Source organism: Bacillus sp. HY001, from assembly GCF_007558965.1.
Lineage (GTDB): Bacteria > Bacillota > Bacilli > Bacillales > Bacillaceae_G > Bacillus_A > Bacillus_A mobilis.
Map to the genome: position 1 here is coordinate 112,924 of NZ_VLTE01000005.1, position 112,545 is coordinate 225,468.

At 35.2% G+C, this 112,545-nt stretch carries 132 protein-coding genes, 2 pseudogenes and 3 riboswitches (2 of these 137 cut by a window edge); of the genes and pseudogenes, 41 read left to right on the top strand and 93 right to left on the bottom strand.

All coding sequences use genetic code 11. The features are described 5' to 3' along the window. Positions 1-172: the start of a PhoH family protein gene (locus tag FOT98_RS03165; RefSeq protein ID WP_000358079.1), read on the bottom strand. Its footprint begins 1,157 nt before the window's first position; only the first 172 of its 1,329 coding nucleotides appear in the window; it begins with the start codon at positions 170-172; its stop codon lies off the left edge, out of view. Positions 173-418: 246 nt separating this feature from the next. Further along, positions 419-874, bottom strand: a complete 456-nt coding sequence (locus FOT98_RS03170; protein WP_063260458.1) for a pyridoxamine 5'-phosphate oxidase family protein — start codon at positions 872-874, stop codon at positions 419-421. A gap of 145 nt (positions 875-1,019) precedes the next feature. Here FOT98_RS03170 and FOT98_RS03175 point away from each other — a divergent pair, with 145 nt between their 5' ends. Beyond that, positions 1,020-1,220: a YlaI family protein gene (locus tag FOT98_RS03175; RefSeq protein WP_001995040.1), complete on the top strand. Its 201-nt coding sequence runs from the start codon at positions 1,020-1,022 to the stop codon at positions 1,218-1,220. 35 nt (positions 1,221-1,255) lie between these two features. Here FOT98_RS03175 and FOT98_RS03180 read toward each other — a convergent pair whose 3' ends face one another. The 3 genes from FOT98_RS03180 to typA all read right to left on the bottom strand — a co-directional run bounded on the left by FOT98_RS03180 (position 1,256) and on the right by typA (position 3,848). Further along, a complete protein-coding gene (locus tag FOT98_RS03180; protein ID WP_063260459.1) occupies positions 1,256-1,531 on the bottom strand; it encodes a hypothetical protein in 276 nt (91 codons plus the stop codon). Positions 1,532-1,544: 13 nt separating this feature from the next. Then, positions 1,545-1,847 (bottom strand): YlaH-like family protein, encoded by a 303-nt coding sequence (locus tag FOT98_RS03185; RefSeq protein ID WP_000893660.1) that lies wholly within the window; start codon positions 1,845-1,847, stop codon positions 1,545-1,547. Between the two features lie 156 nt (positions 1,848-2,003). Then, on the bottom strand, positions 2,004-3,848 hold the full coding sequence (typA, locus tag FOT98_RS03190) for a translational GTPase TypA (RefSeq protein WP_000914755.1): 1,845 nt from the start codon (positions 3,846-3,848) through the stop codon (positions 2,004-2,006). A gap of 140 nt (positions 3,849-3,988) precedes the next feature. On the opposite strand from typA, the gene FOT98_RS03195 reads away from it, so the two are divergent. Then, positions 3,989-4,168 (top strand): DUF5325 family protein, encoded by a 180-nt coding sequence (locus FOT98_RS03195; RefSeq protein ID WP_000400130.1) that lies wholly within the window; start codon positions 3,989-3,991, stop codon positions 4,166-4,168. Positions 4,169-4,212: 44 nt separating this feature from the next. Here the strand turns inward: FOT98_RS03195 and FOT98_RS03200 are convergent, their stop codons facing one another. Next, positions 4,213-5,004, bottom strand: coding sequence for an inositol monophosphatase family protein (locus FOT98_RS03200; protein WP_063260460.1), 792 nt, complete (start codon positions 5,002-5,004; stop codon positions 4,213-4,215). Positions 5,005-5,092: 88 nt separating this feature from the next. After that, on the bottom strand, positions 5,093-5,281 hold the full coding sequence (locus FOT98_RS03205; protein WP_001250166.1) for a hypothetical protein: 189 nt from the start codon (positions 5,279-5,281) through the stop codon (positions 5,093-5,095). 206 nt (positions 5,282-5,487) lie between these two features. Between FOT98_RS03205 and FOT98_RS03210 the strand changes: the two genes are divergently transcribed. Continuing rightward, on the top strand, positions 5,488-6,114 hold the full coding sequence (locus tag FOT98_RS03210; RefSeq protein ID WP_063260461.1) for a YktB family protein: 627 nt from the start codon (positions 5,488-5,490) through the stop codon (positions 6,112-6,114). 81 nt (positions 6,115-6,195) lie between these two features. Here FOT98_RS03210 and FOT98_RS03215 read toward each other — a convergent pair whose 3' ends face one another. Further along, on the bottom strand, positions 6,196-6,465 hold the full coding sequence (locus FOT98_RS03215) for a UPF0223 family protein (RefSeq protein WP_000456541.1): 270 nt from the start codon (positions 6,463-6,465) through the stop codon (positions 6,196-6,198). A 366-nt stretch (positions 6,466-6,831) separates the two neighbouring features. Here FOT98_RS03215 and speA point away from each other — a divergent pair, with 366 nt between their 5' ends. Together speA and FOT98_RS03225 are read left to right on the top strand one after the other, a co-directional pair. Next, the gene (gene speA, locus FOT98_RS03220; RefSeq protein WP_063260462.1) at positions 6,832-8,304 is read left to right on the top strand and encodes an arginine decarboxylase; all 1,473 of its coding nucleotides are present in this window, start codon (positions 6,832-6,834) and stop codon (positions 8,302-8,304) included. Positions 8,305-8,379: 75 nt separating this feature from the next. Next, positions 8,380-9,210, top strand: coding sequence for a protein-glutamine gamma-glutamyltransferase (locus FOT98_RS03225; protein ID WP_063260463.1), 831 nt, complete (start codon positions 8,380-8,382; stop codon positions 9,208-9,210). A gap of 40 nt (positions 9,211-9,250) precedes the next feature. On the opposite strand, the gene FOT98_RS03230 is transcribed toward FOT98_RS03225, so the two are convergent. From FOT98_RS03230 to FOT98_RS03245, 4 genes are all read right to left on the bottom strand, one after another. Further along, positions 9,251-9,379, bottom strand: a complete 129-nt coding sequence (locus FOT98_RS03230) for a GapA-binding peptide SR1P (RefSeq protein WP_063260464.1) — start codon at positions 9,377-9,379, stop codon at positions 9,251-9,253. A gap of 45 nt (positions 9,380-9,424) precedes the next feature. Beyond that, a complete protein-coding gene (locus tag FOT98_RS03235; RefSeq protein ID WP_000536800.1) occupies positions 9,425-9,553 on the bottom strand; it encodes a GapA-binding peptide SR1P in 129 nt (42 codons plus the stop codon). 59 nt (positions 9,554-9,612) lie between these two features. Next, positions 9,613-9,741 (bottom strand): GapA-binding peptide SR1P, encoded by a 129-nt coding sequence (locus FOT98_RS03240; protein ID WP_000536778.1) that lies wholly within the window; start codon positions 9,739-9,741, stop codon positions 9,613-9,615. Between the two features lie 194 nt (positions 9,742-9,935). After that, positions 9,936-10,232, bottom strand: coding sequence for a DUF3055 domain-containing protein (locus FOT98_RS03245; RefSeq protein ID WP_033656384.1), 297 nt, complete (start codon positions 10,230-10,232; stop codon positions 9,936-9,938). Between the two features lie 129 nt (positions 10,233-10,361). Here FOT98_RS03245 and FOT98_RS03250 point away from each other — a divergent pair, with 129 nt between their 5' ends. Continuing rightward, entirely contained in the window at positions 10,362-10,754 is a 393-nt protein-coding gene (locus FOT98_RS03250; protein WP_061678276.1) for a DUF1885 family protein, read from the top strand. A gap of 1 nt (position 10,755) precedes the next feature. On the opposite strand, the gene FOT98_RS03255 is transcribed toward FOT98_RS03250, so the two are convergent. The 5 genes from FOT98_RS03255 to pdhA all read right to left on the bottom strand — a co-directional run bounded on the left by FOT98_RS03255 (position 10,756) and on the right by pdhA (position 16,120). Continuing rightward, a complete protein-coding gene (locus FOT98_RS03255; protein ID WP_061678277.1) occupies positions 10,756-10,983 on the bottom strand; it encodes a hypothetical protein in 228 nt (75 codons plus the stop codon). A gap of 236 nt (positions 10,984-11,219) precedes the next feature. After that, positions 11,220-12,632, bottom strand: coding sequence for a dihydrolipoyl dehydrogenase (lpdA, locus tag FOT98_RS03260; protein ID WP_061678278.1), 1,413 nt, complete (start codon positions 12,630-12,632; stop codon positions 11,220-11,222). 5 nt (positions 12,633-12,637) lie between these two features. Next, a complete protein-coding gene (pdhC, locus tag FOT98_RS03265; protein ID WP_063260465.1) occupies positions 12,638-13,930 on the bottom strand; it encodes a pyruvate dehydrogenase complex dihydrolipoyllysine-residue acetyltransferase in 1,293 nt (430 codons plus the stop codon). Positions 13,931-14,023: 93 nt separating this feature from the next. Next, positions 14,024-15,001: a pyruvate dehydrogenase complex E1 component subunit beta gene (gene pdhB, locus FOT98_RS03270; protein WP_000068166.1), complete on the bottom strand. Its 978-nt coding sequence runs from the start codon at positions 14,999-15,001 to the stop codon at positions 14,024-14,026. Positions 15,002-15,004: 3 nt separating this feature from the next. After that, the gene (gene pdhA / locus FOT98_RS03275; RefSeq protein ID WP_000536893.1) at positions 15,005-16,120 is read right to left on the bottom strand and encodes a pyruvate dehydrogenase E1 component subunit alpha; all 1,116 of its coding nucleotides are present in this window, start codon (positions 16,118-16,120) and stop codon (positions 15,005-15,007) included. A 579-nt stretch (positions 16,121-16,699) separates the two neighbouring features. Between pdhA and FOT98_RS33385 the strand changes: the two are divergent. Further along, a pseudogene (locus FOT98_RS33385) lies at positions 16,700-16,780 on the top strand (YjcZ family sporulation protein); the annotation flags it as partial. Positions 16,781-16,944: 164 nt separating this feature from the next. Continuing rightward, positions 16,945-17,499 carry a peptide deformylase gene (gene def / locus FOT98_RS03285; protein ID WP_063260466.1) on the top strand — a complete coding sequence of 185 codons (555 nt, stop codon included), beginning with the start codon at positions 16,945-16,947 and terminating at the stop codon, positions 17,497-17,499. Between the two features lie 59 nt (positions 17,500-17,558). Here def and FOT98_RS03290 read toward each other — a convergent pair whose 3' ends face one another. Further along, a complete protein-coding gene (locus FOT98_RS03290; protein ID WP_061678282.1) occupies positions 17,559-18,332 on the bottom strand; it encodes a Cof-type HAD-IIB family hydrolase in 774 nt (257 codons plus the stop codon). Positions 18,333-18,879: 547 nt separating this feature from the next. Between FOT98_RS03290 and FOT98_RS03300 the strand changes: the two genes are divergently transcribed. Together FOT98_RS03300 and rnjA are read left to right on the top strand one after the other, a co-directional pair. Continuing rightward, positions 18,880-19,092 carry a DNA-dependent RNA polymerase subunit epsilon gene (locus tag FOT98_RS03300; RefSeq protein WP_063260467.1) on the top strand — a complete coding sequence of 71 codons (213 nt, stop codon included), beginning with the start codon at positions 18,880-18,882 and terminating at the stop codon, positions 19,090-19,092. 4 nt (positions 19,093-19,096) lie between these two features. Beyond that, on the top strand, positions 19,097-20,764 hold the full coding sequence (rnjA, locus tag FOT98_RS03305) for a ribonuclease J1 (RefSeq protein ID WP_000670372.1): 1,668 nt from the start codon (positions 19,097-19,099) through the stop codon (positions 20,762-20,764). A gap of 38 nt (positions 20,765-20,802) precedes the next feature. Here the strand turns inward: rnjA and FOT98_RS03310 are convergent, their stop codons facing one another. The 10 genes from FOT98_RS03310 to FOT98_RS03350 all read right to left on the bottom strand — a co-directional run bounded on the left by FOT98_RS03310 (position 20,803) and on the right by FOT98_RS03350 (position 27,791). After that, positions 20,803-21,468, bottom strand: a complete 666-nt coding sequence (locus FOT98_RS03310) for a potassium channel family protein (protein ID WP_000504032.1) — start codon at positions 21,466-21,468, stop codon at positions 20,803-20,805. Between the two features lie 83 nt (positions 21,469-21,551). Continuing rightward, positions 21,552-22,418, bottom strand: a complete 867-nt coding sequence (locus FOT98_RS03315) for a hypothetical protein (protein WP_061678283.1) — start codon at positions 22,416-22,418, stop codon at positions 21,552-21,554. Positions 22,419-22,672: 254 nt separating this feature from the next. Further along, on the bottom strand, positions 22,673-23,803 hold the full coding sequence (locus tag FOT98_RS03320; protein WP_063260468.1) for an N-acetyldiaminopimelate deacetylase: 1,131 nt from the start codon (positions 23,801-23,803) through the stop codon (positions 22,673-22,675). A 60-nt stretch (positions 23,804-23,863) separates the two neighbouring features. Then, positions 23,864-24,586 (bottom strand): 2,3,4,5-tetrahydropyridine-2,6-dicarboxylate N-acetyltransferase, encoded by a 723-nt coding sequence (gene dapD, locus FOT98_RS03325; RefSeq protein WP_061678285.1) that lies wholly within the window; start codon positions 24,584-24,586, stop codon positions 23,864-23,866. 71 nt (positions 24,587-24,657) lie between these two features. Next, positions 24,658-25,542 (bottom strand): transcriptional regulator CcpC, encoded by an 885-nt coding sequence (locus FOT98_RS03330; protein WP_061678286.1) that lies wholly within the window; start codon positions 25,540-25,542, stop codon positions 24,658-24,660. 141 nt (positions 25,543-25,683) lie between these two features. Then, positions 25,684-26,127: a cyclic-di-AMP-binding protein CbpB gene (cbpB, locus tag FOT98_RS03335; RefSeq protein ID WP_016086509.1), complete on the bottom strand. Its 444-nt coding sequence runs from the start codon at positions 26,125-26,127 to the stop codon at positions 25,684-25,686. A 169-nt stretch (positions 26,128-26,296) separates the two neighbouring features. Then, the gene (gene abbA, locus FOT98_RS03340; protein WP_000818083.1) at positions 26,297-26,488 is read right to left on the bottom strand and encodes an antirepressor AbbA; all 192 of its coding nucleotides are present in this window, start codon (positions 26,486-26,488) and stop codon (positions 26,297-26,299) included. A gap of 108 nt (positions 26,489-26,596) precedes the next feature. Then, positions 26,597-27,115 carry a ribonuclease H-like YkuK family protein gene (locus tag FOT98_RS03345; RefSeq protein WP_000896653.1) on the bottom strand — a complete coding sequence of 173 codons (519 nt, stop codon included), beginning with the start codon at positions 27,113-27,115 and terminating at the stop codon, positions 26,597-26,599. A gap of 74 nt (positions 27,116-27,189) precedes the next feature. Continuing rightward, positions 27,190-27,339 (bottom strand): hypothetical protein, encoded by a 150-nt coding sequence (locus FOT98_RS32230; RefSeq protein WP_063260469.1) that lies wholly within the window; start codon positions 27,337-27,339, stop codon positions 27,190-27,192. 215 nt (positions 27,340-27,554) lie between these two features. Next, positions 27,555-27,791 carry a YkuJ family protein gene (locus FOT98_RS03350; RefSeq protein WP_000055151.1) on the bottom strand — a complete coding sequence of 79 codons (237 nt, stop codon included), beginning with the start codon at positions 27,789-27,791 and terminating at the stop codon, positions 27,555-27,557. Positions 27,792-28,024: 233 nt separating this feature from the next. On the opposite strand from FOT98_RS03350, the gene FOT98_RS03355 reads away from it, so the two are divergent. Further along, positions 28,025-28,261: a glutaredoxin family protein gene (locus tag FOT98_RS03355; protein WP_000717880.1), complete on the top strand. Its 237-nt coding sequence runs from the start codon at positions 28,025-28,027 to the stop codon at positions 28,259-28,261. A gap of 110 nt (positions 28,262-28,371) precedes the next feature. On the opposite strand, the gene FOT98_RS03360 is transcribed toward FOT98_RS03355, so the two are convergent. The 4 genes from FOT98_RS03360 to fadH all read right to left on the bottom strand — a co-directional run bounded on the left by FOT98_RS03360 (position 28,372) and on the right by fadH (position 31,279). Then, entirely contained in the window at positions 28,372-28,860 is a 489-nt protein-coding gene (locus FOT98_RS03360; protein ID WP_061678288.1) for a DUF3993 domain-containing protein, read from the bottom strand. A gap of 15 nt (positions 28,861-28,875) precedes the next feature. Further along, positions 28,876-29,043, bottom strand: a complete 168-nt coding sequence (locus tag FOT98_RS32235; protein ID WP_186292092.1) for a hypothetical protein — start codon at positions 29,041-29,043, stop codon at positions 28,876-28,878. Then, positions 29,043-30,260 (bottom strand): EAL domain-containing protein, encoded by a 1,218-nt coding sequence (locus FOT98_RS03365; protein ID WP_000564301.1) that lies wholly within the window; start codon positions 30,258-30,260, stop codon positions 29,043-29,045. The genes FOT98_RS32235 and FOT98_RS03365 overlap by 1 nt, the downstream gene beginning before the upstream one ends. Before the next feature lie 254 nt (positions 30,261-30,514). Next, the gene (gene fadH / locus FOT98_RS03370) at positions 30,515-31,279 is read right to left on the bottom strand and encodes a 2,4-dienoyl-CoA reductase (RefSeq protein ID WP_063260470.1); all 765 of its coding nucleotides are present in this window, start codon (positions 31,277-31,279) and stop codon (positions 30,515-30,517) included. Between the two features lie 243 nt (positions 31,280-31,522). Here fadH and FOT98_RS03375 point away from each other — a divergent pair, with 243 nt between their 5' ends. Further along, the gene (locus FOT98_RS03375) at positions 31,523-32,383 is read left to right on the top strand and encodes a metallophosphoesterase (protein ID WP_063260471.1); all 861 of its coding nucleotides are present in this window, start codon (positions 31,523-31,525) and stop codon (positions 32,381-32,383) included. Between the two features lie 94 nt (positions 32,384-32,477). Then, entirely contained in the window at positions 32,478-32,714 is a 237-nt protein-coding gene (locus FOT98_RS03380) for a hypothetical protein (RefSeq protein ID WP_061678291.1), read from the top strand. Positions 32,715-32,889: 175 nt separating this feature from the next. Here the strand turns inward: FOT98_RS03380 and FOT98_RS03390 are convergent, their stop codons facing one another. Both FOT98_RS03390 and ppx read right to left on the bottom strand, forming a co-directional pair. Continuing rightward, the gene (locus FOT98_RS03390; RefSeq protein WP_061678292.1) at positions 32,890-34,998 is read right to left on the bottom strand and encodes a polyphosphate kinase; all 2,109 of its coding nucleotides are present in this window, start codon (positions 34,996-34,998) and stop codon (positions 32,890-32,892) included. 107 nt (positions 34,999-35,105) lie between these two features. Then, positions 35,106-36,653: an exopolyphosphatase gene (gene ppx / locus FOT98_RS03395; RefSeq protein WP_390841904.1), complete on the bottom strand. Its 1,548-nt coding sequence runs from the start codon at positions 36,651-36,653 to the stop codon at positions 35,106-35,108. Between the two features lie 168 nt (positions 36,654-36,821). On the opposite strand from ppx, the gene FOT98_RS03400 reads away from it, so the two are divergent. Then, on the top strand, positions 36,822-37,280 hold the full coding sequence (locus tag FOT98_RS03400; protein ID WP_000804861.1) for a YkyB family protein: 459 nt from the start codon (positions 36,822-36,824) through the stop codon (positions 37,278-37,280). Positions 37,281-37,311: 31 nt separating this feature from the next. Here the strand turns inward: FOT98_RS03400 and FOT98_RS03405 are convergent, their stop codons facing one another. Together FOT98_RS03405 and FOT98_RS03410 are read right to left on the bottom strand one after the other, a co-directional pair. Next, on the bottom strand, positions 37,312-37,974 hold the full coding sequence (locus tag FOT98_RS03405) for a YkyA family protein (protein ID WP_063260473.1): 663 nt from the start codon (positions 37,972-37,974) through the stop codon (positions 37,312-37,314). Positions 37,975-38,633: 659 nt separating this feature from the next. Further along, on the bottom strand, positions 38,634-39,275 hold the full coding sequence (locus FOT98_RS03410; RefSeq protein ID WP_063260474.1) for a diguanylate cyclase domain-containing protein: 642 nt from the start codon (positions 39,273-39,275) through the stop codon (positions 38,634-38,636). A gap of 164 nt (positions 39,276-39,439) precedes the next feature. Between FOT98_RS03410 and FOT98_RS03415 the strand changes: the two genes are divergently transcribed. Continuing rightward, positions 39,440-39,673: an SPP1 phage holin family protein gene (locus FOT98_RS03415; RefSeq protein WP_000939452.1), complete on the top strand. Its 234-nt coding sequence runs from the start codon at positions 39,440-39,442 to the stop codon at positions 39,671-39,673. A 32-nt stretch (positions 39,674-39,705) separates the two neighbouring features. Here the strand turns inward: FOT98_RS03415 and FOT98_RS03420 are convergent, their stop codons facing one another. Further along, the gene (locus FOT98_RS03420; protein ID WP_063260475.1) at positions 39,706-40,206 is read right to left on the bottom strand and encodes a hypothetical protein; all 501 of its coding nucleotides are present in this window, start codon (positions 40,204-40,206) and stop codon (positions 39,706-39,708) included. 421 nt (positions 40,207-40,627) lie between these two features. Here FOT98_RS03420 and FOT98_RS03425 point away from each other — a divergent pair, with 421 nt between their 5' ends. Beyond that, entirely contained in the window at positions 40,628-42,169 is a 1,542-nt protein-coding gene (locus tag FOT98_RS03425) for an MDR family MFS transporter (protein ID WP_063260476.1), read from the top strand. A gap of 90 nt (positions 42,170-42,259) precedes the next feature. Continuing rightward, positions 42,260-42,817, top strand: coding sequence for a PadR family transcriptional regulator (locus FOT98_RS03430; RefSeq protein ID WP_061678299.1), 558 nt, complete (start codon positions 42,260-42,262; stop codon positions 42,815-42,817). A gap of 186 nt (positions 42,818-43,003) precedes the next feature. Here FOT98_RS03430 and FOT98_RS03435 read toward each other — a convergent pair whose 3' ends face one another. Further along, entirely contained in the window at positions 43,004-43,435 is a 432-nt protein-coding gene (locus FOT98_RS03435) for an NUDIX hydrolase (protein WP_063260477.1), read from the bottom strand. Positions 43,436-43,766: 331 nt separating this feature from the next. Then, a riboswitch (cobalamin riboswitch) is annotated at positions 43,767-43,954 on the top strand. A 128-nt stretch (positions 43,955-44,082) separates the two neighbouring features. On the opposite strand from FOT98_RS03435, the gene metE reads away from it, so the two are divergent. Further along, a complete protein-coding gene (metE, locus tag FOT98_RS03440; RefSeq protein ID WP_063260478.1) occupies positions 44,083-46,371 on the top strand; it encodes a 5-methyltetrahydropteroyltriglutamate--homocysteine S-methyltransferase in 2,289 nt (762 codons plus the stop codon). 37 nt (positions 46,372-46,408) lie between these two features. On the opposite strand, the gene comJ is transcribed toward metE, so the two are convergent. Both comJ and nucA read right to left on the bottom strand, forming a co-directional pair. Next, on the bottom strand, positions 46,409-46,798 hold the full coding sequence (gene comJ, locus FOT98_RS03445; RefSeq protein WP_063260479.1) for a competence protein ComJ: 390 nt from the start codon (positions 46,796-46,798) through the stop codon (positions 46,409-46,411). Positions 46,799-46,834: 36 nt separating this feature from the next. Next, positions 46,835-47,269 (bottom strand): DNA-entry nuclease, encoded by a 435-nt coding sequence (gene nucA, locus FOT98_RS03450; protein ID WP_063260480.1) that lies wholly within the window; start codon positions 47,267-47,269, stop codon positions 46,835-46,837. Positions 47,270-47,506: 237 nt separating this feature from the next. Between nucA and FOT98_RS03455 the strand changes: the two genes are divergently transcribed. Then, positions 47,507-48,256, top strand: a complete 750-nt coding sequence (locus FOT98_RS03455; protein WP_063260481.1) for a DUF3967 domain-containing protein — start codon at positions 47,507-47,509, stop codon at positions 48,254-48,256. 53 nt (positions 48,257-48,309) lie between these two features. On the opposite strand, the gene kinB is transcribed toward FOT98_RS03455, so the two are convergent. Then, a complete protein-coding gene (gene kinB / locus FOT98_RS03460; RefSeq protein ID WP_061678304.1) occupies positions 48,310-49,584 on the bottom strand; it encodes a sporulation sensor histidine kinase KinB in 1,275 nt (424 codons plus the stop codon). Positions 49,585-49,894: 310 nt separating this feature from the next. Here kinB and FOT98_RS03465 point away from each other — a divergent pair, with 310 nt between their 5' ends. Continuing rightward, complete coding sequence (locus FOT98_RS03465; protein ID WP_000929281.1) at positions 49,895-50,095, top strand: hypothetical protein; 201 nt, start codon at positions 49,895-49,897, stop codon at positions 50,093-50,095. 123 nt (positions 50,096-50,218) lie between these two features. After that, positions 50,219-51,382, top strand: coding sequence for an aminotransferase A (locus FOT98_RS03470; protein ID WP_061678305.1), 1,164 nt, complete (start codon positions 50,219-50,221; stop codon positions 51,380-51,382). Positions 51,383-51,396: 14 nt separating this feature from the next. Here FOT98_RS03470 and malR read toward each other — a convergent pair whose 3' ends face one another. The 4 genes from malR to FOT98_RS03490 form a co-directional block, all read right to left on the bottom strand. After that, positions 51,397-52,419, bottom strand: a complete 1,023-nt coding sequence (gene malR, locus FOT98_RS03475) for a maltose operon transcriptional repressor MalR (RefSeq protein WP_061678306.1) — start codon at positions 52,417-52,419, stop codon at positions 51,397-51,399. 280 nt (positions 52,420-52,699) lie between these two features. After that, entirely contained in the window at positions 52,700-53,542 is an 843-nt protein-coding gene (gene malD, locus FOT98_RS03480) for a maltosaccharide ABC transporter permease MalD (RefSeq protein ID WP_001022594.1), read from the bottom strand. Continuing rightward, on the bottom strand, positions 53,543-54,841 hold the full coding sequence (malC, locus tag FOT98_RS03485) for a maltosaccharide ABC transporter permease MalC (RefSeq protein ID WP_061678307.1): 1,299 nt from the start codon (positions 54,839-54,841) through the stop codon (positions 53,543-53,545). Between the two features lie 64 nt (positions 54,842-54,905). Then, positions 54,906-56,165, bottom strand: a complete 1,260-nt coding sequence (locus FOT98_RS03490; protein WP_063260482.1) for an extracellular solute-binding protein — start codon at positions 56,163-56,165, stop codon at positions 54,906-54,908. A gap of 324 nt (positions 56,166-56,489) precedes the next feature. Between FOT98_RS03490 and FOT98_RS03495 the strand changes: the two genes are divergently transcribed. Beyond that, entirely contained in the window at positions 56,490-58,250 is a 1,761-nt protein-coding gene (locus FOT98_RS03495) for an alpha-glycosidase (RefSeq protein ID WP_063260483.1), read from the top strand. A 38-nt stretch (positions 58,251-58,288) separates the two neighbouring features. Here the strand turns inward: FOT98_RS03495 and malL are convergent, their stop codons facing one another. Beyond that, a complete protein-coding gene (malL, locus tag FOT98_RS03500) occupies positions 58,289-59,965 on the bottom strand; it encodes an oligo-1,6-glucosidase (protein WP_063260484.1) in 1,677 nt (558 codons plus the stop codon). Positions 59,966-60,225: 260 nt separating this feature from the next. On the opposite strand from malL, the gene FOT98_RS03505 reads away from it, so the two are divergent. After that, positions 60,226-61,326 (top strand): ABC transporter ATP-binding protein, encoded by a 1,101-nt coding sequence (locus tag FOT98_RS03505; protein WP_071721308.1) that lies wholly within the window; start codon positions 60,226-60,228, stop codon positions 61,324-61,326. A gap of 65 nt (positions 61,327-61,391) precedes the next feature. On the opposite strand, the gene FOT98_RS03510 is transcribed toward FOT98_RS03505, so the two are convergent. From FOT98_RS03510 to FOT98_RS03520, 3 genes are all read right to left on the bottom strand, one after another. Further along, positions 61,392-61,901 carry an SDR family NAD(P)-dependent oxidoreductase gene (locus tag FOT98_RS03510; RefSeq protein WP_000218416.1) on the bottom strand — a complete coding sequence of 170 codons (510 nt, stop codon included), beginning with the start codon at positions 61,899-61,901 and terminating at the stop codon, positions 61,392-61,394. A 64-nt stretch (positions 61,902-61,965) separates the two neighbouring features. Then, entirely contained in the window at positions 61,966-62,064 is a 99-nt protein-coding gene (locus tag FOT98_RS03515; protein ID WP_063263319.1) for a hypothetical protein, read from the bottom strand. A gap of 332 nt (positions 62,065-62,396) precedes the next feature. After that, entirely contained in the window at positions 62,397-62,852 is a 456-nt protein-coding gene (locus FOT98_RS03520) for an RDD family protein (RefSeq protein WP_063263320.1), read from the bottom strand. A gap of 131 nt (positions 62,853-62,983) precedes the next feature. Here FOT98_RS03520 and FOT98_RS03525 point away from each other — a divergent pair, with 131 nt between their 5' ends. Beyond that, positions 62,984-63,415, top strand: coding sequence for a DUF3997 domain-containing protein (locus FOT98_RS03525; protein WP_000758776.1), 432 nt, complete (start codon positions 62,984-62,986; stop codon positions 63,413-63,415). 46 nt (positions 63,416-63,461) lie between these two features. On the opposite strand, the gene FOT98_RS03530 is transcribed toward FOT98_RS03525, so the two are convergent. Next, positions 63,462-64,226 (bottom strand): hypothetical protein, encoded by a 765-nt coding sequence (locus tag FOT98_RS03530; protein ID WP_063263321.1) that lies wholly within the window; start codon positions 64,224-64,226, stop codon positions 63,462-63,464. 36 nt (positions 64,227-64,262) lie between these two features. Beyond that, the gene (locus tag FOT98_RS03535) at positions 64,263-64,991 is read right to left on the bottom strand and encodes a DUF4184 family protein (RefSeq protein ID WP_063263322.1); all 729 of its coding nucleotides are present in this window, start codon (positions 64,989-64,991) and stop codon (positions 64,263-64,265) included. 148 nt (positions 64,992-65,139) lie between these two features. Here FOT98_RS03535 and FOT98_RS03540 point away from each other — a divergent pair, with 148 nt between their 5' ends. Further along, the gene (locus tag FOT98_RS03540) at positions 65,140-65,409 is read left to right on the top strand and encodes a hypothetical protein (RefSeq protein WP_063263323.1); all 270 of its coding nucleotides are present in this window, start codon (positions 65,140-65,142) and stop codon (positions 65,407-65,409) included. A 10-nt stretch (positions 65,410-65,419) separates the two neighbouring features. Then, positions 65,420-66,172, top strand: coding sequence for an AAA family ATPase (locus tag FOT98_RS03545; RefSeq protein WP_061680447.1), 753 nt, complete (start codon positions 65,420-65,422; stop codon positions 66,170-66,172). Positions 66,173-66,200: 28 nt separating this feature from the next. Here FOT98_RS03545 and FOT98_RS03550 read toward each other — a convergent pair whose 3' ends face one another. The 3 genes from FOT98_RS03550 to FOT98_RS03560 form a co-directional block, all read right to left on the bottom strand. Then, positions 66,201-67,376 (bottom strand): acetyl-CoA C-acetyltransferase, encoded by a 1,176-nt coding sequence (locus FOT98_RS03550; RefSeq protein WP_063263324.1) that lies wholly within the window; start codon positions 67,374-67,376, stop codon positions 66,201-66,203. A gap of 139 nt (positions 67,377-67,515) precedes the next feature. After that, positions 67,516-67,965, bottom strand: a complete 450-nt coding sequence (locus FOT98_RS03555; protein WP_063263325.1) for an NUDIX hydrolase — start codon at positions 67,963-67,965, stop codon at positions 67,516-67,518. A gap of 110 nt (positions 67,966-68,075) precedes the next feature. Next, positions 68,076-68,369, bottom strand: coding sequence for a DUF3928 family protein (locus FOT98_RS03560; protein WP_063263326.1), 294 nt, complete (start codon positions 68,367-68,369; stop codon positions 68,076-68,078). Positions 68,370-68,529: 160 nt separating this feature from the next. On the opposite strand from FOT98_RS03560, the gene FOT98_RS03565 reads away from it, so the two are divergent. Beyond that, positions 68,530-69,147 (top strand): ImmA/IrrE family metallo-endopeptidase, encoded by a 618-nt coding sequence (locus FOT98_RS03565; protein ID WP_061680444.1) that lies wholly within the window; start codon positions 68,530-68,532, stop codon positions 69,145-69,147. Between the two features lie 15 nt (positions 69,148-69,162). Here the strand turns inward: FOT98_RS03565 and FOT98_RS03570 are convergent. The 4 genes and pseudogenes from FOT98_RS03570 to FOT98_RS03585 form a co-directional block, all read right to left on the bottom strand. Then, positions 69,163-69,455 (bottom strand): annotated as a pseudogene (locus FOT98_RS03570) (DNA-binding protein). A 52-nt stretch (positions 69,456-69,507) separates the two neighbouring features. Next, positions 69,508-70,269 carry a DUF1129 domain-containing protein gene (locus FOT98_RS03575; RefSeq protein ID WP_063263327.1) on the bottom strand — a complete coding sequence of 254 codons (762 nt, stop codon included), beginning with the start codon at positions 70,267-70,269 and terminating at the stop codon, positions 69,508-69,510. A 13-nt stretch (positions 70,270-70,282) separates the two neighbouring features. Continuing rightward, a complete protein-coding gene (locus FOT98_RS03580) occupies positions 70,283-71,050 on the bottom strand; it encodes a DUF1129 domain-containing protein (RefSeq protein ID WP_063263328.1) in 768 nt (255 codons plus the stop codon). Beyond that, positions 71,050-71,382, bottom strand: a complete 333-nt coding sequence (locus FOT98_RS03585; RefSeq protein ID WP_063263329.1) for a PadR family transcriptional regulator — start codon at positions 71,380-71,382, stop codon at positions 71,050-71,052. Before FOT98_RS03585 ends, FOT98_RS03580 begins: the two co-directional genes overlap by 1 nt. Positions 71,383-71,577: 195 nt before the next feature. On the opposite strand from FOT98_RS03585, the gene FOT98_RS03590 reads away from it, so the two are divergent. Further along, positions 71,578-72,354 carry a 3-hydroxybutyrate dehydrogenase gene (locus FOT98_RS03590; protein WP_063263330.1) on the top strand — a complete coding sequence of 259 codons (777 nt, stop codon included), beginning with the start codon at positions 71,578-71,580 and terminating at the stop codon, positions 72,352-72,354. Between the two features lie 178 nt (positions 72,355-72,532). On the opposite strand, the gene FOT98_RS03595 is transcribed toward FOT98_RS03590, so the two are convergent. The 4 genes from FOT98_RS03595 to FOT98_RS03610 form a co-directional block, all read right to left on the bottom strand. Next, on the bottom strand, positions 72,533-72,670 hold the full coding sequence (locus tag FOT98_RS03595) for a YvrJ family protein (RefSeq protein WP_000393345.1): 138 nt from the start codon (positions 72,668-72,670) through the stop codon (positions 72,533-72,535). Between the two features lie 218 nt (positions 72,671-72,888). Then, positions 72,889-73,950 carry an S-methyl-5-thioribose-1-phosphate isomerase gene (gene mtnA, locus FOT98_RS03600; RefSeq protein WP_063260910.1) on the bottom strand — a complete coding sequence of 354 codons (1,062 nt, stop codon included), beginning with the start codon at positions 73,948-73,950 and terminating at the stop codon, positions 72,889-72,891. Continuing rightward, on the bottom strand, positions 73,947-75,128 hold the full coding sequence (gene mtnK / locus FOT98_RS03605; protein ID WP_063260909.1) for an S-methyl-5-thioribose kinase: 1,182 nt from the start codon (positions 75,126-75,128) through the stop codon (positions 73,947-73,949). Before mtnK ends, mtnA begins: the two co-directional genes overlap by 4 nt. Before the next feature lie 88 nt (positions 75,129-75,216). After that, a riboswitch (SAM riboswitch) is annotated at positions 75,217-75,359 on the bottom strand. 71 nt (positions 75,360-75,430) lie between these two features. Beyond that, entirely contained in the window at positions 75,431-76,294 is an 864-nt protein-coding gene (locus FOT98_RS03610; protein WP_063260916.1) for a carbon-nitrogen family hydrolase, read from the bottom strand. Positions 76,295-76,308: 14 nt separating this feature from the next. Between FOT98_RS03610 and FOT98_RS03615 the strand changes: the two genes are divergently transcribed. From FOT98_RS03615 to FOT98_RS03640, 6 genes are all read left to right on the top strand, one after another. Continuing rightward, entirely contained in the window at positions 76,309-77,487 is a 1,179-nt protein-coding gene (locus FOT98_RS03615; protein WP_063260908.1) for a pyridoxal phosphate-dependent aminotransferase, read from the top strand. A 64-nt stretch (positions 77,488-77,551) separates the two neighbouring features. Beyond that, positions 77,552-77,657: riboswitch (SAM riboswitch) on the top strand. A gap of 64 nt (positions 77,658-77,721) precedes the next feature. Further along, positions 77,722-78,966 (top strand): 2,3-diketo-5-methylthiopentyl-1-phosphate enolase, encoded by a 1,245-nt coding sequence (gene mtnW / locus FOT98_RS03620; RefSeq protein ID WP_063260907.1) that lies wholly within the window; start codon positions 77,722-77,724, stop codon positions 78,964-78,966. Next, a complete protein-coding gene (locus FOT98_RS03625; protein WP_063260906.1) occupies positions 78,963-79,622 on the top strand; it encodes a 2-hydroxy-3-keto-5-methylthiopentenyl-1-phosphate phosphatase in 660 nt (219 codons plus the stop codon). The genes mtnW and FOT98_RS03625 overlap by 4 nt, the downstream gene beginning before the upstream one ends. Then, the gene (locus FOT98_RS03630) at positions 79,619-80,257 is read left to right on the top strand and encodes a methylthioribulose 1-phosphate dehydratase (RefSeq protein ID WP_063260905.1); all 639 of its coding nucleotides are present in this window, start codon (positions 79,619-79,621) and stop codon (positions 80,255-80,257) included. Before FOT98_RS03625 ends, FOT98_RS03630 begins: the two co-directional genes overlap by 4 nt. Then, positions 80,235-80,747 (top strand): 1,2-dihydroxy-3-keto-5-methylthiopentene dioxygenase, encoded by a 513-nt coding sequence (locus FOT98_RS03635; RefSeq protein ID WP_063260904.1) that lies wholly within the window; start codon positions 80,235-80,237, stop codon positions 80,745-80,747. The genes FOT98_RS03630 and FOT98_RS03635 overlap by 23 nt, the downstream gene beginning before the upstream one ends. A 306-nt stretch (positions 80,748-81,053) precedes the next feature. Further along, a complete protein-coding gene (locus tag FOT98_RS03640) occupies positions 81,054-81,329 on the top strand; it encodes a hypothetical protein (RefSeq protein WP_000054671.1) in 276 nt (91 codons plus the stop codon). 42 nt (positions 81,330-81,371) lie between these two features. Here FOT98_RS03640 and FOT98_RS03645 read toward each other — a convergent pair whose 3' ends face one another. From FOT98_RS03645 to FOT98_RS03660, 4 genes are all read right to left on the bottom strand, one after another. Then, positions 81,372-81,704: a DUF3909 family protein gene (locus FOT98_RS03645; protein ID WP_061680346.1), complete on the bottom strand. Its 333-nt coding sequence runs from the start codon at positions 81,702-81,704 to the stop codon at positions 81,372-81,374. 5 nt (positions 81,705-81,709) lie between these two features. Next, a complete protein-coding gene (locus FOT98_RS03650; protein WP_063260903.1) occupies positions 81,710-82,588 on the bottom strand; it encodes an NAD(P)-dependent oxidoreductase in 879 nt (292 codons plus the stop codon). A gap of 4 nt (positions 82,589-82,592) precedes the next feature. Next, positions 82,593-83,729: a serine hydrolase gene (locus tag FOT98_RS03655; protein WP_063260902.1), complete on the bottom strand. Its 1,137-nt coding sequence runs from the start codon at positions 83,727-83,729 to the stop codon at positions 82,593-82,595. A gap of 90 nt (positions 83,730-83,819) precedes the next feature. Beyond that, positions 83,820-85,112, bottom strand: coding sequence for a GGDEF domain-containing protein (locus FOT98_RS03660; protein WP_061679121.1), 1,293 nt, complete (start codon positions 85,110-85,112; stop codon positions 83,820-83,822). 331 nt (positions 85,113-85,443) lie between these two features. Between FOT98_RS03660 and FOT98_RS03665 the strand changes: the two genes are divergently transcribed. The 3 genes from FOT98_RS03665 (at position 85,444) to FOT98_RS03675 (ending at position 87,135) form a co-directional block, all read left to right on the top strand. After that, the gene (locus FOT98_RS03665; protein WP_063260901.1) at positions 85,444-86,061 is read left to right on the top strand and encodes a nitroreductase family protein; all 618 of its coding nucleotides are present in this window, start codon (positions 85,444-85,446) and stop codon (positions 86,059-86,061) included. A 290-nt stretch (positions 86,062-86,351) separates the two neighbouring features. Further along, complete coding sequence (locus tag FOT98_RS03670; protein ID WP_000100490.1) at positions 86,352-86,570, top strand: hypothetical protein; 219 nt, start codon at positions 86,352-86,354, stop codon at positions 86,568-86,570. 196 nt (positions 86,571-86,766) lie between these two features. After that, complete coding sequence (locus tag FOT98_RS03675) at positions 86,767-87,135, top strand: DUF3915 domain-containing protein (RefSeq protein ID WP_063260900.1); 369 nt, start codon at positions 86,767-86,769, stop codon at positions 87,133-87,135. 97 nt (positions 87,136-87,232) lie between these two features. Here the strand turns inward: FOT98_RS03675 and ptsP are convergent, their stop codons facing one another. The 4 genes from ptsP to glcT form a co-directional block, all read right to left on the bottom strand. Then, positions 87,233-88,945, bottom strand: a complete 1,713-nt coding sequence (ptsP, locus tag FOT98_RS03680) for a phosphoenolpyruvate--protein phosphotransferase (protein ID WP_061679119.1) — start codon at positions 88,943-88,945, stop codon at positions 87,233-87,235. Further along, positions 88,945-89,208: a phosphocarrier protein HPr gene (ptsH, locus tag FOT98_RS03685; RefSeq protein ID WP_000411080.1), complete on the bottom strand. Its 264-nt coding sequence runs from the start codon at positions 89,206-89,208 to the stop codon at positions 88,945-88,947. The genes ptsP and ptsH overlap by 1 nt, the downstream gene beginning before the upstream one ends. Before the next feature lie 135 nt (positions 89,209-89,343). Continuing rightward, positions 89,344-91,407 (bottom strand): PTS glucose transporter subunit IIABC, encoded by a 2,064-nt coding sequence (gene ptsG, locus FOT98_RS03690; RefSeq protein WP_063260899.1) that lies wholly within the window; start codon positions 91,405-91,407, stop codon positions 89,344-89,346. Positions 91,408-91,746: 339 nt separating this feature from the next. Further along, on the bottom strand, positions 91,747-92,595 hold the full coding sequence (glcT, locus tag FOT98_RS03695; protein ID WP_063260898.1) for a glucose PTS transporter transcription antiterminator GlcT: 849 nt from the start codon (positions 92,593-92,595) through the stop codon (positions 91,747-91,749). A gap of 165 nt (positions 92,596-92,760) precedes the next feature. Here glcT and FOT98_RS03700 point away from each other — a divergent pair, with 165 nt between their 5' ends. Then, positions 92,761-93,567, top strand: a complete 807-nt coding sequence (locus tag FOT98_RS03700) for a Cof-type HAD-IIB family hydrolase (protein WP_063260897.1) — start codon at positions 92,761-92,763, stop codon at positions 93,565-93,567. A gap of 70 nt (positions 93,568-93,637) precedes the next feature. Here the strand turns inward: FOT98_RS03700 and phnF are convergent, their stop codons facing one another. From phnF to scpA, 6 genes are all read right to left on the bottom strand, one after another. Further along, on the bottom strand, positions 93,638-94,369 hold the full coding sequence (gene phnF, locus FOT98_RS03705; RefSeq protein ID WP_002194085.1) for a phosphonate metabolism transcriptional regulator PhnF: 732 nt from the start codon (positions 94,367-94,369) through the stop codon (positions 93,638-93,640). Continuing rightward, entirely contained in the window at positions 94,299-95,087 is a 789-nt protein-coding gene (nagB, locus tag FOT98_RS03710) for a glucosamine-6-phosphate deaminase (protein ID WP_001024205.1), read from the bottom strand. The genes phnF and nagB overlap by 71 nt, the downstream gene beginning before the upstream one ends. Positions 95,088-95,091: 4 nt before the next feature. Next, positions 95,092-96,234, bottom strand: a complete 1,143-nt coding sequence (gene nagA / locus FOT98_RS03715; protein ID WP_063260915.1) for an N-acetylglucosamine-6-phosphate deacetylase — start codon at positions 96,232-96,234, stop codon at positions 95,092-95,094. 208 nt (positions 96,235-96,442) lie between these two features. Further along, the gene (locus FOT98_RS03720; protein WP_061679115.1) at positions 96,443-97,345 is read right to left on the bottom strand and encodes a ComEC/Rec2 family competence protein; all 903 of its coding nucleotides are present in this window, start codon (positions 97,343-97,345) and stop codon (positions 96,443-96,445) included. Positions 97,346-97,423: 78 nt separating this feature from the next. After that, positions 97,424-97,996, bottom strand: coding sequence for a segregation/condensation protein ScpB (gene scpB, locus FOT98_RS03725; protein WP_061679114.1), 573 nt, complete (start codon positions 97,994-97,996; stop codon positions 97,424-97,426). 159 nt (positions 97,997-98,155) lie between these two features. Continuing rightward, the gene (gene scpA / locus FOT98_RS03735) at positions 98,156-98,899 is read right to left on the bottom strand and encodes a segregation/condensation protein A (RefSeq protein WP_061679113.1); all 744 of its coding nucleotides are present in this window, start codon (positions 98,897-98,899) and stop codon (positions 98,156-98,158) included. Positions 98,900-99,068: 169 nt separating this feature from the next. On the opposite strand from scpA, the gene FOT98_RS03740 reads away from it, so the two are divergent. Both FOT98_RS03740 and FOT98_RS03745 read left to right on the top strand, forming a co-directional pair. Beyond that, positions 99,069-99,164, top strand: coding sequence for a YjcZ family sporulation protein (locus tag FOT98_RS03740; RefSeq protein ID WP_000510194.1), 96 nt, complete (start codon positions 99,069-99,071; stop codon positions 99,162-99,164). A gap of 97 nt (positions 99,165-99,261) precedes the next feature. Then, on the top strand, positions 99,262-99,780 hold the full coding sequence (locus tag FOT98_RS03745; protein ID WP_063260896.1) for a DUF309 domain-containing protein: 519 nt from the start codon (positions 99,262-99,264) through the stop codon (positions 99,778-99,780). 20 nt (positions 99,781-99,800) lie between these two features. Here FOT98_RS03745 and ribT read toward each other — a convergent pair whose 3' ends face one another. The 3 genes from ribT to FOT98_RS03760 all read right to left on the bottom strand — a co-directional run bounded on the left by ribT (position 99,801) and on the right by FOT98_RS03760 (position 101,077). Continuing rightward, positions 99,801-100,169, bottom strand: a complete 369-nt coding sequence (ribT, locus tag FOT98_RS03750; RefSeq protein ID WP_000908397.1) for a GNAT family N-acetyltransferase RibT — start codon at positions 100,167-100,169, stop codon at positions 99,801-99,803. A gap of 67 nt (positions 100,170-100,236) precedes the next feature. Then, complete coding sequence (locus FOT98_RS32850; protein WP_071721267.1) at positions 100,237-100,419, bottom strand: hypothetical protein; 183 nt, start codon at positions 100,417-100,419, stop codon at positions 100,237-100,239. Positions 100,420-100,639: 220 nt separating this feature from the next. Beyond that, entirely contained in the window at positions 100,640-101,077 is a 438-nt protein-coding gene (locus FOT98_RS03760; RefSeq protein ID WP_000853785.1) for a peptidylprolyl isomerase, read from the bottom strand. Positions 101,078-101,264: 187 nt separating this feature from the next. Here FOT98_RS03760 and FOT98_RS03765 point away from each other — a divergent pair, with 187 nt between their 5' ends. After that, positions 101,265-102,131 (top strand): DUF1002 domain-containing protein, encoded by an 867-nt coding sequence (locus FOT98_RS03765; RefSeq protein ID WP_000850509.1) that lies wholly within the window; start codon positions 101,265-101,267, stop codon positions 102,129-102,131. Between the two features lie 30 nt (positions 102,132-102,161). On the opposite strand, the gene FOT98_RS03770 is transcribed toward FOT98_RS03765, so the two are convergent. From FOT98_RS03770 to dacF, 14 genes are all read right to left on the bottom strand, one after another. Beyond that, positions 102,162-102,965: a Cof-type HAD-IIB family hydrolase gene (locus FOT98_RS03770; RefSeq protein WP_063260895.1), complete on the bottom strand. Its 804-nt coding sequence runs from the start codon at positions 102,963-102,965 to the stop codon at positions 102,162-102,164. A gap of 96 nt (positions 102,966-103,061) precedes the next feature. Then, entirely contained in the window at positions 103,062-104,534 is a 1,473-nt protein-coding gene (gene spoVAF, locus FOT98_RS03775) for a spore germination protein SpoVAF (RefSeq protein WP_132131141.1), read from the bottom strand. After that, positions 104,521-105,090 (bottom strand): stage V sporulation protein SpoVABEA, encoded by a 570-nt coding sequence (gene spoVAEA, locus FOT98_RS03780; protein ID WP_061679109.1) that lies wholly within the window; start codon positions 105,088-105,090, stop codon positions 104,521-104,523. Before spoVAEA ends, spoVAF begins: the two co-directional genes overlap by 14 nt. Positions 105,091-105,095: 5 nt before the next feature. Then, positions 105,096-105,446, bottom strand: a complete 351-nt coding sequence (gene spoVAE / locus FOT98_RS03785) for a stage V sporulation protein AE (protein WP_061679108.1) — start codon at positions 105,444-105,446, stop codon at positions 105,096-105,098. 3 nt (positions 105,447-105,449) lie between these two features. After that, positions 105,450-106,466: a stage V sporulation protein AD gene (spoVAD, locus tag FOT98_RS03790; RefSeq protein WP_063260893.1), complete on the bottom strand. Its 1,017-nt coding sequence runs from the start codon at positions 106,464-106,466 to the stop codon at positions 105,450-105,452. 13 nt (positions 106,467-106,479) lie between these two features. Further along, positions 106,480-106,938, bottom strand: coding sequence for a stage V sporulation protein AC (gene spoVAC, locus FOT98_RS03795; RefSeq protein WP_061679106.1), 459 nt, complete (start codon positions 106,936-106,938; stop codon positions 106,480-106,482). 14 nt (positions 106,939-106,952) lie between these two features. Further along, on the bottom strand, positions 106,953-107,369 hold the full coding sequence (gene spoVAB / locus FOT98_RS03800) for a stage V sporulation protein SpoVAB (RefSeq protein WP_000572949.1): 417 nt from the start codon (positions 107,367-107,369) through the stop codon (positions 106,953-106,955). Next, a complete protein-coding gene (spoVAA, locus tag FOT98_RS03805) occupies positions 107,362-107,982 on the bottom strand; it encodes a stage V sporulation protein SpoVAA (RefSeq protein ID WP_063260892.1) in 621 nt (206 codons plus the stop codon). The genes spoVAB and spoVAA overlap by 8 nt, the downstream gene beginning before the upstream one ends. A gap of 116 nt (positions 107,983-108,098) precedes the next feature. After that, positions 108,099-108,197 (bottom strand): methionine/alanine import family NSS transporter small subunit, encoded by a 99-nt coding sequence (locus FOT98_RS03810; protein ID WP_000016829.1) that lies wholly within the window; start codon positions 108,195-108,197, stop codon positions 108,099-108,101. Then, positions 108,197-109,723 carry a sodium-dependent transporter gene (locus FOT98_RS03815; RefSeq protein ID WP_061679103.1) on the bottom strand — a complete coding sequence of 509 codons (1,527 nt, stop codon included), beginning with the start codon at positions 109,721-109,723 and terminating at the stop codon, positions 108,197-108,199. The genes FOT98_RS03810 and FOT98_RS03815 overlap by 1 nt, the downstream gene beginning before the upstream one ends. A gap of 139 nt (positions 109,724-109,862) precedes the next feature. After that, positions 109,863-110,621 carry an RNA polymerase sporulation sigma factor SigF gene (sigF, locus tag FOT98_RS03820; protein WP_000350734.1) on the bottom strand — a complete coding sequence of 253 codons (759 nt, stop codon included), beginning with the start codon at positions 110,619-110,621 and terminating at the stop codon, positions 109,863-109,865. 12 nt (positions 110,622-110,633) lie between these two features. Beyond that, a complete protein-coding gene (spoIIAB, locus tag FOT98_RS03825) occupies positions 110,634-111,074 on the bottom strand; it encodes an anti-sigma F factor (RefSeq protein ID WP_001243399.1) in 441 nt (146 codons plus the stop codon). Then, positions 111,075-111,425: an anti-sigma F factor antagonist gene (gene spoIIAA / locus FOT98_RS03830; RefSeq protein ID WP_000059133.1), complete on the bottom strand. Its 351-nt coding sequence runs from the start codon at positions 111,423-111,425 to the stop codon at positions 111,075-111,077. Positions 111,426-111,595: 170 nt separating this feature from the next. Continuing rightward, positions 111,596-112,545 carry the 3' portion of a serine-type D-Ala-D-Ala carboxypeptidase DacF gene (gene dacF, locus FOT98_RS03835; protein ID WP_000831998.1) on the bottom strand. It continues 241 nt past the right edge of the window, so the window shows 950 of its 1,191 coding nt (coding positions 242-1,191); its start codon lies off the right edge, out of view — the gene reads right to left on this strand; it ends in the stop codon at positions 111,596-111,598.

A 112,545-nucleotide genomic window follows, 5' to 3' on the forward strand; every position in this document is an offset into this window, starting at 1 on the left:
TTAACTTGGATACATAACGAGCATTTCGTCCTACTTCATCCATATAACGTTTTTTCGAATCAACCTCTTCTAATACAACTGCTGGAATCACTACTTCATTTGTTTCAAATGAAAAAATAGATAAAGGATCCTGCAAAAGTACATTCGTATCTAACACATAAATTTTATCCAACCTGTTACCCCCTGACTCCACTTTTAAATTTGTAGAACAAGGGTTTCATCCATAAAATATGGACGAACCATTGTTATAATTATATGTACCGTATAAACGAGGTAGAATCGAAATCCATAGCCATTAAACCTTTTATTTATTTTTTATTCATTTCTATTCAATATATTACTTTTAATTATAATTATTAACATAAAATCACAATAACCGATTACAAAAGTTAATAACTGAATTTCTTATTTATCACATTTATAATTCTTTTATTCCTACTAACACTTGGTTATCCAACTTCTTCGCTGCGCGAATATCATATGTTTTTTCATACGTTGGTTCAGTTGCAAGTTTGGCTCCATAAAACATAACATCACGCACTTCTTGTACATTTACTTCTATTACAGTTAATTTTAGAGGAATGCCTTCCATTCTATCAGTCAAAATTTCACCTGCACCACTTATGGAAAATACGGATTCATTCGCCATTATAGTCAATACCACCCCAGTACTATGCCGTATATTTTCCACAATACGCGAACGCTGATCTACTGCAAATCGAATACTAGTTTTACTCACTGCATACACCCAAGAAATAGCACTTACGTTAGGAACTTGTTTTTCGAAGTCTGTTGTTGCTATCATAACAATACATTCTTTACGTAACGTTTGTACTAAATCATCTGTTAATGTAGGCTCTACTACATTCGCCATATTTCCACCTCCAAATATACTTAATATATCCTTATCATAACTTATTTTTCGAATTGCGAAAATATTATTTTTTCCCGCTATTATTCAAAAACATTATACTTCCATGATATACTTATACTGATAGAATTCGTATTGAGGTGACGAAATGAGAGTCAAATGTATGATTTGTGATAAAAAAGATATGTTAGATGATGAAAATCCTATGGCAAAAAAACTGCGTAACCGCCCTATTCATACATATATGTGCATGGAATGTTCGGAACGAATTGCAGAACGTACGATGGAACGTCATGCAAGTGGTAATTTCCGATTATATCGTGATAAAAAAGTCGAAGACGATTGGTAAAATGTAAATAAGTCCTTAATCACATAGATAAGGACTTATTTATATTTTTCAGGTTCACGATTCATTTGATCCAAAAAGCAATCAATAGCTTCTAATGGAAACCTGGCAGATTTTTTTTCTCCATTCATTTCATATGTAATTAAATACATTTCTTCGTTCTTTTTAACTTCCACATTTTTTAATTTATGTTCTTCATATATCATATTTTGAAATAACAAATACGTTTCTTTTGCAGCACGATCATCTGGACGTGCTTCGGCAACTGTTTTAATTGTTAACCAATTATATAGTGCATCTTGTACTGAACGCATAAAAATCGCCCCCTTACCCTGCTTTTTGTTGTCTTGCTTGACGTAAACGCAACCTATAAATCCCAAGTACAATTGCCGCTACAACAAGCCCCTCTCCAACAGGTAAAAAAACTGCAAAGAAAGTTAAAACTGTACACCCAATCGCTAACGATATATATATCACTATATTTTTTATTATTGATAGTTTTCTTGCAAAACCTAAATTATACACAAGTGCGCTTAATATAATAATGGTGCCATATAGTAACCACATCCCTAGTTCTGGATTTTCATCAACTTTACATAATTTCGCAAAAAACGACATTCTTTCTAACATCATTCATCCCCCTTTCTCACAAAAAACAAATTTTATTTATGTACTTAATACAAGAGTAACCTGCAAAAAAAATACTGTCCACAAAAAAGAGTAAATATTCCAAAAATAAATATAATAAAAAAACAGCTACCCCTCAAAGGTAGCTGTTCTATTATTTTACGCTTCTACAGATTTCTTTTTCTTAGCAGCTCTTTCACGCTCACTCTTATCAAGAATCTTTTTACGTAAACGAATTGATTCTGGAGTTACTTCACAGAACTCATCATCGTTTAAGTACTCTAATGACTCTTCTAAAGTCATTAAGCGTGGTTTTTTCATTGTTGAAGTTTGATCTTTCGTCGCAGAACGAATGTTAGTTTGTTGTTTCATTTTCACAACGTTAACTGTTAAGTCGTTCTCACGAGTGTGTTCTCCGACAATCATACCAGCATATACTTCTGTACCTGGTTCAACGAAGATTACACCACGGTCTTCAACTTGCATAATACCGTATTGTGATGCTTTTCCTGTTTCAAGTGAAACTAGAACACCTTGGCGACGTCCACCAACTTGTCCAGCGTGTACTGGTTGGTAGCAATCGAATGTATGGTTTAAAATACCGTAACCACGAGTTAATGTTAAGAATTCTGTTGTGTAACCAATTAAACCACGTGCTGGAACCATGAAAGTAAGGCGAACTTGACCGTTTCCGTTATTCACCATATCTAACATTTCACCTTTACGTGCACCCATAGATTCCATAATAGAACCAGTGTATTCTTCAGGTACATCGATTTGTACGCGCTCTACAGGCTCACATCTTACGCCATCAACTTCTTTAATAATTACTTCAGGCTTAGATACTTGTAGTTCATAACCTTCACGACGCATATTTTCAATTAAGATAGATAAATGTAATTCCCCACGTCCAGATACGATCCAAGCATCAGGAGAATCTGTATTATCTACACGTAAACTTACATCTGTTTCTAATTGTGAACGAAGACGCTCTTCAATTTTACGAGATGTAATGAATTTACCTTCACGACCTGCAAATGGGCTGTTGTTTACAAGGAATGTCATTTGTAGTGTTGGCTCATCAATACGTAATAATGGTAAAGCCTCTTCATGCTCAACCGGACATACTGTTTCACCTACGTTAATGTCTTCCATACCTGAAACAGCTACTAAATCTCCAGCTTTTGCTTCTTCAATTTCTTGACGTTTTAATCCAATGTAACCAAATAATTTCGTTACACGGAATTGTTTTACAGTTCCGTCAACTTTCATTAATGCAACTTGTTGTCCTACTTTCATTGTACCACGGAATACGCGTCCAACCCCGATACGACCAACATAGTCATTGTAATCAAGAAGTGCTACTTGGAATTGAAGTGGCTCTTCGCTGTTATCAACTGGTGCTGGAATATGTTCAATAATTGTGTCAAATAATGATTTCATATTCTCTTCTTGATTTGCTGGATTTGAATCTAAGCTTGCTGTTCCGTTCATTGCTGATGCAAATACAACTGGGAACTCTAATTGATCTTCGTTTGCACCAAGTTCGATGAATAAGTCAACTACTTCATCAACTACTTCATCAGGGCGAGCGAAGTCACGGTCAATTTTGTTTACAACAACGATTGGAGTTAAGTTTTGCTCAAGAGCTTTCTTTAAAACAAATCGTGTTTGTGGCATACAACCTTCATATGCATCAACAACAAGTAAAACACCATCAACCATTTTCATGATACGTTCTACTTCTCCACCGAAGTCAGCGTGACCAGGTGTATCTAAAATGTTAATTCTTTTATCTTCATAGTGAATCGCAGTATTCTTCGCTAAAATTGTAATACCACGTTCTCTTTCTAGATCGTTTGAGTCCATTGCGCGTTCTTCAATATGTTCATTCGCACGGAACGTCCCCGCTTGACGTAATAACTGGTCAACAAGTGTTGTTTTACCATGGTCAACGTGGGCAATAATTGCTATATTTCGTAAATCTTGTCGTTTTTTCAACATGTCCAACTCCTAATGTCTTTTTAATCCTTCTCTATTATAAGAGCGAAGGGGATACAATGGCAATCAAAATAAAATCAAGAATGAAAATATAGTTGTATTCTTACTTTTGTGAAAGTAAAATAAAATTGGAGGGTGAAGAAATGGAACACATTCAATATCGCTTTTTATTAACTGCAATTATCGGTGTTATTTTCTTAATCGGTATCGGTATTATGGTTGCTGAAAATAGTCCCATCGGTGTTATTATTTGCATTATCGGCACATTTGTTACAGTTGGATACGGTTTTGTAACAAAAAGAAAAATGCGTAAATCGCAATAACGTCAAAAAGTAAGAAGCGCTTATACAGCCTCTTACTTTTTTTGTTACTCCGCTATAAATCGTAACACCTCTTCGTACACTCCTGGTTTTGCAACTAATACGCTGCTCTTTTCTACGATAGAAAGCGAGGATCCAGCAAATGTTGTCGCCTTACCTCCAACTTCCTCTACAATTATCTGTCCCCCACCAAAATCCCATGGTGATAATCTCGGCGTTACATATGCATCTATTCTTCCTGTTGCAACGTATACCATCTCTAACGCTGCACAACCATATGATCTCGTGCCTCTTGCTTTCTTAACCAGTGCCATCATACTTTCCTTATTCAGCAATGGATTGTCGGTAAGCCATATCGCATTTAAAGCTACAATACCCTGCTCTACAGTTCCTTTTTCCAATAAAGGTATTGGTACTTCATTACAAAATGCTCCAGCTCCCTTTACCGCATGGTATAATTCATCATGAACTGGATCATAAATGAGTCCAACCTTTCCGATACCGTTCTCATAAATTCCAATTGAAATTGCGAAATTTCTTTTTTGATGAACAAAGTTCATCGTGCCATCAATTGGATCAATTAACCAAACAACCCCATCAGACGAAGTTACCTCATCTCCATAACCTTCTTCTCCTAAAATATTATGGTTCGGGAATGTTTCTTTAATTTTCCCAATTAAAAACTGTTCTATTTCTCGGTCCATATTTGTTACTAAATCAGCTGCATTGGATTTCGTTTCTATAATAAGTGCTTTTTCCATTGATGCCATTAAAAACTCTCCTGCATCTCGAATCCACTGTTTGGCGTGTGCATCGATGTCTTTCCATACTTCTTGCATGTTTAAACACTCCGATCTATACTGTTCACAGAAAAAACGAACCCTTTATAAGGTTCGCACCAACTAATTTTTTATACATATACTATTATTACGCCTCTAAACGAATCATTTCAAGTCTTAACACTTCTAACTTTTGTACACACTCTTCTTTTTTCAGTTTATCATTTTCCATCATCGCATCATATAAAGTTGCTAATTCATAATCTAGCTCCAAACGTAGCACCGGTATTCTCTTTTCAGCATCTGTTCTCTTTAACGCATTAATCACCTGTCTCATATTATTTGCCTCCTCCCAATATTCGTCTGCCCTCGGACTAGAATTGATTCAATTTTCTGATTTTTTGTTTTATACTATACTATGTTGGATAAATCATCTATGCAACAAAATTATATTTTTTTATTTAAATTTTTTTGTGCTGTTTTTTTTATGAATAGTACAAGCTATGCTAAAATAAAAGCAAAATAGGAGTTGGAGGAACAATCATGACACTACAAACATTCAAGTCAACTGATTTTGAGGTCTTTACAGTTGATGGTCTCGAAGAACGAATGAGTGCAATTAAAACGAACATTCATCCTAAGCTGGAAGCTTTAGGGGAACAGTTTGCAACGTATTTATCCAAACAAACTGATGAGAACTTTTTTTATCATGTAGCAAAACATGCACGTCGCAAAATCAATCCACCAAACGATACTTGGGTTGCTTTTTCAACAAATAAACGCGGATATAAAATGCTACCACATTTCCAAATTGGATTATGGGGTACTCATGCCTTCATATACTTTGGATTAATCTATGAGTGTCCACAAAAAGTGGAGACGGCTCACGCCTTCTTAGAACATTTAAATGATTTAAAAACAAATATTCCAAATGACTTCGTTTGGTCCATTGACCATACTAAACCAAGTGTAAAATTACATAGAACACTTGAAACAGAAGACTTACAAAAGATGATTGAACGTCTAGCTACTGTGAAAAAAGCAGAATTATTAGTTGGTATTCATATATCACCAGAGGAGTTTTCAGCAATGACCAACGAACAATTCCTTGCTAAGATTGAATCTACGATGCAATCACTCCTTCCTTTATATGCACTTTGTAATCGATAGTAGAAAACGGACAATTTATATTGTCCGTTTTTAGTTGTTATCACATTATATCACTTCAGTTTTCATTTTTCAAAATATTTTTTACATTTTCACAAGCTTTTGTTCTTCAGTTTCTTTTGCCCTTTGAATCGCACGATATATAGAATATCCACTTACTTCTTGGAACTCTTTATCAATTTTCTTCTCTTCTGCTTTAGATGGAACAATCTCTTTAAAACGACGATATAATCCCATTAATTCTTCTCTTATAATTCCTTTTTCGTATGCTTTCTCAATTGCTTCATAAAACTTCACAATTGCAACCATTTCCTCATTTGACCAATCATAATCTAGCGGATATTGATATTCCATTTTGCACCTCATTTATCATTTCTTCTTATTTCAATATGCTATCTTAAAGGAATTTTTTCTTCTTCACTATAGCCACTTTGCATTATACACTATTTATTCCTTATGATGGAATTGTCTTCCTCTATAAGATAATTGGAAATAACTATTTAACATACTCACTGTAAAAATATTTTTTTCTATACATCTATAATTATTGGTGATATAATGCTTTTGTTTTATAGAAAACAAAGTGAACCTACCATCTCAAAAACACTTTTGTGAATGGCAGAAAAACAAGCCTCATACTAAAAAGGATTTAACTTTTTTAGAACAGGATTATATAAAACAAATAATACTAAATATTATGAAGAAGAAGGAGTGTATAGATTGTCCCAATACGAAACACCATTGTTTACCGCTTTAGTTGAGCACAGTAAGCGAAATCCAATTCAATTCCATATTCCTGGCCATAAAAAAGGACAGGGTATGGATCCTACATTTCGCGAATTTATTGGGCATAATGCATTAGCAATTGATTTAATTAATATTGCGCCGCTCGATGATTTACATCATCCAAAAGGTATGATTAAAGAAGCACAGGATTTAGCAGCCGCTGCATTTGGTGCGGATCATACTTTCTTTTCTATTCAAGGTACAAGTGGTGCAATAATGACAATGGTGATGAGCGTTTGCGGTCCTGGTGACAAAATCCTAGTGCCACGAAACGTGCATAAATCAGTAATGTCAGCTATTATTTTCTCAGGTGCAAAACCGATTTTCATGCATCCTGAAATCGATCCAAAACTTGGTATTTCACATGGAATCACAATTCAATCTGTCAAAAAGGCACTTGAAGAGCATTCAGATGCAAAAGGCTTACTTGTTATTAACCCAACATACTTTGGCTTTGCTGCGGACTTAGAACAGATTGTCCAATTAGCACATTCTTACGATATCCCTGTACTCGTTGATGAGGCTCATGGTGTTCATATTCATTTTCACGATGAATTGCCGATGTCAGCGATGCAAGCCGGTGCAGATATGGCAGCAACAAGTGTTCACAAATTAGGAGGGTCTTTAACACAAAGTTCTATTCTTAACGTGAAGGAAGGTCTTGTGAACGTAAAACATGTTCAATCTATTATTAGCATGCTTACGACGACATCAACTTCTTACATCTTGTTAGCATCCCTAGATGCTGCTAGAAAACGTCTTGCTACAGAAGGAACAGCACTCATAGAACAAACAATACAATTAGCGGAACAAGTTCGTGATGCTATTAATGCTATTGAGGATCTTTACTGTCCTGGGAAAGAAATGCTAGGTACGGATGCTACTTTTAACTATGATCCTACAAAGATAATCGTATCTGTAAAAGATTTAGGTATTACAGGCCATCAGGCTGAAGTGTGGCTTAGAGAGCAATATAACATTGAAGTAGAACTCTCAGATTTATACAACATACTATGCCTTGTCACTTTCGGAGATACAGAAAGTGAGACAAATACACTTATTGCGGCATTACAAGATTTAGCAGCAACATTTAGAAATAAAGCCGATAAAGGTGTTCAAATACAAGTAGAAATCCCAGAAATACCAGTGCTAGCACTTTCTCCTCGAGATGCTTTTTATTCGGAAACAGAAGTCATTCCGTTTGAAAATGCAGCAGGTCGTATTATAGCTGATTTCGTTATGGTTTATCCGCCAGGGATTCCAATCTTTACTCCGGGGGAAATTATTACACAAGATAACTTAGAGTATATTCGTAAAAACTTAGAAGCAGGTTTACCTGTACAAGGTCCTGAAGATATGACATTACAAACATTACGTGTGATTAAAGAGTACAAGCCTATCAGTTGATAGGCTTTTCTTTCACCCTTTTCCCCTTTTCTCATACGATATGAAGTAATGTAATGTATAGGTGGGGATACTATTATGATTGTAATAGGCCGTTCTATTGTACATCCTTATATCACAAATGAATATGAGCCATTTTCATCTGAAAAACAACAAATTTTATCTATAATGGCAGGAAATCAAGAAATCTATTCCTTCCGAACAGCTGATGAACTCAGCTTTGATCTAAATTTGCGCGTTAATATTATTACTTCTGCATTAGAACTTTTTCAAAGTGGATTTCAGTTTCGCACATTTCAACAGTCTTTTTGCAACCCCCAGTATTGGAAAAGAACGTCACTTGGGGGATTCGAGCTCCTCCCAAACATACCCCCTTCCATTGCCATACAAGATATTTTCAAAAACGGAAAACTATATGGAACTGAATGTGCCACCGCTATGATCATTATTTTTTACAAAGCTTTACTATCCTTGTATGAGGAAGAAACGTTCAACCGTCTCTTTGCAAACCTTTTACTTTATACGTGGGACTACGATCAAGATTTAAAGCTCATAACAAAAACGGGTGGCGATCTAGTTCCCGGCGACCTCGTTTATTTTAAAAATCCACAAGTGAATCCAGCTACAATCGAGTGGCAAGGAGAAAATACAATCTATCTAGGAAACTTCTTTTTTTACGGACATGGCGTAGGTGTAAAAACAAAAGAAGAAATTATATACGCGTTAAATGAACGACGCGTCCCTTACGCTTTTATTTCAGCTTTCTTGACCGATACTATTACCCGTATTGATAGCCGTCTCATGAGCCACTACGCCTCTCCTAGCACTCCACAGACATCGATAGGATTTATTCCGATTAGAGATGATGCAATCGTTGCAACAGTTGGTCATACAACTACAATTTATTAAAAAAGCGCCTACATGTGTATATGTAGGCGCTTTTTCTTATTTAAGCTTTTTTATGTTCTTTATGGTCACATTCGCAATGAGATCCACATTTTCCGTATAGTACTGTTGATTTTTCATCTTCAAAATGTCCGATTGTTCCTTCACATACTTGGCATACGATTGTTCCCATTTTTCATTTCCCCCTGAGTTTTAATAATAATCTACTTATTTATAATTAAGCTTTCGCTTTGTCTTTATTAGCACAGTCACAATTTGTACCACATTTTCCGTAAAGCACTGTCGTTTTTTCATCTTCAAAATGACCGATTGTTCCTTCACATACTTGGCATACGATTGTTCCCATTTTTCATTTCCCCCTAAGTTTATGGTCCTAAAAACTTTTAGCTGTCCATTTCCTATCAATTATTGGGCTTTTGTATGCTCTGTGTGATCACATCCGCAAGATCCACATTTCCCGTAAAGTACCGTTACTTTCTCATCCTCGAAGTGTGCAATTGTACCTTCACAATCTTGACATACGATCGTTCCCATTTTTCATTTCCCCCTAAGTTTATAATCCCAAAAACTTTTGTAACCGCTTAACTTTCTGTCTTTATTTTAATATGTTATACTTTTTACGTCAATAGGTTTTTAGTATAACACATTAAATATTTTTAATTTAAATTAGTATGCGATATTCAAACAAAAAAACAGCCATATTTATACGTACGACTGTTTTACATTAATTATTCTTCATATTCCGCATGCAAAGAAGTAGATGGGACTAAAAATTTAAAAAACTGCGCTAACTCTGCCGCTTCCTCTTCTGATCCTAATTTAAAAACTTCCTGTATATGTTGCACATTCTCTACATCATCTCGTCCAAGTAAAGTAGATCTTCCTGTTTGCATGCAAACAATGAGTGGCTTTCCAAAAAACATATTTGTATAAATAACACCAAAATCATAACGAGTATCATGTGTCATAAACCCCAAAAATCGTACCTTCACACTTTCATGCTCATCATACAATTTTTCAAACATCGGTTTCCACCTTTCTACATCACCTTTCATTAGTATATTAAACAAAAAAAGGAATACTCCTTTTAATTGTCAAAAAATTCAGTAGGATGTAGAATGAGAGTATTCTACTAAGGTTAGGAGGAAACTTATATGCAACATGCCTTTATTACGCTTGTACCTAAATCCAATCAACAAGCTGTTTCAACAGATGATATAAAACAACTTTTTCAGTACTATAAAACAGTTACTTCCAAAACTGGTGTTCAAATCAATTACGCTTATACAAATACCGCTTTTCCTTATGAAATTTTGGATACATCAGCAACAACATTAAAACTACAATCTACTCACGATCGATATGACTCTATTTATGTTGGTGTTGGTATAGAAAAGGAACAATCTTTTATTCAGATTTCTTTACCACCTAATGCAACATTTGGTGATAAAGGAAAAGCAAATGAATTTTGCCGTTTTCTAGCGAAGAAATTAGAAGGAGAATTACAATTATTTAATGGAAGAACTATGTATTTCTATAAACGTTAATTTAAAAAACAGAAAATATAATTAAGAAAAGTATGCAATTTGAACACGTAAGGAATAAAGCCTGCTTTCTGATATGCAATACAAAATATGCAATCACATATGCTAAATAAAGGAATACAAAAAATAGAATGACTTTGTAATGCAACTTATCACCATTTGACAATGATAATACAACAGAAAAACCACTCCATAATAAAAAATGATAAAATATAACATGTAATATTCTCATGGAATCTTCTCCTTTGACATGCTCTATTTTATTAATATATGGGATTATGTTTGAATCAATTACATATTATACGAAAGCATGTATACAGCTTTTGGATTCATATATGTTCTACCGATTCATTTAAAGTATTATATATTCATTCGACAAGTACATTTAAAGACCTTGCAAGCCATTTTATTAAAATAAAAAATAGCCCATCTCTTTAAATAAGAGATGGGCTATTTTCATTACTTAAATTATTTTACAATGTGAATTGGCATTCCAAGAGCAACTTCAGCTGCTTCCATTGTGATCTCACCTAATGTTGGGTGAGCATGGATTGTTTGAGCGATATCTTCTGCAGTCATTCCTGCTTCGATAGCTAAACCAATCTCAGAGATAATATCAGAAGCGCCTGCACCTGCAACTTGAGCACCTACAAGAAGACCGTCTTCTTTACGTGTTACAAGTTGTAGGAAACCGTCAGTGCTGTTTAATGATAACGCACGACCGTTAGCAGCGAATGGGAACTTAGATACAGCTACTGTCATTCCTGCTTCTTCTGCTTGTTTCTTAGTGTAACCAACAGATGCTAATTCTGGATCAGTGAAGCATACTGCAGGAATTCCGATGTAATCGATTGCTGATGCATGGCCACTAATTGCTTCAACAGCTACTTTACCTTCGTAAGAAGCTTTGTGAGCTAATGGTGGTCCAGGAACGATATCACCGATTGCATAGATGTTTGGTACGTTTGTACGACATTGCTCATCGATTTCGATGATGCCGCGGTCAGTCATTTTAACTCCAACTTGCTCAAGACCGATTTCTTGAGTGTTTGGACGACGACCTACAGTTACTAATACGTAATCTGCTTCTACAGTTTGGATTTCACCTTTAACTTCAAAGCTAACTTTTACGCCAGTTTCTGTTTCTTCAACGCCTTTAGCCATAGCTTTTGTATGGATATTAACGTTACCTTTCTTTTGAAGAGCACGTTTAACAACAGAGCTCATAGCTTTTTCGAAACCAGCTAAGATTTCGTCGCCAGCTTCTACTACAGTAACTTCTGTACCGAAGTTAGCATATGCAGTTCCTAATTCCATACCGATGTAACCGCCGCCGATTACAACAAGTTTTTTAGGAATTTCAGGTAAGCTTAAAGCGCCTGTAGAGTTGATAACACGTTTAGAGTATTTGAATCCTGGAATTTCGATTGGTGTAGAACCAGTTGCAAGAACAGCATTTTTAAACGTATACGTTTGAGCTGCATCTTCAGTCATTACGCGTAATGTGTTAGCATCTACGAAGTAAGCTTCACCGCGAATGATTTCAACTTTGTTACCTTTAAGAAGGCCTTCAACACCGCCAGTTAATTTCTTAACTACGCCGTTTTTCCATTCTTGAACTTTTGTAAAGTCAACTTTTACGTTCTCTGCAGTGATACCCATGTCATCAGAATGCATTGCATTCTCATAACGATGACCTGCATTGATTAACGCTTTTGAAGGAATACATCCAACGTTTAAGCATACGCCACCAAGGTTAGCTTTTTCAATGATTGCTACCTTTTGACCTAATTGTGCTGCACGAATTGCCGCAACGTATCCACCAGGACCTGCACCAACAACGACTGTATCTAATTCAATTGGGAAATCTCCTACTACCATTGTTATTACGCCTCCATTACTAATAATTGTGGGTCATTCAATAGACGTTTAATTTGGTTTAATGCTTTTTGAGCAGTTGCGCCGTCAATTAAACGATGGTCAAAGCTTAGAGATAATGCTAATACTGGAGCTGCAACGATTTCACCGTTTTTCACAACTGGCTTCTCAGCGATACGGCCGATACCAAGGATTGCTACTTCTGGGTGGTTGATAACTGGAGTGAACCATTGTCCACCTGCAGAACCAATGTTTGTAATTGTGCAAGAAGCACCTTTCATTTCAGCCGGAGCTAAACGACCTTCACGTGCTTTACCAGCAAGATCATTGATCTCGTTAGAAATAGTGAAGATTGATTTACGATCTGTATCTTTAACAACTGGTACTAATAGACCTTTGTCTGTATCAGCTGCGATACCGATGTTGAAGTAATGTTTATGAACGATTTCTTGAGAAGCATCGTCTAAAGCAGTATTCAACATTGGGAATTCACGTAATGCAGATGTTAAAGCTTTAACAACGTATGGAAGGTAAGTTAATTTAATACCTTTGTCAGCTGCAACAGCTTTGAACTTCTTACGGTGAGCAACAAGCTCAGTTACATCAACTTCATCCATTAATGTTACGTGAGGAGCTGTGTGCTTAGAGTTAACCATTGCTTTCGCAATCGCTTTACGGATACCACTCATTTTCTCACGAGTTTCTGGATATTCACCAGCTGGGATTGGTTGTGCTTTTGGTGCTGCTTCTTCTTTCGCTGCTGCTGGAGTAGCTTCTACTGCTGCTGGAGCCTCAGTTGCTGCTACTGCTTGTCCACCATTTGCAAATGCATCGATGTCAGCTTTAACGATACGGCCGTTCTTACCAGAACCAGCTACTTTATGAATGTCTACGCCGTTTTCACGAGCATATTTACGAACAGATGGCATAGCGATTACGCGCTCATTTACTACTTCTGCAGTTGCTGCTGGAGTAGCTTCCGCTGCTGGAGCTTCTACTGCTGCTTCTTCAGCTTTTGGAGCTTCGTCATGATCGTCACCTTTAAATTTAAGGTTTTCGTATCCAGGAGCATCAAATTTAATTAATGTATCTCCTACAATTGCAACTGTTCCTTCTTCTACAAGTACTTCAAGTACTTTACCTTTAACAGGAGAAGGGATTTCTACTACTGCTTTATCATTTTGTACTTCAAGAAGTACATCGTCTTCGTTTACTTCATCGCCTGGTTTAATAAACCATTTTACGATTTCACCTTCGTGGATACCTTCACCGATATCTGGTAGTTTAAATTCAAATGCCACGGAATTCAGCCCCCTGATTCATTTCATTATTATGGAATATGTACAAAAGAAACCAGCATGTGCTGATTTCTTTTGCACATGAAAAGCTAAAAATTAGAAGTTCATTACTTTGTTAACAGCTTCAACAATATCTTTATGGTTTGGTAACCATACGCTCTCAGCTTGAGAGAATGGGAATACTGTATCAGCAGCTGCAACACGTACAACTGGAGCTTCTAAGTTTAAGATTGCACGGTCGTTAATTTCCGCTACAACGTTAGCTGCAATACCAGCTTGTTTTTGCGCTTCTTGAACTACAACTACGCGGCCTGTTTTTTCAACAGAAGCGATGATTGTTTCGATATCTAATGGTTGAACTGTACGTAAGTCAACAACCTCTAAAGAGATACCTTCTTTTTCAAGTTCTTCAGCAGCTTTTAATGCAGCGTGAACCATTGCACCGTAAGCGATAACAGATACATCTGTACCTTCACGTTTGATATCAGCTTTGCCTAAATCAATTGTGTATTCGCCTTCTGGTACATCTTGACGGAATGAACGGTACAATTTCATATGCTCTAAGTAGATAACTGGATCGTTGTCACGAATCGCAGAGATTAAAAGACCTTTTGCATCGTATGGAGTAGATGGAATAACAACTTTTAGACCAGGTTGTTGAGCCACTAATCCTTCTAAGCTATCAGCATGTAGTTCAGGAGTATGAACACCGCCACCGAATGGAGAACGAACTGTTACTGGAGCAGTCCAACGTCCACCAGAACGGTAACGCATACGAGCTAATTGACCAGAAATTGAATCCATTACTTCATAAACGAAACCAAAGAATTGGATTTCTGGAACTGGACGGAAACCTTCTAATGCAAGTCCAACTGCAAGTCCACCAATACCAGACTCTGCAAGTGGAGTATCCATTACACGATCTTCACCGAATTCAGCTTGTAAACCTTCAGTAGCACGGAATACACCGCCGTTTACACCAACGTCTTCACCAAACACAAGTACGTTAGGGTCATTTTTCATTTCAACGCGTAAAGCATCAGTGATTGCTTGAATCATTGTCATTTGAGCCATGGCTTACTTCGACTCCTTTTCTTTGTAAATTTCATATTGTTCAGCTAAGTTGTAAGGCATTTTTTCGTACATGATTTCCATTAAATCAGTAACTTTTTGTTTTGGAGCTTGGTCAGCCTTAGCAATTGCTTGTTTGATATCTTCTTTTGCTTCTTCGATTACTTTCTCTTCAACTTCTTGAGACCATAGGCCTTTGTTTTCTAAGAATGCACGGAAGCGTACGATTGGATCTTTTTGTTCCCATTCGTTCTCGATATCTTTTGTACGGTAACGAGTTGGGTCATCACCAGCCATTGTATGTGGACCGTAACGGAATGTTAAAGTCTCGATTAAAGTAGGGCCTTCGCCATTTACTGCACGCTCACGAGCGAAAGCAGTTGCTGCGTATACAGCTAATGGATCCATACCGTCTACTTGAATTCCGTAAATACCTGCTGCTACTGCTTTTTGTGCTACAGTTTTAGCTGCAGATTGCTTTTCTACTGGAGTAGAGATTGCATAACGGTTGTTTTGTACAACGAAGATTGCTGGAGCTTTGAAAGCACCTGCAAAGTTCATACCTTCGTAGAAGTCACCTTGTGAAGCACCACCGTCACCAGTGTAAGTAATTGCAACAGATTTTTTACCACGTAATTTCATACCTAACGCAACACCAGCAGTTTGGATGATTTGCGCACCGATAATGATTTGTGGAGCAAGTGCATTTACATTCTCAGGCATTTGGTTACCCATGAAATGTCCACGAGAGAATAAGAATGCTTGGTATAATGGTAAACCGTGCCATACTAATTGTGGCACATCACGATATCCTGGTAAGATGAAATCTTCTGCTTCAAGCGCGAAATGACTTGCTAATTGAGAAGCCTCTTGTCCAGCTGTTGGTGCGTAGAAACCTAAACGTCCTTGACGGTTTAAAGAAATAGAACGTTGATCTAGTACGCGAGTATACACCATACGGCGCATTAATTCTTTTAATTGATCATCTGATAATTCAGGCATAGCTGCTTCATTCACAACTTCGCCTTTTTCATTTAAAATTTGTAATGTCTCAAATTGAGCTGCGATAGCTTTCATTTGCTCATCAACATTAAATAGGGTCTTTTTTGTTTTAGTACCCATTCCGTTCACCTCTTCCTCTCTTGAACCATATTCTGAAACGCTTTCACTATCTATTAGCTAGACTGAAAACGCAACAATGTAAACCAACAAATTTATCTGTCGGTTGAGAATAATTTTGTGTACCTAACAATCTGTACTAATGTTTTTTCAGAAACATATTAATACAATCTTGATCACGTTTTTTAGTTTACAACTATTCTAATTACGATGTCAATTACTTTGAATACGTTTTTTTATAAATAATCTGCAGGTTTCTTCTACACAAACGTGTTTTTATTTTTCACATCTGTATTAGTAAGCATTAACCTGCTGTTATATTATTCCCTTTTTAACTTGTTTTTTCTCTTAGAATAATATGTAAACGATTTAATTCTTTTTAGTTTTTCTCTCTTCTTAACAAAAATATACAAACTCTTCTTCCTTTTATAGGTAATTACCCATACATTTCTACTCTTCCCTCCATACATTATAGTAACCGCAATATTAGCGGGAAATGATAAAGGAGGTCATCTCATGTACGGATACTCATATTGCTATCCAACTTGTTCATATCCTTCCTACGGTTATGGCGATTCTTGTGGTGGGTCTGGACGCGGCTTCGCCTTAATCGTTGTGTTGTTTATTCTTTTAATTATCGTTGGTGCTGCTTGCATTCGCTAATGTAAAATGAAACAACTATGGAAAAAAACAGACGGCTTTGCCGTCTGTTTTTTTATTACATACATAAATATTCTATAGTAAAACGCTTTCCAAAGCGCTTCCCTACTTGTCGATGACTTTTTCCATCTCCTTTGGTAGACTAAAGAAGAAAGGAGAGATTACATATGCTTACAATGAAAGATGTCATTCGCGAAGGGGATCCTATTTTGCGAAACGTTGCAGCAGAGGTATCAATGCCGGCGAGCGAAGAAGATACAACTGCCCTTAAAGAAATGATTGAATTTGTAATCAATAGCCAAGATCCTGAAATGGCTGAAAAATATAGTTTACGCCCTGGAATCGGATTAGCTGCTCCGCAAATTGGTATTTCAAAGAAAATGATTGCGGTTCACGTAACAGATACGGACGGTACGTTATATAGTCATGCATTATTCAACCCAAAGATCATTAGTCATTCTGTTGAACGTACATTTTTACAAAGTGGGGAAGGCTGTCTATCGGTAGACCGCGAAGTACCTGGTTATGTCCCTCGTTACACAAGAATTACAGTGAAAGCAACATCTATCAACGGCGAGGAATTAAAATTACGTTTAAAAGGTTTACCAGCAATCGTATTTCAGCATGAGATTGACCATTTAAATGGTGTTATGTTCTATGACCACATTAATAAAGAAAATCCATTTGCTGCTCCTGACGATTCAAAACCTCTAGAGCGATAATAAAAAAAGGCGGGAGTAAATCTTCCGCCTTTTTTATATGAAATGGGTTCCATATTCACTTATAGCAATCCAGCCCATTTTAAGCCATGATATATGCCGTCTTCACTAACATCCTTTGTCACATGATTTGCAAGTTTTTTCAAGTCTTCATGACCATTCCCCATCACAATACCTGTCCCAACTGCTTCAATCATTTCTAAATCATTTAAGCCATCTCCAAATGCATACACTTGTTCACGGTTAAATCCTAATTTTTCAATGAATTTCTCAATTCCTTTCGCCTTCGAACCACCATTTGGAATAATATCCATTGAATATGCATGCCAGCGAATGAAATGAAAGTCTGGATACTGATTAATAAACTTTTCCTCTTCATTCACTTCACAGAAAAGAAGCGTTTGATAAATATTACGTTTCTCATAGAAATCAGGTTCATATGCCGGATGCTCAAAATTTAAGCTTCCAAAACCTTCTTTCACATAATCATGATATTCCACTGATGCTCTCATTTCTTGATGATCAAGATATACAAGTGGATATCCTTCTTGTTTTGCAAATTGAGTAAACTTATGTAAGGCAGCTGGATGTAACGGGTTATTAAATACTACCTCATCTTCAAATACAACGTACTGTCCATTAAAGCTAACATAATTGTGTATATTGAGTTCCTCACGAATATCTTCAAACATAAATGGCGCACGTCCTGTCGCAATTGCTACATGCACGCCTTTTTCTTGTAAATGTCTTACTGCATCTCGTGTAGATTGCGGAATCTTCTTATCATGATCTAATAATGTTCCATCAATATCAAAAAAGACAATTTTATCATTCATTTGTCAAAATCCTTTCTGTTACTCTATATTCCCATTTTGATTATCGCTTTTCAAATTCTAAAAAAAAGTATAACATATTAAACATCTGTGAAGAAAGCGTTCACTTTCTGACCTTATTTATGAAACCTGCATATATATATTAGTAAAAAATGTGGATACTTGTTCGTATGAATTTTCTTTTCTATTCTTTCTCATACTATACCTATAACTAACGGCTACTAATCGTTGCTATAGAATAACTTTCCCTGTATGAGAAAGGACAAGATTCAACATTCACTTTTGTCTTCTTTCTTATATCAGAGGCGGAGTTTTCACTAGTAATATGCATGTTTAAAATAAGGAAAGGAAGGAGTAATCATGCTGAAGAAGCTGAAGAAAAAGCTCAAGCGTTATTTAAAAGATCTAGTCCGTAAAAAGACAATCGCTTAAATTGTGCCCATTTCGGGCTTTTTCTTCATTCTCATTCGAAAAAACATGAAAATCGTGACTGTTTGCTTTATAATAAGTAACAGATAATGCAAAACATAGACAAGGAGAGGTTTTCCAAATGGTTTTTAAAGTATTTTATCAAGACAAAATGACTGAGGTTCCAGTACGTGAAAATACAAAAGTTTTATATTTAGAGGCTACGTCTGAAAAGGATGTTCGTAAGAAATTAAATAAGTTCGCATATAATATCGAGTTCGTTCAGTCTGTTACTGGTGCTCATCTTGAATATGAAAAAGAAAACGCTGATTTAACATTAGCGGAAATCGTATAGTCATATGAAATTTCTAAAGAATGATCAGGCTGCCGTTTTTGCTTTAGGTGGACTTGGTGAAATCGGTAAAAATACATATGCTGTTCAATTTCAAGATGAAATTATTATTATTGATGCTGGAATTAAATTTCCAGAAGACGAACTCCTCGGAATCGATTATGTAATACCAGATTACACTTACTTTGTGCGAAACGAAGATAAAATTAAAGGATTATTCATTACACATGGTCACGAAGATCATATCGGTGGAATTCCTTACTTATTACGTCAAGTAAACATCCCGATTTATGGCGGAAAATTAGCAATTGCGCTAATCAAAAACAAATTAGAAGAGCACGGATTACTTCGTAAAGCAAAACTTTATGAAATTCAAGAAGATGATGTTATTAAATTTAAAAAGACATCTGTTTCCTTCTTCCGTACAACTCACAGTATTCCAGATTCATACGGAGTTGTTGTGAAAACACCTCAAGGACAAGTTGTTCATACTGGTGATTTCAAATTTGATTTCACACCAGTTGGTGAACCAGCGGACTTAACAAAAATGGCTGAAATCGGAAAAGACGGTGTACTTTGTCTCTTATCTGACAGTACAAACAGTGAAGTTCCAAACTTTACAATGTCTGAGCGCCGTGTTGGTGATAGTATTCAAGATATTTTCCGCAAAGTAGAAGGTCGTATTATCTTCGCAACCTTTGCATCAAATATCCATCGTCTACAACAAGTTGTTGAAGCGGCTGTTGAAAACAATCGTAAAGTTGCTGTGTTCGGTCGCAGTATGGAAGCAGCGATTGAAATCGGACAAAACCTCGGTTATATTCGCTGTCCGAAAGATACATTCATAGATACATCTCAACTAAACCGCCTACCGGCTAATAAAGTTGTTATTTTATGTACAGGTAGTCAAGGTGAACCAATGGCAGCACTTTCACGTATTGCTAATGGTACTCATCGTCAAATTCAAATCATTCCTGGCGACACAGTTGTTTTCTCTTCTTCACCAATCCCTGGTAACACAATTAGTGTAAGCCGTACAATTAACATGTTGTATCGTGCTGGTGCTGATGTAATCCACGGAAAACTGTCAAACATTCATACGAGTGGACACGGTGGACAAGAAGAACAAAAACTAATGCTTCGTCTAATTAAACCGAAGTATTTCATGCCAATTCATGGTGAATATCGTATGCAACGTATGCATATGAAGTTAGCAAATGATTGTGGTATTCCAGAAGAAAACTGTTTCATCATGGATAATGGAGATGTTCTTGCTCTTCGTTCAGATGAAGCAAGCGTAGCTGGTAAAATACCATCCGGATCTGTCTATATTGACGGAAATGGTATTGGAGATATCGGTAATATCGTATTACGCGATCGTCGTATTCTTTCTGAAGAAGGACTTGTTATTGTAGTTGTAAGCATTGATATGAAAGAGTTTAAAGTTGCAGCAGGACCTGATATTATCTCACGTGGTTTCGTGTATATGCGCGAAAGTAGTGATTTAATTAATGATGCTCAAACATTAATTACAACTCATTTAGAAAAAGTAATGGAGCGTAAAACAACACAATGGTCTGAAATTAAAAATGAAATTACAGACACATTAGCACCATTCCTATATGAAAAAACGAAACGTCGCCCAATGATTTTACCAATCATTATGGAAATATAAGAAAAAGGACAATACCTTCATGGTATTGTCCTTTTCTCTTATCTTAAAAAGTGTTTAAAACGATCTACTTCATCGTCATGACCAATTACAATTAATATATCTCCCGCTTGAATATTTTCCGTAGCTCGAGGAGATACGATAACTTCTTTACCACGTTTAATCGCTACAATATTCAATCCAAACTTCGCACGAATATCTAATTCGATTAAAGAATGACCATCAATTTTTTTATTTGCAATAATCTCTACAATACTATGCTCATCTGAAAGCTCAAGATAGTCTAATACATTACTTGATGCAATATTATTAGCAATCCTTTTTCCCATATCACGCTCTGGGTGCACAATGTGATCTGCCCCTATTTTACTTAACACTTTTTCATGATAATCATTTTGAGCTTTTACAGTAATATTTTTTACACCTAACTCTTTCAGAATTAATGTTGTTAAAATACTTGAATTTAAATTGTCTCCAATAGCAACGACTACATGGTCAAAATTACGAATACCAAGACTTTTTAATACCATCTCATCTGTCGAATCTGCAATTACAGCATGTGAAGCTATATTTGCAAACTCATTAATTTTATCCTCATCTGAATCAATTGCCATTACTTCCATACCTAATTGAGCAAGTTCCCGGCAAATACTTCCACCAAAACGTCCAAGCCCAATGACAGCAAATTCTTTCTCTTTTTCACCCACAGGAATTCCTCCAATAACATCGAATACTATGTATTTTTATTGTAACATACTTTAGATTTGCTACAAAAACCTGTATATCATTCTTATTTTTGTTTTTGCATATAAAAATACTGTTGTAAATAAAATGCGATACTGAAAATTAACATACCAAATACAAATATATTTCCAAATGAACTAAATGTTTCAAAAACGAATAATAACGTTTCTTGTCCGAAGAAAGCAAATAATAATTGTGTAAATGCGAATAGTAATGCCAATATATAATGATGTTGATGGAATAAATAATGTGTTGCGCCTAAAAAAGCGATAAACGAAATGATGAAAATCCACCAATTTTCTAAAAATAGTTGCCAATTAGTAAATTGATATCCATTTACTAATATCGCAATAATTCCTATAACCGCCATCGTTGGCACACTCCAAAATAATGCTCGTCCTCTAAAGAAGAGAGTTCCTTTAACATCACCTTTTTCATGTGCAATGTATGTTAGTACTACCGTACTTATATACAAAACTGAAAGAATTGTTAAAACGATAATAAGCCAAAAATGCAATTGATAATACTCATGCTCTATGTTTGTCACGATAGCCGCTAACATACACGGGATTAGCATTCCAGTCCAACCATCTACTTTTCTTTCATTCCAAAACACCGTGTTACCAATCCGTATTCCTAACAACATAAAAATAATGATACCTAGTACAAATAATGTCGTTTTATTCCCTACTAAACTCGTTGAGAAAGCAATCAATCCAATAAATAAAAAAAGCACAAACCCATTCATAATTTCTAATACAGGTGATAAATATCTCTTCACCCATTTATATGTTTCGTCATATTCATGATTATCTACTAAACGGTAGGCATAAAAACTTATCCCAAAATACACCGCCGCAATAATTACATACGCATATAAGACGAAACACAAGATTGCACTGCTAATTTGCACGTAATTCCCCACCCTTTTTTCTATGTTTCACATTGATTTTACACACTTTTTACACGAAATGTAAACATATATAAGCTAGTTAACTAATCATCTTCTCAATAAGCGATAATGAATAATGAGCAGCGGCTCAAAACCACTGCTCATTACTTTATCCATTTGTATGCCGATGAATATCCAAAACAAATATAAAAGATGTTTCCATCTTGGAACTAACAAGTACCCACTTCAAATTTTTGCAAATTTGGCGAGCAAGTTTACTTTCTAGTCCCTTTCCACTTCACATATTGATCTAAAAATGCGATAGCTTTCTCAATAGCCTCTTCATCTGGTTTTAATTTTGCGTGGTGTAAACCATATTCTGAATTTACCCCAAGCCAAAACATAAAGCCAGAAATCTCTTGAAGCATATAACCAAAATCTTCTCCTGTCATTGCCTCAGTACATGTAATTACATTCATATCAGTTTGTTCACTTACAAACTGCATAAACTCTCTCGTTAATGCTTCATGGTTATATACTTGATGATACATCGCCCCGTAGTCAATGGCGGCTTCACATTGAAAGGAAGCTTCTATACCTGCAACAATTGCCTCAATCCTACTTTTAACACGACTCATTGATTCCACTGATAACGTTCGGATCGTTCCTTCTAACCGAGACTTTTCTGCTATGATGTTTTGAACTGTACCACCTGTTATTTTTCCGATTGTAATTACTGCACTATCAAGTGGATTCACATTACGACTAATAACGGATTGAAGTTGTGTAACAAGGTGACTTGCTGCAACAATCATATCATTTGCAGTATGCGGGTAGGCTGCATGTCCACCTTTCCCCTTTAAATCAACATATAACTCTGATGTATTCGCAAATAATAGCCCCTCTTTTGTCGCAATTGTTCCTACAGCATATTCAGGTGCAATATGAAGGCCAAGAATTATATTCGGCTTCCATTCTTTTAACTCTTCACTCTCTAACATAGGAAGAGCCCCTCCTGGACCTTCTTCAGCTGGTTGGAATAGAAACACAAGGTCATCATCTATTCTTTCTGTTACAGCTGCTGTTAGAAGGCCTAAACCGATTGTTGTATGTAAATCATGTCCACATGCATGCATCATTCCTTCATGAATAGAAGCGAATTCATATCCAGTTTCTTCGGTAATTGGTAAACCGTCTATATCTGCACGATAACCAATAATTTTTTCTGGATTCTTTCCATTTACTTTAACAATGACACCCGTTTTCCATACTTTCACTTCCACATACTCATTCGAAAGCGTTCCTATGTAATCTAAAATATACTGTTGTGTTTTCCACTCTTTAAATCCAATTTCCGGTATTTTGTGTAAGTCTCTACGTATTTGAATGAATTTGCTTACTGCCATTTTTGCACCTCTATCTATAAAAAGCGTAAGAGCCAGTTATGCTCTTACGCTTTTTTGTTTTTATTTCTCTGGGTTTAATTGACGAAGCTCTTGTTTAATTTCAGTTTTTGCTTTTGTCTTCTCATCAATCTCTTTAATTACACGTGCTGGAGTACCCGCAACAACTGTATATGGAGGCACATCTTCTGTTACAACAGCGCCTGCTGCTACAACTGCACCTTTACCTACTGTAACGCCTTCTAACACAACTACGTTAGCACCAATTACAACATCATCTTCAACAATAACTGGTTTTGCTGACGGCGGCTCAATAACACCTGCAAGTACTGCACCCGCACCTACGTGACAGTTCTTACCAACTGTTGCACGTCCACCAAGTACCGCGTTCATGTCAATCATAGTACCTTCACCAATTACAGCACCGATATTAATTGTTGCATTCATCATAATAACAGCGTTGTCGCCGATTTCAACGTGGTCACGAATAATCGCGCCTGGCTCAATACGAGCTTTAATACCTTTTAAATCAAGCATTGGAATCGCAGAATTACGACGGTCATTTTCAACAACGTAATCAACAATGTGCTTGCTATTTTCATCAAGAATTGTCTTAATATCAGACCATTCTCCAAATAATACACCAGACTTTTTATTTACAAATGCTTGTACCGTTTCAGGGAATGTTACTTCTTTTAAATCCCCTTTTATGTATACCTTTACAGGAGTTTTCTTTTCACTTTTTTGAATAAACGAAATAATTTCGTTAGCGTCCATCATTTTCATTCTTGTTGCCTCCTAAATCCATTTATAATGTTACTCTACCAAACGATAGAGCGAGTAGCAAGATAATAATCCTATTTTTCCATTTGAATTTCTTCTATAATTTCTAAAAACGCCCGTACTTGCTTCAATTGTCTGGCCGATTCACTCGTCAATAACCATGTTTCTCTCGTTAATTGAACAGGTGTTTTATACATATTTTCCTGTACTTCTTTTAAAACAGTAGAAGGTAAAAGAGCATAACCTATACCATTTAAAACGAGTTGTTTGCAAGTCTCAATTTGATCAACCACAATTGTTCTCTTAGGCGGATTAGAAAATAAACCATACCACCAATTTTGTATTTGTCCATAATAAGTCGAATCACTTTTAAATTGAATAAATGGTCTATTTGTTTCTTTTAACATCGAAATATCTTTTATTTCTTTGTCCACTAAATAAAGTTCATCTTCAAATAATTGTTGTTTCTGACCTTTATATTCTTGTGTGCCTCTCAATATAGCAACATGAACGTCCCCTTCATAAAATTGCTTTTGCACTTCACTACTCCAGCCAGTAAACAGCGATATTTTCACAGAAGGGTATTTATGTACAAACTTCTTCAAAACGGGCGGAAGCCAATATTGACCAATAACTGATGCAACAGCTATTTTTAACGTTCCGTGAGTTTCTGTTCTAAAAACAGCTAGCTCACTTTTAATATCCTCTTCTTTTTGTAGCATCTCTTTTGCATAATTTGCGACTTTTTCCCCTTCAGGTGTAATTGTCAATCCTTTTTGTGAGCGAATAAAAAACTTCATTCCCCATTGCTTCTCCATAGATTGTAATCGTTGACTAAGCGCAGGTTGTGAAACAAATAAACGTTCCGCCGCTTTTCTCATATTTGATTCCTGAGCTAACACAACCATCATTTGAAAATCATCAATTTGCAACTTTCTCCCTCTTTCCTTAGCTTCCATACACCTTATCTCAATAAGCTTTTCATCCTTAATTTAACTATATACTCTTATATTTTTTATCTTTTTAAATATAATACATACACAACTGATATGCACGAAAAAAAGTGACTTCTCCGCTTCTATGAAGTCACTTTTCTCACATTATCGATTATGTTGTCTTACTTTTTTATTCAACAATTTTAAAATAGCTCGACGTGTTAAAATCCCCTCAAAATATCCCTCTTCATTAACAGCGCAAATAAAAGGATGATCAATTGTCATTTCTAAAGCTTTTGCAAATGAATCTTCTAACTTAAGAACCGGAATGTCTTCCTTCATCACCTGTTCTACTTTCATTTCGTCAAGTCTTTCAAACTCAATGCGCTCTAGCCCTAACATACCGTCTAAAATCATAGCAGTACTAATTAACCCGTGCAATTTATACATCGGGTCTAAAACAGGTATCGCCGAATATCCAGATTTCACAAGAACGAGTAAAGCATGCTCTAAACCATTCCCCATTTGGACATGTGCTACTTTTTCTGATGAAATCATTAAATCTTTCACAAAAATTTGTTGAAACTCGTCTTTCGGAATACTAATCATGTTACATCCCCCATCTTCCCTTTTTCCTACTTTTAATCACCGACTCTATTCACATTTTATGATAGCGTTTTCATATTATTATTTTGTCCTTACTTTATTTCAATAAAAACAAAATTACACAGCTATTTTAGCATACAACACAAAAAAAAGACTACCATTCCGGTAGCGCTTAATACCCCTTATTTTTTAATCTGTAAAATAACCTTGTAATTTTTTTATATTGCGTCACATCTGTCCGTTTTAAACCATTCTCAATATCTGTAAGTTCCACAGCTAAAATTTCACTCGCATAATTTTGCTGAAATAAAATATCTAGTAACAAACTCTCTTCTTCTTCTGTTAAAACAACTTCCCTTTTCATATACCCCTCTCCTTATACTCGCATCGTTACTCTTATTATATAAAATTTCCAGCCTATTTAATAGATGTAATATTCAGTTTTTAGTGAAAGATATATAAAAATTGTTTTTTATTTCGTATATCGATTTGCATAACTAAACGCCGCATAAGCATCTGGCTTAATTTTTGCAGTTAATCCCATCGCTTGAATTTTCGCTGTCATATCTAGAATAAATTCTTTTGTTAAACCATCATTTCCGATATCCAAGTGAATTTCCATTATAAATCCAGCCCCATCTTGAGCATATGGATGCAATAAATCCCATATTGTTTGTATATGTTTTGGAGTAAATAGGCATGCGATTTCTTGGCTAAACTGCGTCTCTAAATATATTTTCTCACGTAAAGTTGCTGGCTTATCTTTCACTGATTTATGGTGTAAACACCCCCAGGCACCTTTTCCAACGCGATGAATATGAATTGCCGTAATAAACCTCGTATCCTTTTGATGTGCTTGTGAGTCTGTCCCAATAGATAAGCGATACAAATTTCGTGGATCCTTTTCAATGAAGCTACAAATACGGCTAAAGACCATATCAAAATTTAAATGTCTCTCTGAAACATTATAAAATGTATGTTCACCGGCCACATAGTCACGTCCTTTCAATTAGACAGACTTTTCGTATTCTCATTGTATGGGACAAAAATAAAAATTATAACTTCCTATCCTTTATTCGTTTCAATATTTCGAATTACATACTGGCAAAATTGGCACGTATAAATTACATTTTGATTCGATTGAGCCGTTAATACATGAATAATCTCAGCAGAATTGTGACATTTAGGAAAAATCACAACTGGTAAACGTTCCATACAACACACCTCCTCGTTATCTTTATCCCGCTTTTGCTATCTGTAAACAACTAATTGGTGATGGCTAATAATCAGTATAGGACGAAGAATCCCTACTGATTACAATGTTACTTTATTACCATTGTAGGAAAAATGAAAAATCCCTATACATATATGCTAAAAAGTAATAGAACTAAAAAAGGTGTTGCCATATGGCAACACCTTTTTTATATGTATCAAGAAATGATATCGTAAATCTCAATTGCAACCATGTCGATATTATCGAATTGATACACTTGAGGTTTTTCACCTTGTTGATACACTTCTAACTCATACATTTCACTTTTATCGAAAAATTTCACGCTACATTTGCGCTCACCGTTCACTTCAAAATAGCGTTGTGCTACTTCACCGCTTTCAGCTTGTTCTTGTAGACTAACAAGTCGAGTTAAAATTCCTTGGAGTAGAGACATGAAATCTCTCCTTTCTCTGATCTTCCTACCAATAGGTTTTACAGCTATACTCATTCTATCCGTCATAACAGAAAAAATGTTCCACAGTCTAGGATAAAGGTTATTGGCCAGAAACTCAACTAAAAATTTGTCGAAATGCGAAGGAAAAAACAGAAAGAACATCTTTTCCCTTCTTTATTGCGATTTTTATACTGGAAGAATATAATAAAAAACAGAAAAAAGGAGGAATTACAATGAAAAAAATTGAGGTTTACACACAACCTGATTGTCCGCCATGTGTCATTGTGAAAGAATTTTTAAAGCATAATAACGTTGTATATGAAGAATTTGACGTAAAAAAAGACGCTGCTGCACGCAATCGTCTTTTATATGACTATGATTCATATTCAACTCCAACAGTTGTAATTGATGGAGAAGTTGTTGCTGGTTTTCAAATTGAAAAATTACAACAGCTACTCAATATTGAATAAGAATAGGTGAAGACCTATTCTTATTCAATATTTGTGGGTAGTAATAGCCCTATTGGTGCAGGCTATTACTCAGTTAGAAGTGAATATCCCCCACCAATTAAAGTTTTACTTTATAATTGTTGTAATCTTTTTATTTCAGTTAAAAGTTCTTGACTTTCATGATATCCAGCCATTTTCCATTTCCCTTGATCTCTTTGCAATGTTACAATTTGATATTGTCCACTTTTTGCACGCTCATATACATATAAAATTTTATGCTCTTCATCATATGACATTTTCGTTTCTGAATGAAAAGAAAACGGTGCTTCTTTTGCCGGAAGTAAATATTCACCACTTTGTTTATCACTTCTACTATTTTCATCTGTAAATACTTGAAGGAAATTCTCTGTAAAATATGGTGATAACGTTTCTATCATCTTATTCATCGGCAAATGCTTCCCACGAATTGAGAATTGGGTTTCATAGCCTTTTTGTATCGTTGTAAACACTTCTTTCTGATCGATTTTCACTTCCTCTTTTCCTAAAACAGTTGTGACACTATAACCAACTAGAAAGGCAACGCATACAAATAGAACTAACCATATTCCATATTTCCTCATTTTTTCACCTTCCTTTTAAGAGAACTTGTCTTTGTAGTATTCATTGTAACAATGATTATGCCAAGAAAGGGCTGGTTTCGTTCGTAAAATCTTTACAACGATAGACAGCATTTTCATCGCCATTTTCACTATTACCAATTTATGATAAAAACAAACAAAAAATGCACGAATCTCTTCGTGCATTAAAATAAAACATCTTCTTCATATAAATATTCATACGATAAATCTATAAATAAAAAGTTTTCATCATCAATTGGGAAAGAAAATGTTCGTACCATCTCACCGGTTTCAATATCAGCATATAAATCTGAAAGTCTTGCCTTATTTTCAAAACGCATTTTCATAATATTTTCTAGAAAATACGGACGCCAACTCCAGTTTTTCATATAATACTCGGGCATCACAATCCATTCCCCATCTTTTTTCATAACGTTTCCTGATTGTTGGAAACCATCTTCGTTACAAATAAATATGCGGAAACTATACTGTGATACACTTTGGCTAAATTGTAATAACCAATCATTTATATCTTCATTCTTTTTCTGTTTGGCTAGAACATCACCAATTCGATCACGTAACATTTCTGTTAAATTATAAATTTTTTGTAATTTCTTCTTCTCATGTTGAATAAATTGATGACACTCATTACCAAGTCGTTCTTTCAAAACGTTTGTTTCAATAAAATCAGGTAAGCACTCTTTCAAATAATTCCCTTGATAATATCTACCACCGTTTTTCCAAGCATATTGTAGTTGATAAAAAGCATCTATTTCTTCATACAACAATGTCGCACCAATTCTTCTAGCAAGTAATGATAAAGAATATAAAATATCTTGATAAGATTGTAAAAGTGCAGTTTGCCTTAAGTTTGTTAAATCTACTTTTAAAATATCTGGCGCTAACACGCTAATACGTTCTAAATTACTTGTACCCGTTCCGACTTTATTAATCGAAATTTGAATACCATATGTACGATAATACATAAGCAAATGATTAAATTGCTCTATATCTTCTTTACATTCATGTTCTGTAATTTCTAAAACAATGTGTTTCAAATTTAAACCTTGCTCTTCATACATCAATAAAAGTTGAAGTAAACTTTCATCATCATCGTTCATTAATACGTTAGCATTCCGATGTATAAATAATAATAGTTTTTGATCACTCTCTAAATAACGATTTAAAGCTTTTTCTACTATAATATTGTCCGCTTCCAGTTGAAACTCACTTGGAATAGAATCATCATGAAAGAAAGAAGCTAAACTTTGTATGCCCTCTTCTGTTTGAATACGTCCTACTACTTCATATCCGATTACAGTATGCTCATCAGCACTAAAAATAGCTTGATAATAAGGAAGGACTTTATCCAAGTTACTCATTACATCTAATGCATCTATCAACGTGCTTCCCTCCCTTTACTTTTCAAAAATTATAACATGATATTTACGGAAAAATAATAAAAAATCCCTTCAGTTTTCCTGAAGGGATTAGAGGGGTAAAATGCTAAGGGGAATTAGCAATTCTACTATGAAGAAAAAAGAGGTCTTAAATATAACGTATATATGACCTCTTGTAAACACCTTTCTTTCATATGTCACAATTCCGTCACATTTAACCGTAGAAAAATGAATTAACATTCATTTTCTCATCCCTTTTAAAATGGATATTGATGTAAATGTTGTCCTCCATCCATTGTCATGCAAGTTCCATTTATGTACGCAGCTTCATCTGAACATAAATAATAAGCTAAACCTGCGATTTCTTCTGGCGTACCCAGCCTTCCAAGCGGAACACTTTGTATCGTACGCTTAGCCATTTCTTCTGAAATCCATAATTTATCAGCACCGCCCGTACGTTCAATTGGTCCTGGTGCGATAGCATTTACTCGTATTCCATATTTACGTCCCCACTCAACAGCAAGCGTCTTCGTCATTGCTAATACTCCAGCCTTCGCTGCAGCCGAATGAATAACTCCTGGACCTGCATCCCATGCATATGTTGCTACCATGTTAATGATATTCCCTTTTATACCTTTTTCAATCCAATATTTTCCGACAGCCTGGCTACAGTAAAATGTACCATTTAACACAATATTAATGACCGAATTCCAGCCATTTACGGATAAATCTTCTGCTGGACAAATAAAGTTTCCAGCTGCATTATTTACTAAAATATCAATTCGTCCAAACTTCTCATCAATCTGTTCAATCATTTTCTGAATATCGTCCGTACTCCTTACATCCATTTGTACAGGTAATATTTGTCCTGGAAATTGTTCAATTTCCAACTTTGTTTCCTCTAGTTTTTCCTTTGTACGTCCTGTAATAACAACTCGTGCCCCTTCTTTTGCAAAACGAATTGCCATTCCTTTTCCCATTCCGCTTGATCCACCTGTTATAATAACTACCTTTTCTTTCACATACATCCCCTCCAAAAAATGAATACACATTCATTTTATCATTTTATTTGATAGAAATCTTTATATTTTTAAACTTTTCTGATATTTTAACGTAAAGAGGTTTCTTTTCATTTGTTTATTTCGTAATCTATACTACTTTTTATTATTTAAAATATATTTTAAATAAACTGAAAGGAGATTTGAGTAACCTGCAAATGTAACAAACATATGTAATATAAGTCAAATAGGTATACTCATATTTTTATGAAGAAAATTACAAGAAGAGATTTTTTAAAAGTTGGCATGCGCACTTGTCTATATTCATTTATAACCACTAGTATCGGATACTATTACGCTAAATATATTGAGCCTCATTTACTCGCTTTGACAGAACATACACTTACATCACAGCTCATACCAAAAAGTTTTCATGGTATGAAGATTCTTCAATTTAGCGATTTACATCTTGGATACTATTTCTCTCTCCAACATTTATCTCAAATCGTTTCTAAAATTAATGATGTAAAGCCAGATATTGTTCTTTTTACTGGTGATCTCATTGATAATTATCAAACATATACTGACACTCCTTTCGTTGCATCTATTTTAAAAAATATACAAGCACCCTTCGGTAAATTTTCTATTTATGGTAACCACGATCACGGTGGATATGGGACGGAATACTACGAGCACATCATGCGTGAATCTGGATTTGAACTATTGCTAAATAGCGAAAAGAAAATTCGTCTACTGGATAATAGTGAAATCTCCATTTTCGGGCTCGATGATATACTACTAGGTAAACCAAAAATAGAGGAGACACTACAGCATGCAAGGGAACACACTTATAACATTGTTCTTGTTCACGAGCCAGATATTGCACCTCAAATAGCGAAGTATCCAGTTAACTTGCAACTTTCTGGTCATAGCCATGGCGGACAAGTACAAATTCCTTTTGTAGGCGCTATTATTACCCCATCACTTGCTAAAAACTATGTTGAGGGCTTCTATACGATTCAAGATTTAGCTCTCTATGTCAATCGAGGCCTTGGAAGAACACGTGTCCCATTCCGATTTATGTCAAAACCTGAAATTACGATTTTCACGCTCCAACATTCGCAATAATCCGCCTATTTTCTTACATATCCTTTCTTGTACGCGCTCATCCACGTTTCATTTACCATATGATAAAAGTGAGTCCAATAAAGGAGGTTTGTTCATGTATCCATATTATCAACCAATCCCAGTCCGTTCAGCACCTATTGGTCCAGTAGGCGACTCACGCTTCTTTCCGTTTTTTGGCGTCCCATTTCTAGCTGGCATTGCTGGTGGACTGCTCGGCGGAGCATTGGCTTTCGGTCCTAGACCGTATTACCCACCATATCCACCACCTTTCCCACCGCCAACACCTTTCCCTTGTTATGGTGGACCTTGTCAACAACCATACTATTATTAATGTACTGTAACAATTCTACCAATGTTATTCCCTCTCTTGACTAATCTATAATCTATTAACATGCTTACAATAAAAACTATTCTCTCTACAGATTCTTCTATTTAGAGAACGTATAATAAGTAGAGAACAAAGTAAAAAAACCTCTTTTTTTAAGAGGTTTTTTTCTTTGTTCTCATTATTCAGCATCCGTGTTTTGATACGCCATCTTAAACAACTTCACTTGGCTATCAATTTCTTCTGTACTACTATTAATAACATAATAATAATCACCAGTTTTATTTTGTTCACGCGTTTTCACATTATCAGCTAATGTAAGCTGTAAAATCGCCTTAATTCTCGCCTTCATTTCAATATCTAATATCGGGAAAGATATTTCTACTCGCTTTTCCATATTTCGCGTCATCCAATCAGCTGAAGATAAATATATCTTTTCCTCTCCATTATGATGGAAATAATAAATTCGGCTATGTTCTAAATATCTCCCGACAACACTAACTACCCGAATATTTTCACTTACATTTGGAATACCAGGCCTTAAACAACATGTTCCTCGAACGATGAGCTCTACCTTCACTCCAGCTTGTGATGCTTCATACATTTTTTTTATTAATGGCTTATCTGTTAATGAATTCATCTTAGCAATAATATATCCATTTCCATATTGCCTATGATAACGAATTTCTTCATCTATTAAATCCATAAATTGCTCTCTTATATCAAATGGTGCAACCGATAAATGATGAAAATGTGGCTTTGTTGTATAACCACTCAAATAATTAAAGAAATTTGTTGCATCGACCCCAAAGTCTTTTCGTGATGTAATATACCCGAAATCAGTATATAACTTTGCTGTTGCGTCATTATAATTCCCAGTCCCAAGATGTACGAACCTTTCGATTTTTCCGTTTTTTCTTCTTACAACTAGTGTAATTTTACTATGTGTTTTCAAATGACTTACACCGTAAATAACGTGACAGCCTGCCTTTTCTAATTCTTTAGCCCAATGCACATTATTTTCTTCATCGAATCTTGCCTTTAACTCAACTAATACCGTCACTTGCTTTCCTTTTTCAGCCGCTACTTTTAGCGCCTGAATAATCGGCGAATCCCCACTTACTCGATATAATGTTTGTTTGATCGCAAGTACATTCGGATCGTCTGCCGCATCACGGACAAAATCAACTACTGGCTGAAACGATTCAAAGGGATGATGTAATAAAATATCATGCTCAATTGCTTTTTCAAATACATCTTCCGCATCCCCTAAGTCTTGAGGTCTTTGCGGAATAAGAGCCGGATATACTAAATGTTCATATAAAGGAGCTAGTTTTTTATATAAAGAAAATAGACATGTTAAATCTAGCGGTCCATCCATTATATACACATCTTCATCTTTTACTTCCAACACCTCATATAATAATGCTAATACTCTTTCATCAATATGCTCTTTGCCAACTTCTAAACGTACAGCAGCTCCCCACTTACGCTTCTTTAATTCTTTTTCAATTACCTTTAATAAATCCCTCGCACCTTCTTCATGAATTGTTAAATCCGCATTGCGTGTAATACGGAAACGAGTAACAGATGATACATTATATCCTGTAAATAATTTATGAGTAAAACCACTAATTACATCTTCTAATAAAATAAATTTATGCTTTTGCCCTTCACTCGGTAAAAATATGAAACGTTCAAGTAATGAAGGAACTTGTACAATTCCTAACTTTGTACGGTTTTCCTCCTCCACTTGTTTCTCATCATATAAAAGAGTAGCTAAATTCAAACTTTTATTTAATAACATTGGAAATGGACGATATGCATCGATAGCTACAGGTGTTAAGACTGGGAAAATTTGCTCATCAAAATACTCTTCTATAAACTCTCTCTGTTCCTTCGTCAAATCATGGAATGTTAAACGCTCAATTCCTTCTATCTCCAGCGCTGGCAACACATAATTTTTAAACGTATTATATTGTACAGTCATTAATTCATGGGCCTTTATCGCAATTTTGTTTAATTGCTTTTTTGGTGTTAAGCCAGCCTTATTTTCTGGTTGGTTAAACCCAGCACTCACTTGATCCTTCAATCCTGCCACGCGTACCATAAAGAATTCATCTAAATTTGAGCTGAAAATGCTAATAAACTTTAATCTTTCCAAGAGCGGATTCGTTTCATCCTGTGCTTCTTGCAGTACACGTTCATTAAATGCTAACCAACTTAATTCTCGATTATTGTAATAAGCTGTATCATTTAAATTAACTATATTCCCCTTCAACATTTCCATCCTCTTCACACTTCCCTTGAAACTTTTTTACTATAATTTAGTTACTTTCATTTTAGCAAATTACAATATTCCAAAGTGTTAATTTTTTGTAAAGACATCCGTACAACTTAACAGTTTGATTCGAAGGATAAGTGAATAGTCGTTTTCAACACTCTTTCCAGCTGCTTTTTTTGCTTTTCAGCTTGCACTTTTTCCGCTAATGCCGATTGCTCACATACAATTGTAAATGTTAATCCCTCTTTACTATCTGTTATAGATATCGATTCAACAAGCGATCTTTGCCTTATATTTAGAGCTGCTGAAAATTGTAAAACAGCCCCTAATAGACGAATTTTTTTTTGTTCATTTTTATCGAACCATCCTTCAAATGGGGACAAGTGTTGTTTAAATAACATTTTTGATTTATAAGACGCAATAAGCGCTAATCTAACTCGCTCTTTATGCATCATACCATCGATTGTTTTATTCGCTAATAAATAAAACGTATGTAAGCGGCTCGCTTCTTCGTCTATATATTTACCTATATTAAATACTTTCGCCGCTTGATAGAATACTTCCCAGTCTTTTTCTGTCATAGAAATTAGCCCTGTTTCCTCCAGCTGTTGACAAATCAATCTTCCATGTTTAATAAGCTGAATTACAAATTCCATATCCATTTCATATTCATGTGATAATAAATGCAGACTTTCTTCGACTACGTTCGGATAATATGAAATCCCCAAATCTTTTGTCAACTCTTCATAGAAAACACCTTCTCGTAACCCTTTTCTACTTAATACAAATGCTGGTGCCTCTATAACATTAACAAGCGTATGAAAAACTTCGACTGCTGGAATAATTGTATCTGCTCGATCTTTTGCCAATCCTTCCAATTTTTGAAGTTCTATGAACGACAATGCTTCCAATTCTTCTTTCACATGTTTAATATCTTCTTCTTTCATTTTATATAAATGTACCCCTGCTATAGGATAACAAATTAAATTTTGATGGATTTTCACTAAGTTCCTCGCACTACCACCAATTGCAATAAGAGGCAATTTCTTATCAATTAACCATGGTAATGTTCGAAATTGATATTCTAAGTACGTTTGAATCTTTTCCAATTCGTCTTTAGTAGGTATATCCTCTTTAATAAATTGTTGCTTTAAAGAAAGTGCTCCAAAAGGAAAGCTATGGTACTCTAAAATTTCTCTATTTCGAAAGTATGTAACTTCCGTACTTCCTCCACCAATATCTACTGTAACTCCTTCAGAGAACGAAGTTGAATTCATAACCGCTAAATAGCCGTAACGTGCTTCCTCATATTCTGATAATACTCTAAGAGTAAAGTCTGTTTGTCCTTCAACAAGCTTTTTAATAGCCTCTTGATTCTCGGCCTGTCTAATTGTTGCTGTTGCAACACAAAGTACATGATGCAACTGGTGGAATCGTGTACTTTCTTGAAATTGAAATAATGTTTGTAACAACACGTCTATTCCTTCTTCAATCAACACACCATCGATTAAGTAATTCCTTAACCGAGCAACCACTTTCGTATTTTCAATCTCCTTATAAAAACCTCCGTTTTGCTTTTCATAAATAACTAAACGCATTGTATTAGATCCAATATCTATAATGGCATATTGCTGTTTTAATATTTCTTTCAAACTTCTCACTCTTTCATTATCAAATTTCTAAAGCACATTCTATTACTATTATACAAAATAGTTGTTTTTTGTAACAATATTGCTTTAATATTGAAAATATATACAATCACTTTTTGCATATAATAAAAATCTATTTTATTTATGTTATAATAATGAAAAATTGAAAGGAGATTCCATATGAAACCTTCACAACCACAATCTCAATTACAAAACCAACATTCTATTAATCGACTAGCTCAATCTATTTTCGTTGTGAATCGTCATGCTAAAGCTGCAACTAATCCGAAGTATTTATATTGGTTAAAAAAGACGGCTTTAGAACGCTTAATTGCTGAAAAAAAAGCTATTAAAGAAGGATTACATTTTTCTAGAAATCCACGCTTTAGCCAACAACAATCGGATGTTCTTATCCGTTTAGGTGATTATTTTTTCCATATTCCTCCTACAAAAGAAGATTTTCGAATCCTACCACATCTTGGTCATCTTGAATCCTCCTATCGAAATCCGAAAACAAACTTATCTTTAACAGTAGCAAAAAAGACACTTCAAGATTATATTGGTCCTGAAGCACTGAAACAAGAGAAAAAATTAAGTGAACCTGTCCCATGGTATAGTCGTACTTATACAAAAAAATAAAACAGTTTGGCCAATTGTAGGCCAAACTGTTTTATTTTTTCTCTTCTTTAATTTTAATATTTGCTTGTTTATAAAAAGCTATTTTTTCTGTATTATAAGATTTCGTAAATTCATTAAACTTATCTTTTTCTGATTCAATATCTTTATAAGATTGATTTACTACTTTTACTTTTTCACTAATATCTTTTAATTTTGTACCTTTATCTTGTAGCATTGTATATAATTCTTTTTCTTGTTTTAACGATTTACCATAGCTATCATACATTTTGTTAAATGAATCATGTCGTTTCTCATATGTACTTTTCACTTTATCCGCTTGATCTTTCAATTTCTTATCTTCAATTTTCTTCACATATTTATCTGCTGATTTCACTTCTTCTTGTGCCTTATTTAAAGATTCTTTTTCTTTTGTAAGCACTTTTTCTCGTTCATCTGTATTTTTCACTGCTTGATTCAGTTTTTCCTTAACAGTTTGATTATTATCTTTTCCCTCTTGAACAATCTGGTTATATAATTCTTGTCCCTCTTTCTCTAAAGTTTCAAGTTTTTTTGCATCTTCAAACATTGTTTTTTCTTGCTTTGCAGCATTTTCAAACGCAACATATAATTCCTCTTCTGGTTTCGGCCCGAAACAACCGGCTAATAAAGTCATTGATAATGCAGTTACAATTGCTAATTTACTATACTTCAACATCTTTTCCTCCTACTTATATACGATCATCGTGTAAAAAGCTATGAAAATTATATATCCTTCTATAAACTCCACACTCGCACCTTTTTTACGAAAATCATTGATATTATTTATTAATACTTGTCAAATTGTATTACTTGAAATTACATTTTACGTCTTTGAGCTCAATAGCAATTTCGTATCCATCTTTACATATACTTTTACTTGGCACTTTTTAAAACTTGTTCATACTATGTATTACATAAAAGTACAACGGAATTCATCACAGCCATAATAATTTGAAGAACAACAGTAATAATTCACCTGATAAAAGATGTTCGTTGTTCTCTCACGTCTATCATTCTATCATTCCCTTTCCGCTTTCTATCAAATAATTTCTTTGTTCATTTTACACAGTTTAAATGCTACCTTGCAACAACTTACAATTATTCTTATTATCCCCTAAAAAGGAAAAGTGTAGAGCATGCTTTCCTCTACACTTTTAAAATGAAACACATTGTGCAAAATGCATTGACACATCCATCATAATTATATGCTTATTCTATATATTTTTAAAGACTTTTATTACAATAAAAGTTCTTTTTGTAATAAAAGTCAAAAAAATGTTACATTTAAAACTTCTTCATTTCATATTTCTTTAAATCAAAGTTTCACTCATTTCCTTACAAATCCCTATGTTGGTACAATTGATTTTGTGCCTTTCTTAACAATTCTTCAAAAGTTTTTCCTTCTATTGGATAACTAGCAGCTCCAAATAATAGGGTTATACTTAACAAACCATTTTCTATTTCGCTTTCAATACTTTTCATTAATCGGTTTGTTATTGTCGACTTTTCATGTCCGTTATCAATCGCCACAATAACATACTTATTTTCATCCCACTTAGTAACGACATCTCCTTTACGAATTGTCTTTACAATCGTACTCTCCAATTTTTGTACTAACACCTCCAATTTTTTTTCTTGCACTGTTTCTTTTAGTCCTTTCCATTCTTTCACAGAAAGAATGTACACTGTAATATTATGAGAATCCCGCTCTGATAAAGCAGCTACTTTCTCAAAGAAATCAACTACAAAATCATTACTTGCCATTCCTCCTACTTCCGTATCCAGACGCCCACTCGCTCTTTTATCATACCAATGTCCAAAATAATAGCTGAGTATCATTTGCAATATATAAATAATAAAGACGGTATAAAATGATCGCGAATCCAGTTTTGTAATTACATCCTGAAGCGCAATCCATTCTGTAACTGCCACTGTATTCCCAAGTAATAATCCACTAATTTTCCCTTTATGTTTCATACTTTTCCTCCCTTCTATACCAATATATGTTTCTATAACAATTATGTTTTTCTACAAAATAAAAAATGTACATATTGAGTGTACATTTCCGCTTAAGCTTGTCTACCATTTCTATTCCATTTCATATATATACTATATATCGTTTTTAGGAAGAGGTGATCTGTATGCTACAAAAAGAAAATCTATCAGATATTATACGTTTACTAGCAGGCTTTCTATTATCATTAAAATTACTGTTTAATTCTTTCGGAGTGAACTTTATTACCAACGATCAAATAGACGCTATTGTAAATGTTGCTTCCTTTCTTTTCATCCTATATTTTGGTTATAAAAATAATTATGTAGGAAAAAAAGGAATCGAGCAAAAAAAAGTACTCAAAAAACACAACCTCCATTAAAGAAAGGAACCTTTCGTACAGGTTCCTTTTTTTCATTGCCTCACTACAACTTCATTTGTTTGCAGTGGACCATATGATACTCCTTTATATTGAAATGTATATGTAGCCTGAAATAATGCGTTTTTAAGTGCTTTATCTTTATTTGCTTTTATTTTACAAATTAGTTCCACCTTCTCATTCGGTAACAAATTATCAATCCGCCACCTTACAAGCTGGAACAGGAACTCACTCATCCCCTTATCAGCCTTTAATGAGTTTGGAATATAGGCAAAATAATCTCGAATCATATGACTTACTACAACTCGTGAAATCATTTCCATTCCTTTATTTTCAACTTCCATTCGAATAATAAGTATGTCATTTACATCATAGGTCAGTTCATATGAAAATTTTTCTTTATACATACTACGGATTTGCAATGTAACTGCTACATTAGGACATTCGTTTTCCTTTTTTGAGCCATCAATCCATAACACCGGTTGTAGCGGTATTGAACGCCTTCCTTGATCCGAAATTCGTTTCCATATTTTCATAATAATATTCACCCCATTTCAGATGCATCATATCCATACGACCTTATTCTGCCTCTCTACACCATATTAATAAAGTTTGTTACAAACGATATATAATTATTACTCTTCCTTTTATCCTATTCGACAATGTAAAGAAAAAACCATTTTTCATCTGTTCACAGACGGTATTCTTACTGAAATATTTTTTTACAATTTCCTTCATTGACTTTATACCAATATTAAGTATTACTCACTCTTTCACAGTCCATACAACAGAATATTTTGACGGAAGAAAAAGTTTGCCTTTTAGTCAAATTTGACTATAATATTCTTTATGGCTTGTGCACTTGTGTAAATTGATTTGAAAGAACTATACTTTACATTTTTATGCGCTGCACTCAAAACTTCATATAGTTTACTTATTATTAAAGGAGGGTTATATTTGGAATCTCAATTATCAAAAACAGACTCCAACAATACAAAATTTGTTGTTGCAGGTTTATTACTTGGTATTTTAATGGCGGCAATGGATAATACAATCGTTGCAACAGCAATGGCAACGATTGTTGGAGACCTAGGAGGATTTGACAAGTTCGTTTGGGTCACGTCTGCATATATGGTAGCAACAATGGCAGGGATGCCTATCTTCGGAAAACTTTCTGATATGTACGGACGGAAACGCTTTTATATTGGTGGTCTTATTCTTTTCTTATTCGGTTCTGCACTTTGCGGAACAGCATCTAGTATTGAGCAACTAAGTATTTATAGAGCAATTCAAGGAATCGGTGGCGGTGCTCTTATGCCTATCGCCTTTACAATTATGTACGATATATTCCCACCAGAAAAGCGCGGAAAAATGACAGGGCTATTCGGTGCGGTTTTCGGGACATCTAGTGTATTCGGTCCTTTATTAGGTGCTTATATTACAGACTATATAAGTTGGCATTGGGTCTTCTATATTAATATTCCATTAGGACTTATCTCCTTCTTCTTCATTACTAAATACTACAGTGAATCTCTAGAATTTAGAAAACAAAAAATCGATTGGGCTGGCGCTATTACACTTGTTATTAGTATCGTGTGCTTAATGTTTGCCTTAGAACTTGGCGGTAAAGAATATGCATGGAATTCCACTGTAATTATCGGTTTATTTACAACAGTTGTTATTATGCTTATTATTTTCTTCTTCGTAGAACGAAAAGCAACTGAACCTATCATTTCTTTCCATCTATTTAAAAAGCCTTTATTCGCAGCTAGCCAAGGCGTTGCCTTTTTCTATGGTGCCGCTTTTATTATCTGTACTGTTTATATCCCAATCTTCGTTCAAGGTGTTCTCGGTGGTTCAGCCTCAAATGCTGGATTAATTTTAACACCTATGATGGTTGGCTCTGTAATTGGAAGCCAAACAGGTGGACAGTTAGCTTCTCGAACAAGTTATCGTAACATCATGGTGGTATCTGGTGTTTTCTTCGTAATTGGTATTTATTTACTAAGCACGTTAACAATGGATACACCTCGTCTACTTGTAACGCTATTTATGGTTCTCACTGGACTTGGAGTTGGTTTCTCGTTCTCAGTTTTAAGTATGTCTTCTATCCACAAGTTAGAAATGCGAGACCGTGGTTCTGCTACATCAACAAACTCATTCTTCCGTTCACTCGGTATGACTCTTGGTGTAACAATTTTTGGTACCATTCAAAATCATACTTTTACGGATAAACTAAACACTGTATTCCCTCCTGAACTAGCAAAATTAGCTCCAAAAGGTGGAGACACAAGTTTCTTATTATCACAAGGTGCTACCGAGAAAATACCAGCTGAAATATTAACTGGTATTAAAGAGGCTCTAGCAACATCTATTGCCAGCACATTCTTCTGGGCACTTATCCCCGCTGTACTAAGTATTATTTGTATTTTACTTATGGGAAATGAACGCCTCTTTACAGGTCCAAAAACGAAACAAAAACAAAAGCAAGTAAGTTAGTATAGAAAAAAGAAACGGCATATCCTTTATGAAAAAGGGTATGCCGTTTATAATATGTATAAAGTTTTTATTTATAGGAGTTGAGATAGCATGAGCATGAAATTAGTCATTCTCGGCTTGCTACTCGAAGGGGATAAACATCCATATGAAGTGCAACACATCATGAAAGAAAGACAAATGGATTGTTATATTAAATATGCAAAAGGATCACTTTATTACGCCTTCGAGCAATTAGAAAAGCAAGGTGCAATTAGTATTACAACTATTGTTCGAGATACGAATAGACCAGATAAAACAATCTTTCATATAACAGAAGAAGGTAAACAATTATTTCACAAGTTACTATTAAAACAATTCGAAGCAAAAAATCAAATATATAAACCAATTTATTCGGCACTCTCTTTCGCTCATTTTGGTGATGACCAAGAGTTAGTCCCGATTTTAGAAAAAAAGAAAAATGATACCGTTCAATATTTACATAAAATGCAAACTATTTATGATTGTAGCAAAGGACAAATCCCACGTGCACAACTATATATTTTACAAAGTGTTATTGAACATATTACAGTTGAATTGCAATGGTTAAATACCCTCCTTACAGATGCAGTTGCAGGACGCCTTTCAGAAATTGATAAAAATGAAGGTTGAGGTTATAAAGAAGCAACTGTAAAAGATAATAAAGTTATTTCATTTGATAATCTAAAACAAGCATAGCCCTGTTCTAATTTAGGACGGATTATGCTTGTTTAATTTTGGTTATAAGATACTTCACTGCGCTCAAAAATATAACAAGGATTTCTTCATCACCATAGTCCCATAATGGAAGATTATTTCTTAAAACTCTATATAAAAAGGTTGTCGATTTTCATCCAAGCTATATTCAATTCTTTGTCTGAAATTCATAAAATTCACCATCTCTAACGCCTGCTCAATAGGATAAAACCCTACTTCCAAACTTTCTGGTGTAGTCGTTAATTTACCCCCAACTGGTCTAGCTAAAAACAATGTGTTACATATTGAATGGTTCACATTTTGAAATACTCCACAAAATTTTAAAACCTCAATATCAATACCCGTTTCCTCTTTCGTTTCCCTTATTGCAGCATCTTTCAAAGACTCCCCTTCTTCAACTTGTCCACCTGGCATTTCCCATCCTCTTCTAGGTCCTTTAATTAATAGGATTTCATTTTGTTCATTCATTACAATTGTCGCTGCTGAAACTATATGTTTTGGCGGTGAATATATATTTTTTGTACTTTGTTCCAATTGAAATTCCCCATTTCTATAAACTTAGTTTATGTATCTTTATACAGAAATCTTGTTCTTTCTTGTAATAACTTACTATTTCAAAATGAACCATCCAATTCCCTTCCTTATTCCAAAATATGGACGAATTTTCAAATAACATAACTATCATCTTATCTCTGTACAAGTACACTTTCTTTGTATGTTTAACCGCGATTCACTCCCTAAAAAAAATCAGAAGAATCCGAATAATGAAAATAAAAAACTTTAGAATTTTCTTATTTTAAAACAGTAGACAAAATTCCAAAAATTGTGTTAGAATTTGTTTCAATATCATATCGCTTGTTAAATTCCTTTCAAAAGGAAAATAGGTACACGAAAATTTCGTTTCGTGTTTAAAAGGGAAGATTGGTGAAAATCCAACACGGTCCCGCCACTGTAAATGCTGAGATTTCTTTTTAGTGCCACTGTGAAAACGGGAAGGTGAAAGAAATTATATGAAGCATAAGTCAGGAGACCTGCCTGTTTTAACAACACTGATAGATTCACGGATGATGATGAGGTGTTAAAACAAAAAGGAAGGCTTATTTTCTATGCCTTTATACTTTTTGTTATAGGTATTTCCTAGTAAACGGAAATGCTTACTTTCAATTAGGGAGGAATTTGAAATGGCAATTCAAACAAGTAATTTAGGTTATCCACGTATCGGACTACAACGAGAGTGGAAAAAAACATTGGAAGCTTTTTGGTCCAATAAAATCGATGAAGAACAATTTTTAACAACGATGAAAGAAATTCGCCTTCAACACGTTAAAGTACAGCAAGAAAAAGGGATTGAACTCATTCCAGTTGGCGACTTTACATATTATGATCACGTTTTGGATACTGCTTATATGCTAGGATTTATTCCATCACGTTTTTCTGAGTTTACATCTTATCTTGATGTATATTTCGCAATGGCGCGTGGCTCTAAAGATCACGTAGCTTCCGAAATGACAAAATGGTTTAACACAAACTATCATTATATAGTTCCTGAATATGAAGAGGGATTACAAATCTCTTTAAAAGATAATCGTCCACTTCGCTTATACGAAGAGGCAAAACAAGAATTAGGAGTAGATGGAAAGCCTGTTATTTTAGGACCATATACTTTCTTGAAATTAGCTAAAGGGTATACACAAGAACAATTCGCTACAATTTTAAAACAATTAGTTGCACCATACGTACAACTGCTTTCAGAACTACATGCAGCTGGTGCACAAGTCATTCAAATTGATGAACCGATTTTCGCTTCTTTAACGAAAGAAGAAGTACAACAAGCAAAAGAAATTTATGAAGCTATTCGTAAAGATGTTCCAAATGCGACTCTTCTTTTACAAACATATTTTGATAGTGTAGAAGAAAACTATGAAGAAATTATTACATTCCCTGTATCCGGTATTGGATTAGATTTCGTTCATGGTAAAGAAGGTAATCTAAATGCTATTTCAAAATACGGATTCCCAGCTGATAAAACTTTAGCTGTCGGTTGTATAGATGGCCGTAACATTTGGAGAGCTGACCTTGATGAAGTTCTTACATTATTTACAACGTTACAAAAACAAGTCCAAACGAAAGATTTCATCGTTCAGCCTTCTTGTAGCTTATTGCATACACCAATCGATAAAACAGAAGAAACTCACTTATCGACTGAGCTATTTGATGCGTTAGCATTTGCAAATCAAAAATTAGAAGAGTTAGTTCTTATTCATTCCGCTCTGACTCAAGGTACAGAAAGCATTAGTAATGAGCTGGAAACATACCGAAATGTACATCATACAATTCGGTCGTCTGCTGCACGTAACCGAGAAGATGTGAAAGCAGCACGTACAGCACTAAAAGAAGAAGATTTTTCACGTCCTCTTCCATTTGAAAAGCGCTATGAATTACAACAAGTTGCCCTGGAGTTACCATTGTTACCAACAACGACTATCGGTAGCTTCCCGCAAACAACTGAAGTTCGTCAAACGCGAAAAGAATGGCGTAACGGTGTTATTTCAAATGAACAATATGAACAATTCATTGAAAAAGAGACAGAAAAATGGATTCGTTACCAAGAAGAAATTGGTCTTGATGTCCTTGTACATGGTGAATTCGAAAGAACTGACATGGTCGAATATTTCGGTGAGCGTCTTGCTGGTTTCTCATTCACTAAAAACGGTTGGGTGCAATCATACGGTTCCCGCTGCGTAAAACCACCTGTTATTTATGGTGATGTAGCCTTTATTAACGGAATGACTATTAAGGAAACTGTTTATGCACAAAGCTTAACAGAGAAAGTTGTAAAAGGAATGTTAACTGGACCTGTTACAATTTTAAATTGGTCCTTCGTTCGAAATGACATTCCAAGAAAAGAAGTTTCGTATCAAATTGCATTAGCTCTTCGTCACGAAATTGAATTACTTGAATCTTCCGGAATTCGAGTAATCCAAGTCGATGAGCCAGCACTTCGTGAAGGAATGCCACTAAAAGAAAAAGATTGGGACGCTTATATTACATGGGCAGTACAATCCTTCCTTTTAGCAACTTCTTCTGTAGCAAATGAAACACAAATTCATACTCATATGTGTTACAGTAACTTCGAAGATATTGTTGACGCAATTCGTGCATTAGATGCAGATGTGATTTCTATCGAAACTTCAAGAAGTCACGGTGAATTTATTGATACATTAAAACATACAACATATGAAAAAGGCATCGGTCTAGGTGTATATGATATTCATAGCCCACGTGTACCGAGTAAAGATGAAATGTATAAAATCGTAGAACAATCTTTAGAAGTATGCGATCCTAAATATTTCTGGATTAATCCTGATTGTGGTTTAAAAACGAGAAGAACAGAAGAAGTTATTCCAGCTTTAGAACACATGGTGCAAGCAGCAAAAGATGCTCGTTCCCTGCTAAAAACAAACGCATAACAAAAATGGGTTATCCTTTTTGAGGATAACCCATTTTTTATTCTTTACTTTCAAAAAAGAATTCGTATTGTATTTTATATAATTCATCATCCGTTGGTTCTTCAAGAGGAGTTGCTTGTAATACAACTGTATACTCACCATTTGGAATAGGGATTTGAAATTTATTTGAAAGAATACTTGTTACAACGATACATCCATTTTCAACTGTGAAAGGAACTGTAACCGTTCTAATCACTTCTTCTTTTTCAATATGTTTCCCTTGGGTCACTTTTACTTCACAAGTATAATCAGAGAGTGCTTCAAAAATAACAGTTCCATCCGCCTTCGCATAACCTCTTTCAAAATCTTCATCTGTCCAGTCAACGTAAGGCTGCTCACCGTCATAGTTCATCAACATTAATTGCGAATACGAAATTGTTAACTCCATCGTTCCCCTTCTCCTTCATTATGAAATATGCAACTACTACTTTACGTCAAATTTCACACGCGTACCATCTGGGTATTTGTCTAACTTATTTCCTACCCAAGACCCTGCCCCGCGGTTATCCGCTGGACTTATATATTCAATATGTGCTCCTTTTCCGCCTTCTTTACACATCGCCATTGGCCATTCATCACGATCATACCCTTTTTTTGATGGATATGGAGCTAACGATAATTTTCTTCTATCCGCAGCACCACCACGGTCGATTGTACAAACTTCTGAATGTCCTTCTTTTATAGCATCCGTAATATGTTTCCCTGTCTCTGGATATCGCTCTTTCGGAAATTCTAGAACTTGATCATACGCATTTGTTTTTTTGATACTTGTTTCCCCTGGAACAAGTACTTCATAAACCGCTACTACAATAGAAAGAATTGCAATAATTGAAATGATAATACCTTTTAATTGCTTCATGTATACCTCCATGATTCTACCAGTTTCTTTTCCTCAGTTATTATAACAAACTTCTCCTGTATATGTTTTCAGACATTATTTTAGCTCTTCTTCGCCATTCCGCCAAAAAACTCTCATTTTCCTTCATCTTTTCACTAATGCTGTAGAAAACTAATAACCTTCCGACATTCTTTTTCAAAGGAAGTCCTCATAAAAGATTGAAATGATATATACGATACTTTTTGGGGAGGAAATATTATGGAAGCTACCTATAAAACGAAAGATGTCACGAATAAAACAGGCATCCCAAAACATATAGTTCGCAAATATAGTCAACTGTTAGAGGAACATGGTTATATGATTTCCAAAACAGCTGATGCTCGTATTTATAAATTGGATGATTTAAAACTATTGAAATCTATACATGAAAGAGCTGCTACATTGCAAGAAGACATTTCAGAAACAATACCCCTTATTTTAAAAGAAAAAGAGGCCCCACCTGTACCAGTTATACAAGATACGCAAGAAATACAACCGAAAGAAAAAGAAGATGGGCGTAACTTTGAGGAGTTCATGTTAAAGCTTGAAATGCTCGCTCAATTAAATGAAGCAATTATTCATCAAAATTCTACCCTTATTACCCAAAATCGTTTAAAAGATGAAAAGCTAGATGAATTGATGCAACAAGTCTATGTAAAAGAAGGCTCTCAAGAAAAAATGCTACAAGAGTTAGTAGATCATGCCGCTCAAACAGATGCCCTACAAAAAGAAAAGATGGACTTATTAATGAATCATATGTATAAACGAGAATCTAAGCAAGAAGAAAAAATGAATAAACTCGTAAATCAAATTTATAATAAAGACAGCAACCGCGATGCACAACTTATGCAAGTGATTCGTGAAATTCAAGAAACAAAACGATTAGTCGCAGCTTCAAAAGAACAAAGCTTTTTCCAATCATTTAGGAGTTTATTTAGCAGAACAAAAGAAGGAAAAACAACTGAATAAAATAATATATTTTTTCCTATATAAAATAAAAAGTTACCTTCCAACGGTAACTTTTATTCCTTATTTCGTACAGCTGGCAATATAATAATCGCTTCCGTCCCTTTCCCACTTTCGCTTTTATATTCCAGCGTACCATTATGCGCTTGTAAAATACTAAATGTTACCATAAGCCCTAATCCTGTTCCTTTTTCTTTTAAAGAATAATATGGTTGTCCTAGCCTAGCTAACTGTTCTTTCGTCATTCCAACACCACTATCTTTAACTCTTATTACAATCGTTTCATCTTTTTGCATAGCCGTTACTTTTAAATACCCTTTATTTCCTTGAATTGCTTCAATACCATTTTTAACAACATTCATAATAGCTTGTTTCAATTTCGTCTTATCGCCAATCGTATAAAGACTTTCAGAAATCTCAACTTGCAAATATACACCTTGCATCGCTGCAAATGATGACATAAGAGTTGTCATTTCTATTAATTGAGCGGATAAGCAAATGTGTTCTTTTTTCTCAATTTGTGGCCTTGCTAAATTTAAATAATCTGAAATAATTTGTTCTGCCCGGTCCAATTCGGCTAATACGAGACGCATATAATCCTTATTCTTCACATCTTCCGTACTTTCTAGCAATTGAATAAAGCCACGAACAACAGTGAGCGGATTTCGAACCTCATGTGCAACACTTGCTGCCAACTCACTTACAATATTAAGCTTTTCTGACTTTTGCATCTCTGTACGTAGTATTGCATTTTCATTTAAATATTCTGTTAAGTACACCTGAAATACCATTGTCATAACCATAATAAGCGAAGCAAATATATATCCGCTATATATGTGCGAAATATGCGGTGTAAACCCCGTTTCTAACAGAACAGTAATTATGCCAATCACTAGAGAAACAAGTACGTACAATGATGAAATCATAAATGCTAAAATTAGCTTCTTATCTCTTGAAAATAGAGACCATTTCTTTGATAAAAATAATGGAACGATTAATAGAAATATTACTTCTATGACTGGAAGAAGGTTCATTCCTTTTAGTGCCCATTCATATGCAACAAAAATAACGGCCGGGATTAAACCAACAATCCCACCATATAAAAAACCACTAACAATCGGGATTGGGTGAAAGTTATACCCACAAATGTCACCAAAACAAATAGAGTATGTCATGGAGAGAACGAGTGTAATGCTAGATAGAAACATAATAAAGTAGCGGTTCGGCTTCGGAGGCATTTCTTGATAACGATTTAGGCGAATCGCTTCATATAAAAATAGTGGCAAAATAATGATGGCAATTTGGATCATTAAATCACGGATAAGCTCCATAGCCTCTCATCCCCTATATGTATTTTGATATGATTATATCATTTTACGGCTTTATTTGTTTTAAAATTTTGATTTTTCTTAACATATTTGTTAATTCTTTGTTAACATCACATAATAATTGTTACAGATTTTCGAAATGAATGTAAACCCTGTACCAAATTTCTGCCTGGCAGTATACAATGAATACGGATTACAAAGAAAATAAAAAAATACTTCATGAGACGGACAACTATAGCAAAATACAGCATATAATCCATACTATCTATGTTTACAAATAAGTGATCATTATTTTAGTAGGAGGAAGATAAATATGGCGGGTACTACGCTTGTTTTAAAAGAAGAAAATTTGGTCGTTCTAGAAAATGTTGAAAAATCGGTATATGAAGAGTTACAGCATAAAACAGGAGATGAAAATTGCACATGTGCTGTGAATGAATCAGTTGTTCACCTTGGCAAAGTATCCTCTGTACTATGGAATGAAGATGAAATAGATTGGGAGTACGGATATTAAAAAGTCGCTTATAGCGGCTTTTTTTCTATTCTCTCTCTCTTTCTACATAACATATACGCAAGCGAAATCATAGAAAATATGTTAAAATGAACTTAATTTTCAAACGGAAGAAAGGGAGATACAATGGAACAATTCATTAATCCTAGAGTAAAGGACATCCAAATTTCTGGAATCCGTCAATTCTCTAACATGATTCAAAACTATGATAATCTTATCTCTTTAACAATTGGACAACCCGATTTTCCTACACCTTCTCTCGTAAAAGAAGCTGCTAAACGGGCTATTACAGAAAATTACACGAGCTATACACATAACGCTGGTTTATTAGAATTACGCAAGGCAGCTTGTAACTTTGTAAAAGATAACTACGATTTACAGTATTCACCTGAAAACGAAACCATCGTTACAATCGGTGCCAGTGAAGCTATTGATGTAGCATTCCGAACAATTTTAGAGCCAGGAACAGAAGTTATTTTACCTGCGCCTATTTATCCAGGATACGAACCAATTATTCGATTATGCGGCGCAACACCTATTTTTATCGATGTTCGTGAAACTGGCTTCCGTTTAACAGCCGAAGCACTAGAAAATGCTATTACAGAAAAAACAAGATGCGTCGTTTTGCCGTATCCTTCTAATCCAACTGGTGTAACTTTATCAAAAGAAGAACTACAAGATATTGTAGATGTTTTAAAAGATAAAAATATTTTCGTCCTTTCTGATGAAATTTATAGCGAACTTGTATATGAACAAAAACATACGTCTATCGCTCATTTCCCAGAAATGCGTGAAAAAACTATCGTCATTAACGGTTTATCAAAATCTCATTCTATGACTGGCTGGCGTATCGGTCTATTATTCGCACCAAGCTATTTAGCAGGACATATACTAAAGGTTCATCAGTACAACGTAACGTGCGCTACTTCAATCGCTCAGTACGCTGCAATTGAAGCATTAACAGCTGCTAAAGATGCACCAAAAATGATGCGTCATCAATACAAAAAGCGCCGTGATTACGTATATAATAGGCTCATTCAAATGGGCTTAACAGTTGAAAAGCCCACAGGTGCATTTTACTTATTCCCATATGTTGGGCATTTAACATCTTCATCATTTGATTTTGCACTTGATCTTGTAAAAGAAGCTGGATTAGCTGTCGTTCCTGGGACAGCATTTTCTGAATATGGTGAAGGCTATCTTCGCTTGTCCTATGCATATAGTATTGAAACTTTAAAAGAAGGCTGCGATCGATTAGAGGCCTTTCTACAACAAAAAGCTAAGAGTTAAACTCTTAGCTTTTTTTATGCATAATGATCGCAAGTTTGGCGCTTCAGTAATTTATGAGGAATAATAATACACTTTGCAGTAGACTCCGCATTCTCTACTTTATCCACTAAAGCTTTTGCTGCCTCATACCCTAGTTGATATATATTCACATCAACTGTCGAAAGTGGCGGACTCGCAATTTCTGATAATAAAGCATTATTAAAGCTTACAATAGAAACATCCTTCGGTACAACGAATCCTTTTTTAGAAAGTGCACTTAACACACCAAGTCCAATTAGATCATCCGTTGCCACAATTGCTGTCGGTGGTTGCTTCAGCCCCATTAGCTCCTCAACGGCTTGTTGACCACTTTCTCTCGAAAAATCAAAATGTAAAATATACTCTTTTGGTAATACAATGTCTGCTAATTTTAAAGCATCACTCATACCAGCCAAACGATCTCTCGTTACAAGTAAATCTGATCCACCGCCGATGAACGCGATTTGTTTATGACCTAATGAAATCAAATATTCTGCTACTTCTCTTGCAGCTGTATAATTGTCATTATCTACATATGTAATTTCATCTTTTCGATCATACGGTTTCCCGATTAAAACAAACGGGAAATTTTGTTCATGCAAATATTGAATAATCCGATCATTCTCTCTTGAATATAAAAGAATAATGCCACCAATTTGGCGTCCCTGTACCATCTTTACAACACCATTAAAAATTTCATCTTCCGTTTCACCTGTCGACATATAAAGCGCATACCCTTCCACATGTGCAAATGAACTAATCCCTCTTATAACTTCTGGGAAAAACGGATTTTGAAAAGCTTTACTTGCAGAACTTGGCATAACAAGTCCAAGTGTTTTCGTTGTTTGGTTAGCTAGATTTCTTGCGTTTAAATTGGGATGATACCCTAGTTCACTCATTACTTTCCGAACACGACGCTTTGTTTTTTCACTTATACTTGGATTATCAGCAATTACACGAGAAACGGTAGATGGTGCTACATTCGCCTTCTTCGCCACATCTTTAATTGTAACTGTCATAAAAATCCCCCTCCTCTCACTTCTCTGTCATTTTTTATATTTTAATCTTGCACCCGTTGCAAGTAATAGGAGAAGTCATTAACTTTTATTGAGTCTATCTTGTAAAACCTATCATATTCTCCCTCTCCATGTATTGTAAGGGATATAGCTCTTTTTTCCTATACTATAATATACTATTTATTTCACTTCTTTTCATATGTGATGTCAAATCCCTTTTCATCGCCCTATAAAATTTTTTATAGGGCGATGAAAAGAAAAATGGGACGTAACGTCCCATTTTTCATCCTTTCGTACCTCCAGCAGTTAAACCAGAGATAAAGTATTTTTGTAGTGATAGGAATAAAATTGAAATTGGGATTGCAATCAATACTGAACCTGCTGCAAACGTTGTGAATTCATTACCAAATTTCTTCGCTACCATTTCATATAACCCAACTGCTAACGTATAATTTTCTGGTGTGCGCAAAATAACACTCGCTAAAATGAAATCTGTAAATGGACCGATGAAAGTAAATAACGCCACAACCGCTACAATTGGCTTTGCAAGTGGCATAATGATTTGCCAAAAAATACGGAAATGTCCTGCCCCATCCATACGAGCTGACTCATCCAATTCTTTCGGAATCGTATCAAAATATCCTTTCATAAGCCATGTATTCATTGGAATTGCCCCGCCTACATAAATTAAAATTAATGCAAGGTGCGTATCGATTAACCCTGTTAACTGTGCTAATACGTATAGAGCGATTAGCGCCGCAAAGTTCGGGATCATTTGTAGAATTAAAAATGTTAATAATCCATTTTTTCTTCCAACAAAACGGTATCTTGAAAATGCATAAGCAGTAAAACTAATTGCTAACACTGAGAAAATCATCGTTATAACACTTACTTTTAATGTGTTTTTATACCATAGTAAATAATTACTATTCTCTAAATCTAATAACTTACGATAATGATCTAACGTTGCATTTTGCGGAATAATACTTGATCCAGATAAACTATCACCTGGATTAAACGATGAGCCAATAATCCATAATAACGGATAGAAAATGATGGCACACATTACGAAAATAACGAAATAACTTAATGAGAGACGTAACATCTTTTGTCTTTTAATATTCATTTACATCATATCCTCTTCTTGGAATGATTTTGTTCTCTTAAATTGCCATAACGCAACTGTAATAACGATTAACGATAATATCATTGTAAGAGCTGCTGCTTTCCCGTACTGCGCTGAAGTCATCGTTAACTTATAAATCCATGAAATTAAAATATCCGTTCCACCTGCGTCTTGTCCAGCTACAGCAGGACCTCCACCATTAAATAAATAGATGATACTAAAGTTATTAAAGTTAAACGTATATTGCGTAATTAATATTGGTGCTGTTGCATATAGAACAAGTGGCAATGTAATTTTACGAAACTGTTGCCAAGCTGTAGCTCCATCTACTGTAGCAGCTTCATATAACTCCCCTGGAATCGATTGCAGTATACCTGTTGTCATTGCAAAGACGAACGGGAATCCAAGCCACGTTTGAATCATAATTAAAGCGATTTTTGCCCAAAACGGATCTGTCATCCAAGCAATCTTTTCGATTCCAAATAACGCCAATACTTGATTGTTAATTGCTCCAAATGTTTCATTAAACATACCAGAGAAAACAAGAATAGATACGAATGCTGGGACCGCCCACGGTAAAATGAAGATTGTTCGAATAATTGCCTTCCCTTTAATACCAGGCTGATTTACGATAATCGCTAAGAAAATACCAAGCGCAACTTGTAATGTCGTTGCAACGAATGTCCAAATGACAGTCCAAGAAAATACGCTTAAAAATGTCTCTCTCCACATCGGTAATGTAAAGATATCAATAAAGTTTTTGAAGCCCACCCAATCTACTAATTTAGCTGGAGGAGAGTGGTATAAATCATAATTCGTAAATCCAATTAAAATTACGAAGATGATTGGAAATACAACTACAAAGATAAGTAATAGAAAACCTGGTGAAACCATTAAATATGGAAAACCTTGATCTAGTAAATTACGGTATTGCTCTTTTACAGAGTTTAATGGGGTTCCTATATCACGTTTCTTCCCGTTTTGGTATGCATCATATAAATTAAATGCATATATTCCGAGTCCAAACGCGATGACGATGAGTGCCAAGATTCCTTCTACTAATAGAAAGACAGAATGGTCACGTGGAACTTCTGTACCAAGCGTTACAATTCCCCATAATCCCATATTTAATAAATCAGCAAATGCTACAATAAATGAACCTGTTAATACTAGAAAAATAAGACCTTTTACAAATTGTTTATTATACATTTGGCCCATGCCTGGAATGATTGATAACATGGTTGCCATTTTCCTATGTTTTGAACCGTTTAAGCCGTTTGCTGGTTCCAATGTTTGCATGTTCCTTCCCCCTTTTTTCTGGGAGAGAATTCGTGCCTCTCATATTAGAGGCACGAATTTCACCTTATTTTTGCTTACTATGATTTGCCTCAATATTACCTTTAATTTGCTTCACTGCATTATCAAGTGCTGCTTTTGGTGCCTCTTTCTCCGTAACAACTAATTGAAGCGCATCTCCAGCTGGTTTCCATACTTCTTGCATTTCTGGAATGTTTGGCATTGGAATTCCATTTTCAGATTGCGTTGCAACTGCTTTTGCAGCTTCATTATCTTTAATAATTGGATCTTCCATTACTGATTTTACTGGAGGAATTTCTTTTGTTTTCTCAAATCGAATTTTTGCGTTTTCTTCATTCGTTACCCATTCAGTGAACTTTGTAGCTAAATCATTTTGTTTAGAGAAACTTGTTACATGCCATCCTTTAACCCCAACAAACGTTTTCATTGGTTGACCATTTGGTAATTTAGGCATTGGAGCAACACCATAATCAATTCCGTTCTTTTCCATCGCTTGGAACGCCCAAGGTCCGTTCATGATAGATGCTGCTTTTCCTTCGTTAAATAGTCCATCAGCAGCAGGTCCACCAGATTCACCGATAATACCTTTCGGGAATAACTTTTCTTTGTACCATTTTTGAAGGTATTCCGCACCTTGTACTGCTCCGCTATTATTTAATCCAACATCACTTGCATTTGGCTTTCCATCTTTTTCACCAAACACATAGCCACCCATACCTGCCATGAATGCATTAGCAAAGTAGAAGTTATCTCCTAGTGTTAAAAATCCGTACTTGCCATCCTTCGTAAATTCTTTCGAGAAGTTAAACAGCTCGTCCATCGTTTCTGGTGCTTTTGGCATTAATTTTTTATTGTAAATAAAGATTGGTGTCTCAATTGCTTTTGGTAAACCATATAATTTCCCGTTATATGTCTGTGCTGCTATTGATGAATCAGTAAATTTACTCTTTACAGCATCATCAGCTTTCACTTCTGAAAGTAAACCTTCTGTTACTGCGTTTCCGATTTGATCATGTGGCAATGTTACAACATCTGGTCCAGTCCCCGCTGGTCCATCAAGGCGTAACTTCTTCACTTGATCTGTCATTTGCATTTCAACAACTTTTACTTTTACTTTATATTTTTCCTCAAAACTTTTCACTGCTGGTTCTAAAGCAACACCTTTTTTATCATCTTCCCAAACGAGAAGATCGTAATCTTTCTTTGCTTTACTTTCTTCTTTCTTCCCTGAATCTTTCGGTCCACATGCAGATAACATACCAATTGATAATGCTGAAATCGTTAATAATGATAATGCTTTCTTCATCCCAAAAACCTCCCTAAGTTGTATATGTACCTTACTAATTGAAAACGTTTGCATTGAATGGTTTAATAGAAGCGCAAACAATATCTCAATCTATGAAAACGTTTGCGCTATTTGTCTATCATTATACATTCTTTTATTCATTTTGCAAATATTAATTTTTAAAATATTATTACTATACTCCTTATACATTGACTTTATATGAAATGAATACTACTCTTATAAGCAATATTAAAGCTATGCAAAAGGCAATCGTTTGCAACATATGCTTTATTATTACACGTAAGGGAACAATAAGTATGGAGATATTAAAGGGGGATTTTCTATATGCTTAAAGAAGCCATTTATCATAGGCCAAAAGATAATTACGCATACGCTTACGATGAAAAAACGATTCACATCCGAATACGTACTCAAAGAGACGATGTTCAAAGCGCCACTCTTATTTACGGTGATCCTTATGACTGGAAAGACGGGAAATGGATTACATCAAATACACCGATGAAAAAAACTGGTTCTACCGCATTGTTTGATTATTGGTCCATTTCTATCGAACCGAAATTTAAGCGCTTACGTTATGGATTCGAATTAAAAAATGATACAGAAACGCTTATTTATTCAGAACGCGGATTTTTCTCTACCATTCCAAATGATGACGTTGGTAACTTTTTCTGTTTTCCATTTATTCATGCAAATGATGTATTCAAAGCACCTTCTTGGATTAAAGAAACCGTTTGGTATCAAATTTTCCCAGAACGGTTCGCGAATGGTGATCCTGCACTAAATCCAGAAAACACTCTTCCTTGGGGCTGTGCTGAGCCAACTCCAACTAATTTTTTCGGTGGAGATTTTGCTGGTATTATTCAAAACCTTGATTACCTTGTGAAGCTTGGAATTTCAGGGATATACTTCACACCTATTTTCAAAGCACATTCAAACCATAAATATGACACAATTGACTACATGGAAATCGATCCGCAATTCGGGACGAAAGAAACGTTCAAAGAACTCGTTCAGGCATGTCATACACACGGTATAAAAGTAATGCTCGATGCCGTGTTTAATCATAGTGGATACTTTTTCGATAAATTCCAAGACGTGCTAGAAAACGGTGAGAAGTCTGCTTATAAAGAGTGGTTCCATATTCATGAATTTCCGATTAGAACTGAGCCACTTCCGAATTATGATACTTTTGCGTTTACACCGTATATGCCTAAATTAAATACAGCACATCCTGATGTAAAAGAATACTTACTTGAAGTTGGGCGTTACTGGGTAAGAGAATTCAATATAGACGGTTGGCGCCTTGATGTAGCAAATGAAGTCGATCATAGCTTTTGGAGAGAATTCCGAAGCGAGATAAAGACATTAAATCCTGAAGTATATATTTTAGGAGAAATTTGGCATGATGCACTTCCATGGCTACAAGGAGATCAATTTGATGCTGTAATGAGCTATCCTGTTACAAACGCTCTACTGTCTTACTTTGCTAACGATTCCATTAAAGCAAATGAATTTATGAAACAAATTACAGAATCTCTACATTCCTACTCTATGAACGTAAATGAAGCAGCGTTTCATTTATTAGACAGCCATGATACACCAAGAATATTGACAACATGTAACGGAGATAAAAATAAGTTAAAGTTACTTTATGTATTCCACCTTTCTTTCATCGGCTCTCCTTGTATTTATTATGGAGACGAAATTGGTATGGACGGCGGTATGGATCCAGCTTGCCGCAAATGCATGATTTGGGATACGAAAAAACAAGATCATACATTATTTACACATGTACAAACATTAATTTCATTACGAAAGCAATATAAAGCATTTGGAGGACATGGTACTTTCCAATTCATCGAAGCAAATGATGAACATAATTATATTTCTTATACGAAAACATATGAAGATGAAACTATCTTTTTCGTTTTAAATCCGACTGATAGTGAAATCACTGCTTCCCTCCCTCTCCATGTTACTGGAAAGAAAATCATTAACATTTATACAAACGAAGAATTTTCAGCGGAAGCAAGTGTATTACAAGTTACACTTCCTCCATATGGATTCTCAATCTTAAAATGGTAATCAAAAAAGCCTTATACCAAGTGGTATAAGGCTTTTTCTTATTTCAATTTAAATACCATCGCTTCATACGGACGTAATGTCATGTTATCTATCGATCCATTCTCTACGTCGTAATTATGTATGAATAACTCTGCTTCACTATACTTAATGTCCTCAGGCAATTCAAATACACATTCTTCCGCCGTAAAGTTTGCAATGACAAGAAGTTTTTCTTCTCCATATGTTCTTACGTATGCAAAAATAGAAGGGTTATTCTCTAATATTAAATCATATGATCCATACACAATAATCTCATTATTTTTACGTAACTCAATTAATTTTTTATAGTAATAATAAATTGAATCTTTATTTTGGATCGCTTGTTTCACATTGATTTCTTTATAGTTAGGGTTTACCGTAATCCAAGGCTCACCTGTTGTGAATCCAGCATGATTCTGATTGTCCCACTGCATCGGTGTTCTAGCATTATCTCGGCCTTTTATATAAATAGACTGCATCACTTTTTCTATATCTTCACCGCGCTCTATCACTTTTTCCTTATACATATTTAATGTTTCAATATCTCGATATTCATCAATCGATTCAAATCGAACGTTTGTCATTCCGATTTCTTCTCCTTGATAAATATACGGTGTTCCTTTCATCATATGAAGCACCGTCGCTAACATTTTCGCAGATTCAATGCGATACATTCCATCATTACCAAAGCGAGATACAACGCGAGGCTGATCATGGTTATTCCAATACAGGCTATTCCATCCAGTATGCTCTAATGCTTTTTGCCATTTCGTTAAATTCTCTTTTAAAGTAAGGAGTGAACATGGTTTTACATCCCATTTCCCGCCTTCTCCTGAATCTAAATCCATATGTTCAAATTGGAATACCATCTGCAGTTCTTTTCGTTCTTCCCCAGTATACATTTTCGCCTCTTCTGTCGTTACACCAGGCATTTCACCAACCGTCATAATATCATAATGAGACAATACTTCTTCATTCATTTCATGTAAATATTTATGAATGTTTGGGCCATTCATAAAATGCTTATGGCCTGAAACATACCCCTCTTCTTCTGTTTCTACAGCTGGTAAACCCTCTTCTTTAGAAATAAAATTAATAACATCCATACGAAAGCCATCAATTCCTTTTTCTAACCAAAACTTCATCATTTCATAAACATCTTGTCTTACCTTTTCATTATCCCAATTTAGATCCGGCTGTTTTTTAGAAAACAGATGTAAATAATATTCATCTGTCATTTCATCATACTTCCATGCTGATCCACTAAAAGCTGCGCCCCAGTTGTTCGGCTCTTTTCCTTCTTTTCCAGGACGCCATATATAGTAATCTCTATATTTATTATCTTTTGATTTACGTGACTCAATAAACCAATTATGTTCGTCAGAAGTATGGTTAACAACTAAGTCCATCATAAGTTTCATATTACGTTCATGCATTTCATGTAGTAGCTCATCCCAATCTTCCATCGTTCCGAACTCATTCATAATTTTACAATAATCACTTATATCATAACCATTATCATCATTTGGAGATTCATAGACCGGCGATAACCAAATGACATCAATCCCTAATTCTTTTAAGTAATCTAGCTTTGAAATAATACCACGAAGATCTCCAATACCATCACCGTTACTATCCATAAAGCTACGAGGATAAATTTGATATACTACACTTTCTTTCCACCATTGTTTTTCCATTATGCTACCCCATTTCATTAATAATTCGATTTTCTTTTTTAAGGCGCAAACGTTTTCATTAATGAATGATAACAGATTCTATCTTAATTTAAAATAGCGCTTACAACTTTTGTTCTTATTTTTCTAAGAAAACATATGAAAAGTACTAATATTCCTCCAATAAATGAAAACGTTTTATTTTTTTGTTTATTTTTTAAATCTATTAGTTTATAATGAACTCAAAGAAAACGTTTGCATAATTATTTCTAGGGGGAAATACCATGGCAGAACTGAAATTAGAAAACATTTATAAAATATATGATAATAACGTAACGGCTGTAACAGACTTCAATTTACACATTCAAGATAAAGAGTTTATCGTATTTGTCGGTCCTTCTGGATGCGGAAAATCTACAACATTACGAATGGTGGCTGGGCTTGAAGATATTTCAAAAGGAGAGTTTTCAATTGATGGTAAGCTAATGAATGATGTCCCTCCAAAAGATCGCGATATCGCAATGGTCTTCCAAAACTATGCTCTATATCCACATATGAGTGTGTATGATAATATGGCATTTGGATTAAAACTTAGAAAAATACCAAAAGATGAAATCGATCGTCGTGTGAAAGATGCAGCAAAAATTTTAGGACTGGAACAATATTTAGATAGAAAACCGAAAGCATTATCTGGTGGACAACGTCAACGTGTTGCGTTAGGTAGAGCAATTGTTCGAGACGCGAAAGTTTTCTTAATGGATGAGCCTTTATCCAACTTAGACGCTAAATTACGTGTTGCAATGCGCTCAGAAATTTCTAAATTACACCATCGTCTTGGAACGACAACAATTTACGTAACACATGATCAAACAGAAGCAATGACAATGGCTTCACGCCTTGTTGTTATGAAAGACGGAAAGATTCAACAAATCGGAACTCCAAAAGAAGTATATGAAACACCTGAAAATATCTTCGTTGGTGGATTTATCGGCTCTCCAGCGATGAATTTCTTCCGTGGTAAATTAACTGAAAACGATTTCGTTATAGACAATACAATAAAGGTCAAAGTATCTGAAGGAAAAATGAAGATGTTACGTGAACAAGGCTATGTGAATAAGGAAATTGTTTTAGGCATTCGCCCTGAAGACATTCATGATGAACTCTTATTTTTAGAAGCTTCTCAATCTACTACTTTCAAAACAAAAATCGAAGTTGCTGAGTTACTTGGTGCTGAATCTATTTTATATATGAAACTTGGAGATCAAGATTTTGCAGCACGTGTTGATGCAAGACATACATTTTCACCTGGTGACGAAATTAAACTAGCATTTGATATGAATAAAGCGCATTTCTTTGATAGTCAAACGGAACAACGTATCCGTTAAAAATAATTTTTCCCTATATAACATACAAAAAAACCGTCCACATATTTTGAGGGCGGTTTTCATTATTATACGAGGGCTTCTACTGTATGAAATGATTGTCCTTTCGTGCCAATAATACCGAAAATCGGTAAGTCACTCAGCACCACTTCTTCTTGCTGTTTCATAAAAGATGACGTTAATTGTTTTATCTCTATCCAAACGTCATTAATACAAAGTACATTGGAATCGTTCTCTTGTTGGCGAGAAAAAATAGAATCTATTTTATATAAACCAGCATTTTGAAAAAGCATATCAATGCGACTGAATGCATTCAAAGTAATACTGATAACGCGTTGCCAATCTCCTTGCTTTTCCATATCATAGGATACAAAAAGGGCTTCTCCGCCTAGATTCGTAATTTCCTCCACTGTTGCTTGTCCACTTTCTTGATCAATGTCCGTCACAATTACTTTTGCGCCTTGTTTAGCCAACAAAAGAGCTGTATTACGTCCAATACCGATGCCACCGCCAGTTACGATAGCAACTTTTCCTGCAAGCTTCATTTTCATTACCCCTTCTATAAGTCTTACCGTTATTCAGTATACTGCTTTATGAGATTAGTCTGCAAGCAAGAAAAGTTGCTTATTTGTTTGTAAGCGATTACTTTTTTGTTCCTTCTTTTTTCTTACTATTACGCTGATCAAAAACTAAACCGATGAAAATTAAAATCCCCCAAAAGATTACGCTACCTCCAGTCATTTCAATTTCCCCCTTATTATATAAAGATATTATTTTAATTATTATAACATTTTCTTAATTTTCAATCTATTAAAACCAAAAATGATATGGATTAACTTTTTCTTATTATATATCCTTTAAAATATATTTGAATAATAAAGTGAAACTTTAATCAGTGGGGGTTTTCTTCACCCACCACTGATTATCAGCCCTCACCAATCGGACTTTTATGGACAGTTGATCCCCACCTAACTTCTTTGCTTTCGCTGAATTTTGAGATGGGGGCTTACTGTCCATTAAAGCGAGATAAAAAAAGACCCTCTTATTTTAAGTATAAAAAGGTCTCTGTTTTATTATACAAGACTTATCACTTTTGTTTTTGTAATTAAATCTTGAAAACCACAATTATCTTTGCGGAATAACATCATATATACGTTACATAATATCGGAATTCCAAGTAGCAATATGTTCGGTAATAACAATACAAAAAATCTTATAATTAATGTTTGTATTGTTAATTTTTCACTCTTCAATGAAATTAATTTTATTCTCGTTACCTTTTTACCAAGTGTAACACCGTTCCAAATAAAGGGTACCAAAATAAAATATATCGCCATTAATATAAAAACTACTGCGAGATCATATCTATAATCACCAAAACTAATATTAAAGCGATTAAAAATAGCACTATAATTTCCGGTCATAATAGCTACTACTGCGCCATACATAACCGAGATTAAAAACATGTCAATTAGGGAAGCACCTATGCGATTCATTACAAGCGCTGGACGATGCATCTTTAACTTCATTTTATGTCGACTCCTTCATATCCTTCTTTACCCGTCTCATCGTACCACTTCTAAAAAACATTGTAAACTAGCGTTTCTCTTACTTTTCTTGTACAATGTGTTACAACAGCATTATAAAGGAGGTTCCCATATTGAAAAAATGGATAATCCTATTCGTCGCATTCCTATTAGCCGGTTGTGCTGGAAATACAAATCATATAACTTATACGATTAACGATGAATACGAACTCATACGTACTTCTGGAAATGCATTTGAACTTTTCCCATCGCAAGATGCTGTATATGCCACACAATACATTCCTGCAAAACTTACAGACATAGCTTGGGATGATAAATACATTATTGCAAAACAAATTGAGGAAAAATCAGATCCGAATAACCCTGACGGGGCAATTGCAAATAAAAAAAGTGAGCATTATTGGATTATCGACGTAAAGCATAATAAACGGTTTGGCCCCTATAATGAAAAGCAATTTAATGAACAAAAAGATGCGTTTAAAATTAAGGTACCTTTTCAAAGTGTAGATTCATACATAAAAGAACAGAAAAAACAGTCAGCATAGTTGTTTAAGCGCTGACTGTTTTTTCTTACATATTTTTAAAACACTCTTACTCAGAAAGTGAGATGTTAAAAGTTTGTGGCTCTTTTACAACATCTTGCGTTTCTGTATCTGCTGCGATTACATTATCTGTTGTAAACTTAATATCCTTTACCTTTTCTTTTCCATCATCAAGTATTAAGCCGATAATACCATCTCTTGTTTCACCAGGCTTATAGTCTTCTCTTGATACATTTTTTGTACCAACGAGCGTATCTTCATCATATAAAAAGTTTTGAGTTGCTACTTTAAAATGTTGCTTATCATTAATCGTAACATCATTCATAGAGAAAAATTGCATATTTTTATTCCCGCTATTTTCCACCTTATATGTAATTTCAACGTAACGAATCGTATCACTAATCTCAGTACCACTGATCGATGCATATAACTCCGCATCTTCTTGACTTACTTTATCTCCTAATCTACGCTTTACTTCTTCAGGAGTTAATGCCGTATATACTTTTAATGTATTTTTTGCATCTTTACTCATCTGCGATAAAGAGATTACTTTCACATCTTGTACGTGAATTTTCATTGGTGCTACTTCAAATGTTTGATTCACAGGATGAATCTGTTCTAATTTAAAAGTACCCCATCCTGTTTCTTTCACTTTTTGTCCTACTTTTTTCAGCTCACGCCCACCATATTCTTTTGTTTCAGGAATAGATTCTTTCTTCTTCGGTTCAGCTTTCTTTTCTTCTTGATGGAAGCAACCACTTAACATAAGAAGAAAACTACATAAAACAAAAATACTTTTCCATGCTTTCATCATATAATTTCTCCTAACACTATCATTCAGTAATGTAAATTAGTCCCTTGCTTTGTAAACTATAGAAACAATGAGAAGTCCACAAAATGAACTTGTCAGTCCAGATACTATTATACCTCCTATTTGGAAAATATGAAAATAGGGATCTATAAACGCGTGAACGATAAATACTAGAGCTGCGACATTGATTGACGAAACCCAATACTTCCTTTTTTCTGAAGCTATCATAATATCTTTCCCTGTTTCATCTTTATACTTCCATAGTACGTATAATAGTAATAATAAACCTACACATGTACTTCCATGTTGCATGTATTTATACACTGGAATACTATGTAATTCTCTTTGTAACAATGCTATTTTCATAACGAAGTAGCCTGTATGATGAGTAAACGCATCCCAAACGACATGCGTGAGCATACCAAATAAAGCGGAATAGCAAAATACAAAGAAATCCTTCCATGTATGAAGCCCCCACCTCTCATCTACTGCATATGTATAGTAGCCAGCAAACGGTTTAGGTAAATGTGTTATAAACGGCTTTTTTAAAATGTAATGATATATGTATGCGAGTAAAAATACAAGAGGTAAATTTAAATATAAGAACCCAAGCCATGTATGGCCAATAACACCATACGGTCTAAAGTGTAAAAAATATTCAAAATCAGGCGCCATACTCCCTAATATAAGAGCCGTTACTGAAATATATTGAGAACGCTTTTTCACCAAAGGAAGAATTGCTGCTGGATGTGCAAATGTAAACGGCATGTTTTAACTCCTTTTCAAATCTTCAATAGGATACCATCTATCATAACGAGAGAATTGATCTTGATGCAATATTTATTTTCACATTGGAATATGGTAGTTTACATGTTATAATCCACATGAAATATTCAGAAAATAAGGAGGGGTTCACGTGTCATTAACACTTGTCTTTTTTCTCATTCTGCTTATCTTCTTTGTACTTACATACATCGGCTTTTTTCTGTGGAAGCACTTAAAAATTATAAAATATATGCCTGCTCTCGTTGGTTTTATAAGCGTTCTTTTTATTTTCATATGGAAGAGAATGACTTTCGGCTGGGAAGGTCTTGGCTTTGGCGCACTTCAATATACAATACTATTTGCAAGTTGTCTTACCCTTGTATTTGCTACTTTTTTAGAATCAAAATCCGTTATGAATTGAGGTTTATATATTGATTGACGTACCCTTTTTAAAAAATGTCACATTAAAAAAAGAAAATATCTCTAGTTTTTCTGCATATCCTTACTGTCTACCCGCTATCCGAACATTACAATCTCTAGCTTTCCACCCAAATGTAACATTCATTATTGGAGAAAACGGAACGGGTAAATCAACATTACTCGAAGCGATTGCAATCGCTTTAGGATTTAATGCAGAAGGTGGAACGAAAAATTTCCGCTTTAGCACAAACGATTCACATTCATCTTTACATGAATACCTTCGCATTTCCAAAAGTTTCAATACACCAAGTGATGGTTTCTTTCTTCGCGCTGAATCATTTTATAACGTTGCTTCTTATATTGATGAAATGGATGCCGATCCATACGCACGTGGAAATCCAGTTATTGACTCATATGGCGGCACCTCACTACACAACCAATCACACGGTGAATCATTTTTCTCCTTATTTATGCATCGTTTTTCAGGACAAGGTTTATACATTTTAGATGAGCCTGAGGCCGCTTTATCACCAATGAGACAACTTTCCATGCTCATTCGAATGCACGAACTAGCGGAACAAGGTTCACAATTTGTTATCGCGACGCATTCTCCTATTTTAATGGCTTACCCTGAATCCACTATATACTCTTTAACACAAGAAGGGATTCATGAATCCGCCTTAGAAGACACTGAGCATTACCAAACAACAAAACTTTTCTTTGAAAACCGTGATCGACTATTCCAGCATCTATTTGAATCGTAAAAAAGAAGCAGCAAGCGCTGCTTCTTTTTTATAGTGCTTCTATAAATAATGCTACCCCAATACCGCCGCCAACGCATAGAGAGGCAATTCCTTTTTCTAAACCACGTCTCTTCAATTCATGAATTAAACTTACCGTAATACGAGCTCCTGTACAACCGATTGGATGTCCAAGTCCTACACCACTACCGTTTACATTCACTTTTTCACGGTCTAAACCTAATTCTTTCTCTACAGCTAGGTATTGAGCCGCGAAAGCTTCATTAATTTCAAGTAAATCTGCATCTTCTAATGACCAATCTACTTTTTCTAATCCTTTACGAATTGCTGGTGCTGGTCCAATACCCATAATTTTCGGATCTACTCCAGCTACTGAATATCCAACAATTCTAACTAACGGTTGTAAGCCTTTTTCTTTCGCTTTTTCTTCGCTCATTAATACTAGAACCGCACTTCCATCATTCAGGCCAGATGCATTCCCTGCCGTTACTGATCCGTCTTTACGGAAAGCTGGTTTTAATCCTGCTAATTTTTCCGCTGTAATATCTGCACGTGGATGTTCATCCTTCGAAAATACTATTTCTTTTCTACGTTCTTTTATCGTAATAGGAACAATTTGATCGTCAAAGTATCCAGACTCAATTGCTTGCAGTGCCAATGTATGACTACGAAGCGCAACTTCATCTTGTTCCTCTCTTGTAATTTCATATTGGTCAACTAGATTTTCAGCTGTTTCACCCATCATAATATGGTGAATCGGATCTTCTAGTACTTCCCACACCGTATCACGAATTTCTCCGTGCTGTAGACGTTGTCCCCAGCGGTGCTGTTTTAATGCATAAGGGCTTGAACTCATTGCTTCTACTCCACCTGCAATAACAACATCACTTACACCTAATTGAATTTGCATTGCAGCTGACATAATTGCTTGCATACCTGAAGAACATTGGCGTTGGATTGTATAACCCGTAACTGTGTCAGGAAATCCTGCCGCTAATGCAGCTGTTCTTGCAGTATTTGCTTCATCAGTTCTTTGAATACAATGACCTAAAATTACTTCATCAACTTCGTGTGGTTCTACCCCGCCCCGTTTTACAGCTTCCTGAAGTACAGGAACCGCTAATTCTACTGGCGTTACATTTTTTAGCGCTCCTCCAAAAGTTCCAATTGGCGAACGAACTGCAGCTGTAATAACAACATTATGCATTTTGCACTTGCCCCTCTCTTATGTACCCTAGTCAGTTTTTAGGTGAAATTCCATAAGATGTATGTCTACATCTATCATACTATAAACATACTAAAAAATCAAAATATTTAATATAATAAAAATAGAAGGAATTAACCTTCTATTCTGTTAATGCATATAAAAATTTTTGTAAAATTTTCTCTGTCGTTTCATTCAATTTTGGTAACTTATCTACCTGAAAATATTGAAGCTTCAATCCCTCATGATCAAGCCTTAATTCTCCACTCACATGATGCCCCTGATACAGATGAATAACATTAAAAATTTCATCCCCATTAGGATAACGGAAATATACTTCTTTTCCTGATAAGACACCTAGAAATTGCATTATTTTTGCAGTTAATCCCGTCTCCTCGAATAATTCTCGGCGAGCAGTTTCTTCTGTCGTTTCTCCTAGTTCCATCGCACCGCCAGGTACACCCCAATCATATGTATCTGAACGATATTGAAGCAATACTTCTTGATTATCATTTAGTATAATTATTGCTGATCCAACGAGAATAAGTGGTCTTGTCCCAACGACTTTGCGTAACTCTTCAATATACCCCATTATGTAAACTCTCCTTTCCTCACCCTCCCTTATCATAACAAAATTTTTCTCCTTTTGTTGATGTAATTTCCAAGAAAAAAAAGGAAGCTTTCGCCTCCCTTTTTTCATCCTTATTTCTTAAAACTTTCATATTTTACAGCTTCAAAAGCTTCTTCAATTTCATCATTACGATAATGAACATATGTAAAACGTCCTAACTCTACTAATCTTGCTATTTCTTGTAACGCTTTATGTTGCTCATATGTTTCCTCCAGCTTAATATGTACATAAAACTTCATCAACGGATGTTCATATAAAGGTTCTCCCACCTCTACATATACATCTTCCACCCCTTGTACAACTCTTACATAACTTGCAAATTGATAAAAAGCTTCTCTGTCTGAAACGATTTTTAATGTATACATATATTCTCCCCCTTTTCTTTACTATATCAAAAAGATGATCACACTACGTTATAGAACTATGAAATTTTTTCGACTTGTAATAAACAAGGCGTTTATCCATACATCGGGTCTTTTCCTAACATATATTATAAGAAGAATTTTTTCAGTTGAGGTGTTCCTTATGGATCCATACGTCAATATATGTATTTGCATTACTCCAGGCGCCGATATTTCTGATGACCGTATCGCAAAAGATTTAGCAGTTGCAGAGTCAATTTGGCACCCGATTACATTTCAAATTAAAGACGTAATTATTTTAAATGAACTTTTTCGTTTTTCTGACCGTGAAATTAGTTATAAAAATTCTATTCAAAGTCAGGAAAAATTAGCATCCTTTTTCCAAACGTGTGTAAATGAAGCTCCTGAATGCGACCTTTACATTTGTTATATTGGCAGTGATTATTTCAAAGAAACAGCAGTAATTGCCTGCGCTTACTCTTTAGCAAAACAACAGCAACTTACTGGTTATATCGTTTTAACAAATTCGGCTGCTCCTATGAAAAATATATATACGCTCGCTCATGAAATCGGTCATATTTTATTTACAAGACGTATTCATGGAAAACTTACTCACGCAGATCCTCATTCCCCAACTGGCTCGGAGCATCATCCTTCTCCATCAAATCTTATGTATCCAATAGTCCCGCACCCTGAAAATGTCCATATTCAGTCCCTATTAACGAACGAACAAAAAACACTCTCTTTACAAAGTTCTTTATTACAAAGAAAAAAACAGTAACCGTCATGTTACTGTTTAAAACAACTTATTCCAATTAACAAACGAAAGTACGGCTGCAAAGGATACACTATACACCTAAACCGAATCCCTCTAAAAATCAAAATATAGTATTTCTTTGGAAATAATTTTTTGTATATCCAGAGCAGCCTTTTTCCTATTAAACCAAGGAACAAAACATAACCCGATGTGTCATCTAATAAAGTATCGAAATAATCATCGTGTACCTTTTTCGAAAAAGTAGTATACAGCCAAAAAATCGTTAAACCTAAAAATATAATAGACAATATAACTAGAAATATACTTTGTATGTTTGTTCCCCTCTTAATAAAAAAATTCAGTTCGTTCACTATTAATATAAAACTAACTTACAGTCTTTTTCTCCTCATTTTTCAAAGACCATCGCATTAATACATATAAACTTCCGTACAGAAGTAACGGCTCTAAGATTCCCCAATATGGGTTTTGCTTCCCTAATTCTTTAAATACAAACATAATTAATAGTGGTACGATAACAGCCAATATTCCAATCCACCCCAGTATGTACGCTTCCCCAATTAACAGTACTAACAAGATAAACCCAGCTAGTATATAACTTTGTATAGTCGTTAATTGTAATACAGGCGTCCCGTACCATTTATTCATAAACATTAATAATACTAGTAATAAGATTGGTAGCAAAGCTGCTACATAAATGATGCTAAATTCTTTTATTTTGCTCTTAAATGATGACATCTTAAAAGCAAATATAATTCCTACAATCGTAATCATTAAAACAATTGGATACCCAATCAACTGTACATTTGTTAATGTAAATTCATGATTAGGATTTTCGAATAATATATTAGTTAGTAGCCAATATCCACCAATACCAATAATCATTCCTAAAATACTCTTTATACTCCCGCCTTTATCCTTCTCCATCTCTTTCGCTAATTCTTCCGCATACTCTTTTGGTGAATCACCGAATATATCGCTTACCGTCTTTCCCTCTTTCTCGCCTTCTATTAAATGAAGTTCTGCATCTTCTAGAAAGGCGTCCACATCTTCTTCTTTCATTCCTTTTGTTATTAAATACACTTTCGTATCGATTAAAAACTTTTCTCCTTCTTTAGAAATCTGCATGATAACCCCTCCCTTATTTAACCGCTTCTCTTCTATTCGTCTTCAGCATAATTTCAAGGAAAATTAAAATAAACAAACTTCCGTATAAGCATATAATTTGAAATAACATTGGCATGAGATCTTCCGAAGTAAATGTTTTAAACAGTAACATAATTGAAAGTGGAATGATTAAATATAAGTTTTTAAACCATCCTTCAAAATATATATTTATTGCTATTGTAATAATAAAAATAGCTCCAGCTAATATATAACTTTGCGTTTGGGTGAATGTAAACATTTTTGTAGGATAGATCACATCTAATATCGTAACAACTCCTATTAAAAACATTGGCGCAATCATAACTAAAAACCACATAGAAAACCACGTTTTTGTAAAACTTGTTACGAAGGTCATTTTACGGAGTAGAAAATTAGGGCCCATAACAACTAAAATCAATGACAAACTATACCCCACGCACTGAATAATTGATATCTGTAACATTCCGTTATTCACTATTAAGATAGAAGCAATGATCCAAAACGATACGATATTCATTACTGTAAAACCAATTTGCTTCCACGTTTCCTGTCTATCCTTTTCCATTACTTTTACAAGTTCATTTGTATATTCTTTCGGTGAGTTTCCAAAAATATCTTCTACACTTTTCCCATCACTCTCACCCTCGATTAAATGAAGTTCTGCATCTTCTATAAAATTTTCAATATCGCTTTCTTTCACACCCTTTGCCACTAAAAATAATCTCATATCTAATAAAAACTTTCGTGCTTCATTTGATAGCATTATTTTTTGCTCCCCTTCCCCTCAAGTAGACGCTCTACACTACTTTGCATCGCTTCCCAGCGATCCATAAATTCATTAAGTGCTTCCTCGCCTTTTTCTGTTAATGTATAATATTTTCGCTTTGGGCCAGATGGGGATTCCTTCATTACACTTGTTATTAATCCTTCCTTTTGCATTCGTATTAATAACGGATAAATACTTCCCTCACTCGCCATTGTAAAGCCATACTTCGCTAGCTTTTCACTCATTTCATAACCGTATATTTCACCTTCAGAAATAATAGCAAGTAAGCATCCTTCTAAAATCCCTTTTAGCATTTGACTTGTCGACATAATTCAAATCCTCCCACTATCTTGTTTTACAAGATAGATAAGCGTAAGTATCTTGCTTTACAAAATAGTATAGCAGAGACTATTTTGCAAAACAAGATAGCTAACAATATTTTTCCAAATCTTTGCAGGAATTTTATTATCCGCCCTCTAAATAGAGCAATATGAGAACTTTATTACGAAGGGATGTTTTTCACCATGGTTACAAATCGTGTTGTCTTTTTAACAGGTGCTGCAAGTGGTATTGGTTATGAAATGGGAAACGCTTTTGCAAAAGAAGGTGCAAAAGTTGTGATTACCGATCGTCTTGAAGAACGTGCAAAAGAAGCTGCTGACCAATTACAAAAAGAAGGCTATCAAGCTATCGGTTTAAAATGTGATGTTACATCTGAAGAAGAAATTACAGCTGCAATTTCTCAAACGGTTAATCATTTCGGTTCATTACATATATTAATTAATAACGCAGGAATGCAGCACGTTTCACCAATTGAAGATTTTCCAACCGAAAAGTTTGAACAACTTATTAAAATTATGCAAATCGCTCCTTTTATCGCAATTAAGTATGCCTTCCCAATTATGAAAAAACAAAAGTATGGCCGAATTATTAATGTAGCCTCCATTAATGGCCTCGTTGGATTTGCAGGGAAATCAGCCTACAATAGCGCAAAACATGGCGTAATTGGATTAACAAAAGTCGCCGCTTTAGAAGGCGCTACTCACGGGATTACCGTTAATGCGCTTTGCCCTGGTTATGTGGATACCCCTCTTGTACGTAATCAACTACAAGATTTAGCGACTACACGAAATGTACCACTTGAAAATGTTTTAGAAGATGTTATTTATCCACTTGTACCACAAAAACGCTTATTGCAAGTACAAGAAATCGCTGATTATGCTATGTTTTTAGCGAGCGAAAAGGCGAAAGGTATAACTGGTCAAGCTGTCGTTATCGATGGTGGTTATACTGCTCAATAAAGTGAAACTTTAATCAGCCCTCACCAATCGGACTTTAATGGGCAGCCCGACCCCCACCTAACTTCTTTGCTTTCGCTGCATTTTGAGGTGGGGGTCTTACTGCCCATTAAAGCGGGATAAAAATAAAGTTTGCTCCCGAAGAGCAAACTTTATTTTACTTTCTATCGTGAGGACCTTCCTACTTTAGTAATTGTTTAGGGAGTTTCTCGATCGCAACAATTACCCCATCTAATTTGCTTTCAATACGATGAAGTAAATATAATGTTACAACAATTGGAAAACCTACATTACCTACCATCCTGATCCACTCTTCCATCTTTTCCGCCTCCTTCCACTATATAAATAAGAGAAAAGAAAACATTTAGGCATAAAGTGAAACTTTAATCAGTGGGTGTTTTGTTCATCCCCCACTGATTATTAGTTGAACCAATCGGGCTTTTACGGGCAGTTGACCCCCACCTAACTTCTTTGCTTCCGCTGAATTTTGAGGTGGAGGTCTTACTGCCCGTTAATGCGGGATAAAAAGACAAGCTATTATGTATTAGCTTGTCTTTCAAATAATGATGCAATTTCCTGTTCATAATCTCCTCGTATAATACCTTTCTCGGTAATAATACCTGTAATTAATTCATTCGGCGTTACGTCAAATGCAGGATTATAAACATCAGTTCCAATTGGCGCCACTTGTTTTCCAAAAATTTTCGTAACTTCTGTTTCATCTCTTTCTTCAATAACAATTTCACTACCTGTTTGTTTCGTAATATCAAATGTCGATAGCGGAGCTGCAACATAGAACGGGATATCAAAATATCTTGCTAATATAGCTAAATTCATTGTTCCAATTTTATTTGCTGTATCTCCATTTGCGACAATTCGGTCCGCTCCTACTATAATCGCGTTTATTTCTTTCGTTTGAATAGCATGAGCTGCCGTATTATCTGTAATAAGTGTTACATCAATATTTGCCTGTTTTAATTCCCAGGTTGTTAAACGCCCACCTTGTAAAACCGGTCTCGTTTCACACGCATACGCATGTAAACGTACACCTTTTTCTTTCCCAATATAAAACGGTGCTAATGCAGTACCATATCTAGCAGTTGCAATACTGCCAGCGTTACAAATTGTTAAAATGGTATCATCGTCTTTAAAACATGTTAATGCATGTTCTCCAATACTCCGGCATACGGCTTCATCTTCTTGCTGAATGAGAAGCGCTTCTTCTTCTAATTTTTTTTGTGCTTCTTTTATTGTAGTAATTTCTCGAATAGATTCTCTCATACGATCGATTGCCCAAAATAAATTGACTGCTGTTGGGCGTGACGTTCCTAAATAATTACAATCTCTATTAAACTTCTTTTGAAATTCTTCAATATGTACAGTGTTATATTTTTGGGATGCAAGCGCCAAACCAAATGCAGCTACAATTCCAATTGCAGGTGCCCCTCTTACTTCTAGCATGATAATACTTTTCCATACCTCTTCAATCGTCGTTAATGTTTTGTATTCTGTACTGTGTGGCAACTTTGTTTGATTTAATACTGCAATAGCATCCCCTTTCCAACTAACAGACCTCGGAATAGTAACAATTGTACTCATGCTTTTACCCCTCCAGAAACTGTCTGTTGGAATAGTGTTCGGAACAGTTGAATATCAGCGTTCTTAGATTCATATTTTATTAGTTCTTTACCTAAGGATAACGCTTGTTTCTTAGCTTGAATTCTCGTTTCTTTATTTGTTATTTCATCTAAATCAGCTACATGCGCTAAGCCAATCGTTCTACGGATAAGCTCACATCCAGCGAATCCAACGGCATCCGTAAAAATATTTTGCAAAATAATTGGCAACCATTGTTTCTCTTTCGTATATGCTTCTACACCTTCTCCAATCCATAACTTCGTAAAAGTTTCTACAAAATAACTCCATGTTTTTTCAATATGGAAAAATAGCACATTTCTTTTTGCCTCTTCACGTGATAACGCATTTAATAATAAATTTGCAATAAATTGCCCAAGATCGAATCCAAATGGACCATATGTTGCAAATTCTGGATCAATCACTTTCGTTTCAGAAGGTGATGAAAAAATACTTCCCGTATGTAAATCTCCATGAATAAGTGCTTCTTTTCTCGTTAAAAATTTATATTTATACTGTGCCACTTTTAATTTGACAGTTTTGTCACTCCATAGTTCATCTACAGCTAGCTGCAAATCTGGTTCATAATCATTCGTATCGTAATGGCCAAACGGATCTGTAAACACTAAATCTTCTGTAATTTTGCAAAGGTCTGGGTTTACAAATGCACCTTCTAGTACCCTTTTCTCTTCTGACTCTAACCCGAAATCTGAAGTATAAAACAACACATGTGCTAGAAAACGACCGATATGTTGGGATAAAAGTGGGTACTCCTCTCCATCTATAAATCCTTTTCTTGTAATTGTTAGTCTTGATAAATCTTCTATAACTGTTACCGCTAACTCTTCATCATGACTGTACACTACCGGCACATATTCCGGCACATACTTCGCAAAAATTTGTAATGCTTTACTTTCAATCGTCGCTCTTTTTATAGACAATGGCCAGCTCTCACCAACTACTTTCGCATATGGCAGTGCTTGTTTTATTATAATAGACTTCTCTCCATCATCTAATTTGAACACGTAATTTAAATTGCCATCTCCAATTTCATGACAAACTACATTTGCTTTCTTTTCAAAATAATCGTGTTCTTTCGCATATTGTATAGCTGTCGTTTCAGTTAATGAATAATATCCCATCGTCTTCTCCCCCTTTTTATTCAGAGGTTTTTCTAAAATAGAAAAACCTCTTTCCACAAAGAAAGAGGTTTGAAGTTTATCTTCTCCCCTCTTATCTGCCAGAAAGTTTTACTTTCTGCTGGAATTAGCACCGTGCCTTTTGGCGTAAATAAACGCCCCATTTCACAATGGTATTACGGTCGGTTGCTGGGCTTCATCGGGCCAAATCCCTCCACCTGCTCTTGATAAGAGTTGTATAATTTTTTGAATTTTTAACTTTATGTTGAAGACTATACCAAGAATAAAAATCACTTGTCAACATTTTATTTGTATAATTCTGGACGACGATCTGCAAAAACTGGAATTCCTTTGCGTACTTCTTTAATTTTCTCAAAATGAAGCTCTCCAAATAAAATTGATTCTTCTTCATTCGCTTCTACAACAACTTCACCCCAAGGATCGATAATTAAAGAATGACCCGCAAACTCATTATTCGGATCCTTTCCTGCCCTATTACATGCAACAACATAACACTGATTTTCAACTGCTCTTGCTTGCAATAGCAAACGCCAATGTGCTAAACGAACTAATGGCCATTCTGCTACAACAAATAGAACTTTTGCACCTTTAGCAGTATGAACACGCATCCACTCCGGAAAACGAATATCATAACAAATTGTACCAGCACACTCTATATTATCTAACTTAAATTCGCCTGTACTATTTCCAGCGATTAAATATTTATGTTCATCCATGAGCTGAAATAAGTGCACTTTGCTATATTCATTGACTAGCTGACCTTTATTAGTTACTACATACATTGTATTTGTAACACCTTGATCTGTTTGCTTCGCTATAGAGCCACCGACAATATGTACACCATATTGTTTCGACCACTCTTTCAGCTTTTCTTTCGTTTCTAATCCATCCCTATCTGCAATTTCAGAAAGCCTAGTTAAATCATATCCTGTTGTCCACAGTTCTGGTAAGACAATCACATCTGGTCTTTCTTTCATCGCTTCACTTATTTTATTTTTAGCATTTTCAATATTTTTTTCTACATCTCCAAAGACAATATCCATTTGAATACATGCGACTTTCATTTTGTCAGCCCCATTCTTAATTTTTTCTTTACAAAATACTGGAAAGATTATATCATTTGTCACTAGAATTGTAACAACTTTCAAAAGAGGTGGAAAGTATGAAATTATTTCAACCTTCTGAGATAGTAACATCATTGCCAACACAATTTTTCGCTTCACTTGTTGCAAAAGTTAACAAAGTCGTTGCAGCAGGTCACGATGTTATTAATCTAGGACAAGGTAATCCAGATCAACCAACACCGCAGCATATCGTAAAAGCTTTGCAAGACGCTGCTGAAAAGGCCATTCATCATAAATATCCGCCATTTCGTGGACATGAAAGTTTAAAAGAAGCTGTGGCAACATTCTATAATCGTGAATACGGCGTAGAATTAAATCCAAAAACAGAAGTTGCTATTTTGTTTGGCGGAAAGGCCGGATTAGTAGAATTACCAATTTGTTTTACAAACCCTGGCGATACCATTCTCGTTCCAGATCCAGGATATCCAGATTATTTATCGGGGGTTGCTTTAGCAAAAGCACATTTTGAAACAATGCCGCTACTTGCAGAAAATAATTTTTTACCAGATTATACGAAAATTGATGACACTATCGCTGAACGTGCAAAGTTAATGTTTTTAAATTATCCAAACAATCCTACTGGTGCTACTGCATCAAAAGATTTCTTTGATGAAACGATTCATTTTGCTAATGAACATAATATATTAGTCGTTCATGATTTTGCTTACGGTGCGATTGGATTCGATGGTCAAAAGCCTGTTAGTTTCTTGCAAGCAGACGGTGCTAAAGATACAGGTATTGAAATTTACACTTTATCAAAAACTTTCAATATGGCTGGATGGCGTATTGCTTTTGCTGTGGGAAATGCAAGTGTCATTGAAACAATTAACTTATTACAAGATCATATGTATGTTAGTATTTTTGGTGCAGTTCAAGATGCTGCCCGTGAAGCACTATTAAGTTCACAATCTTGCGTCGTAGACCTTGTAAATAGTTACGAATCTCGCAGAAACGCTCTTATTTCAGCTTGTCACTCAATTGGTTGGGATGTAGACATTCCAACAGGATCATTCTTTGCATGGCTTCCTGTACCAGAAGGTTATACATCTGAGCAATTTTCTGATATTTTACTAGAAAAAGCACACGTTGCAGTTGCCCCTGGTGTTGGATTTGGTGAACATGGCGAAGGGTATGTCCGTGTTGGTCTCTTACATACAGAAGATAGATTACGAGAAGCCATTAATCGAATTGATAAATTAAATTTTTTCAAAAAGTAATTGACAACACGAAAAATATCTGACAAAATTCAGTTATCTTAAAAATTTAAACATTTCTAAATACTTCTTATCAAGAGCAGGTGGAGGGACGAGCCCGACGAAACCCGGCAACCGATCTACAATTGTAGACACGGTGCTAATTCTCGCAGCGTTATGCTGACAGATAAGGAGCTGGTTGTAAAAAAACCTCTCCTTAGCTGAGAGGTTTTTTTATTTAACTAGGAGGTTTTAACAATGAGCGGAATTATAGCAACGTATTTAATCCATGATGATTCACATAATTTAGAAAAAAAGGCCGAGCAAATTGCACTCGGTTTAACAATTGGCTCTTGGACTCATTTGCCACACTTATTGCAAGAACAATTAAAACAGCATAAAGGCAACGTCATTCATGTTGAAGAATTAACTGAACACGAACATACCAATTTGTATTTACGTAAAAAGGTTAAACGCGGGATTATTAAAATTGAATATCCGTTATTAAACTTCAGTCCAGACTTACCAGCAATTTTAACAACTACATTCGGCAAGCTATCACTTGATGGCGAAGTGAAGTTAATTGACTTAACCTTTTCAGACGAGTTAAAAAAGTATTTCCCTGGTCCAAAGTTCGGTATAGATGGTATTCGAAATCTTTTACAAGTGCATGAACGTCCCCTTTTAATGAGCATTTTTAAAGGAATGATTGGACGAAATATTGGGTATTTAAAAACACAATTACGTGATCAAGCAATTGGTGGTGTAGATATCGTAAAGGATGATGAAATATTATTTGAGAATACATTAACACCACTTACGAAACGCATTGTATCTGGAAAAGAAGTTTTACAATCCGTATATGAAACATACGGCCATAAAACGCTATATGCCGTAAATTTAACAGGTCGAACTTTTGATTTAAAAGAAAATGCGAAACGCGCCGTACACGCTGGAGCTGACATTCTATTATTTAACGTATTTGCTTATGGACTAGATGTACTACAATCACTAGCAGAAGATGATGAAATCCCAGTTCCTATTATGGCACACCCTGCTGTAAGTGGCGCTTACTCAGCCTCCAAGTTATATGGCGTTTCATCTCCATTATTACTCGGAAAGCTATTACGTTATGCTGGGGCTGACTTTTCATTATTCCCATCTCCATACGGAAGTGTTGCACTAGAAAAAGAGGAAGCTCTTGCTATCTCAAAATATTTAACTGAAGATGATCCGTTTTTCAAGAAGAGTTTTTCTGTTCCGTCTGCTGGTATTCACCCTGGTTTCGTTCCCTTTATTTTACGAGATTTCGGTAAAGATGTTGTTATTAATGCTGGCGGCGGGATACATGGACATCCAAGCGGGGCGCAAGGCGGTGGTAAAGCTTTCCGTACTGCAATTGATGCTACTTTGCAAAATACACCACTCCATGAAGTGGATGATATAAATTTGCATAGTGCACTACAAATATGGGGAAACCCTTCTCATGGGGTGAAATTATGAATATTCAAGTATTTTGTGATTTCGATGGCACGATTACAAATAATGATAACATTATGTCCATTATGGAAAAATTTGCACCACCAGAAGCGGAAAAAGTAAAGAATAGAATTTTATCACAAGAGTTGTCTATTCAAGAAGGTGTTTCTCAATTATTTCAATTAATACCTACTAGTCTACACGATGATATGATTCAATTTTTAATAGAAACTGCTGAAATCCGTAGTGGCTTTCATGAATTTATACAATTTGTAAATGAAAATAACATTTCTTTTTACGTTATATCAGGTGGAATGGACTTCTTCGTCTACCCACTCTTACAAGAAATCATTCCAAAAGAGAAAATTTACTGTAATGAAACAGACTTTTCACGTGAATTCATTACCGTTAAGTGGCCTCATCCTTGTGATCACCATTGTCAAAATCATTGCGGATTATGCAAATCATCGTTAATCCGTAAATTAAGTGATTCGAATGACTTCCATATTGTGATTGGAGATTCAATTACTGATTTACAAGCTGCGAAACAAGTAGATAAAGTATTTGCTCGTGACTTCCTTATTACAAAGTGTGAAGAGAACCATATTGCTTATACACCGTTTGAAACATTTCACGATGTTCAAACTGAATTAAAACATTTGTTGGAGGTGAAATCATGAAACAACTTTTTCGTCAGTGGTATGACTTAAGCGAGATAAAAAAAGAGTTAACAATACGAAATTGGTTTCCAGCAACGAGTGGTAATATTTCTATAAAGGTTAGTCATGAGCCACTTACTTTTCTTATTACAGCAAGTGGTAAAGATAAAACAAAAACTACTCCAGATGATTTTCTATTAGTAGATCATCTGGGGGTTCCCGTATTAGAGACTGAATTACGCCCTTCAGCAGAAACAATATTACATACACATATTTATAACAATACGAATGCCGGGTGCGTACTTCATGTTCATACAACTGATAATAATGTCATCACAAATTTATATAGTGATGCAGTCACCCTTCAAAACCAAGAAATTATTAAAGCTCTCGATATTTGGGAAGAAGGCGCAACAATTCACATTCCTATTATCGAAAACCATGCCCATATCCCAACGCTTGGTGAAAACTTCCGCAAGCATATACAAGGAGATTCTGGAGCAGTATTAATCCGTAACCACGGTATTACCGTATGGGGCCGAGATAGCTTTGATACAAAGAAAAGATTAGAAGCTTATGAGTTTTTATTCCAATTTCATATAAAACTATTATCAATTCAAGGAGGCGTTTCTAATGGCGCAAATTCGTATTCATGAAGTAAATACTCGCATCGAAAATGAAGTGGAAGTATCTAAATTTCTACACGAGGAAGGTGTTTTATATGAGAGATGGAATATCGCTCATCTTCCTACTCATTTAAATGAAAATTATTCGTTAACAGATGAAAACAAAGCTGAAATATTAGCTGTGTTTTCAAAAGAAATCGCTGATGTTTCAGCGCGCCGAGGTTATAAAGCACATGATGTAATTTCCCTTTCAAATAGCACACCTAACCTTGACGAATTATTAATTAATTTCCAAAAAGAACACCATCATACTGATGATGAAGTTCGCTTTATTGTTAGTGGGCATGGCATCTTTGCCATTGAAGGAAAAGATGGGAAATTCTTTGACGTTGAACTTGAGCCAGGCGATCTTATATCTGTTCCTGAAAATGCAAGACATTATTTTACCTTGCAAGATGATCGTCAAGTTGTAGCTATTCGTATTTTTGTTACAACTGAAGGCTGGGTTCCAATTTATTAAGGTAGTTAGTTGAATAAAAGGACTTGGATCCCCTTTTCCAACCTTTTATTCACTCTACATATATACATCCTCCTATGGAACAGGCTTATTTCGAAAAATGAAATAAGCCTGATTTTTTATTTTCTCAAACATATGAGTCCTTCTATTTAAAAACAATCTCTCCTTCTATTTTTTAAGTGATTTTTTTAACACTTTTTGAACATTTGTTGAACTTTTTTTGAATTTTTTCTGAAAATTCTGTTTTGTATATGATATACTACAATTAACTAATAAGGAAAAGAATATCGCAAACAGAGGGGGATAATCATGAGTTTACTTATCGCACTTATACTAGGGGTTACGTGTGGAGCACTTCCTGTTATTCTAGGAGCTATTATGGAAGAGTTGGAAGTTGGTGTTTTAGGTTTTGTTGCATCTTGTGTAAGCGCTTTATTTTTTGGCTTATTCGGTGCTATTCCTGTTTCAATTCTGTGTGCATTTTATATAGTACGCCATGCTCGTGCAAAACAATTCGGTCCTAATCATATCGCACAAGTTATTCCATTCCCAATCGAACGATGCCGCCGAGCTTCTAGCTTATAATTATAAAATTAAAAATAAATAAAAGTCCTCAAATGAGGACTTTTATTTATTTTCTTCTAGAAATTGAAACAATTCTTGTAGGTGCAAGACGTCTTCACTATAACTAACAGATACGTGACATATACCATCAATCTCAGCTTGCATATATAGATCAACTCCATCTCGATCATATTTCAATGCCAAATAAAATTCCATTTCTTCTAGCATCTTTTTTGAAGATCGAATAACATAATGCCCCTTTTCATCTCTTCCATATTCGAATTTCGGCTCAAAATCATATTTTTGTTTAAAAGCTTCTTTTTGTTTTTCATTAATTTTTATACAAGTTGCTCGTTGTACAGTATCAATCATCTCATCAAATTTTTGAAGATCCATCTCATTTACCCCCTTATGTACTTTTTGTATAACACTTGTGTTCCGCTATTCTCTTCCCCATCTTTCATTAACTCTTCATACAATTCCTTCGCCAAACTTAAACCTGGTACTGGTAATTGCAACTTTTCCGCCTCATCTAAAGCAATCTTCATATCTTTCATAAAATGCTTTACATAAAACCCTGGTTCAAAATCTCCCTTTAACATTCGAGGAGCCAAATTACTCAATGACCAGCTACCTGCTGCTCCCGTTGAAATACTTTCTAATACTTTATCTGGATCTAGCCCAGCTTTTTTCGCATAAGCAACAGCTTCACATACTCCAATCATATTTGAAGCAATCGCTATTTGATTGCACATTTTTGTATGTTGTCCACTTCCAGCTGGCCCTTGTAACTGAATATTTGTTCCTAACTTTTCAAATAAAGGTAAACATTTTTCATATATTTCTTTCTCGCCACCGACCATAATTGCAAGTCTTGCTTCTTTCGCACCAACGTCTCCTCCTGATACAGGTGCATCTAACGTATATACATTCTTACTTTTACCCATTTCATTAATACGTTTTGCCAATGTTGGTGTAGATGTCGTGAAATCAATTGCTATCGTACCTTCATTTGCATTCTCCAAAATTCCATCTATCCCAAAGTATACTTCTTCTACATCATGTGGATATCCAACCATAGTCATTACAACATCAACTTGTTTTACTAACTCTTTCGGTGTATCACACCAATTTGCACCATCTTGCACTAAAGAGTCTGTCTTCGCTTTTGTTCTATTATATACATATACTTTATAACCGTCTTGCATTAAATGACGCACCATACTTTTTCCCATTACACCAATACCGATAAAACCTATTGATACATTTTTACGTTCCATTTTCTCATCCCCTTTGTTCTAATAAATCACTTACCATCTTTCGAAACTCATTATTAAAATCATCATCTATACTATTTTTCACATTTGAAAATAAAATAACAAAAGTGCCTTTTTCTTTATTAAAATTATTGAAAGTATTCCAACCAGATAGTACACCATGATTATAAAAATAATCCGGATATATGTAAAAACTAAATGCATATTTTCGTTCTGTTGAAGGTGAAAACATCGCTTGTATACTTTGTTCAGAAAGAAGTTTCCCATTTATAATCGCTTCGTCTAATTTCTTCATATCGCCAACTGTCGTATACATCTCACCGCATCCATATAACCACTCCATTAACAATTTTTGTGCAGGTTCAAGGACATTCTCTTTCTTTACATATCCTTTAGTAAAATGCTGATCTCCCTGAGCCATATTTCCCATACCAGATTCATGCATTTCTGCTTTAGTAAATATATTTTCTTTTATGTAATCTCCTAAAGGTTTTTTCGATATGCTTTCTATAATATAGGCAAGCACCATATAATTATAATCTGTATATCTCCAACCTGCGCCTGGTGGAAATTCTAATTTTTGACTTCCAATCCAATTTACTAAGTTTATACGAGAAGCGGCATTCACTTTCCCTTTTCCGCTTTCTGGTAAACCTGATGTGTGTGTTAACAAATGATATAAGGTGATATTTTTATCTACCGGAAAAGAGGGAATATATTTATTTACATTGTCTTGAATATTTAACTTCCCTTGTTCCTGCAGCTGTAAAATAGATGTGGCCACGACTGTTTTCGTAATAGAACCGATACGATATTTGGTTTGAGGCGTATTTTCTATCTTATTTTGAACATCAGCATACCCATATCCTTTATTCAATATAACATGCTCTTTATCTGTCACTAAAACTGTTCCATTAAATTGCTTTCCTACTAAATATTGATCTAACTTTTGAGATATACTAGCATAATCAATTTTTTGTTCTTCTTTTTCTTCTATATTCTCTTGTACTTCTGATTCAATAGTAGGATTCACCTTAGTTGTTAATACAGTACTTTCCTTTATATTGGGATTATAGAGAAAATAGTATACTCCACCACCAACTACAGCAGACAGCAAAGCTATCGTCATTATTTTTTTTATCATATTGTTCCTCCATAATTCCTTCGTTCAAAATCCCCCTCACATTCTATTATCAAACAATAAAAAAAAATCGCAACAATTTGTTGCGAAAAATTATTTTTTTTCTTTTCTATATACACATACTTGATTTTTCCCATTTTTTTTCGCTTCATATAATGCAATATCCGCTCGTTGCATTAATTCTTCTCTTGTAATCCCTTGTTCATATAATGCAACTCCAAAACTGGCTGTTAATTTCGAAATTCCTGAGAATTGCTTTGTTTCAATGAAAAATCGTAATGATTCCGCAACCTGAAATGCCTCTTTTTCTACAGTATTCGTTACTAATATAATAAATTCTTCTCCTCCCCACCTTGCAAATACATGTTGCTGCTCCACTTTAGATTTCATAAGCTCTGCAAGCTGAATTAACGCTAAATCACCAAAATCATGACCATACGTGTCATTTACTGTTTTAAAATTATCTATATCAAATAAAATGAGCGCTATTTTTTCATCGTTACGCATTGCATTATCCCATTCTGCCTCTAGTATTTGTTGGAACTTCAAACGATTATAAATCTCTGTTAACGAATCTATCATCGCAAGCCTTTCTTGTTCTTGATAGATTTCATCTAATTCTGTAATCTCTGTACACTTCACAATAAATCTTGATAAATCTTCTGGCAGTGGTGTCGCACGCAATAAAAAAGTTGACACTTCCCCTTCATAATTGGACATCTTAATTCTTCTATCATATGATAATGTATCATCTAACCATGTTATATCATGGGTTGTTGAATAGTATCCATTTTCTCTAATAAAATGTTCAGCAAATACTAAATGTTGCTCACGATAGGCAAACAAATTTTCATATCCGAAAAACTCTAAAAAGTTTGTATTACAATCAACAATCTCATCGTCTTCTACTATAAATAATAGATCATTTTGAAAATCAAACATCATTTGAAGTAGTTCTTGTTGCAAACTTACTTGCCGTACTAAAGAAAGCTGATACAAACTCTTATTCACTTCCTCTAACACCATTTGTGGGGTCACAGGGGCTATCACAATATTACGTATTCCTAACGTAAGCACCTCTGCAAACTCGCTTGTTATTTGTTGATCCCAAATGACAATAAATGTACTCTGTGGATTATACATATTCTTTATATATTTTATTTGAGAAAAATCTGTTACATACATAATTACAATATGTGGTTTAGTCCTCTGAAACAATAATTCTCCTTCTTCAAAACTATTTGCTATAAACATACATTTTGGATGAATATTTTCTATCGTTTGTTGATGTGTACATCCATTTTCTATATAAAGGACATTTAACTGAAGATCTTGTAATACATTTTGGAAAACCGTATTCTCTAATAAAAAATGTAGTATGTTCATCACTAGTCTTCACTCACTTCATATATCTTGTTCTACTGAATTCCTCACAAACATTTTATAAAAAGCTGCTCTCAAAAAATTTTAATGAGTGAGGGATACATATTAACAAGCTAATTGAGAATGTTCTCTTTTCTTTTTCACTCTATAAATTCCTTTTTTAGTGTATGATTATCGGAATTGTATCGTTTGTATGAATGCCCTAGCTTCCTCTTTAAAACTTGACAATTAAAATAAAGATATTATATTCTTAAATTCGATAACTTACAAAATGTAAGTAGAATATACTACATGTATTTTTTCATAATTTGATATGTAATTTGGAGGATATATAATGACAAACGATAATTTTTTTGATGTTCTATATGAACGCACATCTACACGTGCATTCAACCCGGAGAAAGAAATTTCATCTACAGAGTTACACGAGATTTTAAAGGGAGCTGCTCAAGCACCTTCTGCTTGGAACTTGCAGCACTGGAAATTCCTCGTATTCCAAGGTGAAGATGTACAGAAACGATTACATCCAATTGCTTATAACCAGCAACAAATACTTGATGCTTCTGCTGTAGTCGCTATTTTAGGTGATTTAGAAGCTTATAAAAACGTTGAACCGGTTTATGGTCCAATTGTAGAACAAGGATTCATGAAAGAAGAAGCTAAAGAGCGCTTAGCTAAAAATATTGAGTCTGCATATGCTCGTGAGCAATTCCCAAGAGATGCAGCCTTTTCAAATGCATCTTTAGCAGCAATGCAACTTATGCTTGCAGCTAAAGCAACTGGCTGGGATACTTGTGCTATTGGTGGTTTCAACCCACAAGCACTTATAGAAGAATTCAATGTTTCATCTCGTTACGTACCAATTATGCTTATTACAATTGGTGAATCAACTTTAAAAGGCCACCCTGCACCACGAATGAGCGTAGAACAAGTGAGTGAATGGGCAAAATAAGAAAGTGAACCTTTAGTCAATATGAGGGGTTTACTGCCTGTTAATGCGGGATAAAAAAGAAACGAAGGTAATTTCATTACCTTCGTTTCTTTTTCTTCTGTCACACATCCGTAATATTACAATGTATTATTCGACAGCTTTACATAAAAAAATAGTAAATTTTATGCTATTTCCATAAACAAAAATGGCGTTTCATGTCGAAATTTGTTAAAACAACGAAATATAACCGTGTGTTTTTGTTACAATTATGATACAATGATAACAAATAGATAACAAGAGAGGGATTTTCATTGAGTTCATACGGAAGCTTTATCGCACTTTTAAGCTACATAGTAACTGTACTGCTGTTATATTTTATTGGCGATGCTGCAAACATATCAGTGTTACAATTCCCAAAAGAAGAAGCGTTTCAATTAGAAGCGGAAAAACATACTGCAAGATCCATTGCACCACTACTCTTAGCTCTTCCTGTATATATCATCGTTTTATATAAAAGCAAAAAAGTGTAAAGGCTACCTATTTCATTCATTCCGGTGGTCCTTACACTTTTTTGTGATATCTATCCTATTTTAAACATCATCCCGTAATAAACACCCAGCTAGTCATTTAAAATGAGAAAATCCCCTAGAAAAAATTCCACTCTCTGTCCAGTCACTCACTACCGAACTTACATAGATTATAAGTGTGAAGGGGGTGATGAGGATTATGTTTGGATCATTTGGATGCTGTGATAACTTTAGAGACTGTCATCATCGTGAAAGAGAGTGTGACCATCGTGACCATCGCGAGAAAGAGAGAGAGGTAAAACCACAACAACCAGCTGTATGTAACGTACTTGCTAGCATTTCAGTTGGAACAGAGCTTTCTCTTTTAAGCATTAGAGGTAACGGCACATTCAACAATGTAATTTTTGAAGGTTTCGCTAACGGTGTTGCTCTTTTCTCTGCTTTAGCTCGTAATAACAACAAAGATAACAAAGATAACAATAAAGACGATAAGAACAATCAAAACCGAAATACTTTTACTGGTATTTTACGTGTATGCCCAACTGATATCGTTGCTATCGCTATCTAATTCTGTTCCTTATCCTCTATAGTAAGAAAATAAGATTTACTTTTCTCATAGAAAAAACCTGAGACCGATTTCAAATCGACTCAGGTTTTTTTATTGATTATATGCTTTTAACTAGTTCAACAACTTCTTCAGCAGTTGACATCATTAATGCTTTTTCTGCTAATGTTTCCATTTCTGCTTTTGACAACTTGCTTAGTTGTGTTCTTGCAGGAAGAATAGATGTTGCACTCATACTGAACTCATCTAAACCTAATCCTAATAATAATGGGATAGCAAGTGAATCTCCCGCCATCTCACCACACATACCAGCCCATTTTCCTTCTTTATGAGCCGCTTCGATAACCATTTTTACAAGACGTAAAATAGATGGGTTATACGGTTGGTATAAGTAAGCTACTTGTTCGTTCATACGGTCTGCAGCCATTGTGTATTGGATTAAGTCATTTGTTCCGATAGAGAAGAAATCAACTTCTTTTGCGAATTGATCTGCTAATACTGCTGAAGCTGGGATTTCAACCATCATACCCACTTCAATAGAATCAGAAACAGTTGTACCCGCTTCTACAAGTTTCGCTTTCTCTTCTAATAAGATTGCTTTCGCTTGACGGAACTCATCAAGAGTTGCAATCATTGGGAACATAATTTTTAAGTTACCGTATACGCTAGCACGAAGTAATGCACGAAGTTGTGTACGGAACACATCTTGCTCATCAAGACATAAGCGAATTGCACGGTATCCTAAGAATGGGTTCATTTCTTTTGGTAAATGTAAGTATGGAAGCTCTTTATCTCCACCGATATCAAGTGTACGAACAACAACAGGTTGACCTTCTTTTACACCTTCAAGAACTGCTTTATACGCTTCGAACTGCTCTTCTTCTGTTGGAAGATTGTCACGGCCCATGTATAAGAATTCTGTACGGTATAAACCAACGCCTTCTCCGCCATTATCGATAATACCTTGTACATCATTTGGTGTTCCGATATTTGCAACAAGCTCAACGTGATGTCCATCACTTGTTACAGTAGCTTGGTCTTTTAATTTTGCCCATTCAGTTTTTTGCTCTTCAAATTTCGCTTTCTTTTCTTCAAAAGAACGAAGAGTTTCTTCTGATGGATTAACAATTACTTCTCCATCTAAACCGTCGATGATTACGATATCGCCGTTTTGGATTTTCTCCATAACAACTTTCGTACCAACAACAGCTGGAATTTCCATAGAACGAGCCATAATTGCAGAGTGAGATGTACGTCCACCGATATCAGTTGTAAAACCTTTTGCATACTTACGGTTTAACTGAGCTGTATCAGATGGTGTTAAATCTTCAGCAATGATGATTACTTCTTCAGAAATTGTACCAGGGTTTGAGAAGTTAATTCCTAGTAAATGTGCAAGAACGCGTTTTGTTACGTCACGAATGTCCGCAGCACGTTCTTTCATATATTCGTTATCCATGTTTTCAAACATAGAAATAAACATTGATGCAACTTCATCCATCGCAAATTCAGCATTTACTTTTTCGCTATTTACTTTATCTTTTACTGGGTTTACTAGTTCTGGATCATTTAACACTAATAAATGTGCTTCAAAGATCGCAGCTTTATCAGCACCTAGCTCAGCAAAAGCGTGGTCCTTAATAGCTTCTAATTCAGTTTTTGCTTTCTCAAGCGCAGCGTCTAAGCGTGCAATTTCAGCAGCTTCGTTTGTAATTGATTTCTTTTCAATGTTAAATTCAGGATTCTCAAGTCTGAAAGCCTTTGCAATAGCAATCCCACTTGATGCAGCGATCCCTTGAATGTTAAGAGTCATTATTCTCCTAATCCTTCGTTTTTCATAGTTTCTTCGATAGCTGCTAGTGCTTGAGCTGCATCATCACCATTTGCAGTGATTTTAATTTCTGCGTTTTGTTGAATACCTAAAGACATAACGCCCATGATTGATTTTAAGTTAACGTTTTTTCCGTTATACTCTAAGTTAATGTCAGAACCAAATTTGCTTGCAGTGTTTACAAGTAGAGTTGCTGGACGAGCATGAATTCCTGAGTCGCTAGTTACTTTAAAGATTTTTTCCATGATAATTTATCTCCTTTAAATTACAGTATTTTTTAGTTGTATAGACGTGAGTACTACATCATCTATTGTATATAATAGGCGATGTTCGGTCAACCACATCGCCTATTATAATTATAAACATTTTGCGTCAAATTCCTACTGAATGTCAATAATAGCGTTTTCGCCCTTCTTAACATTTCCATCTTTTTTCAATTCGACTTGTTGTCCTTGTTGTAAATTCGTAAAGACAATTGGTGTAATGATAGATGGTGCATTTTCTTTTACAAATGCAAGATCTACTTTTAATAATGGTTGTCCTTGTTTCACTTTGTCGCCTTGTGCTATAAGTGCTTCAAAACCTTCACCATTTAATTTTACAGTATCAATACCGAAATGGATTAAAATTTCTTTTCCGCCTTCAGATTGAATGCCAATCGCATGCTTTGTAGGGAATACGTTGACGATCTCACCGTTAACTGGAGAAACTACTGTTCCTTCTGTTGGCTCGATTGCAAATCCGTCTCCCATCATTTTTCCTGAGAATACTTGATCAGGTACTTCTGTAATCGGTAAGATTTTCCCTTCAATTGGTGAAACGATTGTTTCGTTTTCATCAACTTGCTGAGGAGCTTCTTCTACTTTTACAGGCTCTTCTTTTTCAACATGAGGTGTACGACCTGACATAATATCATGAATTTGTGATTTTAATGTGTCAGATTTAGGTCCGAAAATAGCTTGAATGTTATTTCCTACTTCAAGTACACCAGCTGCTCCAAGCTCTTTTAAGCGATCTTTGTTTACGTTCTTTTGTTCGTTAACTTGAACACGTAAACGAGTAATACAAGCGTCTAAAGAAGCAATGTTTTCTTTACCACCAAGTGCTACTAATACTTCACGAGGAAGTTCACCCGCTTCAGTTTTTCCTGCACCGTCATTCGCATTTGCTACTTCACGACCAGGTGTTTTTAAATCCCATTTACGGATTGCAAAGCGGAATCCGAAGTAGTAAATAACTGCTAGCACAAGACCAACAATAATTACCCACCACCATGCTGTACGGCCTGGTAGTACTCCGAATAACATAAAGTCGATTAAACCACCAGAGAATGTCATACCAATTTTAACACCTAAAATTTGCATTGTCATAAATGATAGACCAGCGAATACGGCATGAATTCCGAATAGTACTGGTGCTACGAATAAGAATGAAAATTCAAGTGGTTCTGTAATACCTGTTAAGAAAGATGTTAATGCGGCAGAACCTAAAATACCTGCTGCTAATTTTTTATTTTCTGGACGTGCTTCATGGTACATTGCTAATGCTGCTGCTGGAAGACCGAACATCATGAACGGATACTTACCAGTTGTAAATGTACCTGCTGTTAATTCTACACCGTCTTTTAACTGTGCCATAAAGATTTTTTGATCACCACGGATTAATTCGCCAGCTGCATTTGTATACTGACCGAATTCAAACCAGAACGGTGAATAGAAAATGTGATGTAATCCAAATGGAATTAATGAACGTTCAATTAAACCGAATATGAATGCTGCTAATGTTCTATTTGCATCAATCATTTGATGTGAGAACGTATTTAAGCCACCTTGAATGTATGGCCAAATGAAACACATGATAATACCTACTACTAAAGAGAATGTTGCAGTTGCGATCGGTACGAAACGCTTACCTGCGAAGAAACCTAAGTATGATGGTAATTCAATGTTGAAGTATTTATTGTAGCAATATGCGGCTACTATACCGACGATAATACCACCAAATACTCCCGTTTGTAGCGTTGGAATTCCTAATACGTTTGCATATGCTGGATCAGAAAATCCAATTTTTACTGGATCTGCTCCAGAACTTGTTACTTTCACTAACTTATCTACTTCTAAGAACACACTCATCGTTTTGTTCATAATTAAGTAGCCGACGAATGCTGCTAATCCAGCTACTCCGTCTCCACCAGCTAAACCAATTGCTACCCCAACTGCGAATAATAATGCAAGGTTAGCGAAAATAATATCACCAGATTGTTCCATAATTTTTGCTACCATTACGAACCAATCTGCTTTTAATGCAGGAATAACATTTGTTAACTGTGGATTTTGAAATGCATTACCAAATCCAAGTAAAATACCTGCTGCCGGTAAAATCGCTACTGGAAGCATTAACGCTTTTCCGACTTTTTGAAGAACACCAAAGATCTTCTTAAACATGGAAACCCTTCCTCTCTTATCTATATTGATACCTTCCGACAAACGCCAAAAAGACATGAGGAAAAAAAGATAGAACGATAGCTATACAAAGGGTAGTATATCCCTTTCTCAAGCTTACATTCCTTACTTTTCTCCACTCATGCCTGATCGAATCAGTAACACGTGTCAAAAATAGGATTACTTATAAGTTCACTATAATTAAGGCAAACGTTTTCGTTACTTACCTTAATGTGTTTGTCGAAATTTGTATAACTTTGCATTAGTTATTATACATAACTATTGTAAGCGATTCAATGATTTTTTTTAACGTTTTCATTTTAGACAAAAATATATGTCTTTTTACACATGCTCTGCTTTCACTAAGCGCTGCAGGTGCATCGTTAAATATATGCTCTCTGCTTCATACACAGGAAGTTGCAATTCTTTTTGCATGACCTTTACTAGCTTCCAAGCTAAATTATAACAGACAGGATATTCCGCCTTTAATAAATCAGCAAAGCTTTGTGATTCCTCTACTTTCTCCCCTTTTTTCACCCGTTCAATAGCATATTGTAAATGACGGATAAGGCGTAAGTAGTGGATACTTTCTTGGTCTAATGTAATTTGTAAGTTTATCTCAATTAAAGATACAAGCTGTGCAATGAGACGGGAGTTTTGATTAACTGAAGATAAATCTGAATTTGTAAGTGAACTGTAAATATGGAGTGCAATAAAACCGATTTCTCCTTCTGGCAATATAATTTGCAAACGAGAATTTAAAAGATCTACAACACCTTCAGCAATTTCATATTCCTCTGGATAGAGCATTTTCGTTTCAACTAAAAAAGGATTATCAATTGTAAGTCCTTGTTTTAATCTCTTAATTGCAAAAGAAATATGATCTGTTAAAGCGATATGAATATGTTCATTCAATGGTGATTTTGCTTTTTCTTGAATGTAGAACATAATATCATTCATTAATTCAATTAATTTTTCACTCACATGCGGCACTAACAGTTTGTATTGTTCACGATCACGTTCATTTTTTAAAACAAACATTTTCTCAATTTGTTCTTGCTCCAATACGTCTTTCGCTTTTTTCCCAAATCCAATTCCTTTACCAATCACTACTACTTCCTCGTGTTCAGGATGGCTAGCAATGATGACATTATTATTTAAAACTTTTTTAATTTCTAGATAATTATTCATATAACACCACCCTCGTACTTAAATAGCCTGCTTTTATGTTACAGAACATTCTTCTTTGTCGTCAATGTAAAACATCTACCATTTCATAAAAATTCATTTTTTAGACATGTTTATATATGATGCGTATAATGTAAGAGCAACTGTACATAGAAAGGGGATAACAACATGATTAAAATGTTTGTAAGTGATATCGATGGTACAATGATGCAACACGGAGGATTAATTGACGAACAGGATCTTGTAGCACTTCGCAGTCTTGCTGAGCAAAATGTTATTCTTTGTTTCGCTTCTGGCCGACTTGATAATGAAATTGCAGACTTAATGAAAGCTGTAAATACAAATTTCCATCGTATTAGTGTAAATGGTGTTTTCGTGTACACACATGAAAACGAGCAACTATTATCCGCAACATTCGATTCGAGTATTCTACCTGATCTGTTAGCAATGACAAATGAAGATCCTTATTTTCGTTATATAAGTGATGAGCATAATTATTACATTGAAGAAAAAACACCGTTTATTCATGAGCTCGAACAACAAGTCACGATGACTTCTGTTGAAGAACCGCATCTATTACAGAAAATTGATGATACAATTTTTCCAAATAAAATCTCTGTCGGTGGAACAAAGGAAAGCTTACAAATCCTTCAGAAAAAAATTGATGAAAAATTCCACGGAAAAGTTAGTACATTCATTTCAGCAGAACAATGTTTAGATGTAATGCCACCTAATATTAGTAAAGGGGCTGCTATTTCTGTTTTATTAAAAGAGTTTCAAATACAGCCAGATGAAGTTGCTTGCATAGGGGATTCTTATAATGATATCCCAATGTTTTCTTTAACTCCTCACAGTTTTGCTATGTCTCAAGCAGATGACGCAGTAAAAGAACACGCTCACTATGTAGTAAATACAGTTAAAGATGCTGTTAACCACGTAATTGCTCATAATAAAAATACGACTCACTCCTTGTAAGGATGAGTCGTATTTTTTCTTTACATGTTAAACAATTTGACATTAACTGTACTTCACGAACTGAAATATATTATTTGTTACGTGCGATGTTTGTAATAAACTTATAACGATCCCCACGATAAATACATTTCACATACTCTAACGGTACTTCACCTTCTGAATATGACCATTGACGCATTACAAGCACTGGCGCCTTTTTAGGAATATGCAGATGTTCCGCTTCATTATCCGTTGCAATTGAAGCTTCAATTGATTGAGTAGCGCTAACAAGTTTAAAGCCCAGTTTTTTCTCTAAATGTTCATATAAAGATTGTTGCAATATTTCTTCGTTAATATCTTTTACAAGAGCTGGCGACAAATATGTCGTCTCAAAAGCAATCGGTTCATCATCAGCTAAGCGAATACGCCTCACTTCATAAACCGACTCTCCCTCCTGTATTCTCAACCGGTCTGCGATTTTCGCAGTAGCTGGAACTAGGCGGAAACTAAGTAATTGACTACTTGGGTTCATCCCACGAGAAATCATATCTTCTGTGAATCCCGTCATTCCTTGCAATTTTTGTTCCACTTTCGGAAGTTGGACAAACGTACCGATTCCACGTTTCCGATATAAATAACCTTGTTCCACTAAATTATTAATCGCCTGTCTGATTGTCATACGACTCACTTCGAACTTATCGCAAAGTTCATTCTCAGATGGGATTTTATCTCCCGGCTTCCATTCGCCGTCCTCAATTAGCTGTTTCACCCACTCTTGAATCTGATAATAGATCGGAAATGGTGAATACTTGTCGATGTTCATCAGCAATCGCCTCACTGCATAAAGATAGAGCTTCTTGATCAGCGATTACGGTTACATTCGGATGACGTTGTAAAACTGTAGCAGGACACGCTTCACTATATTCACCTTGCAATAATTCTTTAACAGCTTCTGCCTTTTTAGAACCCATAGCAACAAGTAGAATTTGTTTCGCTTTCATAATGCTTCCGATTCCCATTGTAATCGCATGAGTTGGCACATCTTCTTCTTTTTCGAAGAAGCGAAGGTTTGCTTGGCGTGTAGATTCTGTTAATTCAACAATGTTTGTTGGAGAATTAAACAGTGTTCCTGGTTCGTTAAATCCGATGTGACCGTTTTCACCGATTCCAAGAATCTGTAGGTCAACTGGGTTAGCAGCTAGAATGCCCTCGTAACGTTTGCACTCTTCCTCTAAATCACTTGCCATCCCGTTTGGTACATAAGTTTGTTTAAATGGAAGATGATCAAACAACTGTTCTTGCATAAAATAGTGATAGCTGTTTTTATCTTCATGTGGTAAATTTACGTACTCATCTAAGTTTACAGTGGTTACACGGCTTGTATCAAGTTTATTTTTTCGCATTTCTGCATAAATACCTAATGGAGAGCTTCCTGTAGCCATTCCTAATGTTGGATTTTCTTTTGTTTTTACAACTTCTTCAATTAATTTATAACCTGCTTCTGCTAGTTCTTCTGGAGTTTTTACAACAAGAATATTCATTTAATTACTTCCCTTCCTTCATATGAATTCCTAAACGAACCGTATCATATACATGTAAATCTTCATTCATCACAACAAAGTCTGCATCTTTTCCTACCGCTAATGCACCTTTATGATTTAATCCAAACTCTTCTGCTTGGTTAACTGATGTCATTAGTACCGCATCTTCGATTGAACAACCTGTAAATTCAATTACATTTCGGAAAGCTTGATCCATTTTTAGAATACTACCAGCTAACGTTCCATCTTCTAATCGAGCACTACCATCTTTTACATGTACTGGCTGTCCGCCAAGCTCATATAATCCATCTTCAAGACCTTTTGCACGCATTGCGTCAGTAATAACACTTACTTTTTTCGGTCCTTTTAATTTATATGCTAATTTCACCATATCAGGGTGAATGTGAATACCATCTGTAATTACTTCAACCATTACATCTGGATTTAATAACACATGACCAACAACTCCTGGTTCACGGTGATGTAATCCACGCATTTGATTGTATAAATGCGTTGCATGTGTAATGTTTCTATTTTTTAGTTGCGCATCAATTGCATCTGTATGACCCATTGTGCCCACAACACCAGTTTCAGCAAGATACTGTTCAAACTCTAACGCACCTTCTTCTTCAGGTGCATATGTTACTAATTTAATTAGATTCCCGCTTGCTTCCTGCCATTGTTTAAATTGTTCAATATTCGCAGGAACAATATGTTCAAGTGGTTGTGCACCTGCACGTTTTTTTGAAACATACGGTCCTTCTAAGTGAATATATTCGAAATGTGCTCCTTTTTCTTTCGCTTCCTTCGCAGCATGTAGTGCTGCTTCGATTGCTTCTGGAGCTTGTGTCATTGTTGTTGGAAAGTAAGTTGTAACTCCTTCTTTTAACATTTCTTTACCTAGAGTTACTAATCCATCGCTATTTGCATCCATCGCATCAATATCGTATCCACCATGAATATGAACATCGATCATACCTGGAATCACAATTTTACCTGCCGCATCTAAAACCGCTTCATTTTCTTGTGATACATATTGAGCCATCAAACCAATTTCTTTAATTTTTTCTGCGTAACGAATAAATCCGTTTTCCACTACTTCTTGACCTGTATAAATTTTGGCATTGATGACAACTTGCGTTTTCATTTTCATCGATCCTTTCCCATGAAATACCTACTTGTTATTATTACCTTATTCGCCTAATTCCATCTTAATATATGCACGAGTAGTTGTCTAGACATTCGAATGAAATTTCCTTTTTGTTTAACAAAAAGGACACTTGCTGCGTCTCTCTCAATTATAATATATGTTATTCAGTTTTCTAAAAAGGGAGAATATCCTCGTATCCTATTACTCATTTAAGTAATGGCATTAATCCACTAGTGCCTATTGTAATATGCTCGCCGTCTGTTTCCATTTCTACTGTACGTTTATTTGTTCCATATATCATTATACCATGTCTGTTTAAGCGTCTCACTACACTTTGGTGCGGATGCCCATACGGATTTCTGCTTCCATATGAAAGAATTGCGAACTGTGGCTCTACTTTCTTAAGAAACATTTCGCTTGTTGAAGTATATGAGCCATGATGTCCCACCTTTAACACATCTGCATGTACATCAAATTGCTTTAATATTTCCGTTTCCGTCCGCACATCAGCGTCACCCATTAGTAAAAAATCCGCTTTTCCATATCGTACCTTTAACACAATTGAAGATTCATTATTTTCATCTTTTGATTTCCCATTGTTTAATACTTGTATGGAAACATGCGGATCTAGTGGTATGTATTGTCCCTCTTTTACTGAAACGAAAGGAATTCCTCTTTTTTTAATATGATTCCGGTATGTGTGATACGTAAAAGAACTATACGTTTTTCCACTATCTAATATAAGTGATACCGGCATTTGCTCTACAATCGGAATCAATCCTCCAATATGATCCATATCAGGATGCGTACTGACGATAGCATCTAAATGATTAATCCCTTTTTCGATTAGTTTTTGAATAATAACCTCACCAGCTTCATAAGGTCCTCCGTCAATTAACATCGTTTGTCCATTTGGCAATGTAATAAGTGTTGCATCACCTTGGCCAACTTTTAAAAAACTCACTTTCATTTTACCAAGATGTTGCCGCTGCGTATGTAAAGGAGACGTGGTATGAATAGACATCATATATCTTTTGGCCGATGTACTATTTAAAGAAAAGCATAACAAAACAGAAACTAACAATAAGATACTTCGCATACCTCTCATAACTCGTCTCCTTTTTTCAATTAGTATGGCACGGTATAAAATTGATATACAAAAAAAGCTTAGCAAAATGCTAAGCTTTTATTTCGATATCTCCTGTAAAGAACCAAAGAATAAATCTGCTTCATTCATTTGTTCATTCTCTTCAGAAAGTGCTGGTAAATCATCTAATGTTTTCAGTCCAAATGTATCTAAAAACTCTTTCGTTGTTCCATATAAAATAGGACGCCCGGGCCCTTCTGCTCTTCCCATTTCTTTTATAAGTAAGTGTGAAACTAACGTTTGTAACGCCTTATCGGTTTTTACGCCTCTAATCTCTTCCATTTCAGTCCTTGTAATGGGTTGACGATATGCCACAATCGCTAACGTTTCTAGAGCAGCCTGAGAGAGTGAAGCAGCTGTTGGGGTATCTATTAATTTTTGATAGTACGAAGCATGTTGTTTCTTTGTAGCAAAACGATATACTTTTGCATACTGTACAATTTGCAAGCCTCGGTGTACACCTTCACATTCCTGTTGCATTTCTTCTAAAATATCGATTACTTCATTTCCTTCAATTTCAAGGACTTTCGCTATTTGTTCTGGATAAATTCCTTCATCACCAGACACAAATAAAAGCCCTTCAATGATTGATTTCTGTTCTGCTCTATCCATTTTACGAGCTCCTTCCTCCTATTTTCTCCATAAAAATACACATCAAAAAACCGAATCACAATTCATGCGTTCGGTTCAATATTTTTTCTCTTGTTCCAAACGATACATTCAAACCTAGCATGAGATATAACTATTTCTATCTCATTTACCATACTAACTCTATGCAGATTTAGTAGAGCTTGATACGAAAATTTCATCAAAATTATGTTCTTGTTCAATTATAATTTGTTGATTTTTCATAAGCTCAAGAACCGCTAAAAATGTTACAACCATTATTTCCCGTTCATCATCAACAAACAAATCATAAAAACTTTGACGACCACCTTGTATTTCTAACTGCTTTAAAATATCAGTCATACGCTGTGAAATTGGTATTTCTTGACGAGTAATACGTGTTGTTACAGGTTTCTTTGCTTTTTTACGGCGCATTAATTTTTGAAATGCCGCTAGCATATCATATAACGTAACATCAAGAGGCAAGTTTGTCTCCTCTTCTTGTTGCAATGATGTAAAATCAATTGGCGGACGTGTATATAGCTGTGCTCTTTCTAGTTCTCTTTCTTTTAGTTCAGTAGCAACTTGCTTATATTTCTTATATTCAATTAACCTCTCCATCAATTCTTGACGAGGATCATCTATAAAGTCATCACCGTTATCAAGTACATCTTCTTCATGTTTCGGCAACAACATTTTACTTTTAATTTGTAATAAAGTCGCAGCCATTACTAAATACTCACTTGCAACATCTAATTGTAGTTCTTTCATCGTATGTACATAAGATAAATATTGCTCTGTAATTTCCGCTACAGGAATATTATATATGTCAATTTCATAACGATGTATTAAATGTAACAATAAATCTAAAGGCCCTTCAAAAGCCTCTACTTTAAAATTATACTGCACAAAGCATCCCACCACATTTTTTCTATAACATCATAAGTATAGAGCATACTCATGTTCTATCCAACCTTTTTAAGAAATTTAATTAAAAATAGACCGATGCCTATGTCATCATGCCCATCGCTTCATATGATAACAGTGTAGTAAGAACAATGTAGGAGGTCAAAAAACTATGGGTCACGTTGATTGCGGTTTTAGCGGTGGGTTCGCATTACTTGTTGTATTGTTTATTTTACTAATTATTGTAGGGGCAGCTTGCTTCTGCTAATATGAACAATAACGGCTAGGGACATTTCCCTAGTCGTTTATTGTTCATATTTCTATGATACACTTGTATTTATAACCGTTAAACAGGGGTGAAGAACATGTATCCTACCGAATACATACAATTTTTAATTCATTTTCACGGAGATTATGATTATTTTGAATGCCATGAAATACTGGAAGAATATTGGAAAGAAAAACCAAAAGGAGATCGCGATCATTATTTAGTTGGTCTCATTCAAATTGCAGTTTCTTTATACCATCAAAGACGCTCTAACTGGAATGGCGCAGAAAAAATGATGAAAAGCGCTATAACGATTTTAGAAAAAAACAGTGCACCTTTACTACGTTTAGGAATAAATGCCACACAACTCCCATTCTTACTCAAGGATAGATTGCAATCTATACAGAAAGAAGAAAATTTCACACCGTTATTTTTACCATTATCAGATACAACATTAGAAAAGCATTGCATGGAATTATGTCAGAAACAAAACCTCCCTTGGAAAGACGTGAATGCTTCTCCTAGTGAATATATAGTACATAAGCACACATTACGTGATCGAACAGAAGTCATTACTGAACGAAACGAGCAATTACAAAAAAGAAAGCAGAGATAATAAACTACTTATCTCTGCTTTCACGAATGTATATTTTGTTCAAGCCCTTTACACTTTTTGCAAAAACTTGCTGTTTGCTCATTTCCGCAAATTGTAAACTCAAGAAATTTGCTCTTTAACTCTTGTACCATCTTCGTCCCAATACCCATATGACGGTGAGATGGATTCACACTCAAATGCTGAATTTCCAAAACTTGATTCTCTTTTTTTACAATCCCCATTATCCCAACAAAATCTTCGTTTTGTTTCCACAAATACAATTGCCAATCATCTTTTGCTTCATAATCTTTCATAGTCAATTGTAATGTTTTCACATCTTTTTCCGTTGGCATAAATGAAAGAAGCCCCATTGCAATCTTTTCATAACTTTTTTTAAAACGAATTAACATAACCCTTATCCCTTCTTACAAAAGTTACAAACTATTAATCCCCTCAACCACTCTTTTCATATCACATTCATTTTACAATATTTTCAACAGAGTGAGAAGGGCTTAAAACAACTTGATAATCATACAAAGCGAAAAGAAGAAAGTCAAATATATGTTTCAGTACTATTTTTGCTAAGTAGATAGAAGGTGAAACGTTGTTATATGAAAGCGAAAAGATACAGCCACCACTCATTATCACTTCAATATTCATCACCTGAGAGCAAATGAATTCTAGCGAAATGAATGTAATAAAAAATATTTATTGAAACATGTAATCTAATGTATTCTATGTAATATGTTAAAATTTTGTTCTCATAAGCGCCATATTTTCACTACAATAACAGTACTACTTGTATCATGTACCGCAAACGAAATCCCCATTCCTATTAAAAAAACAAAAAAGAGAGCCATAGCTCTCTTTTCCCATTAACTTATTCTTCCCAAACTTTAACTTCTTTCATTACATCGCCTTGACGCATGTTTAATACTGTTTCAATACCGCTTGTTGCTTTACCGAATACAGTATGTACACCATCTAAATGTGGTTGTGGCTCATGAACAACAAAGAATTGGCTACCGCCAGTGTTACGGCCAGCGTGAGCCATAGAAAGTGATCCTACAAGGTGTCTATGAGGATTTCCATCAGTTTCACATGGGATAGAGTAACCTGGGCCACCTGCACCTGTTCCTGTTGGATCTCCACCTTGGCTTACGAAGCCAGGAATAACGCGGTGGAATGTCACACCATCATAAAATCCTTGCTCTGCTAGTTTTTTAAAGTTTTCTACTGTTTTTGGTGCCTCTTCTGGGAAAAATTCTAAATCGATTTTTTCACCATTTTCCATTAATATGTATCCTAAAGTTTTCATATGTATATGTCTCCTTTCAACTATCTCAGCACTATATTACCACATTCATGACTAGAAACAAAAAGAATCCGACAATCTACATACTTCTTTTTTGAAATGTGGTAAAAGCTAGGTGACAAATAAGAAATATATACTATAATAACTGTGTTGCCCGAAAATTTTAGAAAGAGAAAGGGAGCGATTTTTCGTGAAAACGAAATTACTAGCTCTGCTATTAGCTGTAACGGTATTTATGATGCCAACAGCTTCGTTTGCAGACATCATCGAAGGAGAATCAATTGTTACACTAGGAGAAAACTTGTCTGAACAACAAAAACAAGATCTGTTAAAAGAAATGAAAGCACCAAAAGATGCTACAATCATTACTGTGTCTAATGCGGAAGAACATAAATTTCTAGAAGGGATTGTTCCAAAAGCGCAAATTGGTACGAGAGCAATTTCCTCTTCTATGATTACATACACAAAGCCAGGATCTGGTCTCATTGTACGTTCAAAAAACATTAATTCAATAACAGATGCAATGTACACAAACGCACTTATTACAGCAGGTGTAAAAGATGCAGAAATTCAAATTACTGCACCATTTAAAGTTTCAGGAACTGCTGCTTTAACCGGTTTAATGAAAGCCTACGAAACAACATCGAACAAAGCAATTCCTGAGGAAGTAAAAAAAGTAGCCAATGAAGAAATGGTGCAAACAGCCCAGCTCGGCGATAAAATTGGTGAAGAAAAAGCAGTTCAACTTGTTGCAAAAATTAAAGAAGAAATTGCCAAAGAACAGCCAAAAACGACTGAAGATTTACGTTCATTAATTAAAAAAATTGCGGATCAACTTGGTATTACATTAACGGATGAACAGTTAGATAACTTAGTTGCGTTATTTGATAAAATGAAAAATCTTAATATCGATTGGAATCAAGTTGGCAGTCAGTTAAATAAAGCAAAAGAACACGTTTCTGCCTTTTTAGGATCTGAAGAAGGGCAAGGTTTCCTAGATAAAGTTAAAGATTTCTTCTCAAGTATCATTGATTTTGTTAAATCGTTATTCAAGTAAAAAGAAGCTCGCTAGTAGCGAGCTTCTTTTTTATACAAGTAACGGCAATTTCATAACAGCTTCTTCAACCGAACGAACAACATGATTTGCCTTCCCCTTCACATATGGATGAGCATGATGAAGAGTAAATGAATGCGGGGTTACTTCAAACATAGAAATATCATTGAAAGAATCTCCAATGCATGCAACTTCATTTGCTTCAATTTGTAAATGTTCCATTAATCGCCTTAAAGCACTTCCTTTACTTACTCCCCTTGGCATAATATCAACATAGCGTTTACCAGACATAAAAACTTCTGCTTCGCTCTGAAATGTATCTCGTAACTCTTGATCTAATGCTGCAATTGTCTCCTCTTCCCCAAAAACAAACAATTTCGCAGGATGTACAGTCTTACCAAATTCCTCTTCTAACGCTTCTATCTCAGCAATATGCACGCCCATATACGTTTCAAAATTATGATGATGTTCATTCTTTCTTTTTGTATACCGTTGCTCATTTGCACAAACAATATCTGCTAGTCCCTTTTTATGGATATATCGATATATTTCCTGGGCAATCCCATCTTCAAAACTTGATTCATGAAATATTTGTCCATCCGGCAGTAACATCGTCGCTCCATTTAAACTCGTTGTGTAATACGGGAATGCAAACCTATTTACAACTTCATCAATTCGATGAGTAAAGCGGCCAGAGGCAAAACAAATATTTGTCCCTTTTTCAGCTAACCAACTAATTGCACGTTCATCTTCTTTTTGCATATGATTCACATTGTAAACGAGCGTGTCATCTAAATCACTTACAAATAATTTAATCATGTCCTCTTCCCCTTCCATACACAATATCTACTCTAAGTGTACACAAAAAATGTTTGATTTTTGTTAAAAAACAATAGATTTTTGCTAAAAAAATAAACGGGTGTATAATCCCGTTTATTTTTGTCTTTTTACATTTTGAGGTCTTACGATACTTGGACGTACTTTTAAACTAGACATTGTTGGGCGGATTAGAATCTTCGTTAAAGCTCCCCAATCAAATGGCAGAAATGGCCATAAGTATGGTGTTTGTAAACTCTTTATCGATGTTAAAAATAAAAGCAATATCGTCATACCAATTACAAATCCCATCTCATGGAAGAGACCTGTCAAAATAATAACAAATAACTTTCCAACCTTATTTCCGAGTCCTAATTCATAACTCGGTGTTGCATATGCACCGATCATAGAAACTGCTACATATAAAATAACTTCTGGTACAAACAAACCTACATCGATTGCTATTTGACCAATTAATATAGCGGAAATTAATCCTGCTGCAGACGATAACGGCGTTGGAGTATGAATGGCTGCCATCCTTAAAAACTCAAGTCCGATTTCGGCCATCAACACTTGTAATAAAATCGGTAAATGCGTCATCTTATTCGGTCCAATGAAAGCAAGATTTGCTGGTAAAAGAGTTGGATCAAATACAAATACTAACCAAAATGGTAGTAAAAACAAGGAAAATAAGACACCTAAAAAGCGTACCCAGCGTAAAAATGTACCGACAGCCGGATTTTGTCTAAATTCTTCTGCATGCTGTAAATGGTGGAAATATGTTGTTGGAGTAATCATAGCACTTGGTGATGTATCAACTAGTACTAACACATGTCCTTCTAATATATGATTCGCCGCCACATCCGGTCTTTCTGTATACCGAATAAGTGGGAATGGATTATAGCTTTGCTTTACAACAAATTCTTCCACTGTTTTATCCGCCATCGTAATTCCATCTACATCGATGTTATTTAATTCTTGTTTTATAATCTTTACTAAATCTGGATTTGCAACATCTTGTACATATGTAATACAAATATCTGTTTGCGATCTATCTCCTACTCGAATCATTTCATTTCGAAGACGTGGATCACGTATCCTTCTACGGATTAACGCTGTATTTACAACAATATTTTCAACAAATCCATCCCTTGCACCACGTACTACCTTTTCTGTATCTGGTTCTGTCGGCGTTCGGCCCGGATAACTACGAACATCTATTGCAAACGCTTCTGTTTCACCTTCCACAAATATAATGATGAGTCCTGATAATACTTGGAGCATTACCTCATCCATCGTTTTCACTTTACTTACTTGTTGATGAATTAAACGATTCTCTAAAAGCTTCACTGTATCTTCTTCTACATCCCTTATTTCATTTGTATCCACCGCTTCTTCTAAAATAGGGATAATATAATTCGTATCACAAAGTCCATTTACAAATAACACACCAATTTCTTTATTTAAAATTTGAAATTTACGTATGCCAACATCATATGTAACCCCTAGTCCAACTGTTTGCTTTAAATAATTTTCATTATCGCTCAAAAAAGATGAAATAGGGATATCCACTTTTTTAGGCTTCGTCATAAAATCCACTCCTTTCCAAAATTAATTGAATTGCTTTTCTAGTAATAGGTGATCCTCTCTCCCATTCGTCATTTCCACACATCTTACCAATATCACCAACTCCAACAATGACAGGGACATTCAAATCATCTAAACAATAAATCGTATCTCCGCTAATCCTGCCAATTTCACCATCTGGAAGTCCAAATTTATCAACACCGTATTCGGTTAAATCCCCGTTTCGATCTACACTTACATCTACACGTGCCCATTCCCAATGATGTGTATTAGACGCTACTGCCAAAATCCCCAGTACATCAATTTGTTTATGTGTAGCTACATATTTTAAAGCTTTTTCACCAGATCCTTCTCCAATAAATCCACTGTCATCAAACATAACAAATACAGGGTCATATGGCGTTTGCATAATAAGCTCAACAACTTTCTTCCCTGTCAATTTGGTTGGATTACTTTGTGATGCTGAAATACACCTTCCCCCAAATTCCTTCGTTAAAAGCTCAATTGTTCGCTTTGCATATTCATCTCCATCTGTGACCAAAACAACCCTTCGTCTCATTTGATTTATCCTTTCGGTTTACATATAAGTGCTACAAAAAATGAAAATAATATCGCCGCCGAAATGCCTGCAGACGTTAAACTAAACATACCCATACCAATCCCTATATATCCGTGTTTTTCTGCCGCATGCATTGCCCCGTGTAATAGGGAATGTCCAAAACTTGTAATAGGAACTGTCGCCCCAGCACCTGCAAACTTTATAAGCTTATCGTACAATCCGAATCCATCTAAAGCTGCTCCTAGTACTACAAAGGTAGCCATTAAATGGGCTGGTGTTAACTTTGCAAAATCTAACAATACCTGTCCAATTACACAAATAGCGCCTCCTACAAGAAATGCATATATAAAATCCACAATTCACTCTCCCTTCACTCTCTCAAATACAACACCATGTGCAATTGTTGGAATGGTTTCTTTCTGTTGCATCATCATCGGGCTTAATAACGCACCAGTAGCAACAACAAAAATCCGTTGTAAATTCCCTTTTTGCATCTCACTTAATAAATGACCATATGTGACAACAGCTGAACAAGCACAACCACTACCACCAGCAAATACTTCTTCTTGATCGGAATTATAGATCATTAATCCGCAATCATTATATATATGCCCAAGATCATACCCTTCTTCCAGTAAAAGTTGTTTCGCAATTGGTGTCCCAATAGCTGATAAATCACCGGTAACAATCAAATCATAATCTGCTGCACTTCTCTTCAAATCTTCAAAATGTTGTTGAATTGTGTGAGCAGCAGCAGGTGCCATCGCTGATCCCATATCTAAAGGATTTGCAATCCCTAAATCTTGTACTTTTCCAATCGTAGCTGCCGTAATTTTAATGGCACTTTTTTCTTTACTAATTAATATGGATCCCGCACCTGTAACAGTACAATTTGCTGTTCCTGGTTTTTGTCCCCCATACTCTGTTGGATAACGGAACTGTCTTTCAGCCGTCGCATTATGACTACTTACTGTCGCTAAAACACGATTTGCGAATCCACCATCTATAAAGGCTGATCCAACCGCTAAAGTCTCCATCGAGGTTGCACAAGCACTAAACATCCCTAAAAAGGGAATCTCCCACTTACGCGCAACATAATTTGCTGTCACTGTTTGATTTAATAAATCACCCGCTAGAAAGAAATCAATTTGTGATGTTTTTACATTTCCTTTTTGCAAGACTTGTTGAATTGAATCTGACATTAATCTTCGTTCAGCAAGTTCCCAATTTTCCTCTCCGCAATGTAAATCATCGTATGAAATATCAAAATCCTTTCCAAGAGGGCCTTCAGCTTCTTTTGGACCGACAGCAGTACCGGTTGCATTCACATAAATATCATTTTGAAATACCCACGTTTGTTTTCCGGTCAACCTCATACTAGCCCCTCCTTTAAGACATAAAAATGTTAAAAGTATATCTTATTAACCCAATAACGTATGCACCAACGACTCCAAAAACGATAACACTTCCCGCTAGCTTAAACATATTTGTAGCAACCCCAAGCACAATTCCTTCACTCTTATGTTCTAGCGCAGCGCTCGCCATAGAATTCGCAAATCCCGTAACAGGTACTGCTGATCCCGCTCCAGCAAATTGACCGATTTTATCATATACACCACAACCTGTTAAAATCGCCGATAACAATACAAGCGTTGCAACTGTCGGATTTCCTGCCTCTTGTTCACTGAAATGAAAATAATGTATATAAAATTTCATCAATACTTCTCCGACAGTACAAATGAGTCCACCTACAAGAAATGCCTTAACACAATTTATGAAATAATTTGGTTTCGGATGGTACTCCTTCACTTTATTTATGTAATCATCCTTTAGTTTTCGCCCTGTCATTTATATATTGCCTCCTACTTTACGAAATAAATCCAGTGAAACAACGAGCCTATTACTTTCCCGAGTACAAGAGCAACGAGTAAAACAACAATTTTCCCTTCTACCCCTACTCGTTTCGCTAAAATAGGTAAAACATTTAACACTTCTGTTAATGCGGCTGCAAGCATTCCAACGAATGTGCCACAAAATATTCCTAATATAACAAGCCAATATTGTGACGTTTGAAATGTAATGTTTTTCAAACTACACCAAGCCCCTGTTAACGTACCTGCAATAACTGCCCACTCAAAATATTGAATGTGCTTTCCACTTCTCGTTAATTGAGCTAGACGAGGGATTATACCAAGTACAGCTAAAAATGCGACATATCCGCTACCTACTGCAATCCCTCCCGCTAAACCAATTAAAATAACAAGCCCAGACTCAATCATCGGCAAGTTGTTTCATATTATCCTTGTTTTCATGAACAATTACATATTGGTCAAGCGACTGCTGATACTGGAACATCTCCACTTCTAACGGACTCGGCTCTTCATTAATTCGCTTTTGAAATACATGATTAAAAAATAAGACCATACCTAACCCAAGACCTAATGAATAAGGAATTTGAAATAAAAGTGGTTGTGCCTTAAATTCTCCCGTAATCATGTAATATAGGCGCTGGTGCACTTGTTGCATGCTTACATCTTCATGAAAATAAATGATCGCAAGGGCTGCTCCAATGAAAAGTAACAACCATACAAGTCCGAAGAAAATTGGATGTACTTTCTTTTTTTCATATATAATTTCAACAAGAGTTTGTCCAGAACCGAGTAAATTAATTTGTATATGAGCTGCTTTTTTCCTAATAATCTCAATTATTTTCATCACATCAATTACGACATGCGTCTTATCATGAGCTGTTATTTTGTAAACTACCTCATCCTGTAGCGACTGAACTACCAAAGCATCTCCCGCAAGTTGAGCAACATCACCCAGCTTCACTTCATACGTAGGAGAAACTTTTAATCGATTACGCATTTTAATATAAATTGTTTGTTCCAATTTCCATTCACCTCTTCACTCTTCCTCGTAGTTGTAGTATGGTTATTGAATTTTTTTCTAATACAATTTTTTCATAAAAAAACATCTGTACCATTTCGGTACAGATGTTTTTTAGTTTATGCCTTTTTCTTAAATAAATTTGCAATACTTAATGCGAGTCCTCCCCAAATGACTACCATACCAATAACCATCATCATAATCGCTGATCCACTCATTATGAAACACCCCGATCTTTCCATTCTTTTTCAAGCTTAGCAGAATCTGAATGTATTTGTGCATTCCATTTCTTCAGACTAATGATTAGCGCAATGATAAGGAACGCTGCTGCAATTGACCAACCATATGTTACGACAAACTCCGTTGGATAATCTCCATAGTTCTTTTTAATATTTTGGATTGTACCATCAATTAACATGTACCCTAACATAAGCGGGGTAATAACGAGTAAACTCACTCTCCAAAACGTCCCTAACTTAATATCAGATACGAAGTTTGCGTGATTTTGATAAACTGGTAAACGGCGTAAAATGAGTCCTATCGTAACTACTTCCGCTAATGCAATTGAAATTAATCCGAAGTTATTAGCGAAATAATCAACAACATCTAGGAACATAAGCCCGCCACGTGTTGCAAAAACAAGAGAAACTAGCACGAGGAGCGTCCCCATAATTCCAATTGTTTTTTGGCGGCTTAAGCTGAACTTTTCAGATACGGCAGCAAAACATACTTCCGCAAGCGAAATGAGGGATGTAATTCCGGCAACCGTTAATGATAAGAAAAATAATACGCCAAATAACGGTGACATCGGTAATTCATTAATAATTTGCGGGAATACTACGAATGCAAGTCCTACACCAGCACTCGCTACTTTATCAACTGGTACTCCCATATTGTTTGCCATAAATCCAAGAGCTGCAAAGACCCCAATCCCTGCTAATAATTCAAATCCTGAGTTTGCAAAACCAGTAATAAAGGCATTATTTGTTGTATCTGAGTTTTTCGGTAAATAACTAGAATACGTAATCATAATTCCAAATGCTAAAGATAAACTAAAGAAAATTTGACCATAAGCAGCAAGCCATACCTTTCCATCAAAAATACGACTCCAATCTGGCTTGAAAAATGCATCTAATCCTTGCATCGCACCTTCCATCGTCACTGCACGAACTACGATAATAAGGAACATAACTACTAGTAAAGGGATGAAAATACGGTTAACTACTTCAATTCCTTTTTTAACTCCTTTGAATGCAACACCAAGCACAATAATCCAAACGAGAGCTAATGGAATTAATACTTCCGGCACAAGCCCCCCAAACTGCCCTGGCTTATCTGCAACATGTAAGTACTCTTTAAATAAAAATGATTGCGTGTCTTTCCCCCATGCTCCAGTAATTGCAAAGTACGTATATGAAATAGACCAAGCAATAATTACTGCATAATATGTTGAAACGATAAACGTTACACACATTTGCCACCATCCAATGAATTCAGCACGCCTATGAATACGGAAGAACGTAAGTGGCGCTGAACCACGGTGACGATGCCCAAGAGCAAATTCAAACGCCAATAATGAAATACCAGTCGTTAATAGTGCGAATAAGTACGGTAAAAAGAATGCGCCTCCTCCATTTTCATACGCTGTATAAGGAAAACGCCATATGTTTCCTAATCCAACGGCAGAGCCGACCGCTGCGAAAATAAATCCAGCCCTCGTTCCCCATTGTTGCCTCGTTTCCATATTTCCTTCCCCCTTTGTGACAAGTTCATAATTGGATTATATTTTAAATTTACTAAATTATCAATAAATTCTGTAAACTTTTACGAAAGTTTACCAATCTACTCCTATTTAAAGCCATAAAAAAAGATCGAATAGATAGCTATTCATCTATTCGATCTTTCATCTGTTTTAATATTTTCTTTTCGAGTCTTGAAACTTGTACTTGCGAAATACCTATTCGCTCCGCTACTTCAGATTGCGTTTGGTCTTTATAGTAGCGCAAATACACAATTAAACGTTCTCGCTCATCTAATTCTCTAATTGCTTCTTTTAAAGCAATTTTATCAAACCATTTCGTTTCAGATTGATCTGCAATTTGATCTAAAATAGTAATTGGGTCCCCGTCGTTTTCATACACCGTTTCATGTATAGATGAAGGAGCTCGACTCGCTTCTTGCGCCAGAACCACTTCCTCTGGCGTTAGTTCTAACGCTTCTGCTACTTCATTAATCGTTGGGGCCCTTCCGAATTCTTTCGAAAGCTCGTCTCTCATCTTTCGAATTTTATTTCCTGTTTCTTTTAAAGATCTACTTACTTTCACCGATCCATCATCACGTAAAAATCGTTGTATTTCTCCAATAATCATTGGAACTGCATATGTTGAAAATTTCACGTCGAAAGATAAATCAAATTTATCTACCGATTTTAAGAGCCCAATACATCCAATTTGAAATAAATCGTCTGGTTCGTATCCTCGATTAAGAAAACGCTGCACAACCGACCATACGAGACGCATATTACTTTGAACGATTGTATCTCTCGCTTGTTGATCTCCATCTTGACTTTGTTGAATTAACGCTTTTAGCTCGTGGTCCTTTAACTGAGGTTTCTTCTTCTCATTTTTGACCTCTATGTCCATAGGCTATTCTCCTTAATTGCATAGAGCGTTACTATTTGATAAGTATTTTGTCAAATGGATTGTTGTCCCGAAAGATTCGTTTGAAATAACTTCTACTTCATCCATAAAATTTTCCATGATAGTAAATCCCATTCCGGAACGCTCTAATTCAGGTTTAGTTGTAAAAAGGGGTTGTCTTGCTTCATCTAAATCAAAGATGCCAATCCCTTCATCTCGAATCGTGAGTTTCACCATTGCTTCTTCCAAAATTACAGAAATATAAACAACACCTTCTGCATTTCCTTCGTACCCATGAATAATTGCATTTGTAACTGCTTCTGACACAACTGTTTTAATCTCCGTAAGTTCTTCCATCGTTGGGTCTAGTTGCGCAATGAAAGCAGCTACTGTAACGCGAGCGAACGATTCATTTTGACTTAATGCTGAAAATTGAAGGTTCATTTCATTTCTCATTTATGCCACCCCCAACGTCGCGAGCGCATGCGCTTCACTTTCTTCTAAGCGAACAATTTTAAATAAGCCCGACATTTCAAATAAACGTTTAACAGGTGGTGAAATTGCACAAACAACCATTTCTCCACCTAATCCCTTTACATGCTTATATCGGCCTAATATAACACCTAAACCAGAACTATCCATAAACGATAAGTTCTCTAGGCTCAAAACAATATGATGAACACCATGTGTCTCAATCATATCTGTTACTTTCGTTCGCAACTCTTCAGCAGTATGATGATCTAATTCACCCGCTAGTCTCACACATAGGACGTCACGTTTTACTTCTAATTGCATGGAAAGACTCACACGATTTCCTCCTTATGCTCAAACTTTACTCATTTACATACATAAAGATTTTCGTGATTCAACATAAGAATCCTTCCTACCGACAAAAGAAGAACTATTTCGCCATAAAGTGAAACCATTCAGCAATTATTTACTTTCATACGAATAGAAAAGCGGCAAAATGTTTGCCGCTATTTTGATGTTGAAAACATCCCAAAACTTCTTTTAAATAACTCCCACCAGCTCGCTGCAGCAACATCTTCTTTTGCTACAATTGTTTGTTTTAATAAAACATCTTTGTCTTTTTTAATAACAAGTGTACCAAGTGCATCGCCCTTTTTAATCGGCGCTTTCACTTTCTTTTCAGCAATTACTTCTTGCTTTACTTTGTCCATATTTTCGCCCTTCTTCATAAGAAGAGACACATTGTCAGACGCAACTAAATCTACTTTTTCTTTTTTCCCTTTTCCTACTTGGACAGTCTTAATTTTTTCGCCTCGTGTATACAATTTCTTTGTCATATATTGACCAAATGCATAGTCAAGAAGCTTCGTTACTTGATTGTTCCGTTCTTTCGATGTAGGTGCACCCATAACAACTGAAATAACACGCATCCCATTCTTTTCAGCCGATGCTGTTAAACAATATTTTGCTTCTGTCGTAAAGCCCGTTTTCACGCCATCTACTCCAGGATAAAAACGTACTAACTTATTCGTATTCACGAGCCAAAACTTCTTATCCGTATCTTCACGTAAATAGTCTTCATATTTACCTGTGTATTTGCGAATAAGTGGGTACTTCATTAATTCTCTCGCCATTATAGCCATATCATTTGCTGTAGAATAATGGTCTTTAGCCGGAAGACCTGTTGGGTTTTGAAAATGAGTGTTTTTCAATCCTAAATCTTTCGCTTTTTTGTTCATCATATTTACAAAACCTTCTTCTGAACCAGCGATATGCTCCGCTACTGCAACAGATGCATCATTTCCAGATGCAATGGCAATACCCTTTAGCATTTCATTTACAGTCATCTCTTCCCCAGGCTCTAAAAAGATTTGTGATCCACCCATTGAAGCTGCATGCTCACTTGCTCTAACTTTATCGGTCAGTTTTAGTTTTCCTTTTTCAACTTGTTCCATAA

What these genes read in the sequence shown, in the direction of transcription:
- FOT98_RS03170 (WP_063260458.1), bottom strand. Translation starts at nt 874, where the DNA reads ATGGCGAATGTAGTAGAGCCTACATTAACAGATGATTTAGTACAAACG.
- FOT98_RS03175 (WP_001995040.1), top strand. Translation starts at nt 1,020, where the DNA reads ATGAGAGTCAAATGTATGATTTGTGATAAAAAAGATATGTTAGATGAT.
- FOT98_RS03180 (WP_063260459.1), bottom strand. Translation starts at nt 1,531, where the DNA reads ATGCGTTCAGTACAAGATGCACTATATAATTGGTTAACAATTAAAACA.
- FOT98_RS03185 (WP_000893660.1), bottom strand. Translation starts at nt 1,847, where the DNA reads ATGTTAGAAAGAATGTCGTTTTTTGCGAAATTATGTAAAGTTGATGAA.
- typA (WP_000914755.1), bottom strand. Translation starts at nt 3,848, where the DNA reads ATGTTGAAAAAACGACAAGATTTACGAAATATAGCAATTATTGCCCAC.
- FOT98_RS03195 (WP_000400130.1), top strand. Translation starts at nt 3,989, where the DNA reads ATGGAACACATTCAATATCGCTTTTTATTAACTGCAATTATCGGTGTT.
- FOT98_RS03200 (WP_063260460.1), bottom strand. Translation starts at nt 5,004, where the DNA reads ATGCAAGAAGTATGGAAAGACATCGATGCACACGCCAAACAGTGGATT.
- FOT98_RS03205 (WP_001250166.1), bottom strand. Translation starts at nt 5,281, where the DNA reads ATGAGACAGGTGATTAATGCGTTAAAGAGAACAGATGCTGAAAAGAGA.
- FOT98_RS03210 (WP_063260461.1), top strand. Translation starts at nt 5,488, where the DNA reads ATGACACTACAAACATTCAAGTCAACTGATTTTGAGGTCTTTACAGTT.
- FOT98_RS03215 (WP_000456541.1), bottom strand. Translation starts at nt 6,465, where the DNA reads ATGGAATATCAATATCCGCTAGATTATGATTGGTCAAATGAGGAAATG.
- FOT98_RS03225 (WP_063260463.1), top strand. Translation starts at nt 8,380, where the DNA reads ATGATTGTAATAGGCCGTTCTATTGTACATCCTTATATCACAAATGAA.
- FOT98_RS03230 (WP_063260464.1), bottom strand. Translation starts at nt 9,379, where the DNA reads ATGGGAACAATCGTATGCCAAGTATGTGAAGGAACAATCGGACATTTT.
- FOT98_RS03235 (WP_000536800.1), bottom strand. Translation starts at nt 9,553, where the DNA reads ATGGGAACAATCGTATGCCAAGTATGTGAAGGAACAATCGGTCATTTT.
- FOT98_RS03240 (WP_000536778.1), bottom strand. Translation starts at nt 9,741, where the DNA reads ATGGGAACGATCGTATGTCAAGATTGTGAAGGTACAATTGCACACTTC.
- FOT98_RS03245 (WP_033656384.1), bottom strand. Translation starts at nt 10,232, where the DNA reads ATGTTTGAAAAATTGTATGATGAGCATGAAAGTGTGAAGGTACGATTT.
- FOT98_RS03250 (WP_061678276.1), top strand. Translation starts at nt 10,362, where the DNA reads ATGCAACATGCCTTTATTACGCTTGTACCTAAATCCAATCAACAAGCT.
- FOT98_RS03255 (WP_061678277.1), bottom strand. Translation starts at nt 10,983, where the DNA reads ATGAGAATATTACATGTTATATTTTATCATTTTTTATTATGGAGTGGT.
- lpdA (WP_061678278.1), bottom strand. Translation starts at nt 12,632, where the DNA reads ATGGTAGTAGGAGATTTCCCAATTGAATTAGATACAGTCGTTGTTGGT.
- pdhB (WP_000068166.1), bottom strand. Translation starts at nt 15,001, where the DNA reads ATGGCTCAAATGACAATGATTCAAGCAATCACTGATGCTTTACGCGTT.
- pdhA (WP_000536893.1), bottom strand. Translation starts at nt 16,120, where the DNA reads ATGGGTACTAAAACAAAAAAGACCCTATTTAATGTTGATGAGCAAATG.
- def (WP_063260466.1), top strand. Translation starts at nt 16,945, where the DNA reads ATGCTTACAATGAAAGATGTCATTCGCGAAGGGGATCCTATTTTGCGA.
- FOT98_RS03290 (WP_061678282.1), bottom strand. Translation starts at nt 18,332, where the DNA reads ATGAATGATAAAATTGTCTTTTTTGATATTGATGGAACATTATTAGAT.
- FOT98_RS03300 (WP_063260467.1), top strand. Translation starts at nt 18,880, where the DNA reads ATGGTTTTTAAAGTATTTTATCAAGACAAAATGACTGAGGTTCCAGTA.
- rnjA (WP_000670372.1), top strand. Translation starts at nt 19,097, where the DNA reads ATGAAATTTCTAAAGAATGATCAGGCTGCCGTTTTTGCTTTAGGTGGA.
- FOT98_RS03320 (WP_063260468.1), bottom strand. Translation starts at nt 23,803, where the DNA reads ATGGCAGTAAGCAAATTCATTCAAATACGTAGAGACTTACACAAAATA.
- dapD (WP_061678285.1), bottom strand. Translation starts at nt 24,586, where the DNA reads ATGAAAATGATGGACGCTAACGAAATTATTTCGTTTATTCAAAAAAGT.
- FOT98_RS03330 (WP_061678286.1), bottom strand. Translation starts at nt 25,542, where the DNA reads ATGGAAGCTAAGGAAAGAGGGAGAAAGTTGCAAATTGATGATTTTCAA.
- cbpB (WP_016086509.1), bottom strand. Translation starts at nt 26,127, where the DNA reads ATGATTAGTATTCCGAAAGACGAGTTTCAACAAATTTTTGTGAAAGAT.
- abbA (WP_000818083.1), bottom strand. Translation starts at nt 26,488, where the DNA reads ATGAAAAGGGAAGTTGTTTTAACAGAAGAAGAAGAGAGTTTGTTACTA.
- FOT98_RS32230 (WP_063260469.1), bottom strand. Translation starts at nt 27,339, where the DNA reads ATGGAACGTTTACCAGTTGTGATTTTTCCTAAATGTCACAATTCTGCT.
- FOT98_RS03350 (WP_000055151.1), bottom strand. Translation starts at nt 27,791, where the DNA reads ATGTCTCTACTCCAAGGAATTTTAACTCGACTTGTTAGTCTACAAGAA.
- FOT98_RS03355 (WP_000717880.1), top strand. Translation starts at nt 28,025, where the DNA reads ATGAAAAAAATTGAGGTTTACACACAACCTGATTGTCCGCCATGTGTC.
- FOT98_RS03360 (WP_061678288.1), bottom strand. Translation starts at nt 28,860, where the DNA reads ATGAGGAAATATGGAATATGGTTAGTTCTATTTGTATGCGTTGCCTTT.
- FOT98_RS32235 (WP_186292092.1), bottom strand. Translation starts at nt 29,043, where the DNA reads ATGCACGAAGAGATTCGTGCATTTTTTGTTTGTTTTTATCATAAATTG.
- FOT98_RS03375 (WP_063260471.1), top strand. Translation starts at nt 31,523, where the DNA reads ATGAAGAAAATTACAAGAAGAGATTTTTTAAAAGTTGGCATGCGCACT.
- FOT98_RS03380 (WP_061678291.1), top strand. Translation starts at nt 32,478, where the DNA reads ATGTATCCATATTATCAACCAATCCCAGTCCGTTCAGCACCTATTGGT.
- FOT98_RS03390 (WP_061678292.1), bottom strand. Translation starts at nt 34,998, where the DNA reads ATGGAAATGTTGAAGGGGAATATAGTTAATTTAAATGATACAGCTTAT.
- FOT98_RS03400 (WP_000804861.1), top strand. Translation starts at nt 36,822, where the DNA reads ATGAAACCTTCACAACCACAATCTCAATTACAAAACCAACATTCTATT.
- FOT98_RS03405 (WP_063260473.1), bottom strand. Translation starts at nt 37,974, where the DNA reads ATGTTGAAGTATAGTAAATTAGCAATTGTAACTGCATTATCAATGACT.
- FOT98_RS03410 (WP_063260474.1), bottom strand. Translation starts at nt 39,275, where the DNA reads ATGAAACATAAAGGGAAAATTAGTGGATTATTACTTGGGAATACAGTG.
- FOT98_RS03415 (WP_000939452.1), top strand. Translation starts at nt 39,440, where the DNA reads ATGCTACAAAAAGAAAATCTATCAGATATTATACGTTTACTAGCAGGC.
- FOT98_RS03420 (WP_063260475.1), bottom strand. Translation starts at nt 40,206, where the DNA reads ATGAAAATATGGAAACGAATTTCGGATCAAGGAAGGCGTTCAATACCG.
- FOT98_RS03430 (WP_061678299.1), top strand. Translation starts at nt 42,260, where the DNA reads ATGAGCATGAAATTAGTCATTCTCGGCTTGCTACTCGAAGGGGATAAA.
- metE (WP_063260478.1), top strand. Translation starts at nt 44,083, where the DNA reads ATGGCAATTCAAACAAGTAATTTAGGTTATCCACGTATCGGACTACAA.
- comJ (WP_063260479.1), bottom strand. Translation starts at nt 46,798, where the DNA reads ATGGAGTTAACAATTTCGTATTCGCAATTAATGTTGATGAACTATGAC.
- nucA (WP_063260480.1), bottom strand. Translation starts at nt 47,269, where the DNA reads ATGAAGCAATTAAAAGGTATTATCATTTCAATTATTGCAATTCTTTCT.
- FOT98_RS03455 (WP_063260481.1), top strand. Translation starts at nt 47,507, where the DNA reads ATGGAAGCTACCTATAAAACGAAAGATGTCACGAATAAAACAGGCATC.
- kinB (WP_061678304.1), bottom strand. Translation starts at nt 49,584, where the DNA reads ATGGAGCTTATCCGTGATTTAATGATCCAAATTGCCATCATTATTTTG.
- FOT98_RS03465 (WP_000929281.1), top strand. Translation starts at nt 49,895, where the DNA reads ATGGCGGGTACTACGCTTGTTTTAAAAGAAGAAAATTTGGTCGTTCTA.
- FOT98_RS03470 (WP_061678305.1), top strand. Translation starts at nt 50,219, where the DNA reads ATGGAACAATTCATTAATCCTAGAGTAAAGGACATCCAAATTTCTGGA.
- malR (WP_061678306.1), bottom strand. Translation starts at nt 52,419, where the DNA reads ATGACAGTTACAATTAAAGATGTGGCGAAGAAGGCGAATGTAGCACCA.
- malD (WP_001022594.1), bottom strand. Translation starts at nt 53,542, where the DNA reads ATGAATATTAAAAGACAAAAGATGTTACGTCTCTCATTAAGTTATTTC.
- malC (WP_061678307.1), bottom strand. Translation starts at nt 54,841, where the DNA reads ATGCAAACATTGGAACCAGCAAACGGCTTAAACGGTTCAAAACATAGG.
- FOT98_RS03490 (WP_063260482.1), bottom strand. Translation starts at nt 56,165, where the DNA reads ATGAAGAAAGCATTATCATTATTAACGATTTCAGCATTATCAATTGGT.
- FOT98_RS03495 (WP_063260483.1), top strand. Translation starts at nt 56,490, where the DNA reads ATGCTTAAAGAAGCCATTTATCATAGGCCAAAAGATAATTACGCATAC.
- malL (WP_063260484.1), bottom strand. Translation starts at nt 59,965, where the DNA reads ATGGAAAAACAATGGTGGAAAGAAAGTGTAGTATATCAAATTTATCCT.
- FOT98_RS03505 (WP_071721308.1), top strand. Translation starts at nt 60,226, where the DNA reads ATGGCAGAACTGAAATTAGAAAACATTTATAAAATATATGATAATAAC.
- FOT98_RS03515 (WP_063263319.1), bottom strand. Translation starts at nt 62,064, where the DNA reads ATGACTGGAGGTAGCGTAATCTTTTGGGGGATTTTAATTTTCATCGGT.
- FOT98_RS03520 (WP_063263320.1), bottom strand. Translation starts at nt 62,852, where the DNA reads ATGAAGTTAAAGATGCATCGTCCAGCGCTTGTAATGAATCGCATAGGT.
- FOT98_RS03530 (WP_063263321.1), bottom strand. Translation starts at nt 64,226, where the DNA reads ATGATGAAAGCATGGAAAAGTATTTTTGTTTTATGTAGTTTTCTTCTT.
- FOT98_RS03535 (WP_063263322.1), bottom strand. Translation starts at nt 64,991, where the DNA reads ATGCCGTTTACATTTGCACATCCAGCAGCAATTCTTCCTTTGGTGAAA.
- FOT98_RS03550 (WP_063263324.1), bottom strand. Translation starts at nt 67,376, where the DNA reads ATGCATAATGTTGTTATTACAGCTGCAGTTCGTTCGCCAATTGGAACT.
- FOT98_RS03555 (WP_063263325.1), bottom strand. Translation starts at nt 67,965, where the DNA reads ATGGGGTATATTGAAGAGTTACGCAAAGTCGTTGGGACAAGACCACTT.
- FOT98_RS03560 (WP_063263326.1), bottom strand. Translation starts at nt 68,369, where the DNA reads ATGTATACATTAAAAATCGTTTCAGACAGAGAAGCTTTTTATCAATTT.
- FOT98_RS03565 (WP_061680444.1), top strand. Translation starts at nt 68,530, where the DNA reads ATGGATCCATACGTCAATATATGTATTTGCATTACTCCAGGCGCCGAT.
- FOT98_RS03575 (WP_063263327.1), bottom strand. Translation starts at nt 70,269, where the DNA reads ATGCAGATTTCTAAAGAAGGAGAAAAGTTTTTAATCGATACGAAAGTG.
- FOT98_RS03580 (WP_063263328.1), bottom strand. Translation starts at nt 71,050, where the DNA reads ATGCTATCAAATGAAGCACGAAAGTTTTTATTAGATATGAGATTATTT.
- FOT98_RS03585 (WP_063263329.1), bottom strand. Translation starts at nt 71,382, where the DNA reads ATGTCGACAAGTCAAATGCTAAAAGGGATTTTAGAAGGATGCTTACTT.
- FOT98_RS03590 (WP_063263330.1), top strand. Translation starts at nt 71,578, where the DNA reads ATGGTTACAAATCGTGTTGTCTTTTTAACAGGTGCTGCAAGTGGTATT.
- FOT98_RS03595 (WP_000393345.1), bottom strand. Translation starts at nt 72,670, where the DNA reads ATGGAAGAGTGGATCAGGATGGTAGGTAATGTAGGTTTTCCAATTGTT.
- mtnA (WP_063260910.1), bottom strand. Translation starts at nt 73,950, where the DNA reads ATGAGTACAATTGTTACTATTCCGAGGTCTGTTAGTTGGAAAGGGGAT.
- mtnK (WP_063260909.1), bottom strand. Translation starts at nt 75,128, where the DNA reads ATGGGATATTATTCATTAACTGAAACGACAGCTATACAATATGCGAAA.
- FOT98_RS03615 (WP_063260908.1), top strand. Translation starts at nt 76,309, where the DNA reads ATGAAATTATTTCAACCTTCTGAGATAGTAACATCATTGCCAACACAA.
- mtnW (WP_063260907.1), top strand. Translation starts at nt 77,722, where the DNA reads ATGAGCGGAATTATAGCAACGTATTTAATCCATGATGATTCACATAAT.
- FOT98_RS03625 (WP_063260906.1), top strand. Translation starts at nt 78,963, where the DNA reads ATGAATATTCAAGTATTTTGTGATTTCGATGGCACGATTACAAATAAT.
- FOT98_RS03630 (WP_063260905.1), top strand. Translation starts at nt 79,619, where the DNA reads ATGAAACAACTTTTTCGTCAGTGGTATGACTTAAGCGAGATAAAAAAA.
- FOT98_RS03635 (WP_063260904.1), top strand. Translation starts at nt 80,235, where the DNA reads ATGGCGCAAATTCGTATTCATGAAGTAAATACTCGCATCGAAAATGAA.
- FOT98_RS03640 (WP_000054671.1), top strand. Translation starts at nt 81,054, where the DNA reads ATGAGTTTACTTATCGCACTTATACTAGGGGTTACGTGTGGAGCACTT.
- FOT98_RS03645 (WP_061680346.1), bottom strand. Translation starts at nt 81,704, where the DNA reads ATGGATCTTCAAAAATTTGATGAGATGATTGATACTGTACAACGAGCA.
- FOT98_RS03650 (WP_063260903.1), bottom strand. Translation starts at nt 82,588, where the DNA reads ATGGAACGTAAAAATGTATCAATAGGTTTTATCGGTATTGGTGTAATG.
- FOT98_RS03655 (WP_063260902.1), bottom strand. Translation starts at nt 83,729, where the DNA reads ATGATAAAAAAAATAATGACGATAGCTTTGCTGTCTGCTGTAGTTGGT.
- FOT98_RS03660 (WP_061679121.1), bottom strand. Translation starts at nt 85,112, where the DNA reads ATGAACATACTACATTTTTTATTAGAGAATACGGTTTTCCAAAATGTA.
- FOT98_RS03665 (WP_063260901.1), top strand. Translation starts at nt 85,444, where the DNA reads ATGACAAACGATAATTTTTTTGATGTTCTATATGAACGCACATCTACA.
- FOT98_RS03675 (WP_063260900.1), top strand. Translation starts at nt 86,767, where the DNA reads ATGTTTGGATCATTTGGATGCTGTGATAACTTTAGAGACTGTCATCAT.
- ptsP (WP_061679119.1), bottom strand. Translation starts at nt 88,945, where the DNA reads ATGACTCTTAACATTCAAGGGATCGCTGCATCAAGTGGGATTGCTATT.
- ptsH (WP_000411080.1), bottom strand. Translation starts at nt 89,208, where the DNA reads ATGGAAAAAATCTTTAAAGTAACTAGCGACTCAGGAATTCATGCTCGT.
- ptsG (WP_063260899.1), bottom strand. Translation starts at nt 91,407, where the DNA reads ATGTTTAAGAAGATCTTTGGTGTTCTTCAAAAAGTCGGAAAAGCGTTA.
- glcT (WP_063260898.1), bottom strand. Translation starts at nt 92,595, where the DNA reads ATGAATAATTATCTAGAAATTAAAAAAGTTTTAAATAATAATGTCATC.
- FOT98_RS03700 (WP_063260897.1), top strand. Translation starts at nt 92,761, where the DNA reads ATGATTAAAATGTTTGTAAGTGATATCGATGGTACAATGATGCAACAC.
- phnF (WP_002194085.1), bottom strand. Translation starts at nt 94,369, where the DNA reads ATGAACATCGACAAGTATTCACCATTTCCGATCTATTATCAGATTCAA.
- nagB (WP_001024205.1), bottom strand. Translation starts at nt 95,087, where the DNA reads ATGAATATTCTTGTTGTAAAAACTCCAGAAGAACTAGCAGAAGCAGGT.
- nagA (WP_063260915.1), bottom strand. Translation starts at nt 96,234, where the DNA reads ATGAAAACGCAAGTTGTCATCAATGCCAAAATTTATACAGGTCAAGAA.
- FOT98_RS03720 (WP_061679115.1), bottom strand. Translation starts at nt 97,345, where the DNA reads ATGAGAGGTATGCGAAGTATCTTATTGTTAGTTTCTGTTTTGTTATGC.
- scpB (WP_061679114.1), bottom strand. Translation starts at nt 97,996, where the DNA reads ATGGATAGAGCAGAACAGAAATCAATCATTGAAGGGCTTTTATTTGTG.
- FOT98_RS03740 (WP_000510194.1), top strand. Translation starts at nt 99,069, where the DNA reads ATGGGTCACGTTGATTGCGGTTTTAGCGGTGGGTTCGCATTACTTGTT.
- FOT98_RS03745 (WP_063260896.1), top strand. Translation starts at nt 99,262, where the DNA reads ATGTATCCTACCGAATACATACAATTTTTAATTCATTTTCACGGAGAT.
- ribT (WP_000908397.1), bottom strand. Translation starts at nt 100,169, where the DNA reads ATGTTAATTCGTTTTAAAAAAAGTTATGAAAAGATTGCAATGGGGCTT.
- FOT98_RS32850 (WP_071721267.1), bottom strand. Translation starts at nt 100,419, where the DNA reads ATGAATATTGAAGTGATAATGAGTGGTGGCTGTATCTTTTCGCTTTCA.
- FOT98_RS03760 (WP_000853785.1), bottom strand. Translation starts at nt 101,077, where the DNA reads ATGAAAACTTTAGGATACATATTAATGGAAAATGGTGAAAAAATCGAT.
- FOT98_RS03770 (WP_063260895.1), bottom strand. Translation starts at nt 102,965, where the DNA reads ATGGAAGGGGAAGAGGACATGATTAAATTATTTGTAAGTGATTTAGAT.
- spoVAF (WP_132131141.1), bottom strand. Translation starts at nt 104,534, where the DNA reads ATGACGAAGCCTAAAAAAGTGGATATCCCTATTTCATCTTTTTTGAGC.
- spoVAEA (WP_061679109.1), bottom strand. Translation starts at nt 105,090, where the DNA reads ATGAGACGAAGGGTTGTTTTGGTCACAGATGGAGATGAATATGCAAAG.
- spoVAD (WP_063260893.1), bottom strand. Translation starts at nt 106,466, where the DNA reads ATGAGGTTGACCGGAAAACAAACGTGGGTATTTCAAAATGATATTTAT.
- spoVAC (WP_061679106.1), bottom strand. Translation starts at nt 106,938, where the DNA reads ATGACAGGGCGAAAACTAAAGGATGATTACATAAATAAAGTGAAGGAG.
- spoVAB (WP_000572949.1), bottom strand. Translation starts at nt 107,369, where the DNA reads ATGATTGAGTCTGGGCTTGTTATTTTAATTGGTTTAGCGGGAGGGATT.
- FOT98_RS03810 (WP_000016829.1), bottom strand. Translation starts at nt 108,197, where the DNA reads ATGAGTGGATCAGCGATTATGATGATGGTTATTGGTATGGTAGTCATT.
- FOT98_RS03815 (WP_061679103.1), bottom strand. Translation starts at nt 109,723, where the DNA reads ATGGAAACGAGGCAACAATGGGGAACGAGGGCTGGATTTATTTTCGCA.
- sigF (WP_000350734.1), bottom strand. Translation starts at nt 110,621, where the DNA reads ATGGACATAGAGGTCAAAAATGAGAAGAAGAAACCTCAGTTAAAGGAC.
- spoIIAB (WP_001243399.1), bottom strand. Translation starts at nt 111,074, where the DNA reads ATGAGAAATGAAATGAACCTTCAATTTTCAGCATTAAGTCAAAATGAA.